A 114,214-nucleotide genomic window follows, 5' to 3' on the forward strand; every position below is an offset into this window, starting at 1 on the left:
TTACACGCCGGCGAAGGTCACTGGAAAGTGCATGGGTCATCGAATCATCTCCTCGACCCAAAGAATCACACCGCCGGCACAATTGGAAGCATCCCTGATTCACTCAAAGCACACGATGCTCTAACCTTACATGTTCGATACGAAATTCAACATTTTTGTTGATTATCGTTACGGTACCGAAATGATACCTGCAAAGCAGTGACGTTCCGCGCCATTCAACACAAAATTGAATGAGGTTTTTGGGGTGGGGGTATCGTGGGGGTATCGAGCGAATTTAAAAATTTTTAAATGTTTGATATCATTGAATAAAAACGGAGATATGGTGGGCCCGGTAGGACTCGAACCTACGACCAAGCGGTTATGAGCCGCCGGCTCTAACCAACTGAGCTACAGGCCCCACCCGATGCGACGCGATAGAGCCGGACGCCGCACGAAGCCATCGCTTAAACCAAATCGCACGGGCCGACAAGAGATTGCCGCAAAGAGATTTTACGGATCGCGGGACTTCAACCAAGGGGATTCCCATGAGCCCAGCAAAGAAATTTTTGATCATGTTCGCCGTCGCCCTGCTTCCCGTTTCGGCAATGGCCCAGGCGCAGAAGCCACACCGCCAGCCGAGCATTTCCGTAACCGGAGAGGGAACCGCGCAGATTGCGCCTGATATGGCGGTCATAAACCTGACGGTGCTTCGCCAGGGAAAGACCGCGCGCGAGGCGCTCGACGCAAGCAATGAAGCCATGGCCGCCATTCTGGCGGAAATGGAGGCGACCGGCATTGAGGATCGCGACCTGCAGACATCGAACTTCTCAATCAGCCCCCAATATGTCTACCCAAAGCAGGATGACAATCAGCGGCAGCCTCCGACGATCGAGGGCTACAATGTCTCGAATTCCCTGACGGTGCGCATCCGTGACCTCGCTAATCTCGGCGCTGTCCTCGACAAATCGGTGACGCTCGGCGTCAACCAGGGCGGTCAGATCATGTTCACCAGCGACGACCCGTCCGCCGCAATCACGGAAGCGCGCAAGAAAGCCGTCGAAGACGCGATGGAAAAGGCGCAGACCCTGGCCGGAGCTGCAGGTATTGAACTCGGCAGTGTATTGAAGATCAGCGAAGTCGCCAATCCCGGCCGACCAATGCCGATGATGCGAGCGGAAATGGCCATGGCCTCCGATGCGAGGGGCGTGCCTGTGGCGGCCGGCGAAAACGAATACAGCGTTTCCGTCACCATGTCGTTCGAGATCAAAGATTAGAACAAATGCAAACCCCGGCCGCATGTGTCGCAGGCCGGGGTGTTGACGGTATCATCGCTGGCGCGGTTCAATAAACCGCCAGGACCGGGCAGTTCCAGTTGTTGGCCAGTACGACCTGTCTCTGATAGCCCTTGGTCCAGCCCCTGACGATCACCTTGTAAGGCGTCTTCTTGACGACATAGGCCTTCTTGACGCCGTACCAGTGCGCCTTCTGCTTCGCCTTGTAGTTCTTGCAGTAGCCGCCTTTGGGACCGGGCTTCGGTCCCCAATACGGTCCCGGGCCATATCCCGGCGCGCCGATTTGAATGTTGATGCCCACGCCGCCAGCTGCTGCGGGCGTGGCGGTTGTCGCTGCGGCGCCAAGGCCGATCATCGTCGTAACTGCGACAGTCTTGATGATATTTGCAAACATTGGTTCTCTCCGTGTCCAGATTGGTTTCGCCTCTCAAGCGATGACTGCACTCTGGACTTCTTCGGCTGAACCAATCTGCAACCGGGCGTTCATGCGGCGTTCACCTTGAGCGCATGACGTCGAGGATGCGACATATCAAAGCTAATTCAGATATTTAGATGCATCAAAAATATTTGAAAAACTGGAAACGGTGGACGATTCTTTCAATCCAGGATCTTCGACCAGAACTGTAACGGCTTTTCCGTCTCCTTCTGTTCGCCAATATCCCGCCACGAAAAACGGCAGGCGACGCCCTCTATCGGAGCATATCCGCGGTTGCGCCAGAAACCGTCGAGCGGCGTATAGCCGGGCGGCCGCATCGGATGATCTACTGGTCTGACGACACCGCAGAACACCGCCTCTCGGAAGCCCTGCGCGACCGCGGCCTTCTCGCGTTCTTCGAAAAACCGCACCCCGACGCCGCCCCTGCGCCACTCTTCCAGCAGCACCGATTCAGCAAGGTAGAAAATGCTGTCCGGATCGTAACCAGCCTTCGCGAGCGGCTCGGAAAACTCGGAGAAATGGTCACCCAAAGGCGACGCCGTGGAGGCTCCGACCATTCGCTCGCCGTCCAACGCGCCAACGACAACCGCGCCATAGGACCCAGCAAAACGAGAAAGGTATCGGCGTTCATAATCCATGTCGCCGTCATAGAGATAGGGCCAGTCGCGGAACACGGTGATGCGCAGGCGGGCGAGATCGTCGAGCGCCTCGCCGATTTCGTAGCCGGAGAGCGTCCGGATCGTCAGCGGGCCCCGCACATCATTCAACGCGCACCTGAGCGATCCATTCCTCCAGATTGTAATAGGTCGTCACGCGCGTGATGAACCCCTGATCGATTTCAAAAAACTGGCCCGCGGCGATGGAATAGGACTGTCCGCGCGCGGTGGGTAAACCGTCGGCCGTTGCCTGGTAATTGCCGCGCACCGTGAATTCGGCTGCTGCGCGTCCTTCCGTGCTGCTCGTCATTATGATGATGTCGGAAAGCTGTTCGGAATAATGCCGGTTCATCGTCGCCAGAAACCAGCGAAATCTTTCCTTGCCGATTTCCCGACCGCCCTGGTTGATGTCATGGACGACATCCTCATGCAGCAGCGCCAGCATGGCGTCGCTATCCTTGCTGTTGAAAGCGTCAAAATACTGTCGAATGAGTGTTTCCGTTTCAGTCATGCTCAATCCCGATCTGTTTGTCCTGCAAGGTCCTTGCGCAATTCGCGCAACAAATCCGTCGTGGCCTGTATCCTGCCGCCGTCCAGGCGTTCTGCAGCTCGCCCCAAGCTTTCTCTTTCCCGCCTGCGGATTTCGGAAAACACCTCCCTGCCCCGCTTCGTCTGCGCCAGCAACCTGGATCGCCGATGCGCGGGATTGTCGTGAAACTCTGCGAACCCCGCTTCGACAAGGGCGTCGGCGAGTTGCTGAATATGCTGGCGGGTCCGGCCCTTGCGTCGCGCAATGTCCGGAACTGTCTGGGCGCCGTGCTTGTCCAGATCCTCCAGCACCGCGCGCATCGCCGCCGTCATGCCGAGATCCATGATCTGTCCGTCGGAAAAGGTCCTCAACTCGCCGAAGGCTTTGCGAATCTCGGTGATCAGGGCGTAAAGTTGATCAGGATCCGCGGATCTGGTCACGTACATGTCTCCTCAGGCTCGGCTTCCTGTTTGCCCCATGGTGGAGGCCCGGCGCAAGACATGTTTCAGCTGCTGTCCCTCGTCAGCATGTCCACAACACTTGCAGAAGATAACATACGCCACGCGGAACACACACCGAGCCACATCGACGTCCTTCCTGATTATGGTCTTCATTATTGACAAGTAAATTGTCAATTTCAATATGACAAGTGTATTGTCATATTGAAATGGTGGAGGATTGAACCATGCTGAAGAAAAACCTGATAGCCCTGTCTGTTTTCACGATTGTCGTCGCTGGCGTCGCCCACGCCAGAAACGAACGCAATCGCCTCGGCAACGCTGGAGCGGCTTCTTTCTGGTCGCTGAGGCATGACCGGTGCCATGACAGCGGCCACGACTTCTGTCAAATCCTCTCGAGCTTTCGCCTGGATTTCGCCGAGAAGTTTGCGATTGTCGATCTGGAACTGAACCGGAAACAGATAGACCTGCTCGGAGACGTCAATCAGCAAATCCGCGAGATCGCCGCGCGTCCCGACGGCCTTTGTTCAACGCAGGCCGCCGCAGGGGATCTGATCCAGGACATGGCGTCGGCCAAGATCTGGCTGGGTAGCGCACAACAGGCGCTCGAGAAGCTGGAACCGTCCCTGCAGGCTTTCTACGCCAGCCTCGACAATGTCCAGCAAGACCGGCTTTCACAATGGATGCGTGGAGGCCATCACGGCTGGCGTCGATAGGCTCAAGCCGCAAACAAAGTCGTCGGATCACCCGCTTTCCACTTTGGATAGCGGGTCATGATCGCACCGAACCGTTCGGATTCAAGAAACCTGTCCAGCCAGCGGATCAGATCCGGCCACTCCTGGTCATCGAACCACTCCCGATCCACATTGGCGAACTGCCGCACGAACGGAAGGCTAGCGAGATCCGCGAGCGACGGGCGGTCTCCGAAAAGCCATCGGCGACCCTTAAGCATGGCGTCCAGCTTTTCCAGGAAAAGGCAGGCCTTGTTGCGTTCCTCAACAGGATCCGCATCGCCGAAGCGGGTCTCGTATTTGTAGCGGTCGAGGCTCCGTTTGAAGGAGCCGTCCAGCTCCGCGATCAGATCAAGCATTTCATCAAGCGTCCCGATCGAAGGGGCGAGCAGGCCTTCGGGGTCGGACTGCTGCAGCGACCACACCATGATGTCGAGACTCTCGTCGATCGCTTGCGCCCCAGGCACGACCAGGCAGGGAACCGTGGCCGACGGGGACGCCGCCAGAAACTCCGGCGCCTTGTCCTTCAGAACGACCTCGCGCAACTCCACGGTAACGCCGGCCGAGCGCAAAGCCAGCCGCGCCCGCATCGCATAGGGACAACGTCTGAAGGAATAGAGAACCGGCAAGTGTGCAAAATCAGCGCGCATCATGGTCATCGATTTGGATATTCTTGGAACCTCACAAAACTATTGTCTTGTGCCGGCATTCAGAAACAGGAATACGATATGAAAAAACTTCTTGTCTCCGCAATTGTTCTTCTGACGGCTGTTTCGCATACGGCCAACGCTACCTCTGTCGCGATCACCGACGACGAAACCGCTCAGGTCACGAAAGCCATTGCCGCCTGGGGCTGCGACGGCGGCGTCATCTTCAAGTCACAGTCCGGTGAGTTGGAGGTTGAAGACGCAACCTGCCATGGCGCGACCTACAAAATCGAACTCGGTCCCGATTTCGTCGTCACCTCCATTGAGCTTGAATAGCCGACCACTACCCGGAGACATGCAGAACGATCTTCCGCTGATGCGGCGCGCGGCGGTGTTCAAACAGATAGACCCCCTGCCAGGTTCCAAGCAGCGGCCTTGCATTCGCCACCGGTATTGACAGACTGACCTGCGTCAGCGCCGACTTGATGTGCGCCGGCATGTCGTCCGGCCCCTCCATCGTGTGCCGCAGCCAGCTCATGTTTTCAGGCGCAATGCGAGCAAAGAATTCGTTGAGATCGCGACACACATCCGGATCGGCGTTTTCCTGAACCAGCAGGGAACAGGACGTATGGCGGACGAACACCGTCAGCAGCCCCTCATCAACGCCGCTCTCCGAGACGAATTCCACGACCTCGCCGGTAAATTCATAGAGACCCTGACCGCTGGTGCGGATCGATATCTGACTTTGCATGGCGCAATCCGGAAAATGAAAAGGGCCCGCCGGGGCCCTTTTTCTGTCAGCTGTCGAGGAAGCTGCGCAGTTTGCGCGAGCGGCTCGGGTGCTTCAGCTTGCGCAGCGCCTTCGCCTCGATTTGGCGGATACGTTCGCGGGTCACCGAGAACTGCTGACCGACTTCTTCCAGCGTGTGGTCGGTGTTCATGCCGATGCCGAAACGCATGCGCAAAACGCGTTCCTCGCGCGGCGTAAGCGACGCCAGCACGCGGGTCGTCGTCTCGCGCAGGTTGGCCTGGATCGCCGCGTCGATCGGCAGGATCGCATTCTTGTCTTCGATGAAATCACCGAGATGCGAATCCTCCTCGTCGCCGACCGGCGTTTCGAGGCTGATCGGCTCCTTGGCGATCTTCAACACCTTGCGCACTTTTTCCAGCGGCATGGCGAGTTTCTCGGACAGTTCTTCCGGCGTCGGCTCGCGACCGATCTCATGCAGCATCTGCCGTGAGGTGCGGACAATCTTGTTGATCGTTTCGATCATATGCACCGGAATACGGATGGTGCGGGCCTGGTCGGCGATCGACCGGGTGATCGCCTGCCTGATCCACCAGGTCGCATAGGTCGAGAATTTGTAGCCACGGCGATACTCGAACTTGTCGACCGCCTTCATCAGGCCGATATTGCCTTCCTGAATCAGGTCAAGGAACTGCAGTCCGCGATTGGTGTATTTCTTTGCAATCGAAATCACCAGACGGAGATTTGCCTCCACCATTTCCTTCTTGGCGATGCTGGCTTCGCGCTCGCCCTTCTGGACCATGTGGACGATGCGGCGGAATTCGGAAATCGATATGCCGGTTTCCGTCGCAAGATTCTGGATCTCGCCGCGAATGCTCTTGATCGTGTTCTTTTCGCTCTTTGCGAAATCCTTCCAGCCGGAACCGGAAAGGTTGGCGATCGACTTCATCCAGTTGGGATCGAGTTCCGCGCCCTGATAGTGCTGCAGGAATTCCTCACGTCTGACCTTGTAGGATTCAGCGAGACGCAACAGACGGCCCTCGTTCTGAACCAACCGCTTGTTGATGTCATAGAGTTGCTCGACCAGCGCGTCGATGCGGTTCTGGTTGAGCGCAAGCGATTTGACCGCTGCGATGAGTTCTTCCTTGAGCTGCTTGTACCGTCGCTCCTGCGCCGTCGACAATGTTCCGCTGGCGGCCAGCCGCGCTTCGACCTGCATGTCCTGAAGCTTGCGCAGTTTCTTGTAGGTGTCGGCGATGACGTCGAAGGTCTCCATGACCTGCGGCCGCAGTTCCGCCTCCATGGCGGCGAGCGACAGGTTGGATTCGTCTTCCTCGTCGTCCTCGTCCTCTTCCGACGAGACGCCTTCGCCGCCGACGTCAGTTATGTCATCGGACCGGCGGCGCTCGTTGCGCGCCTTTTCCTTCTCTTCCGCAGCCTTGCGATCGGCTTCGATCTTTTCAGCCGACTGGAATTGCGGCGCAGCCTTGGCTTCCGGTCCGGAGTAGGTCGTTTCGAGATCAATGATCTCGCGCAGCAGCGTATCGCCCTCATTGAGCTCGTCGCGCCAGATGATGATGGCCTGGAAGGTCAACGGGCTTTCGCAGAGGCCCGCGATCATCGTTTCGCGTCCGGCCTCGATGCGTTTGGCGATGGCGATTTCGCCTTCGCGTGACAGAAGCTCCACCGAACCCATTTCACGCAGATACATGCGCACCGGATCGTCGGTGCGGTCCGTCGGCTCCTTTTTCTTCGCTGTCGCGACAGCGGTTCCGCTGCTTACCGCAACATCGGTGCCGGTGTTTTCCGTTTCATTGGAATTGGAATTGTCGTCGCCTTCCTCTTCCTCCTCGACGACATTGATGCCCATGTCGCTCAGCATCGACATGGTGTCCTCGATCTGTTCGGAAGTGACTTCCTCGGACGGCAAAACGGCGTTCAGCGCGTCCATCGTTACATAGCCGCGCTTCTTGGCGGCCTTGATCATCTTCTTGACAGCGCTGTCGGAGAGGTCGAGAAGCGGTCCATCGCCGCTGGTGTCGCGTTCTGCCTCGGCTTCTTCGTTTTCCTTGACCTTGGTTGCCATATATTTCCCGTCGCTTTCGTTGCCGCGCTGCGTCTCCCGGCAGGGTGGAACCCTGCCAGCGTCCTAAGAATCAGTAGTTCTAACTGAATAGCGGTATGATGCTTAATTCCTGATTAACCATAGACGGTGGCTTCACGCTCATTCAGCCCACCTCGTGGTTCGAAACGTTCCTGACGCGTTTGCGGACACAATTTCGAATTGCTTGACCCGATGATCCCGATCGTCCATCTGGTGATTCCGTCAATTTACCAATACGTCAAGCGAATCCCGGTAAAAAATCTAGAATTTGGCGTAAATTCACCAAAATTCACGTAAATTACGGAAAACCTCGTCCGGTCCTGCGACGTCACTTCAGATGCCCGTCGCGCTTGCCCGTGAATCTCGCGGCAGCCTGCATAATTTCCTGACCGCGCCTTCGGCGCGCGTCCCTTTCCTGCCGATGTGGACCTATTTAGGAGCGTAGGCCCGCTTTGCAAGATGCTGCACCGACTCCAAAGCCAAGATTCTTTCCGTCGCCCGATTTACTGACCGGCCGCTCCTCTCACGCGGCCGGACAATATTCCAAATCCGTCGATAATCGCCTCCTGCTGTTCCAGCCTGTCGATCTCCTGCTGCACAGACCGAAGACTATTCAGCAGGCCGGGCATGGCGTCTTCGTCCCCGGTGTCGGTCACGTCGGCCAGATCGCGCTCGAGCTCCATTTTCTGCAGTTTGAGAGACCGCGTCCTGTTGTGCAGCGCCAGCGCCTGCCCAAAGCCGGCCTGCGCGTCTTCCAGCGCCGCTTCGGCGGTCGCCGTCCACAGACCGGTGTAGCGAACCTGCTTCTCGAGCGTTTCCACCGTCTCGGCGAGTCCTGCGGCCCCGATCGCCGCGCGCACTTCTTCCCGCTCGACGACCCCGTCCTTCATGCACTGGTTCATTAACACGCCAAGCAGCGCGCGCAGGGCGGCGCTCTCGAACTCGATCGCCGCCGCGTCGTCAAACTCGGTCGTCAGCAATTGCGGATGATTGACGAGCGTCAGGGCCAATACGCTTTCGCGCAGGGCCGGCGCCCGGGTGGCCCCGGCGACCAGCGTCGATTGTGCAAGCCGACTGCTCACGGCGTAACGTCTCCCGGCCTGCTGACCCCTTGCCCCGAATCGCTGGTTTCCCTTCCTGTAGGACCCGTATCCGCCTTCACGCCCCTGGCGCGCGCCCTGTCCGGAGGATGTGTCGAAAAAGCCGTTCAGGCGGTCCCTCATGTCCTGCTGGTAGTGTCGCCTGACGCTTTCATTGGCGATTGAGGCCATCAATCCGCCAATTCGCGATTCCAGTTCCGCGCGTTTTTCCGGTGTGTCGAAGACGCCTGAACGCGTCTCCCTGAACCAGAGCATATCCGCAAGCGGACGGGCGTTGCGCAACACCTCTTCGAATGGCGCACGGCCAGCGTCCCGCACGAGGTCGTCCGGGTCCTTTCCCTCAGGCAATGTCGCGAACCGCACCGACCGACCCGGCTGCAATCCCGCAAGCGCGATGTCGATCGCCCTGTTCGCGGCTCTCTGACCCGCCGAATCCCCGTCAAAACACAGGATCGGCTCCGGCGTCATGCGCCACATCAGATCAAGCTGGTCTTCAGTCAACGCCGTGCCGAGCGGCGCGACGGCGTTTGTCACGCCCGCCTGGTGAAGGGCGATGACATCCATATACCCCTCGACGGCGATCACCGTTCCGGCGCCGTCCGCGCCTTGCGCGGCGCGTCGGGCCTGCGGAAAATTGTAGAGCACGCGGCCCTTGTGAAAGAGCTCCGTATCGTTGGAGTTCATATATTTCGCGGGGATGTCGGACGACATGGCGCGACCGCCGAAAGCGATCACCTTTTCCCGCGGATTGACGATCGGAAACATGACCCGGTCGCGGAACCGGTCATAGGACACGGAAATGTTCGGCCCGTGCACCACCAGGCCGCAGGCCTCGATCTGGCTTTTCTCGACGCCCTTTCCGGCGAGATATTCCTTCAGAGCGTTGCGGCTGTCCGGCGCATACCCGAGACGGAACGTCTGGATGGTGCGTCCAGACAGGCCCCGGTCGCGCAGATAGGCCCGCGCCTTGGCCCCTTCCGCCGACTGCAACTTTTCCTGAAAGAAAACGGTGGCCATCTCCATGACGTCGATAAGGCTCGCCCGTTGCTTTTCGCGTCGCGCCGCCTGTGGATCGGGCGCCGGCAGCGGCACGCCCGCCATGTCGGCGACCTGCTCCACGGCCTCAACGAAGCTTACGCCTTCGAGCTCGGTCAGGAAGCGGAAATGATCGCCGGACACGCCGCATCCGAAACAATGGTAGCGCCCCTTGCTGTCCTCGCAGTGAAAGCTCGGCGTCTTTTCTCCGTGGAACGGACAGCAGGCCCACCAGTCGCCACGCGAAACATTGGTCTTACGCTTATCCCAGGACAAGCGTTTCCCGATGACCTCGGATATCGGAATCCGGTCGCGCAGATCATCAAGAAATGACGGTTCGAAACGCATGCTGTCTCCGGGCGGCGGGTAAAAAGGGTGTCTGGCTTGCTGGCAAGCCGATTCCCGGTCTGTGGAGAACGTCTATCAGGCGGGGCGACGGCTCACCATTCAAATAGTCAACTCTTCCCACTATTCCACATAACGAATTTCACAATCCGCTTGGATAGGTCTCGTCCAGTTCGCCCTGGCGCCAATGCGGCGTCGTGTCCAGCGGCTCGACCGCTTCCGTGACATCATAGTGCAGCAGGAAATCGAACTGTTCCGGCAGGCAGCAGCGGAAATAGTGACTGCTGCGCTCCGTCTCTGGACGATAGACCACCCCGATCGCCCGCTCGAGACGCGGAACCATGAGCATGTCCACGGCTTCGTTGTCCTCTCGCAGATCAATCAGGAACTGCTTGTGGTTGACGTGATGGAAGACCTCTTCGTAGCTGTCCGGCATCGGATCGCGGACTGTTTTGCGTTCGACCGGCGCATCCCAGCCGTAGGCCGCCGTCACGGTTCCGCGACAGGTCGTAAAACCGATCAGCAAGGCCTCGTCGCCCATTTCATGCTGTACAAGCTGGCCGATATTGAACTCGCCCCGCCTGGACATGTCAGTGGCTCCGGCGTTGCCGACATGGGAATTATGCGCCCACACGACGATCCGCGCCTCGCGTCCGAGTTGATCGGAGAGATGCCGGTCCAGGTCCTTTAGCATCTCGAACATATGCTGGTCACGCAGATTCCAGGAACTGGGACGACCGCGGAACATTGTGCGGTAATATTCCTCGGCGTTGCGGACAAGTTTGGCATTCTGTTCGGCGCAGAAGAATTCGTCCTCGGCGACGAGACCGTCCGCCTCCATATATTCCCGTGCCTTTTTGCGCAGTTCCACCAACTGCGCCACAATCTCGTCCTCGCAGTCTTCAGTTATGCCAAATTCGATCGCACGGCCGTAGGATTGGGGATTCTCGGCAAAATGGTCGAGGCAGGAATAGCGGATACGCGCGCGCGTGGCGGCTTCCGGGTCGGTCTTGTCGAGATAGTCGATGACGGCTTGCGCCGATGTGCCCATGCTGTAGAGGTCGAGCCCGTAAAACCCAACAGGCCTGCGGCCTTCTCTCGAATTCGCGTTCTGAATGTTGAAGGCGCGCAACCAGTTGACGAAATGCAGAACCTCGACATTGCGCCACATCCAGGTGGGAAACCGCTCGAAATCGGCGAGCGCCGCATCCGGCGAAACGTTTGACCCTGCAGAACACACGTGACGGTTGACCGTATAGGCGTCCGGCCAATCCGCTTCCACGGCCACGGCGTCAAAGCCCAGTTCGTCGATCAGTCTTTCGGTAATCTCGGCGCGGGCTCGGTAGAATTCCCGGGTGCCGTGCGACGCTTCGCCGATCAGCACATGGCGGCAGCTCTGCGTTGCGCTGACGATTGGATCATAGTCAAACATGGCGCCGCCGATCGGACATGCATGTCTGCCGATGGCTTCAACGAGCACACTGTCTATATCAGTCTTTGTCATCCGGACGCACCTCGCCCGCTCTCCTCGCCCTGCATTTGTTCAGCAGGTCCAACACCAGTGTATCACCGATCTGCGAAAAGTCTGCATACCATTGGCCAACCCCGTAAAACGGATGCGGCGTCGCAAGGCAAACAACCTCGTCGGCGAGCGCCAGCAGTTCATCCCTTGTGGAGGTCGCGCCAACCGGCGCCGCCGTCACAATCCGTTCTGCTCCAACCTGTCGCAGTGCAGCGATCGCCGCCTTCATGGTAGCACCCGTGGCAAGGCCGTCATCAACCACAATCATGGTCTTGCCTTCGACAAGGGGCGGCGGGCGGTCGTTGCGATAGAGTGTGTTGCGCTCACGGATCAGCGCGCTCTCCCGGGCGACGGCGTCCTCGACCGCATCGTCGGAAATGTGCAGTTCCTTGACGATCTCGCTGTTGAGCACGCGGATATCGCCCCAGGCGATCGCGCCCATGGCCAACTCCTCATGGCCGGGAACGCCGAGCTTTCTCACCAGCAGAACATCGAGCGGCAAGTCGAGGATCCGCGAAATCTCGTAGGCGACAGGCACGCCGCCGCGCGGAAGAGCGAGAACCACGGTGTCCGGTCGTCCGGCATAGTGCGACAAGGCTCCAGCCAGCCGCTTGCCGGCGTCATGCCTGTCCCGCAAAAGTTCCATAGCGTTCCTCCTCCTGCGCTTGCTCCCTGTTCATGCAGGGAACTCCGGTTCCATCTCTCACTATAGTACACGCACAATTTGCGGATATGATGATGATCAACTGCATGCGTCTTGCCGCGCTTTCCCTGCTGATTCAGTTGCGACGGAACCTGCTGTGGATCAAAAGTCTCAATTGTTCGGGATAATCTCGCCGCATGGCGGCATGCGCCTCCCTGCCGAACATCTGCGTCAGCGTCGGCTCGGAAACGACGAAATAGTTGATCGATCCGAGGAACTGATAGACCAGCGCAAGCGCCCGGGCTTCCGTCAGGTCTTCCTCCAGGGGGATTGCCCTGACTATGGAAACCAGCGATTGCAGAAACGGCTTCAGGTACCAGTTGCCTGCCTGTTCCGCCCGCGCGCGATTGTCCAGAAGCTCCCGCATCAGGATTTGCGCTTCATCGAAATGCGCAAGCTGTCGCTCGAGTATACCGGTCATCAGTGCTTCAAGCTGGGCGAGAGGGTCTGTCACATCGGCCCTGGTCCGGATGATGTCGCTGATGATGCTTTCCGCAATGCCTTTCAGGATTTCGCCGTAGAGCTTCTCCTTGCTGCCAAAATGATGCAGCAGAGCCTGTTTGGTCAGGCCGAGATCATCTGCAATGTCGGCGATGCTCGCGCCGTAGAAGCCCTTCGCAGCGAAGCATCGTCTGGCGCTCTCAAGCAACTGTTCGCGGGTGTTCTTGCTCATATGACATACCGTTTGGTAATTTCTATTAAATCAATGAGTCACAACAATAACCTATAATTATTGACTTATCCAACGCTTGATGGCAATTCTCTTACCGTTCGGTAGGCAAACAAGGGAGGAAACCGTGCCGGAACTTGTGAAATATGGAAAAGACGGCGCAATCGCCACGATCACCCTTAACAGACCGGAGAAATTCAACACGCTTCGCGCAGATGTGCTGGACGAACTGGACGGCGCATTGAAGTCCGCCAATCGCGATGACGCGGTGCGCGTCATTGTTCTGGAAGGCGCAGGCGACAGCTTCTGCGCCGGCTTCGACTTTTCGAACGGTCTGGAACACTATGAAGCGCTGATGGAGGAAAATTACGATCCCGGAATGGACGTCAATCTGGTGACCAACCAGTACACCAGTTATATCCCGCAATTCATGGGCATCTGGCGGGGCTCGAAACCGGTTATCGCAAAGGTGCACGGCTATTGTGTGGGCGGCGGTTCGGAAATGGCGCTGTGCGCCGATCTGGTGATCGCGTCCGACGACGCCCGTTTTGGAACGCCTTATTCGCGGGTCTGGGGCTGCCACTTGTCGGGCATGTGGATCTACCGGCTGGGGCTCGCGAAAGCCAAATACTACGCTCTTACCGGCGAATGGATCAGCGGCAAGGAAGCCGCCAAAATCGAACTGATCAACTTTTCCTACCCGCTGGAAGATCTCGACCGGAAGGTCGCCGAACTGGCGGACAAGCTCGCAACAATACCGCTGACGCAATTGCTGGCGATGAAACTCATCGTCAATCAGGCCTACGACAATATGGGACTGCAAAGCACGCAGACGCTCGGGCCCATCCTGGATGGAATTATGCGCAACACGCCGGAAGGTCGGGATTTTGTGCGTGTGGCAAGGGATGAGGGCGTCAAGAGCGCCGTCGCCCGGCGCGACGGCCCGTTCGCAGATTACAGTCAGGCGCCGCCGGAAGAACAACCGCGTCGAAGAAGCAGCCTGTAGTTACAGAGAATCCGGACTCCCAAAGGGCCCGGGTTCTCTTGTCGCCATGTTTTCCCAGGTCAGAAGTTGACCGAGAATTTGAGCTGTCCGCCGAGGCGGGTCGTGGATTCGGAGAAGCTGCCGCCCACCTGAGCCCGAATGGCTGTATTGTGGGTGGCGAGCACGTCCAGGCCAGCCGAAAGATCCAGATAGGTCTGGTCGAAGTTTGCAGTCGACGTAAAGTCCGGGATATAGGACGGCGAAGACTGGAACTGCGCAGTCGCACTCGGCGACGCGTCGCCGAGGAACCGGGTGACGCCCGCCGATACTGTCGGCCGGATGATTACGCCCGATCCAAGCGTGAACTGTGCGCCGATGTCCAGCCCAGCCTGCAGGTTGGTATAGACCTCGTCGCTGCCCTCGATCCGGAGCGCATAGGCATTTTCGCCATATTCGTTGTAGTCGCCCGTCGACAGATAATCGAAGCCGATCGCCCCGCGCGGCCGGACATACCAGTCACCGATTTCCACAGTGCGCGACGCCTCCAGTTTGCCGCCGATCAGACCCATGGTCTGGGTGGCGTTTAGCGGATCGCCAAGGAACGGATTGCGGTCGTAGTCGTAGGAACCGATCCCTCCGGTCACGATCCCGGACAGGTCGAGCAGCGAGAACTCACGAGTCGCCGCTAGCCCCAACCGGAACTGCTGGCCGCTGCCGCTGGCCGACGCCTCCGCGACCGACAGCGAACTCGATTCGAACGAGAAGCCGCCGCCCACCGTCCAGCCATTGTCCAGGTTACGCTCGCCGCCGCCGGTGATCTGCCAGGCATGCTGGTTGTAAGCGAGGCTGTTGGAAGTCGCGCCGCCTTCCAGGTTCTCTCCTTCGAAGGAAACCCAAACGCAATGGTCGTCCTGCTGACCTCCCTTGAAGAGACCCTGACAGCCGATCATGTCGTCCCGGAAACCGACAGCGGACAGAATATTCGCGACCTGATTGTCGAGCAGAACCTCCGCGCCAAAACTGTCAAGCGCGGCGACATAGGCTTCAGCGTCCTCGATAGCGATCAAGTGCCGGAACTCCGTATCGTGGTAATGTTCAGAGACGTAAAGCGCATGAAGGGTCGAGGCGATCTCCTCCTGATTAGCGTTCGCTTCCGCCAGAATATCGTCGTTGGCGAAGTGTATGTCGCTCTGCAGATGCAGATCTCCCAACCCGCCCTCGATCAGCGCATATTGCCCGACCGCCGACGTGATCAGTTCGAGTTCGTCGTAGATCAGTTCGCCCTCGACGCTCAGCAGGGACAGCACCTGCTGGCCGACGTCCGGCGACCAGTCTTCGGCCAGGAGCACCTGGAGCACGCCGTTGATCTCGGCGTCGCCGCTGATGACAAGATTGTCGAGACGCAGGAGTTCATCTTCATGTCCGGGATCGAGGGTGAGAATGATCTTGCCGGTGCTGCTCTGCGTGTAGTCTCCGGTTATGGTCGTCATGCTGACGCTACCGGCTTCGCCGAGTTCCAACACGCCGTGGTTCAGGAACGTATCCACGTCCATTAACTCACCGGCGTAGATCTCGCCTTCCGACCCGTTCACCAGGTGGATCTCGGACGCCTTCAGCCAGTTGCCTGTGATCGAGCCATTGTTGGTGACGCTCACCGTCGTATCCATCACGTTGATCGCCACGCCGTCCGTGCCAAGCACGGATGTGATAGTGCCGTTGTTGACGACGGTGTTGTCGTCGGTGCCGTTTTTGATGAACACGCCGGCGCCGTCTTCGCCGTCGGAGTAGGCTGACGCCTTGCCCCCCTGGACAGTCGCGCCTTCCGCGATTGTCACGGCGATCTTGCCCATGCCCTCGCCCACGCTCTGGGCGAAAATGCCGTGCGCGCCTTCTCCGGACACGATGATGTCGCCGGAGACATCGACCGACACCTTGGTGGCGCCGGATGTGCCTGCGGAAGGTCCGCCGGCGCTCTGGGCAAAGATGCCGTGAGACCCGACGCCGTAGGTGGTGATGGTTCCGCTTTCGTAGACGACCGATACTGTGCCGCCCATTCCGTCGCCGCCGCCATTGCCGATATATACCTCGGGATCCGAGGTGTATGTCCCGTCGGCCTGACCTCCAACGCCGCCGCCGCCGCCAACAGACTGGGCGAAAATACCGACGCTGGCGCCGCGTTTCGTTGTAATGTCGCCATTGACGGTGACGGTAACGTCGCCGCCGTCTCCGAAGCTGGACACGTCGGATGTCGACATGCCGTCGAGACCCGTGCCGTAAAATTCGGATGGGCCGAACTGGACCGAGCCCGCATAGCCGCCGCCGCCGCCGACCGACTGGGCGAAGACACCGAAAGAAGCGACGTTGTACGCTGCGTCGGTGTCCATCGCCGTGGATATCGAACCGCTGTGGGTCACTGTCACATCGCCGCCGTCGCCCGAGGCTTGTCCGCTGCCGCCGACGCTCACATCGCCGTCCGCGCCTTCAAGGGCGCCGAGCACCGTGCCGCCGCCGCCGCCGATGGACTGCGCGAAGATGGCGGACGAGTTCAGTCCGGTCGTGGTGATCGTCGTGTCCGTATTGGTGATGGTCACGTCGTTGCCGTCGCCGCCCGCGCCATTCGCGCCGCCGATGGTGTAGGAAAATTGCACCGCCGCCAGCACATCATCGGCCGTAAATTCAAAGTTCGAATCACCGCCGCCGCCGCCGATGGACTGCGCGAAGATACCCAGGGCCCTGTCGCCTTCTATTGCTATCGACGCCCCGCTTTCATTGATCACCGAAACGGTTCCGCCGTCGCCGGCCGCTTCGCCGTCGCCGCCGATCGTCAGGCTGTGGTTGTCCTCTCCGGACGCCGAACCGGCCGAGCCGCCGCCGCCGCCCACAGACTGCGCGTAGATGCCGTAGCTGCCGTTGCCGCTCGTCGAGATGCTGGCGCTGTTGGCGACTTCCACATCGCCCCCATCGCCGCCAGCGCCGCCGCTGCCGCCGATCGAGAGCGTATAGTCGGTCCAGGTTGTGATCTTGGTGTAGGGATCGTCGTCCGTCGCATCGCCATAGACTTCGTCGATGTCCTCCAGCGTCTCGTTGGTCGTGAAGGTGTCGAAGCCGGGCGCTGCCGAACCGCCATAACCGCCGCCGCCGCCGACGGATTGTGCGAAAATGCCGTGACTGGCGAGACCGGTTGTCTCGATAGCGCCTTCGTTGGTCACCGTCACGTCTTCGCCGTGGCCACCCTCGCCGCCGGAGCCGCCAAACTGACCGGTGAATGAAAATTCAGTTGAACCGGAGTCCTCTTCGTCATCGTCGTCGCAATTGGCGTTGGCGAGCGCCACGACCGTAAAGTCGCAAATGCCCGACACGCTTAGCGAATAGTTTGAAGCCGAGCCGCCGTCTCCGCCGCCGCCGCCGACCGAATGGGCGAAGATGCCGTGCGAATTCATGCCGCTGGTCGTGATCGAGGCCGTTGCGCCATTGGTGACCTCGACCGCGCCCGCGAGTGCGCCGTCGCCGGCCGTTCCGCCCACGGCGATATTGATCGAGGCGCTGACGGAACTCCCTCCATCCGCGTCCTCGGCTTCGTCTTCGCCGCTTGCCGATTCGACCGAGGCGTCTGCGATGATATTGCCGCCGCTGCCGCCGGATCCGCCGTTGCCGCCCACGCTCTGGGCATAGACGCCGGAAGACCGGCCGCCTGTCGTTGTGATGTCACCGTTATTCTCGACGGAAACATCGCCCGGAACCGAACCCTTGCCGCCAGCGCCGCCGACTGCAATGCTCACATTCGCATTGTTGTCGCTTTCGTCCTGCAGCTTGAGCAGCACATTGTAGGCGCTGCCGCCGCGGCCGCCATTACCGCCGACCGACTGCGCGAAAATGGCATGACTGTCGTCTCCCGATGTCGTGACGGCCACGCCCTCGGCGTTGGTCACCGTGACATCGCCGCTGCTACCGCCGCCGCCGCCTTCACCACCAACGGTGACCTGAACATTGAGGGTCGTGCCGGATGTCGCCAAATTGGCGGTGCCGGAATAAGCTGACCCGCCGGCCCCGCCCGAACCGCCAATGCTCTGGGCGAGGATACCCGTCGAACCGAAGCCCTCGGTCACGACATCAGCATAATTGTAGACGGCCGCGTCCTGGCTGGCGCCCGAACCACCGCCGTCTCCGCCGACGGTGATATCCATGCTGCCGGCCGGAATGTCAGGGTTGAGGCTGACCGTTATCCCGGCTTCGGCGGCAAAACCGCCTGCGCCGCCATTACCGCCAATGCTCTGCGCGACAATGCCTTCGGAAAGCGAGCCATGGGTTGCGATGGCGCCCTTGTTGGTAACTTCGACATAGCTGCCGGCGCCGCCGGAGCCGCCATCGCCGCCGAGCGTAATGGACGCGTTGCCTTGCGAAACCAGCGTCGAGGACATCGAACCGCCGCCGCGGCCACCGCTGCCACCGATACTGGATGCGGAGATCCCGGGAGACATATCGCCATCGGTTGCGATCGCGGCTTCATTGTCGACCGATGCAAACCCGGCTGCCCCACCTCCGCCGCCGGAGCCGCCTACGGAAATATCCACGGAAGCCGCGCTGGCGACGCCGCCGCTGAAATCAAAGCCACCGGATCCGCCGGAGCCGCCGGAACTTATCGCGACGACGCCGCCGCTCAAATCTTCCGCCGTAAAGATGGCGCCACCATAGGAATAGACCTTTACGTCGCCCGCCGCGCCACCGGCGCCGCCATCGCCGCCAAGCGAAACGCCGAGGCTTCCGGTTGAAATCGCGCTTGCCGAAATCGCAACGCCGCCATCGCCGCCGCTCCCGCCGATACTCATCGCCTGGATGCCAGCAGAAGACGACCCCCACGTAAATATTGTCTCGTCAGTCGAGACGACAGTCACGTCACTGGAATCGCCGGCGTCGCCGCCCTGGCCGCCCACGGCGAGATTGACAGACTCGCTCGAAAAACCGCTGACGGCCGCTGACAGGTAGGCCGCGCCGCCGCTGCCTCCGACACTCTTTGCAATGATGCCGCCCGAACTCATGCCATCGGTGTAGATCTCACCGCTTGAATAGACGAACACCTCGCCGCCGCTTCCACCCTTCCCGCCGCCGCCGCCGACGGCCAGATTGACGGCGGCGGTGCTGACCACAGAGCCAGAAATTGTTGTTCCGGAATGACCGCCGCCGCCGCCGATGCTGCTGGCGACGACGCCGGGAGATCCATCGCCATATGTCTGCAAACTTCCCGCATCGATCGTATCGTCTCCAAGCACAGTCGAACAATTGCTTGTATAAGGCGTGTCGGTGCCACGACAGACCGTCACGACGCCGCCGTCGCCGCCATTGCCGCCGTCGCCGCTTTCGCTGTAACCGACATTGAATGTAAGCGCGCCCACACTGCTCGCCACGGCGATCGAGGTGCCGGCAGAGCCGCCGGCGCCGCCCGTGCTGTTCGCCAGGATGCCAATTGAGTGATCGCCCTTGGTTGTGACGCTCCCTTGAAAGCCGACCTGTACATCGCCTCCATTGCCGCCGCCGGCGCCGTCTCCGCTCAGTGACACTGAAACGTCAAACGCCACACCGGTCGAAAGCGCGAGGGCGTTGCCCCCATGTCCCCCACCACCACCGATGCTCTGGACGACAAGGCCGTTGGACATGTCTCCAACCGTTTCCAGACCATAGGCGCTGCCCGATTCATCCACAGCACTGGCGTCCGAGTAATAGGCGTCTCCGGCGTCGCCCCCCTCGCCGCCGTCGCCCGCTATGGCGAGCGCGAATGCGGTGCCGAGCGACGTTGAACTCGAACCCTTGCCGCCGCTGCCGCCGATACTCTGAACAAGAATGGCGTCTGAATGATCTCCGACTGTGTAGACCGTTCCGGCATTTTCGACCGTGACGTCATCGGACGTTGCTCCATCTCCTCCGTCACCGCCAATCGCTATCATGCCTTCCGTCGAGGCGCCCGATCCGCCGCCGCCGCCGACGCTCTGCGCCAGAATGCCTTCCGAATATTCGCCAAAGGTCCTGATGTCAGCAATATTGTAGACATCGACTGTCTCCCCCGATCCGCCGAGCGAACCTGACCCGCCCACCGAGTAAAGACCGGTAGCGCTTCCTCCGTCGCCGCCGCCGCCGCCGATGCTCTGGGCGAAAATGCCGCGCGAACGATCACCGAAGGTCGAGATTGCCGACGTGTAGGTTTCGACACTGACAGCGCCGGCCTGCCCGCCGGCTGACCCTGAGCCACCGAGCGAATCAAACGCACTAAGGCTGGAAGACCCGCTTCCACCGCCGCCACCGACGCTCTGTGCAAAGATGGCGTCGGAATGGTCGCCAAAGGTGGTAAGCGCCTCGCCGTCCAGCATCACATCGACCGCTCCACCCGTTCCTGCGCTGTCGGAACTGGCCCCGTACGCGACGATTCCATTGGCGGTTCCACCGTCGCCGGCAAATCCACCCACGCTCTGGGCGACGATCGCATCCGCATCATCGCCAATCGTATACAGTTGGCCTGTCAGGTAGACTTTTACGTCGCCGCCATTGCCGGAACTGGCTCCGTCGCCACCATGACCGGCGCCTAACCCCGAATCGGCGTCGCCACCATCGCCGCCGGCGCCACCATAACTGCGGGCAAGGATGCCCCTTGCATCTTCTGTGGAGATCGCCACGCTGTCTGCGGCGGTCAGATCGACTGTCACGTCGCCGCCGACGCCGCCGGACCCGCCTTCGCCGCCGTGGGAGCTTCCGACATCATTGGAAGCGCCTCCACCGTCGCCGCCGTCGCCTGCAACAGACTGGACAATGATGGGTGACGCCTCGTCTTCATCCGACGTAATCGTCGCACCTTCGGCAGCCTCGAATACGACGTCGCCGCCATCGCCACCCCGGCCGCCATCGCCGCCATGGGAAACATCGGATACGTGCCCGTAGCCGCCGTTGCCGCCGTTGCCGCCGCTTGAGGAAATGTATATCGCATCGACAAAGTCCTGGCTGGGCTCCAGGTTGAAACTGCCAGACACTGTAACCTGGATATCGCCCCCGTCGCCGCCAGTTCCGCCGTCACCGCCATAGGTTCTATAGGATTTGGTAGACCTTGCGGCTCCACCGTCGCCGCCATCACCCCCCTGGCTTACGACATCCATCAGTTCCTCTTCATATGTAGAATCACTCCGCGTTGCAGCGAAATTCGTCAGGTCCAGCGTGATGTCTCCTCCGGCGGCGCCTGAGCCCCCGTCCCCGCCATACCCGTTCCCATCACTGAAAGCACCAGCAGTGGAAAATCCTTCTGCGCCATGCCCCCCAGCGCCGCCCAACGATTGTGCAGCGATTGCATTGAAGGAGACATCTAGGGCGACATCGCTCATGGTGACCGTTATATCGCCGCCTTTTCCACCGTCTCCGCCGTCTTTTCCGTACCTGGTGCCACCACCCTTGTTTTCGCCATGAGTAACCCCCTCTCCGCCTTCTGTCCCCAGTAGAAAACCGTTCGCATAGATAGGGGTGTATGAATTACTTACCTCTATCGAGAAGGGCGTCTGTGCCGAGTCAGTATTGAAATCGATAGTGATATCGGTCGCGCCAATTCCGTCATCGCCGTCAACGTCATCTCCGTCCGCACCTGTGAATAGGATGTAGTAAGGTGTAACAGTCCCAGAAATTGAGTCCTGATTCAGACTCTTGACCGTCAAGGTGTAAGAGGTGGATTCTATTTCCGTGGTTACCGGGTGATTAACGTATTCCGGGGTTCCCGTACATGTATCAATCCATTGCGTGAAGTCGGAGGAGTATCTGACGCTGCAACTCGCTTCCGCTGGCAACGTTTGCACAAGCATCCAAAGCGAAGGTGCAAGGATCGCGGATCCCGCGCGGAAGATAACTGAAGAAGAAACTGACCTGCCGTCAGAACTCCGGCGGAAGAACCTATCCAACATCGATGTGCGCCCGTATTCGTAAAACAAAACTGAAATATGAGAACCGGACCCAAACATCCGATGGACTTCACATTTCACTGAAAATCAAACAGCAATAATAAACCAAATAGTTGCATTACTTTCCGAGCTTCGGAAAATCATGCAACGAACGTATTGAGTTGATATGAATATCCGGAAATCGGAGGATACAAATATCTTTATATTGTTTTTATTTAGTTTTTTATACGGCTACGCCATAAATATTTGGCCGAAGCACCCCTGCAAAGCCTCTTGATAATGCGATCAACACTTGGGTAGGTCATCGCACATTCATATGCGTGAAAGCAATCTAAAATTGTATTATTTTGGACAGTTTTTCCACGCCAGGCGACATGGCGGCACAGGCCTGGAATTCGAGGCGAAATTCTCGAATGCATCGTCCGTCCCCGTTTGCCTGTCGCAAACGAAGACGAAACGGATTGCCCCGCTGGCTAACGGCTCACCGCAGTTGCCGCCGGCAAAAAGCCTCTGCAGTCAGGAAATAACAAGCGGTCCGCGCCGTCCGACAACCGGCTTCAGATCCATCCTTCGCGGATGGACTGGGCGACGGCCTGGATGCGGTTGACGGCGTCCAGCTTTCTGGCCGCGCTCACGAGGTAATAATTGATCGTGTGTTCGGACAGCGACATGATCTGTGAAATCTCGCTGCTGGTCTTTCCCTCGGCCGACCAGCGCAGACACTCCAATTCGCGCTGCGACAGCGGCGATTCCTTGCCCTCGGCCAGATGCCGCTTGATGGAACTCATGCGGTCCTGGAAATAAGTGCTGATAAGAAACAGCTCCAGGAATTGCGTTGTCGTCAGATCCTCGCGCTCTCCCGACAAACACACGCAGGCGCGATTACCCAGATTGTCGCAGACAGGAAACAGGGCGCTGTAGCCAAGGTTGTAACGTTGCAGGAGTTCGTTCAGGGATTCGCTACCGGAAAGCAGATCCCCGCCCGCCGGCTTGTTGCGGACATTATAGACAAACGGAACGCTCGTGCTCCGGATCATGGAAATCAGCGGACCACTGTCTATAAGATTCTTTTTTTCAAACTGAGTAATCAGTTCCGAAGGCCAGTTCGTCGCCAGATTGTGTTGCGGAAACCGACGCGGTTCGTTTTGCGGGATGATGGCAACCGAATAGAATTCGAACCCGTAATACTTTGAAACGCCTTCGAGGAACCGCGAGACGTCGACGTCATCCTCCAGAGTCCCGAACTTGCTGGTGACGTTTTGGAGTATCTCTGTTGCTGGCATATTTGGTCTGCTTACAATCTTTGGACAGGTTAAAAAAAACTAAAAAACATATTTGGAGACGATCAGCCGACTATGCAATCATCTTGCGTCGGAACGGCATCACCTCAAGAGAACCGGCGCGAAAAACTTAGCCGCAACTTTCATCAATACTCAAGAAACGATTATTATGTATATAATATGGCAATCACAAATAGTACGGACAATGCGCTGAAACTTGTAACGAATAAACAATCAAAGATTGTAAAAAGGCCGTGCACTTCTGTCAACAAGCTGCAATCCAATTGAACCCGTCGCAACAGGGCTCGATGAAATCGCCCGACTTTGCAGTCGGGCGACGTGTGACGTCGACCTGAGAGCTGCGTACGCCCAGGTCCTGTAAAACCGCTCCCTAATGTTTAAGCATGTCCTTGACCATCCCGGAGGCCTTGGAAAAATCCATCTGTCCGGAAAACCGCGTTTTGAGCGTGTTCATGCATTTGCCCATATCGCGCAGTCCCTGTGCGCCGGTCTCCTCCACCACCCTGCGACAGGCCGTCTGAACCGCTTCGTCGGAGAGTTGTGCGGGAAGAAAGGAGCGTATCACGTCCATTTCCTCACGCTCCTGTTCGGCCAGTTCCACGCGCGCCGCTTCTTCGTAGATTCGCGCAGACTCCTCGCGCTGCTTTATCATCTTCAACAGAATCTGCAGGATTTCTTCATCGCTGACCGGATCCTTTCCAGCGCCGCGATTTGCGATATCCCTGTCCTTGATGGCAGCAAGAGTCAGCCGGATCGTAGAAATCCGACGTGTGTCTTTTGCCTTCACCGCGTCTTTCAAAGCGGCTGTCAACATGTCACGCATTCCAGTTTCTCCTGCATATTGCCGCGCACCATAGTTGGACGAGATAGCGATTGCAAATGTTTTGAACTCGTCTAACTAGTTGATATTATTTGTTATAATGTCAACGCGCGAAATTCCGGCACTGTTGTTTCGTTGCTTCGCGTCGTTTGCCGGCGGCTCCCAGCATTAACACTTTTGTTCCGATGGCGGCAATTCAAAGTTTCCGCACGGCCTTGAGAGACAGCCGGCGCAGACTTGAACATCGCCGCTCTTACCTTTATCTCGCGGCAGATTGCAGCTCTAACGGACAAAGTTCATGACAACGGCCTGGCCAAAGAAAAAAACCACCGCACTGCTTGTGCTCGCAAATGGAATGGTCATCGAGGGCCAGGGGCTGGGCGCGGTCGGCGCGGTCGAGGCGGAAGTCTGTTTCAACACCGCCTTGACCGGCTATCAGGAAATCCTGACTGACCCGTCCTACGCCGGTCAGATCGTCACATTCACGTTTCCGCACATCGGCAACATAGGCGCCAATGACGAGGATATCGAGGATCTGACTCCGGCGGCTCATATCGGTGCTGTCGGCGCGATTTTCAAGGCCGACATCACGGAACCGTCAAATTACCGCTCACGGCAGCACCTGAACGATTGGCTTGCGGCCCGCGGCGTCGTCGCCATGTCCGGCGTCGACACCCGCGCCCTGACCGCATGGATCCGCGACAACGGCATGCCCAATGCGGTGCTCGCCCATGATCCGCAGGGCGAGTTCGATGTCGAAAGCCTGAAGGCGCGCGCCGCCGCATGGCACGGACTTGTCGAACTGGACCTTGCGAAGGACGCGACCAGTGGTCAGTCTTCACGCTGGAACGAACGCCCCTGGGTCTGGAACGAAGGCTATGGCGAGGGCGACGATGACAGCGCAGTCCATATCGTGGCGATCGACTATGGCGTAAAACGCAACATATTGCGCCTGTTTTCCGGTCTCGGATGCCGTGTCACCGTCGTTCCGGCGTCGGCGACCGCCGAGGATATTCTGGGTTTGAAACCGGACGGCGTCTTCCTGTCAAACGGGCCGGGAGATCCCGCCGCCACCGGAGAATACGCCGTTCCAACGCTGCAGAAGCTGATGGAAAGCGACATACCGATTTTCGGCATCTGCCTTGGCCACCAGATTCTGGCGCTTGCGCTCGGCGCCAAGACCGCCAAGATGCACCAGGGCCACCACGGCGCCAATCATCCGGTCAAGGACTACACAACCGGCAAGGTGGAGATCGTCTCCATGAATCACGGCTTCGCCGTCGATGGAGATTCGCTGCCGGCAGGCGTCGAGGAAACCCACACCTCGCTGTTCGACGGAACGAACTGCGGCCTTCAGGTCGTGGGCAAGCCCATATTCTCCGTGCAGCATCACCCGGAAGCCTCGCCGGGTCCGCAGGATTCGCACTATCTGTTCCGGCGTTTCCTGAACCTCATCCGCGAGAAGCGCGGCGAGACTGCGCTGGCCGAATAGACTCGCTTGCGATCACACGGGCTCGCTGAACGTATCGCAACTGTTCAGCCGTCCGCTGTCAAAGCCGCGCTTGAACCAGGTCATGCGCTGTTGCGAGGTGCCGTGGTTGAAGCTGTCCGGCACCACATAGCCCTGGCTTCGCCGCTGCAACGTGTCATCGCCGATCTGGCGGGCCGCGTTCAGCGCTTCCTCGAGGTCTCCGCTCTCGAGAAGCCCCTTCTGGTCAGTGAAGTGGCCCCAGACGCCGGCGAAGCAATCCGCCTGGAGTTCGACGCGAACCGACATTTGGTTGGCCTCGGTCTCGCTCATGGATTGGCGCATCTGGTTGAACTTGGGCAGGACGCCGATCAGATTCTGCACATGATGACCAACCTCGTGCGCAATGACATAGGCTTGCGCGAAATCGCCGGACGCGCCAAAGCGGTTCGCCAACTCGTTGTAGAAGGAAAGATCGATATATACCTTCTGGTCGCCGGGACAGTAGAACGGTCCGGACGCCGCGCCGGCAAGACCGCAGGCGGAACGCACCCTGTCTGTGAAAAGGACCAGCGTCGGCTCAGGGTACTCAGCGCCGTTCGCCTGGAAAATTCCGTTCCAAACATCCTCGGTCTCCGCAAGCACTGTGGCGACAAACTGGCTCATCTCGTCCTGTCTGGGCTGGGCGATCTGGCCGCCGTCCTGCTGATAGCCCGGAGACATCGATCCGCCGCCTTCAAGAAGCTCCGCCGGGTCTATGCCCAGAGCCCGCAAAATGAAGAACCCGATGACAAGAATGACAATCAGCGAGATGCCGCCACCGGAGGCGCGTCGCGTTCCTGATCCGCCAATAGGAATTCGAATCCTGCCTGGACTGCGTCGCGAAGAGCCGCCCAAGCCGCCCCGGCTGCCGCGCCTGTCTTCGATATTGCTGCTTTGCCGTCGACCCTTCCAACGCATCGATCCGTCTCCCGTCTGAAACAGAGCCTGCCGCCGCCCATCGCTTGTTAACACCATCGGGCGGATACGGTTCCGACTGTGGAGTCCAACGGCTGGATACGGCTCACAGCGCAGTTTACATTGAAAATCGCACCACGCCTCGATTTCAACAACGTCCAGCATTTCAGAACTGATGTAAAAATGCCATACAAAGCTGATAATGAAGCATTATTTTTCGGGAATATTCGAGTAACGACAAGTAGGGCGAAGATTAACATTGACACCGGATGACTTCAGACGCTGGCGAAAGTCCCTTGGTCTCAAGCAGAAAGACGCAGCCCGGGTTCTTGGCCTGAAGAAACGCATCATTCAATACTATGAAAAGGGCAAGCGTGATGGAAAGCAGATCACCATTCCGTTGACCGTGGCTTTGGCCTGCTACGCCATCGCCAACGGGATTTACGAATACGATGCGTCCGAACTGAGCGATGAGGCGAACTCGTCCCCGCCAGACGAACCGCATACAGCAAATGCCTGCTGACCTATAAAGTTCCTTTGGAAAAACCGTAGAAGACGGGGTTTCCCTGTCTGCGCCTTTGTCCTATAAGCGCGCCTCAGAACGCTCCTGGAGGATGCGGTTCGCCTTCAATTGATGACTGCAGTGCACGCACCCGGATTCCATGCAATCCCCGTTGCTACTGCTTGCCGGAAGACCAATCATGCCCAAGCGCGACGACATAAAGTCCATTCTCATAATCGGGGCCGGACCGATCGTCATCGGTCAAGCCTGCGAATTCGATTATTCCGGAGCCCAGGCCTGCAAGGCGCTGAAGGAAGAAGGATATCGCGTCGTCCTCGTCAATTCCAATCCGGCGACGATCATGACCGATCCGGAACTGGCGGATGCGACCTATATCGAGCCGATAACGCCCGAGGTCGTCGCCAAGATCATCGCCAAGGAGCGTCCGGACGCATTGCTGCCGACCATGGGCGGGCAGACCGCGCTCAACACCGCCCTTTCGCTGCGGCGCATGGGGATCCTCGAACGCTACAACGTCGAGATGATCGGCGCCAAGCCCGAAGCGATCGACAAGGCCGAAGACAGGGCATTGTTCCGCGAGGCCATGGCGAAAATCGGTCTCGAAACGCCCCGCTCGATGCTCGCCAATGCAACGGAAGTGAAGAACCGCGACCGCAAGGCGCATGAGGCCAAGCGCGAAGAACTCAGAAACCGGTTTGAAGGCGACAAGCTGGACGCTGCCCTCGACGCGCTGGAGACGGAGTGGCAGCTCGGCGAGACGGACCGAAAGCAGCACTATATCGGACACGCGCTCGGCATCGCCGCCCAGGCGCTCGACCATGTCGGACTGCCGGCGATCATCCGCCCCTCCTTCACGCTCGGCGGAACCGGCGGCGGCATCGCCTTCAACCGCTCGGAATATTTCGAGATCGTTGAATCGGGCCTTGACGCCTCGCCGACCACGGAGGTGCTGATCGAAGAGTCCGTGCTCGGCTGGAAGGAGTTCGAGATGGAAGTCGTCCGCGATCGCGCGGACAATTGCATCATCATCTGCTCCATCGAGAACGTCGATCCGATGGGCGTCCACACCGGCGATTCCATTACTGTGGCGCCCGCCCTGACGCTCACCGACAAGGAATACCAGATCATGCGCAACGCATCGATCGCGGTGTTGCGCGAGATCGGGGTGGAAACCGGCGGCTCGAACGTGCAGTTCGCCGTCAATCCGGAAGACGGCCGGCTGGTCGTCATCGAGATGAACCCGCGCGTATCGCGCTCTTCCGCGCTCGCTTCCAAGGCGACCGGGTTTCCGATCGCCAAGGTGGCGGCAAAACTCGCCGTCGGCTATACGCTCGACGAACTCGACAACGATATCACTGGCGGCGCGACGCCGGCGTCCTTCGAACCGTCGATCGACTACGTGGTTACCAAGATCCCCCGTTTCGCCTTCGAGAAGTTTCCAGGCGCCGAACCCCTTTTGACCACGTCAATGAAATCGGTCGGCGAGGTGATGGCGATCGGCCGGACATTCGCCGAATCGCTGCAGAAAGCCTTGCGCGGCCTTGAAACGGGCCTGACCGGCCTCGACGAGATCGACATTCCCGGTCTCGGCGAAGGCGACGACAAGAACGCGATCCGCGCTGCGCTCGGAACGCCCACCCCCGACCGGCTTCGCATGGTCGCGCAGGCGCTGCGACTGGGGGCCTCCGCCGAAGAGGTGCATCAGGCCTGCAAGATCGATCCCTGGTTCCTCAGCCAGCTCAAGGCGATCGTCGACATGGAAGCGCATATCCGCGCCCACGGATTGCCTGAGGACGCCGACAATCTGCGGATGCTCAAGGCAATGGGCTTTTCCGACGCCCGGCTGGCGGGTTTGACTGGCCAGCGCGAGAGAAACGTGGCGCGGCTGCGCGACCAGCTCGACGTGCACCCGGTCTACAAGCGGATCGACACCTGCGCGGCGGAATTCGCCTCGCCGACCGCCTATATGTATTCGACCTATGAAACGGCCTTTGCGGGCGCGCTGCAATCCGAAGCGGACGTTTCCGACCGCAAGAAGGTCGTCATCCTCGGCGGCGGTCCAAACCGGATCGGCCAGGGCATCGAGTTCGACTATTGCTGCTGTCACGCAGCCTTCGCGCTGGAAGACGCCGGCTATGAATCAATCATGGTCAATTGCAACCCGGAAACCGTCTCGACGGATTACGATACGTCCGACCGGCTCTATTTCGAACCGCTGACGGTCGAGGACGTGCTGGAGATCCTGAGGATCGAGCAGCAGAAGGGAACGCTGCACGGCGTCATCGTCCAGTTCGGCGGGCAGACGCCCCTGAAACTCGCCAATGCCCTGGAAAGCGCCGGGATTCCGATCCTCGGCACCGAGCCCGATGCAATCGATCTCGCGGAAGATCGGGACCGGTTCCAGAAACTCCTGACCCGGCTCGACCTTCTGCAGCCAAAGAACGGAATCGCCCATTCCGTGGAGCAGGCGCGGCTTGTCGCCGCCGAAATCGGCTATCCGCTGGTCGTCCGCCCGTCCTATGTTCTGGGCGGCCGGGCGATGCAGATCATACGCGACGAGCAGAGCCTGTCGAACTACCTGCTCGGCACGGTTCCGGAACTCGTTCCCGAAGACATCAAGGCGCGTTATCCGAACGACAAGACCGGCCAGATCAACACGCTGCTGGGCTCCAATCCGCTGCTCTTCGACAGCTACCTGTCCAACGCGACGGAAGTTGACGTCGATTGCCTGTGCGACGGCAAGGACGTCTTTGTGGCTGGCATCATGGAGCATATCGAGGAAGCCGGCATTCACTCCGGTGACAGCGCCTGTTCGCTGCCCGCGCACTCGCTGTCCGGCGATATCGTCCGCGAGCTGGAGCACCAGACCCGAAGACTCGCGCTCGCCTTGCATGTCGTCGGCCTGATGAATGTGCAATACGCCATCAAGGATGGTGAAATCTACGTGCTTGAAGTCAATCCGCGCGCCTCCCGCACCGTGCCTTTCGTCGCCAAGACCATAGGGGCGCCGGTCGCCAAGATCGCGGCCAGGGTCATGGCAGGCGAGAAACTGGAGACGGCGATCTCCGCCTATGGCGCGCCGCCGGACACGCAAAACCTCTCGCATATCGCCGTCAAGGAAGCTGTCTTCCCGTTCGCCCGTTTCCCTGGCGTGGACACGCTGCTCGGCCCGGAAATGCGCTCCACCGGCGAGGTGATGGGGCTCGACACCGACTATGCGCTCGCCTTCGCCAAGGCGCAGCTCGGCGCTGGCGTTGAGCTCCCGCGCGACGGCGCCGTCTTTATCTCGGTTCGCGACGAGGACAAGCAGTTTGTCCTGCCTGCGGCGCGTCGGCTGGCCGAAATCGGTTTCAGCATCGTGGCGACCGGAGGCACGGCGCGCTTCCTTGCCGAAAACGGCGTCAAGGCGACCCGGATCAACAAGGTCCTCGAAGGGCGCCCGCATGTGGAAGACGCGATCCGCAACCGCGAAATCCAGCTCGTCGTCAACACGACTTCCGGCGCCAAGGCGATGTCGGATTCAAAATCGCTGCGCCGCGCGGCGCTGATGCAGAAAGTGCCTTATTTCACCACCATGGCCGGGGCTCAGGCTGCGGCCGAGGCCATTGCCGCGCTCAAGGCCGGCAATCTGGAAGTGCGGCCGCTGCAGAGCTATTTTTAACCGGGAGACCGGAATTGTATTCGAGCTACAGGGCGCAATCCTTCGTTCCGGTTGAATTGGACCGAATAGCGAAAACACTGGCGTTTCGGGCGCATTTTCTGCTAGACTGCTTCGATTAACGCATGAAACGGTTCCGGATCTGCAGATTCGGGGGCCGTTTTCTTTTGCGCCCAAGCAGGGCTCTCAAGCTGCTTCGGCGCCAAGAATGACGGAGAAGGACATGGTAGAAAAAGTCCCGATGACACCGGGCGGTTTCGCCAAACTGAATGAAGAACTGCGCTGGCGCCAGCGGGAAGAGCGCCCGCGGATCATCGAGGCCATTGCCGAGGCAAGGGCCCATGGCGACCTTTCGGAAAATGCGGAATATCACGCAGCCAAGGAAGCCCAGAGCCATAATGAGGGCCGGATTGCCGAGCTGGAAGATTTGACGGCGCGCGCCGAGGTCATCGACCTGACCAAAATGTCGGGCGACACGATCAAATTCGGCGCCACGGTGAAGCTCGTCGACGAGGATACTGAAGAGGAAAAGACCTATCAGATCGTCGGCGACCAGGAAGCCGATGTGAAGCAGGGACGGATCTCCCTGTCTTCGCCCATCGCCAGGGCCCTCATTGGAAAGTCGCAAGGCGATTCCATCGAGGTCAACGCCCCCGGCGGGGCCAAGGCCTACGAAATTCTCGAAGTCAACTGGGGCTGACCGCGTCGATCGATGGGTCCTGAAACTCCGGTCAGTATGGACGAGGTCGAGGTTCTCGCACCGAACTTCAAACGTCGACTGTCCGGAGTGACCTCCACGATCGTGCAGCTGGCTCCGTTACAGCGCCGGATCGGCGTCAAGATCGCGACGCTCGGCCCCGGACTTCCCGAACACCTGCCGCACATCTCCTGGCGCGACTTCGTCAAGGCGTGGCGTCCGCCGCCCGGCAGAACGGCGCGCGTCTGGCATGCGCGGCGAAACAACGAAATGATAGCCGGCATCGTCCTCCGCGACATTCTACGCATGCCCTTGAAACTGCTTTTTACGTCGGCTGCGCAGCGCCATCACAAGCCCTTCACCCGTTGGCTTATCCGGCGCATGGACCGGGTGGTTGCGACGAGCGAGCGCTCGGGCTCCTTTCTGCAAGCGCCGCACACGACGATACTGCACGGCGTCGACACCGACATGTTTCACCCTCCGCAAACGGGTGACGACACGATCGCTGCGAGCGGTCTCTCCGGAAAATATCTGATTGGATGTTTCGGCCGCATCCGGCATCAGAAGGGAACCGATCTTTTCGTCGCGTCGATGATCGATTTGCTGCCGCATTATCCGGACTGGACGGCGGTGATATCCGGTCGCGCCACCGCGGAGCACCAGGCGTTTGCAGAGCGTCTGAAGGACGATGTCCGGTCGGCAGGACTTCAGGACCGGATCGTTTTTCTCGGCGAAGTCCCCGACATCAAGGTCTGGTACCGTCGCCTGACGCTCTATGTCGCCCCATCGAGAAACGAAGGCTTCGGGCTGACGCCCTTCGAGGCGATGGCTTCCCAAACAGCAGTGGTGACCTCCGACGCCGGCGCCTACTCTGAAATGGCTGTGCCCGGCATTTCCGGAAACATTGTCGCCGCAGGCGACGGTCCGGCGCTCACGCAAGCGATCGAGCCCTATCTCACAGATCCCGCAAAGGCGGTCGACGACGCAACGAGGAGTCTAGCGCATGTGAGAGCCAATTTCGGCCTCGAACGAGAAGCATTCGCCCTGAAGGCCGTCTACGACGAAATGCTTGAAGGCGGCTAATCAAACGCCACCTTGCCCTCGTTCTTCACCTGGCGGATCGTCAGCATGGTGCGGACAGTGTCGACATTTACGGCCGTCGTCAGTTCGTCGATGACGAAATCCTGGAAAGCGGCGAGATCCCGCGCAACGCAATGCAGCAGGAAATCGCTTTCACCGCTGACCATCCATGACTGCCGGACAAAGCGCCATGACAGGGTTTTCTCAGCGAACGCCCTGAGATTGGCTTCCGACTGCAAGGTCAGTCCCACCGCGCAGAAGGCGACGACATCGAAACCAAGCGCCGGCGCGTTCAGCATCGCGCGATACCCTTCGATGACGCCTGCCTCCTCGAGCTTACGCACGCGCCGCAGACAAGGCGGCGCCGAAATGCCGACCCGCTCGGAAAGCTCCACATTGGTCATCCGGCCGTCGGCCTGCAATTCTCGCAATATCTTCATGTCGATACGATCAAGTTCAGCGCGAATCGGCATAGCGGGCTTTCCTTCAAGCAATTCCAAAACGAGACCATTAATTTCTTCAACGCGCAAGATAATTTCTCTTTCACAGAGCTTGGGCCGAGCCCCGCGCCGTGTTGCTGCACGGTATCGTGAAATATGCGCCCTCTACTTGAAACCGGTCGCCACCGCTACGTACATTGGGACAAACCGGCCCGGCGGGTGTTATGCCCTGTGCGGGCGTAATCAGCCGTGCTATAGGCCCGGCAACCAGGACGAGACCAGTTTCAAGGAATGCAGATATGACGACGCGCCATTCACGCGTGCTGATCGTGGGCTCGGGACCGGCGGGATACACCGCCGCAATCTACGCCGCCCGCGCGATGCTGAACCCGGTGATGATCACCGGGCTGGAACAGGGCGGCCAGTTGATGATCACCACCGATGTGGAGAACTATCCTGGATACGCGGATCCGGTTCAGGGTCCGTGGATGATGGATCAGATGCGCCAGCAAACCGAAAATGTCGGCGCCGAAATCGTCAATGACCTTGTCACCGAGGTCGATCTCGAGGTTCGCCCGTTCCGGCTGAAGACGGATTCGGGACAGGAATACACCTGCGATTCCCTTATCATTGCCACCGGCGCGCAAGCCAAGTGGCTGGGAATCGAGACAGAACAGACCTTCATGGGGTTCGGCGTTTCCGCCTGTGCGACATGCGACGGGTTCTTCTACCGCGGCAAGAATGTTGTAGTGGTTGGCGGTGGCAACACAGCCGTCGAGGAAGCCCTATACCTGTCCAATCTGGCGGAGAAAGTCACGCTCGTGCATCGCCGCGACGAACTGAGGGCTGAAAAGATCCTGCAGCAGCGCCTGCTTGCCAGAGACAACGTCGAGGTGGTCTGGGACAGCCGTCTCGTTGAAATCACCGGCTCGACGGGCGTTCCGCCCTCCGTGACGGGCGCCCGGCTGGAGAATATTCGCACCGGCGCCGTGACGGACATCGAAACGGACGGCGTATTTGTCGCCATCGGCCATGCGCCAGCCGTCGCCCTTTTCGAAGGCAAGCTGAAGCAGAAATCCAATGGTTATCTGTGGACGGCGCCGGATTCGACGGCGACGAACGTTCCGGGAGTATTTGCAGCCGGCGACGTCACCGATGATATCTACAGGCAGGCGGTCACGGCCGCCGGCATGGGGTGCATGGCCGCCCTTGAAGTGGAAAAATATCTTGCGGAAATCGAATTGATCGCGGACGCCGCCGAGTAAACGGCAGCCGCCAGGCGAAAAGAGCAAGACGCAAAGAAACAAAGAGAAGCCGTGGCCATGCCGTTGGACTGGGACAAATTGCGGATATTCCATGCCGCCGCGGAAGCGGGGTCGTTTACCCATGCCGCCGAGACGCTGCATCTGTCGCAATCCGCCATCAGCCGCCAGGTCAGTTCACTGGAACAGGACATCGGCGCGCCGTTGTTCCACAGGCATGCCCGTGGCCTGATCCTCACCGAACAGGGAGAACTTCTGTACCGGACAGCGCATGACGTTCTTTTGAAGCTTGAATCGGTGCGCTCGCGCCTGACCGAGTCCAAGGATACGCCAAGCGGCAAGTTGCGCGTTACCACCACGGTCGGCCTCGGTTCGGAATGGCTGACGGACAGGATGCACGAATTCGTCGAGCTCTATCCGGATATCCAGGTGCAGTTGCTTCTCGACAACGAGGAAGTCGATGTGACGATGCGCCATGCGGATTGCGCGATCAGGCTGCGACAGCCGCAGCAGCCGGACCTGATCCAGCGCAAGATCTTTACAGTCCACATGCACATCTACGCCTCGCCCTCCTATCTCAACCGCTTCGGAGAGCCGGAATCCATCACGGATTTCGACGATCATCGTATTGTCACCTTCGGCGAGCCCGCTCCAAGCCATCTGCTTGAGGTCAATTGGCTGGAGCTCGCCGGGCGGTCGCCCGGAAATCCGCGCACCCCGCAACTGCAAATCAACAACATGTCCTCCGTCAAGCGCGCCGCGCAGCTCGGCATAGGCATAGCCATGCTACCGGACTACATGGTCGGCCATGACGCAGGCCTCGTGCGCCTCGATATCGACGCGGATGTGCCGTCGTTCGACAGTTTCTTCTGCTATCCGGAAGAAATGCGCAGCTCTGCAAAATTGCATGCCTTCAGGGATTTCCTGATCTCGAAAGCGAGAAACTGGAAATACTGAGCGCCTTTGAAGCGACTTATCAACAGGAATTCATGGTGTTCTACAGCCTGCCTGTCAGGGCGATTGCGGCTTGTTTTTCGCACGAACTCTATGAGAAATAACGTTCAATGGCGCAGTTATGCAAAAACGCATGGCTGATATGCGACCCTTCCTATTGATAAATACCACCGAAACCAACATATCGGGGATGGCTAACGACCGGGTGGATTTCCTCCCAGTACCACCTTGTTAGCTGTTCCCCTCTGGAGGTTTCGTTTTATAAACCTTCCCGCTTCGGGCCGGAGAGAAATCTCCTGGCCCGTTTTTTTTAGCTACACTATAGAAATGACGCCGGATAAGCAGATTCCGATGCTTTTTCCGCGAATGCTCCTGCCAAATCCTGACTGTATACCCGTGGCGGTTTTGCATATGGTCATCGGCAAGCCGCGCAGAACCTCTGTATTCTGCGGCAGGATTCCTCAAGCTGTTCCTCTGACGTTGCATAGGAAATCCTGAAATTCGGTCCGAGGCCGAACGCCGCGCCATGCACGACTGCCACGCCTTCCGCTTCAAGCAACTCCGTGACGAAGTCCTCGTCCGTCTCTAAGCGCTTGCCGCTTGGCGCGGTTTTTCCGATCAGGCCAGCGCAGGACGGATAGACATAGAACGCGCCTTGCGGCGTCGGACAATCGATTCCGCTCGCCTGGTTGAGCATAGACACCACCAGGTCGCGGCGCGCTTCGAATACCGCCTTGTTCTTCTCCACGAAGTCCTGCGGCCCATTGAGCGCTTCCACAGCGGCCCACTGCGCAATCGTCGCGGCGCCGGACGTCTGCTGGCTCTGGATCATTTCCATGACCTTGATCAATTGACGGGGCCCGCCAGCGTAGCCGATCCGCCAGCCGGTCATCGCATAGGCCTTTGAAACGCCGTTCATCGTCAGCGTGCGGTCCTTCAGCGAAGGTTCGATCTGGGCTGGCGACACGAAACGGAAATCGCCGTAGCAGAGGTGCTCGTAAATGTCGTCCGACAGGATCCAGACATTCGGATGCCGCTTCAGCACCTCCGTCAGCGCCTTCATCTCGCTCTCGTCATAGGCGGCGCCGGAAGGGTTGGACGGGGAGTTGAAAATCAGCCACTTGGTGCGATCGGTAATTGCAGCTTCGAGCGTTTCCGGATCCAGTTTGAAATTGTTCTCCAGCGTCGTTTGCGCAAAGACCGGTCGACCGCCGAACATTGCCGTCATTTCCGGATAGCTCACCCAGTAGGGCGTCGGAATGACGACTTCGTCGTCGGGATTGAGGGTCGCCATCAGCGCATTGAACAGGATCTGCTTGCCGCCCGTGCCGACGATGATTTCGTCGAGGGCGTAGTCGAGCTGGTTTTCACGCTTGAATTTTGCGGAGATCGCCTTCCTGAGTTCCACGATGCCGGCGACCGGCGGGTATTTCGTTTCGCCGCGCCGAATGGCGTCGATCGCCGACTCCTTGATATTGTCCGGCGTATCGAAATCCGGCTCGCCCGCGCCCAGACTGATGACGTCGCGGCCGCTTGCCCGCAACTCCCTCGCTTTTTGCGCGACGGCGATGGTGGCGGACGGTTTGACGCGGGAAAGGGCGTCGGCAAGAAATGCCATGTCAGGTAACTCCGGTCGTTATCGGGATGCAGGCGGAACGGGGTTCATTTCTATTGCGAAATGCGATCCAAACGCAAGGCGCATATAGCCTCGGCTTTGGCACAACTTAAACGCTTTTGTGACTGTCACAAACTTATCGCGAGAAGACCGTAATTCGGCCTTTTATCCGACCGAATTCACATCTCTATTTCGCCGTGTTGAGCGAATGCGAGGGTGGTTTTATGCAGTCGGATATCGACTATACGGAAAAGCATAGCAGGGAAAAACAGACGCGGATCCGCTTCTATCTTTGCGCCTTCGCGGTGTTTTCATGCGTCGCGCTGTTTTTGAACCTCACCGTCATTTATTGACCGCCGCTCTCCATCCGCCCCGTTCGCAGGGCGCAAACCTGGGCTTCTTGCCTGGGGCTTGGTATCCTGATAGGCCGCGTTCGGTTTCGGATTGCAGGCAGGGGGAGCACGATGAGTAGGGCGCAGGCTAATCTGCTTTTGTTGCTGGCCGGAGCCATCTGGGGCGCCGGTTTCGTCGCGCAGTCGACGGCCATGGACGACATCGGGCCGTTTCTCTTCATAGGTCTGCGCTTTGTCTTGGCGACGCTTGTGTGCCTGCCGTTCGCTTATATGGAAGCAAAACGCGCGCCTGGAAAACTGGACCGGAGCACCATTACGGGGTTCGCCTGGATCGGGGTAGTCCTGTTTCTTGGAATGGCCAGCCAGCAAGTGGGCCTGCTATCCACAAGCGTCACCAATTCCGGAATTCTGACCGGGCTTTATGTGGTCTTTGTGCCGGTGCTGTCCGTGATCTTCCTCCGACAGCGGCCACACGCCGTCATCTGGCCGGCTTCGGCCGTCGCCTTCGGCGGCATCTGGCTGTTGAGCAGTGGATCCATGACCGGTCTTTCAGGCGGAGACCTGCTGACGATCCTTTGCGCGGTCTTCTGGGCGATCCAGGTAACCCTCATCGGATATTTCGGCCAGTCTTCTGGTCGTCCACTTGCGCTTTCAAGCGTGCAGTTCGCCATCTGCGCCGCTCTTTCACTCGCGGTCGCCGTGGCCATCGAGCCCGTTGGCGTTAACGCGATCGTCGCGGCGGCGCCTGAAGTTCTATACTCCGGCATTTTCGCCAGTGGCCTGGCCTTCTCACTTCAAGCGGTCGGCCAGCGCTACACAAGGCCGGCGCAGGCGGCCATCTGCCTGTCTTCGGAGGCGTTGTTCGCCGCCCTCTTCGGAGCATTGCTGCTTTCCGAACGCTTCACGACAGCGGGCTATTTTGGCTGTCTGCTCATTTTTTTGGCAATTCTGGCGGTCGAAATAGTTCCCTTGACGCGAAACAGGCTAATGCGAGACCAGGCAGCCGACTAACAAAAATCTATTTATTTAGTTAATTATCAATACTTTAACCGAACACAAACACTCAAATCGGGAATCGTCATAAAACTTTCTCTTGCTAATTTCTACAACCTGCATCACTCTACGCGTCGTTCGGGCAAATCTACGAACACGGGAAAACCTATTGAAAGCCATGCGGACCGGAGACGCATAATATTCCGGGTGATAAGCTAGCCGGTGGTTTGAACCGCCAGGATCACGATAACAGGGACCTTTCCTCACCAATTCGAGAACTGCCTGCCTTGCCCGGAAACGGGTAATACAAGATACGTGGGTAAGCGACCTGCGGAGCAAAGAGGACCTGAAAGCATGGCCGAGACTGGCACTGTGAAGTTTTTTAATACCGACAAGGGCTTCGGCTTTATCAAGCCGGATAATGGCGCGTCGGACATTTTCGTACATATTTCCGCCCTGAAGGATTCGGGTCTCGAGACCCTGATGGAAAATCAGAAAGTAAGTTTCGACACGGAACCCGACAGACGCGGCAAGGGACCGAAAGCGGTCAACCTGTCGATCGTCGGCTGATCAGATTGTAATGTGATAGCGCCCGGCAATGCCGGGCGCTATCATTTTCGGTCGCCAGTTCCTACTCAGCTTGCGCGTCGTAAGTCGCCATCTGCGCCGGTTGCACGTGAATTGCCACGGCGGCCGAACGAGCGCCTGCGACCGGACCTTTGCCTTGCTGCATCGCTCGCCTCTGCAAATTTGCCGCAGGAGTCGGATTGGATATTCCAATGGCGGCCGAGACAGAATACCATCTGGAGTTGAATACTGTAGTAATTTGCAAAATTCGATTTGGGAGGAAGAGATCGCATGAAAACCGCGTTTCTGAATTTTTTTGTCGGCTCAACCATCGCCTTGGGCGCTGCGCCGGCGGTTTCAGCCACTTTGGATACGGTCAAGGAAAATGGAAAGCTGGCCTGTGGGGTGAGCCAGGGTAATCCCGGTTTTTCTAACCCCGACAGCAATGGCGTCTGGAGCGGATTTGACGTCGATTACTGCCGCGCCGTCGCTGCCGCAATCTTCGACGACCCGCAGGCGGTCACATTTCGTCCCTTGTCTTCGCCGGAACGGTTCACTGCGCTTCAATCGGGCGAGATCGACGTGTTGTCGCGCACGACGACCTGGACCATGTCGCGCGACACCACACTGGGCGCCAATTTCGTCGGCGTCATGTATTATGACGGGCAGGCCATGATGGTGCGCAAGAGCCTCGGCCTCAAATCGGCGCTCGAACTGTCTGGCGCCTCGGTCTGCAGCGCTACCGGCACCACCACCGAACTGAACGTGGCCGACTTCTTCCGTCTCCACGAGATGCCCTACGAACTGGTCGCTTTCGAAAAGAACGACGAGGTGACCCAAGCCTACGACGCCGACCGATGCGACGTCTACACCACCGACGCCTCCGGCCTTGCCGCTAACCGTCAGAAGCTGACTGACCCGCAGGCGCATGTAATCCTGCCGGAAATCATCTCCAAAGAGCCCCTTGGACCCGTTGTTCGTCAGGGCGACGATCAGTGGCTCAACATCGCCAAATGGGTTCTAAACGTCCTGATCAACGCCGAAGAGCTTGGCGTCATCCAGGCGAATGTCGATGCGATGAAATCCTCCGAAAACCCCGCGATCAGACGGCTCCTCGGTGTGGAAGGCGCATTCGGGGAAGACATCGGGCTCGGCAACGACTGGGCCTACAATGTGATCAAACATGTCGGTAATTATGGTGAGATCTTCAATCGCAATGTCGGTCCGGCCACGCCGCTGGGCATTGCGCGGGGCATGAACGCACTATGGACGGACGGCGGCCTCCTCTACGCGCCGCCAATACGGTAACCACAAACGCAGAAAGAGCTGCGTAGATTAAAAAATTGTAATATTTCAACGGCTTCCGTTCAGATACGGTTCATCGCGACAATCGTACTTTCCGGGCATGGAAAGGCAGATCGCCGATCTGCCAATGCTCGGAAAGGAGCCGATCATGAAGAAAATTGCAATTACCGCCATCGCCGCCGTCGTTGCGGTCGCTTCAATTGCGCCGCTCGGCGCCGCCAATGCGGCAGGCATGTATCCAGGCGCGCCAGGCAAGCCGCCGTATGTTCAGCCGCACCAGCCGATCTACAAGCCGCATAAGCCGAATGCGCCGCGGCCGCCGGCCTATCGCCATCCCGTCGTCGTCAAGAAGAATGACAATGCCGCCGCCATTGGCCTCATCGGGTTCGCGGCCGGCGCGCTCCTAGGCAACGCCCTGGCGAATTCCAGATAGCGCCAGTCTCCGGAATTCCAGAGTCCGCGACCCGGCAAATATGGGCGCTTGCGGCGCAATTTGGTGGCGCCACAGGATAACCGAATTTGTTTGTTCAGATTCCGTTCAGCAACAGGATCTCATAATAGCCGGGAACGGATGCATCGAACGATCCGTTTCTCGGAATGATGCAAATGCGGGAATGAACACATGAACTTGCTGAGTAAATCGCTTTTGGCCGTTATGGCCATGTCGGTTTCGGTCATGCTGCCGCTCAGCGGCGCAAACGCCGGAGGACCGCCTCCACCGCCCCACAAAAACTACGGAAAATGGCACAAGGCGCCGTATCCGCGCTGGGGACCGAGATATGGGCCCCGTCCCTATTGGTACGGTCCGCGCGCCTACTACGGTCCGCGCGGCTACTATTACGGTGACGACGCAGTCGCCCTCGGCGTGCTCGGGCTTGCGACAGGGGCCATCATCGGCGGCGCCATTGCGGAAAGCAACCGACCAGGATCGTACAACAATCCGTTGCCTGCGCCGTCAGCTCCTCCGCCGGCCGGCTACCGCACAAGCGGGCCCGTCGCGGGCGCCGAACCCTGGAGCGACGAATGGTACCGCTACTGCGCAAACAGGTACCGCTCGTTCGACGCGACAAAAGGCACCTACCGCGGCTATGACGGCAGGGATCACTTCTGCGTCGTCAGATAGAACGCGTCAGGCGGACAGCCCGGTCAGGAAAGGATTGGTGCGGCGTTCCTCGCCAATCCTGCCGCCGGGGCCATGGCCGCAAATGAAGCCGACATCGTCGCCCAGCGGAAAAACCTTCGTGCGGATCGATTCCAACAACTGTTGATGGTCGCCGCCGGGAAGATCGGTTCTGCCGATCGACCCGCGAAAGAGCACATCGCCGACATGGGCGAAATTCGCGGCGCGATTATGATAGATCACATGGCCTGGCGCGTGGCCGGGACAATGATAGACCTCGAATGTGTGGCCATCGAAGGCGACGTTCTCGCCCTCTTCCAGCCACTTGTCGGGCGTCACATTTCTGACGGCGCCGTCCAGGCCGAACATCGCCGCCTGATCCTCCAGCCCGCTCAGCAGCGGCAGGTCGTCGCGATGCGGGCCGATGATCTCCACGCCCAGCGCATCCTTCAGATCCATCGCGCCGCCGGCGTGATCGATATGCCCGTGGGTCAGCCAGATCGCCGTCACGTCAATGGCGTTCTTCTCAATCACCTCCTTGATCTGGTCCACATCGCCGCCCGGATCGATGACGACCCCCTTCTTGCTTTCGGAATCGAAAAGGATGGTGCAATTCTGCTGGAATGCGGTGACCGGGATGATCCCCGCCTGGAGCTGACCCATAAATTTTCCTCCGAAGACCGGGCGCTGTCAGGCGCAACGCCCTGCGCCCCTCATGAACCGCCTGCTATTCAGCGGCCTGCTTGATCGGTTGCACGGCGTGCGTGTAGTCGTTCATCAGGTTTTCGGTAATTTCGCCCACAGTGAAGCGGTACGGTCCGATTTCTGAAACCGGCGTGACTTCGGCCGCCGTTCCGGTCAGGAAGCACTGCTCGAACTCCGCCATTTCCTCCGGCATGATCGTGCGCTCGACAACCTCGTAGTTGCGCTTTTTCGCAAGATCGATCACCGTCCGTCGGGTGATGCCGTCAAGAAAACAGTCCGGCGTCGGCGTATGAATGACCCCGTCCTTGACGAAGAAGATGTTCGCGCCCGTTGCTTCAGCCACACGACCGCGCCAGTCCAGCATCAACGCATCCGCATAGCCTTTTGCCTCGGCGGCGTGTTTGGACAGAGTGCAGATCATGTAAAGACCGGCCGCCTTGGCTTTGCTGGGAGCGGTCGCCGGATCAGGCCGCCGGTACTGGGCGATATCCAGACGAATGCCTTTGAGCCGCTCTTCCGGCTTGAAATAGGACGGCCACTGCCAGATCGCGATCGCCACGTTGATCTTGTTGCTCTGCGCCGAAACGCCCATCATCTCGCTGCCGCGCCATGCGACGGGACGGATGTAGGCGTCGTCAAAGCCCTGCATCTTCAAAAGGCTGTTGCAGGCCTGGTCGATATCCTCGACGGTGAAGGGAATTTCGAATCCAAGGATGCGCGCCGATTCAAAAAGACGCTCCGTATGTTCGCGGAGCTTGAAGATTTCGCCGCCATAGGCGCGTTCGCCCTCGAAGACGCTGCTTGCATAGTGCAGTCCGTGCGTCAGCACATGCACCTTCGCGTCCTTCCAGGGGACGAATTCTCCATTGAACCAAATATGTCCATCGAGTTGATCGAAAGGAGCCGATGCCATAGCGTTTTCCTCCGGCGCTTGAAGCGAGCCTGGTTGTTTTGATTGCGGGACCTTCTTGTTTCCGTATAAAACCCGCTAGGGGTTGTCCATCGTTGATTTTTCCGACGATGATCCGGCCACGGCGCCAAATCCTTGACGCCCGACAACGCTAGCAATAGCATGAAAATATGTCAACAAGGCTGACATATTTGAAGGGAAATGACCACATGTCATCCGAACGGGCAAGGAAGACTTCCGAGGAAGAAACTGTAACCGGACCGATTTCCGGCGCCGAGGGCATCGATTTCGATCTGATCGAACAATTGTTCTTCGCCTATCGCGACTTCACATCTGATCCGGACGCCATTCTGGAAAAGTCCGGTTTCGGGCGGGCGCACCACCGCGTTGTGCATTTCGTCAACCGGCAGCCGGGGATGACCGTCGCCGACCTCCTCGACACGCTGCGCATCACCAAGCAGAGCCTGGCGCGGGTTCTCAAGCAACTGGTGGATTCAGGCTATATCCACCAGGTCGTCGGTCCGAAGGACCGCCGACAGCGCCGACTGTATCCGACTCTGAAAGGGCGCGAACTGGCGCTGGAGCTGGCGCGGCCACAGTCTCGCCGCATAGCCAAAGCACTTAGTGCGCTTGATCCGCAAGGTCGTGATATGGTCAGGACATTCCTGCAAAGAATGACCGACAAGGATTGAGCGCAGAAGAAGGACGATCGCATGGCTGCAAAACCCCTCTCCGACGACGCGGCGCATCTTCTTGTCATCGATGACGACACCCGAATCAGGGACCTGCTCAATCGGTACCTCACCGAGCAGGGCTATCGCGTCACGACCGCAAGCGACGCGACCGAAGCGCGCCGGAAGCTTGCCGGCCTCGAATTCGATCTCCTGATCGTGGATGTGATGATGCCCGGTGAAAACGGCGTGAACCTCACGAAATCGCTGCGCGAAGTGCGCGACGTCCCGATCCTCATGCTGACGGCGCTCGCAGAGATAGACCATCGCCTGGAAGGCCTGGAAGCCGGCGCCGATGATTACCTGCCCAAGCCGTTCGATCCGCGTGAACTTGTCTTGCGCATCAACAACATCCTGAAACGCGGCGGCCCGGTCGATATTCAGAAGATCGAGCAGATCGTATTCGGCCCCTACACGTTCGGCCTCGCCCGGCGCGAACTCAAGCGCGGCGCCAACGTGATTCGGCTAACCGACCGTGAGCAGGAAATCATGGTTCATTTCGCCGAACGTCCGGGCGAGACCATTCCGCGCCACGAACTGGTCGGCAACGACGTCGGCATCGGCGAACGGACGATCGACGTCCAGATCAACCGGCTGCGCCGCAAGATCGAGGACGACCCGGCCAATCCGATGTGGCTGCAAACGGTCAGGGGCATTGGATACCGCCTGAGTGTAGAATAAGGTGTAGCCGATTTCGACAGTCGTGGCAGGAGTTCCACGGCAGGGACGGCTGATGACAACCACAGATTCCATAAGACGCGAATACGAACAGCATCCGCCCCGCGGCCTGAACCGCTTTACGCGCTGGTTCACCCGGCGCATTCCGACCGGCCTCTACGGACGGACCTTGCTGATCATCATCGTTCCGATGGTGCTGCTTCAGTCGGTTATCGCTTTCGTCTTCATGGAGCGCCACTGGCAAACCGTGACGCAACGCCTGTCGACCGCAGTGGTGCGCGACATCGCCGCGATCATCGATGTGATCGATACCTATCCGCAGGACGCCAATTATGACGAGATCGAACGCATAGCCGCACAACGTCTGGGGCTGAGCGTCGCAATTGAGCCGGCCGGCAGCCTGCCGCCGCCAATGACAAAGCCGTTTTTCTCGATACTCGATTCCATTCTGAGCGAGGAAATCACCCACCAGATCCGGCGTCCGTTCTGGATCGACACGGTCGGCAACTCCAATCTCGTGGTGATCCGGATACTTCTGGACGACAAGATAATCCGTGTCTTCGCGCGGCGCAGCCAGGCCTATGCGTCGAACACCCATATCTTCCTGTTGTGGATGGTCGGCACGTCGCTAGTGCTGCTGGTCATCGCCATCCTGTTCCTGCGCGGCCAGATCCGGCCGATTCTCAGCCTTGCTCAGGCTGCCGAATCCTTCGGGAAGGGTCAGAAAACGCCGGAGGATTTCCGCCCGCGCGGCGCCGACGAGGTGCGACGGGCAGGCCTCGCGTTTATCCGTATGCGCGAACGCATTGAGCGGCAGATCGAACAGCGCACCGCCATGCTGACCGGCGTCAGCCATGACCTCAGAACCATCCTCACCCGGTTTCGACTGCAACTTGCCCTCATTGGAAACGCCGACGAAGTAAAGAACCTGAGCGATGATGTCGACGACATGCAATCAATGCTGGAGGGATATCTGTCCTTTGCCCGCGGCGAGGCCGAAGAGGATGTCGGCGAACTCGACCTTGAGGAATTGCTGAAAAAACTCGCAGACGACGCCAAACTCCGCGGCCACAGCCAGACCACGTCGATCGAGGGCAATCCAATCGTCACGGTTCGGCCGAAAGCATTCACCAGGCTTGTCACCAATCTGGTTTCGAACGCCTGGCGATACGCCGACCACGTCGACATTCAGGTACAGGTCAACCGCAGTTGGCTGACGATCACTGTCAACGACGACGGACCGGGCATACCGGAGGAGATGCGGGAAGAGGTGTTCAAACCGTTCTTCCGGCTCGACGCGGCTCGAAACCAGGATACGAGCGGCACCGGCCTCGGCCTTTCAATCGCAAGGGATATCGCCAGAAGCCACGGCGGCGACATAAGATTGTCGACAAGCCCACAAGGCGGTCTGCAGGCAATCGTCCGCGTTCCGGCTTAAACGCGGCGCTAAAACAGCTTGCCGCCGTCGGGCACCTTTTTGTCGATCGCCGCAAGCACGACCGCGCCCTCTTCATCCGGAAAGCCGAGAACCAGCACCTCGGACATGAACGGCCCGATCTGCCGCGGCGGGAAATTCACGACCGCCATCACCTGCCGGCCGACAAGTTCGCCGGGCTCATAATATTTGGTGATCTGGGCGGAGGATTTCTTGACGCCGATCTCCGGCCCAAAATCGACCTTCAGCTTGATCGCCGGCTTGCGGGCCTCGGGGAATTCGGAGGCCTCAACGATGGTTCCAGCACGGATGTCGACCTTCTCGAAATCCTGCCATGCAATCGTCTCGCTCATCGCAAATTACCCCGCCAGTTCTCCGGCGCGTTTTTTTGCAGCAGCGACAGCGCGCGTCAAGAGATCCTGCATCGCGTCGTCGCCCATGAGCACATCAAGAGCCGCCGCCGTCGTCCCGCCGGGCGAAGTGACGTTCTTGCGCAGGGTCGCTGCCGGATCGTCGGAACGGTGCATCAGTTCTCCGGCGCCCGATACTGTCGCTCGCGCAAGCCGCATCGCGATATCCTCGTCCAGTCCCGCCCTGCGACCGGCCTCGGCCATGCATTCGACGAGATAGAAAACGTAAGCGGGCCCGCTGCCCGACACCGCGGTGATGGCGTCGATAAGCGGCTCGTCTTCCACCCACTCGACAGGTCCCGTGACAGACAACATCCTGTCAGCGAAGTCGCGCTGCACCGGGCTGACGGCTGCGTTGGCCCAAGCGCCGGTTATGCCGCGTCCCACCATAGCAGGCGTGTTCGGCATTGCCCGAACCACGGAGATATCGCCGAGAAACGACTGGATTGTCGAAACCGTCGTGCCTGCAGCAATGGATATGCACAGCGTGTAGTCGCCGATCAAACCGGCCAGCGTTGGAAGCACCGCTTCCATCATCTGGGGCTTCACGGCCAGAAAAACGATCGCCGCCTTCACATCGGAAGGTGCGGTTTTTTCATGCCGCAGGCCGTGCTTGTCGATAAGGACCTGCACTGCCGGCGACGGCGCCGGATCGACGATAACTAGGGAGCCAGCGTCCGTGTCGGAGGCCAGCCATCCGGCCAGCATCGCGCCGCCCATATTGCCGGCGCCTACAAGGACGATCGGAGCGGAAGACATTTCCGTCACGCTTCTCCCACTGTTTCGAACATGACCGTCTCGACGGCCGCCTTGGCATCCATTCCCGACCAGATCACGAACTGGAACGCCTGGAAGTAGAGTTCACATGTTTCAAGCGCGCTCGACAGCAGCACTTCCACCTGGGCGTTGGTCGGCTCTGCGCCTCCGGCCAGCAGCAGCGACTGCCGGAATATGACGACATTTTCCTGCTGCCAGAGATCGAAATGTCCCATGAGCACCTGGCCGTTTACCTCGAACAGGAGCTTGACCACCTCGTTGACACGGTTGTCCGGCACATTGATATCGAATGCGCAAGCCAGATGGAGGGCCTCGTAATCCTCCATCCAGGAAAATGAGATGTGGTAATCCGACCAGCGCCCCTCGATCGTCATGGCGATCTCGTCTTCGCCCGACCGTTCAAAGGACCACTCGTTACTCGTTGCGACAACCTCGATCATGTCGACCGGATTGGACTGTCGCTCATATACCAGTTCCATAAGACCCATGCCGCACCTTCTCAGTCTGGAATTCAATATTTACGGTAATCGAAAACGGACGCCGAAACATGATTACTGGTTACGCGCAAACCCGTTCGCCCGCCCAAGATTGCGAAACAGACCAGCAACCGGATCAACCGGCCCTCGTAGCGACCCGTTTCGAATCATCTTGTAAAATCAGTGTATAATGGCAGAGTCAGAGAACCAGCCCCTTTTTGGAGCCTGCTCCAAATCACATGTGGACAGTGTTGTGGGCGGTGACTCTAAGAGATTCTGCGCAAAGGATTTTTCCGGATTCCGCAACGCCTAAAATTTTTTATGAATTTTATTTGGCGGCCGTGTCCGGAGCCGGCTTTTTGCGCGTCGTCGATGGTTTCGCAGCCTTTTTCTGTTCAGAGAGCTGCGCTTCGAGTTCATCGATGCGTTTCGCCAGCGCCTCGTTTTCGTCGCGCGCCTTCACGGCCATCTCCCGCACCGCTTCGAATTCTTCCCGCTGGACAACGTCCATACCGGCGAGCACCCGCTCCATCTGCGTTTTGAAAGCAGTTTCCATTTCATTGCGCGCGCTCTGGGCCACGCCGGCGGCGTCCGTCATCAAACGGGCGAATTCATCCATGAATCGATTGGGTCCTGATGTCATAGCGATGCCTCGTTGTCTGTGAAAAATCAGTCATCCCGGCGCGTCGCACTGCAACCGGGAACGCCCAAGAGGTAGGAGTTTCAGCGTCGACATGCAAGCCTTGACCTGGTGGAGCAAATTTGACATTTGAGTCCCGCAAGATGCGAGCTCTTTTTCAAATGTCAAACCTGGAGCTCCACTACAATATGATCCAGCTAGCGGTCCTGAAGATTCCGACATTTGCTGCAGGACGGGTCGCATCGGGAAGCAAATGTCGGAATCGGACCACAAGGAGAACAACCCCGGCATGGTCCGCGCGCAGTTGAGCCCTTAAAACCGAAAGATCGCGTTCATGGAAACCGTTCAGGCGGTATTGCCCTATCCGAATATCGATCCGGTCATTTTCTCGATCGGACCCGTTGCGATCCACTGGTACGGCCTCGCCTATGTCGTCGGCATTCTTCTTGGCTGGCGCTATGCGCGCAAGGTGGTTTCCACCAACCGCCTGTGGGCCGGCGGCGCACCGGCCATGACGGTCACTGACCTGGACGATTTCCTTCTGTGGGCCGCCGTCGGTATCGTGGTCGGCGGTCGCATCGGATACATGCTGTTTTACGACTGGCCAACCTTTGCGGCCAACCCCTTGAGTTTGTTTGAGGTCTGGAACGGCGGCATGTCGTTTCACGGCGGCCTGCTGGGAACGATACTGGCGATGTTCCTGTTCGCCCGGTTCCGGCGCATTTCCACCTGGAGCCTGTTCGACGTTGTCGCCGCGTCAACGCCGCTCGGACTTTTGCTTGGCCGCATCGCCAATTTCATCAATGGCGAATTGTGGGGCAAGACAACCGACGTCCCCTGGGCCATGGTGTTTCCGACCGGAGGGCCGGAGCCGCGTCATCCGAGCCAGCTTTATGAAGCGTTTCTGGAAGGTTTGGCGCTTTTCGCGCTCCTGGCATTCCTCATCTGGCGCCTGGACAAGCTCAAATCGCCCGGTTTCGTCAGCGGCGCATTTCTGGCCGGCTACGCTGTCAGCCGCATCCTGGTCGAGTTCGTGCGTCAGCCGGATGTCCAGATCGGCTATCTGTACGGCGGCTGGCTGACGATGGGGATGATCCTGTCCACCCCGATGCTGGTGCTCGGCCTCCTCGTCATGGCGATGGCCAGACCCGCCGCCGCCAGAACCGCGGACACCGGAAAATGACAACCCCGTTGGGTGAAAAGATCGCCCGCCTGATTCGCCTCAACGGCCCGATCGGCGTCGCTGACTACTTCTCCCTGTGTCTCGCCGATCCGGATTACGGTTATTACAAAGTCCGCGAACCCTTCGGCGCGGAGGGAGACTTCATCACCGCGCCGGAAATCAGCCAGCTTTTCGGCGAATTGATCGGCGTCTTCCTTGTCACCGCATGGAAAGCGCATGGCGCGCCCTTGCCTGCCAGGATCGTCGAACTGGGTCCGGGACGCGGCGTCCTGATGGCCGATGTGATGCGCGTGGTCAGCAAACTCGCGCCCGAGCTCGCAGCCAAGGCGACGATTGAACTCCTCGAGACCAGCGAGAGGCTGAGGGAGTTACAGTCCAGGGCGCTGTCCGCATCCACGGCGCCCGTTCGCTGGCATGATGACATCGACACGATAGAGCCAGGTTTCACGCTGTTGGTGGCGAACGAGTTTTACGATGCTCTTCCGATCCGGCAGTTCGTTTCCACCGATTCCGGTTTCCGCGAGAGGGTGGTTGCGCTCGACGACGATGACGAGCTTGTCTTTTCGGTCGGATCGGCTTCTCTCGACGACAGCCTTCTTCCCGTTCCTACCGCCGTCAGCCCCGGAACAGTGTTCGAGATTTCCCCTGCCCGCAATGCGGTCGCCGCAAAGATCGCAGAGCGGATTGAAAGAGATGGCGGCGCCGGTCTCATTATCGACTACGGGCACGCCCGCTCCGGCTACGGCGACACCTTGCAGGCGGTGCGTGAACACAGATACGCGCCTGTGCTCGACACGCCCGGAGAGGCTGATCTGACAAGCCATGTCGACTTTGAAATGCTGGCGCAAGCCATGAGCGGCGTTCATGTCATGCCGGTGATGACGCAGGGCGATTTCCTGCTCGCGCTCGGCCTTCTTGAACGCGCCGGACGGCTCGGCGCCGACAAGGATGAAGACGCGCAGCAACAAATTTCCGCTGCCGTGCACCGCCTTGCAGGCGACGGAAGTCATGATATGGGTAACCTTTTCAAGGTAATGTGCGTCACCGGCGACAAACTGGAACTGGCGCCATTTTTTACGGATAATTGACATGCACGGTCACATTACACATCATTTGACCGTGCGAAGCTGAGGGGCCAACCATGCTTGACCTGGGCCGACCTGAACCGATTGTCAGCGATTTGCTGGAGGAGGCCTGTTCAAAAACCGCAATCCGCCATGGCTATTTCACCCGGATCGGAGGAACGTCCGGGGGAATCTATCGCGGATTGAACGTTGGCCTCGGATCGGATGACGTCCCGGACGACGTACGAGAGAACCGTGCCCGGGTTTGCCGCTGGTTCCATTTGCCGGAGGATCGTCTGGCCACCCTCCACCAGATTCACTCCACGGACGTCGTCGTGGTGGATCGACCGATGGACGACAGCCGGCCGAAAGCCGACGCCCTCGTCACCGCCACGCCCGGCATCGTGCTCGGCGTGCTCACCGCGGATTGTGGTCCGATCCTGTTCGCCGATCCGGAGGCCGGCGTCATCGGCGCCGCCCATGCGGGCTGGAAAGGCGCTTTCAACGGCGTGGCTGAAGCGACGATCGAAGCGATGGTGTCGCTGGGCGCGAGACGCGAGGCCATCATCGCCTGCCTCGGCCCGTCCATCAGTGGCGCAAATTACGAGGTCGGTCCGGAATTCGTCGATCGGTTCCTGGCGCAAGGCAGCGCCAACGCGATCTATTTCGAACCTTCGGCCACTGACGGACACCGGATGTTCGATCTCCAGGCCTTTACGCTCGACCGGCTGGCGACGGCTGGCGTGCGCGCGGATTCTGTGGGCGAATGCACCTACGCCGACGAAGACCGCTTCTTTTCATTCAGACGCGCCACGCATCGTGGCGAGCCGGACTACGGCCGGCAGATTTCTGCAATAAGCATAATTGACGGGGAGAATCATGGCGCTGCAGTTTGAGAGGGAAGAATACAAGTGGCGAATGCGTCGCTTGCTGGATGCGATGGAAGACAACAAGCTCGACGCTATGCTGCTCTTCGCCCAGGAGAGCATGTACTGGCTGACGGGATACGACACGTTCGGCTTCTGCTTCTTCCAGACGCTCGTCGTCACCGCCGACGGCTCCATGACCTTGTTGACCCGCTCGGCGGACATGCGCCAGGCGCGTCATACCTCGATCATCGAAAACATCTCGATCTGGACGGACCGCGCCAACGCTGATCCGGCGGTCGACCTGAAGAACCTGCTGAACGATCTCGATCTGCTGGGCAGCAGAATCGGCGTCGAATACGAAACGCATGGCCTGACGGGCGGCAATTGCCACAAGCTTGACAATCAGTTGCAATCCTTCGCCGATCTCAGCGAGGCGTCGCATATCATATCGCGTTTACGGCTGACAAAGAGCCCGGCGGAAATCGACTATGTCAAACAGGCCGCGACGCTCGCCGACGCGGCGCTTGACGCCGCCCTACCGCTCGTCGCGCCCGGCGCGGACGAAGGCGATATTCTCGCCGCCATGCAGGCCGCCGTCTTTGCCGGTGGCGGAGATTATCCGGCGAACGAGTTCATCATCGGATCCGGCGTGGACGCCCTGCTCTGCCGTTACAAGGCCGGCCGCAGAAAACTCGATGAAAACGATCAGCTCACGCTCGAATGGGCCGGAGTCTACGCCCATTACCATGTAGCGATGATGCGCACTGTCATCGTCGGAAAGCCGACGGAAAGGCATCTGGAACTCTACGACGTATGCCGCGAGACCATCGAGGAAATCGAAGCGGTGCTGCGTCCGGGCCACACCTTCGGTGACGTTTTCTCCACCCACGCCAGCACGATGGAACAACGGGGAATGACCCGGCACAGGCTGAACGCCTGCGGTTATTCGCTGGGCGCGCGCTTTACGCCAAGCTGGATGGAGCGCGAAATGTTCTTTTCCGGCAACCAGCAGGAAATCCGGCCTGACATGTCCCTGTTCGTGCACATGATCATCATGGATTCGGAAACCAATACGGCCATGACGCTCGGCCAGACATATCTTACCGGAGAAGAGGGGCCGACGCCGCTTTCGGCGCACGGCCTCGACCTGATCATCCGGTAGGACTAAGAGCGGGGAAAGGAAAGCGCAGGCGTGCGAACGATCCCGACCTTGACGATAGTCGGTGTATTGATACTGGCGCTTGCCGGCTGCAATGCGGGCAGGACACTCGGCCTGTCCCGGGGTCCGCAGCCCCCGGCGGACATTCCGGGTGAACAGCAGACGCTGCAGCAGACCGGCTTCGTCAACGGAAATACGCAGACGCAAACCTCGGGAGCGCCCATCCAGAACGCCCTGACGGCGCTTCCCGGCCGCCGCAAGGGAACCATCAGCTTCACGCCCGTCATCGGCGCGCCGGTCAGCGCGGTTCAACCCTTGTCGAGCGGTCTCGGCTCCGCGGCCCGCAGCAATGGGCTGATGATCGTCAATGCGCTGAGCGGCGACAGCGATCACATCCTGAAGGGTTACTTCTCCTCGTTTTCAGACGGCGACACGACGACCGTCGCCTTCGTCTGGGATGTCCTCGACAACAATGGCGCGCGCCTCCACCGCATCCGCGGCCAGGAAGTCGTGCAAGGATCCGCGTCGGATCCCTGGTCGGTCGTCAGCGCCGGCGTCATGGAAACGATCGCCTCAAAAACCATCAGCGACTATCTGGCCTGGCGCGCGATAGCGCGATCGTGAATTTCCTTTCCCGGCAAACTCCTGATTCCTGTTTAAAATCACATAAACCCGCGCCAGTCTCTTGCAATCGCATGCGAGGCCGTTAAAAGCCGCGGTAGAACACCGTGACGACAGGCAGCGCCATGAAAGTTTTCGCAGGCAACTCCAACCGGATCCTGGCGGAATCCATCTGCAATTACCTCAACATTCCGGTTGGGAACGCTACCGTCAGACGGTTCGCCGACCAGGAAATCTTCGTTGAAATCAAGGAAAACGTCCGGGGCGAGGATGTCTTCATCATCCAGTCCACGTCGTATCCCGCGAACGATCACCTGATGGAGCTTCTCATCATGACCGACGCCGCGCGGCGCGCCTCCGCGCAGCGCATCACGGCGGTTCTGCCCTATTTCGGCTACGCCCGCCAGGATCGCAAACCCGGTCCCCGCACGCCGATCTCGGCCAAACTCGTTTCCAACCTGATCACCGAAGCGGGCGCAAACAGGGTTCTGACCCTCGACCTGCACGCCGGCCAGATCCAGGGCTTCTTCGATATTCCGACCGACAATCTCTTCGCCGTGCCGATTCTCGCCCGCGACATCAAGGACCACTATGATGTGTCCAACATCATGGTCGTCTCCCCGGACACCGGCGGCGTCGTACGAGCCCGGGCGCTCGCAAAACGCCTCGACGCCCTGCTCGCCATCGTCGACAAGAGACGCGACAGACCCGGCGAATCGGAAGTGATGAACGTCATCGGCGATGTCGACGGAAAAGACTGTATCCTCATCGACGACATCGTCGATTCGGGCGGAACGCTCTGCAACGCGGCCGAAGCGCTGCTGAAGAACGGCGCCACCAGCGTCACCGCCTATATCACGCACGGCGTTTTGTCCGGAGGCGCGGTCGCGCGCGTCACCTCCTCCAAACTGACGGAACTGGTGATCACCGATTCCATCCAGCCCACCACCGCAGTTCAGAACGCTCACAACATTCGGGTCATCAGCACTGCCAGCCTCATCGGCGAGGCGATCAACCGCACGGCGTCTGAATCCTCGGTTTCCAGCCTGTTCGATTGAGCGCGAACGTATCCAGTTGGAAGGACCGCATACCGGTCCGTCAGACCAGGATCGTGCTTGCCACTCTCGCCATCGGCGCCGCCGGCGCCGTGATCGCGGCTTTTCTGCATTTTCCCGCAGCGTTTCTGACCGGCCCACTGATTGCCGTCACGATCGCCGGTTTCGCCGGACTGGAACTCGACGTGCCGGTCTTTTTGCGCCACGTCAGTTTCATCGTCATAGGCATGGTGATGGGGTCCGGCGTTTCGCCGGCGACGCTGGAGGCGGCCCGGCAATGGCCGCTGAGTTTCATCGGTCTGATCTTTAGCGTTGCGCTCGTCATGGTCACCGGCTGGGCGATGCTTGCGCGCATCTGGAAACTCGACAGCAACTCAGCTCTGCTTGCGGCGACACCGGGACATCTGAGCTATGTCTTCAGCCTCGCATCGGAAACCCGTAGCGACACGCTCGCCATCGGCATGATCCAGAGCCTGCGTCTGCTTGCCCTGACCCTGCTCGTGCCGTTCACGCTGGCAGGGATGGGACTGTCTTCCCCCGATAGCACAGGTTCTATCCATGCGATGAGCCTGCCCTGGCTGCTGATCAACGCCCTCCTGGCGACCGTCGCCGGCTGGCTATTTCTGAAGGCGCGCGTGCCGGCGGCTTTCCTGATGGCGGGCTTGCTGATTGCAACATTGAGCCACATCACCGGAATTGCGGTCGGCGCCGTGCCGCAATGGCTCTCGGTTCCGTGTTTCGTGATTCTCGGGAGCCTGATCGGGACAAGGTTCAGCAATGTCTCGTGGGTGGCGTTCAGACGCTCCGCCGGCGCCGCCGTCGCCGTGACGGTTTCGGCGTTCGCCATCTCGTTCGCCTGCGCGCTGGCCGTCGCCCGTGTGACGGGTCTCGATCCGAAACAAGTGCTTCTGGCCTATGCGCCGGGTGGTCTGGAGACCATGGCCGCGATTGCCGTCAATATGCATATCGACCCGGCCTATGTCGCGAGCCACCACGTCTTCAGGCTGTTTATCCTGCTGGCGCTCATCCCGCTCTTTGTCAAAACCCCGAATTCGAATGAACGCAAGGGCGGATCTCGCTCAGACTGACAGTTTGAGGATATCCCTGAGCAGCGCCGCCCAGTCCTGGGTGTCACGGCCGGTCTTTCCGGTCGCCTTGGAGCCGATATAGAAGCGCGTCACGATCGCGGCCTTGCGCCGGCGCGCCGCGTCGTCCAGCGGTTTGAGTTCGTCGATATCGCTGATCGCGTCGAAGAGCGCATCCTCCAGCTTGCGCGTCATGCACAAGGTCTTGTCGGCGACCTGCTCGTCTTTCGGCGCCACTTCGACCATGGCGTTGCACACGAAGCAACCCCGGGCTGTTGCCTGCCGATCTTCCTGGGCTTGCCGGAAAAGCGTGAGGATGCGTTCGAAGCCATCGCCCCGTTGACTGTCCGTCAGAAGCGATACCGCCGCCGCAATATTGTTGCGTTCATAGTGGTCCAGCGCCGCCAGATATGCCGCATGCTTGTCGCCGAACGCCTTGTAGAAAGATCCGCGCGACAGGCCCATGGCATGCAACAGCGCCGGCAGGTTCGTTGCGGAATAGCCGAACCGCCAGAAGGCGTTCATGGCGCCGTCAACAGCCGCTCCCATTTCGAATTCGCGTGGCCTTGCCATGGTTCAGCGTATCTTTTCGTCCCCTGTCGGCTGAGCGCGCCTTCAAACACGAAATCGCCGCCGTTAAAGACGATGTTCTAGCCGCGCCGGCTGTCCCCTTTTTCGACCGCGTCCCCACAGCCGCCGATGACGCCAGTACATATGTCAGGCGGCCGATATGGCAATCCCCGGGGACGCCTGCAAACAGACGATGCAACACAGGTTGTCGCGGTGGATTGGCCCTTGCGTCCAGGGGCGGCCTCGGTTATACACCGCCGGTCCGTGCAGACACCCTTGGAGGCAACGCGGACGGGGCGTCACTGGCGCTCACAGTTTTCCGGCGTTTTTTACCAACCTGGAAAGCTCTCCATATAGAACCTCGAAAGGAAATGCCATGAGCGACTCTTATGAGCTCAAGGCCGAGGCGCGCGAACGGGTAGGTAAGGGGTCCGCCCGAGAACTTCGCCGCAACGGTTATATTCCTGCTGTCATCTATGGTGACAAGCAACCCCCCCTGTCGATCGCCTTGCCCTACAAGGACGTGACGCTCAAAATTCATGGCGGCGGCTTTCTGACGACGCTCGCCACCATCGACGTCGACGGCAAGAAGATCCGTGTCCTCCCGAAGGACTATCAGCTGGATCCGGTCCGCGACTTCACCATGCATGTCGATTTCCTTCGGATTTCGAAGAACACGACTGTTACGGTGGAAGTCCCCGTCCATTTCATCAACGAGGAAACCTGCCCGGGCATCAAGCGCGGCGGCGTTCTCAACGTTGTTCGCCACGCGGTGGAAGTGACCTGCCCGGCCGACGCGATCCCGGACAACTTTGTTGCCGATCTCGCGGAACTGGAACTCGGCGACGGCATTCACATCTCGCAGATTTCCCTTCCTGAAGACGTCAGCCCGACGATCACCGACCGCGACTTCACCATCGCGACGATCGCGACGCCGGCTGGTCTGAAGAGCGAAGAAAGCGCTGAAGCGGAAGAAGCTGAAGACGATGCAGAAGCAGCGGAAGCAGCCGATGACGCAGAAGAAGGCGGCGAAGAGAGCGAAGGCTAAGTCGCAGCCGCATTCAAAATTTTGGCCCTGCATGTCTGCCGCAGTCGCAGAATTTCCATGCAGGGCCTTCAATTTCAGCGCGATGGAACTATTATCCGCTCACGCTCCGGCGACGCCGCAGAGGCAGCCGGCCAGACCGACGAACTCTGAATCCCGGACACAGGGGACATCTGAGCAATGCTGCTGATCGCAGGCCTTGGCAATCCCGGCAGTCGCTACGCGGAAAATCGTCACAATATCGGTTTCATGGCGGTCGATGCCATTGCCCGCCATCAATCCTTTTCCTCATGGACCAGAAAGTTCAAGAGCGAAATCGCCGAAGGCAACATTGGCGGTCAGAAGACGCTCCTGATCAAGCCGCAATCCTTCATGAACGTCTCAGGCGAACCCATCGGCGAAACCATGCGGTTCTACAAACTGTCGACGGACGATCTCATCGTCATTTATGACGAACTCGATCTGGCGCCCGGAAAGGCCCGCATCAAGACCGGAGGCGGCCATGGCGGACACAACGGCATACGCTCGATCGCTGCGCATTGCGGCAATGAATTTACGCGTCTGCGGCTCGGCATCGGACATCCCGGCGCGAAGGAACTGGTCAACAAGCACGTCCTCGGCAATTTCGCCAAGCAGGACCGTGAATGGCTCGACCCGCTGCTCGAGGCCATCGGCGTGAATGCGGCGATGCTCGTCAGGAGCGAGCACTCCAGCTTTTTGAACAAGATTGCGCTCGCCGCCGGCGAAGCAGGCAAGAAAGCAGAAGCAACGAAAAAGAGCGGACAGTCCCACATCCATGCTGCGCGCCGCACAAAACCGGACATCGACAAGGCGTCGGGGCCTATGGCGGGCATGCTGAAGAAACTGTTCGGAAACAAGGACGGATAATCGAAACATGGGTTTCAAATGCGGCATCGTGGGTCTTCCCAATGTAGGCAAGTCCACACTGTTCAATGCGCTGACGAAGACGGCGGCGGCCCAGGCCGCCAATTATCCGTTCTGCACCATCGAACCCAATACGGGCGAAGTCGCCGTGCCGGATCCACGGCTGACGAAAATCGCATCGATCGCCCAGTCGAAGGAGATCGTTCCGACCCGCATCTCCTTTGTCGACATTGCCGGCCTCGTGCGCGGCGCCTCGAAGGGCGAAGGTCTTGGCAACCAGTTCCTCGCCAATATCCGCGAGGTGGACGCGATCGTCCATGTGCTTCGCTGTTTCGAGGATGACGACATCACGCATGTGGAAGGCCGGATAGATCCGGTCGCCGACGCCGATACGATCGAGACGGAGCTCATGCTGGCGGATCTCGAAAGTCTCGAGCGGCGGGTGGAGCAGACCCGCAAGCGTGCGACCGGCAAGGACAAGGAATCAATTCTCATCCTGCCGATCATGGAAAAGGCGCTGTCCCTGCTGCAAAACGGCAAGCCCGTGCGCGTCATGACGCCGGATCTCGCTGCTGAGGACATGCGGCTTCTGAACATCCTCAACCTCCTGACTTCCAAGCCGGTTCTCTATGTCTGCAATGTCGCAGAGTCTGACGCCGCCTCCGGCAATGCACAGACTGCGACCGTTGCGGAAATGGCCGAAGCGCAAGGCGCGCAGCACGTTGTCATTTCCGCGGAGATCGAGGCGCAGGTCGCTCAGCTCGATGCGGAGGAAGCAGCCGAATATCTGGGCGAACTTGGCCTTGAGGAACCTGGCCTCGACAAGTTGATCCGGGCGGGATACGCCCTGCTCGATCTCATCACCTATTTCACCGCAGGCCCAAAGGAAACCCGAGCCTGGACGGTGCGTCGCGGCTCGAAAGCGCCGCGCGCCGCCGGCGTCATTCACACGGATTTCGAGCGGGGTTTCATCCGGGCGCAGACCATCGCCTATGACGATTTCGTGGCGCTTGGCGGCGAAGTCGCCGCCCGCGAGGCGGGCAAGGCCCGCGACGAGGGCAAGGAATACGTCGTGCAGGACGGCGACATCATGCTCTTCAAGTTCAATACGTAACGGCGACCCCTCCATGAACACGGCGTCGGACAATCCAAAACTCTGTTTCGAGGATTTCACGCCTGGACGGGAGTTCGCCCTGGGGCCGCTGACAGTGGACGCGGAGGAAGTCATCGAATTCGCCGCCGAATTCGATCCGCAACCCATGCATCTGGATGAAGCAGCGGGAAAAGAGAGCCTGCTTGAGGGCCTTGCGGCGTCCGGTTGGCAGACCTGCGGCCTGATCATGCGCATGATGGCCCAGTCCTATATCCTCGATTCCACGGCCCAAGGCGCGCCGAAGGTCGATTATGTCCGATGGAAGCGGCCTGTGCTCGCCGGAGACGTGTTGAGCGGCGTCTCGCGTGTGCTATCCGCAAGACCGTTGAAATCACGGCCGGGTCTGGGGATCGTCCAGTTCGAACAGGAAATCCGCAACCAGCGCGGCGAGATTGTGTGCGAGTGCTCCAACCCGACATTCTTCGCCATGCGCGACGCAGGCGGCGGTTGATGAACGGACTTGACGCATTCATTGTCGGCGAGAAGCTCGACTACGGAACCCACACGTTCACGCCGGAAGAGATCATCCGGTTCGCCCGCAAATATGACCCGCAGCCTTTCCATCTCGACGCGGAAGCCGCCCGCAACTCCATGTTCGGCGCGCTTTGTGCGTCAGGCTGGCATACGGCTTCGGTCTGGATGAAGCTCGCCGTTGATTATCGTCCGATCTGGTTCCAGTCGCTGCGCGAAAGAGGATTGCCGGTCCCGTATTTCGGGCCGTCGCCAGGCATTTTCGACGTCGTCTGGACAAAGCCCGTCTATGCCGGCGACACGATCCACTACTACAGCGAATGCATCGACAAGCGCCCGCGCAAGACCGATCCCGAATGGGGAGTGGTGATCACCCGCGCCAGCGGCTTCAACGAGGCTGGCGACCAGGTCGTTACCTTCGACAATGCGGTGCTGATCAGACGTCAGCCGAGCGATTAATCGCCTTCGTAGGAGACCAGCGTGCGCACGGTCACGTCCATCGCCTCGAGCTTCGCGCGTCCGCCGAGATCTGGCAGATCGATCACGAAACAGGCAGCGACCACTTCCGCCCCCATCTGCCGCAGCAGCTTGATGGCGGCCTCCGCCGTGCCGCCAGTGGCCAGCAGATCGTCCACGAGGATGACCGTCTGGCCAGGCTTGACAGCGTCCTCGTGCATCTCCATCTCGTCGATGCCGTATTCGAGACTGTAGGCGATCCGCACCGTATGGTGCGGCAGCTTGCCTTTTTTACGGATTGGCACGAAGCCGGCAGACAGCTGATGCGCGACCGCTCCGCCGAGAATGAAACCACGGGCTTCGATACCGGCGACCTGCTCCACCTTTGTCCCCGCGTAGGGGTGGACGAGTTCATCGACGGCGCGGCGGAATGCGCGGGCGTTGCCCAGAAGCGTCGTGATGTCGCGAAACTGGACGCCTGGTTTGGGATAGTCCGGGATCGTGCGGATGGACCCCAGAAGAGTTTCCTCGAGAGACGGATGCATTGGAGTTCCTCGCAGACAAACGAAAGGCGGCCCTTGGCCGCCTTCGCAAATAAAGGCCTTCAGGCGTTAATGGTCAACCCGAGACCACACCGCCTTCTTGGTCAGATAGAGCAGACCGGAGAAGATGAGTAGGAAGATAATAACCTTGAAGCCGAGTGACTTGCGTTCGGTCATGTGCGGCTCAGCCGTCCACATGAGGAATGCGGAGACGTCCTTGGCGTATTGCTCAACAGTTTCCGGCGTACCGTCGTCATAGGTCACGATGCCTTCGGAGAGCGGCGGGGCCATGGCCAGCGCATTGCCTGCCAGAAAATACGGATTGTAGTAAGTGCCCTCGGTGATTTGCACATCGTGCGGCGCTTCTTCATAACCCGCCAGCAGAGCAGCGATGTAATCCGGGCCGCCCTCGGCGTACATCGTGAAGATGTCGAACACGAAACGCGGGAAGCCGCGATGGGCTGCGCGCGCCTTCGCCATCAGCGAGAGGTCGGGTGGGGCGGCGCCGCCATTGGCGAAAGCGGCGGCCTCGACGTTCGGATAGGGCGACGGAAAGTAGTCAGCCGGAATGCCCGGACGCTCGAACATGTCGCCCGCGCCGTCCGGTCCGTCCTCGATCGTATACTCGGCGGCGAACGACTTGACCTGGGCCTCGGAATAACCAAGCGCTTCGAGGTTGCGGAAGGCAATGTATTTCAGCGAGTGACACGCGGCGCAGACATTGGTGTAGACCTTCAATCCGCGCTGCAACTGCTGCAGGTCGTAAGTGCCGAACGGACCTGCGAAGGACCATTTCAGCTGATGCGGCTCTTTCGAATGGGTGTCTCCTGCGGCCGAAGCTGCTGAAAGACCCATGCCCGTCGCCAGCAGCGCAGACAGAAAAGTTGTGACGAGTTTTTTCATTGGAAGACTATCCTTCATCACTCTGTCTAGCCGCGTTTTTCCGGCGCTGCGGGAGCGCCTTCCGGGCTGCCGCCGCCATGTTTCGCCAACACCGCTTCGGTAATCGAATTCGGAACCGGTCTCGGTTTCTCGAACAGGCCGAGCAATGGCAGGACGATAATGAAAAAGGCGAAATAATAAGCGGTGCCGGCCTGGGCCATGGCTGTGTAAACGCCCTCGGCGGGCTGGGATCCGAGCCATCCGAGGAATATCGCATTTGCTACGAACAGCCAGAAGAACAGCTTGTACCACGGACGATAAACCGCGGAACGCACCTTGGAAGTGTCCAGCCACGGCATGAAGAACAGGATCAGGATCGATCCGAACATCACCAGGACGCCGCCCAGCTTGGAGTCGATCGGTCCAACATTGAAGGTGATTGCGCGAAGCATGGCGTAGAACGGCAGGTAATACCATTCAGGAACGATATGCGCCGGCGTCTTCAGCGGATCGGCTTCGATGTAGTTGTCCGGATGGCCGAGATAGTTCGGCAGGTAGAAGATGAAGTAGGCGAAGACCAGCAGGAAGACCACCGTCGCGAAGCCGTCCTTGATCGTCGCATAGGGCGTGAACGCCAGCGTATCAGTCTTCGACTTCACCTCGACGCCGGTCGGATTGGTCTGCCCCGTCACGTGCAGAGCCCAGACATGCAGGACCACAACGCCCGCAATCATGAAAGGCAGCAGATAGTGAAGCGAGAAGAAGCGATTGAGCGTTGGATTGTCCACCGCGAAACCGCCAAGCAGGAGTTGCTGGATCGGTTCGCCCACGAGCGGGAACGCCGTGAAGAAGTTGGTGATCACGGTCGCGCCCCAGAAGGACATCTGCCCCCAGGGAAGCACGTAGCCCATGAAGCCGGTGGCCATCATCAGCAGGTAGATAATCACGCCAAGGATCCACAGAATTTCCCGTGGCGCCTTGTAGGAGCCGTAATACATGCCCCTGAAAATGTGGATGTAGACCGCGATGAAGAAGAACGAGGCCCCGTTCGCGTGCATGTAGCGCAGAAGCGAGCCGGAATTGACATCGCGCATGATCAGTTCGACCGAATCGAACGCCTGGGACGTCGAAGAGACATAGTGCATCGCGAGCACGATGCCCGTCAGTATCTGCGAAACGAGCATCACCGAAAGGATCGCGCCGAACGTGTAGGCGTAGTTCAGATTGCGCGGCGTCGGATAGGCGACGAAGGAATCATAGACCAGACGCGGCAGCGGCAGGCGTGAGTCGATCCACTTGCTGACGCCGGTTTTCGGCTCGTAGGTTGAATGTCCACCACTCATCGGTAATTCCCCTGCTAGCCGATCTTGATTCGCGTATCGGTCAGAAATTCGTATGGCGGAATGTGCAGGTTCTCCGGCGCCGGTCCCTTGCGGATACGGCCAGCCGTATCATAGTGCGAACCGTGGCACGGGCAGAACCACCCGCCATATTCCCCCGACTGACCGAGCGGCACGCAACCCAGATGGGTGCAAGAGCCGATCATGACAATCCAGTTCTCGCGATCTTCTCCGGCGGACCGGTCGACGTCGGAAGCCGGCGCGTCAGGCGCCAGATTTTCATTGCGCGCAGACGGGTCCGGAAGCTCGTCGAGCGGAACGGCGTCCGCTTCGGCGATTTCTTCATCCGTGCGATTTCGGATAAACACCGGCTTACCGCGCCATTTCACCGTAATCGACATGCCCCGTTCGAGACCGGAAACATCGACCTCGATTGTCGACAACGCCAGCGTAGTCGCATCCGGGCGCATCTGGTCGATGAAAGGCCAGGCCACCGAAGCAGCGCCCACGACGCCCGCCATCGCGGTCGTCAGATACAGAAAATCGCGACGGGTAGGTTCGCCTGTCAGTTCGTGTTCACTCACGGTTTCAGCCTTCCTCTGCGCATGCTCGTCCGTGGCTGCTGGAATAAACGGTCACATGTCGTCCCCACGACCGCACCCGAATACCCGCAATCGGCCGGTTTCTAGGATGCTTCTTAGAATATGTCCAGCCTACAAGATGGGACAGAGGCACAATGCCGCAAGTTTTGCCGGGATTTGCGGCTTGACCTCCTTTAGTTGTTGATGAATCCACCCGATTGCCTCTCCCACAGCCTGGCGTAGAGACCATTCCGGTCGATCAATTCGGCGTGCGAGCCGTCTTCGATGATCCGGCCTTGGTCCATCACGACAAGACGGTCCATTTTCGCGATCGTCGAAAGCCGGTGGGCGATGGCGATGACTGTCTTGCCTTCCATCAGGGCGGCCATGTTTTCCTGTATTGCGGCCTCGATTTCGGAATCGAGAGCCGATGTCGCCTCGTCCAGCACAAGGATCGGCGCGTCTTTCAGCATAACGCGGGCGATGGCGATCCTCTGCCGCTGTCCGCCGGAAAGCTTGACGCCGCGCTCGCCGACATGCGCATCCATGCCCGCGCGGCCGCGCTGGTCGCGCAGTTCACCGATGAATCGCAAAGCATGCGCCTTTCGGGCAGCTTCCTCCAGTTCCGGATCAGCCGCGCCCGGCCGCCCCAGTGCGATATTGTCGCGAATCGACCGGTGCAGCAGCGAAGTGTCCTGGGTGACCACCGAAATGAGCGATCGCAGCGAATGCTGCGTGACGCCGGCGATGTCCTGGCCGTCGATGACGATGCGTCCCGACTCAAGATCGAAGAATCTCAGCAGCAGGTTGACCAGCGTCGATTTGCCTGCTCCGGACGGTCCGACGAGACCAACCTTCTGTCCGGGATCGACGGTGAGGGTGATCCCGTCGAGCACCGTCTTGCTCTCCTCGTATCGGAACTGCACGTTCTCGAACTGGATCCGGCAATCGGAGACGACAAGTTCTGTGGCGTCCTCGCGGTCCGTCAGCGTCACTGGTCGTGCGACAAGCTCCATCGAATTCTGGATCACGCCGTAGTTGCGCATCAGAATGTTAAGCTGGTTCATCATCCGGCCAAGCAACAGGCTGAGCCTGAACACGATCGCCATTGTCGCCGCCACTGATCCGACGGTGATCTCGCCGGCAAGCAGCAGCCCGATGGCGATCGCCGCTATGACGATCGTCATGACGCTGGAAAGAATGGCGAGCGAGACGCGCACGCCCGTCAGATTGCGGGTGAAGGATTTCAGTACTGCGATAAAGCCGTCAAACGAGCCGCGCAGATTGCGCTCGACCTCGTCGTCGCGACCGAACAGCTTCAGCGTTTGTATATTCGCATAGCTGTCAACCAGCCGACCACTGACTGTCGAGGCGGCTTCCGCCGCGTCCCTGGAATTGCGCCGAATACGCGGCACGAAAAAACGGGCGACGACGATGAAGCCCGCGACCCACAGCAAGACCGGGGCCGCCAGACGCCAGTCGAGATCGGCCATCATGATCAGCGTCGCGATGACATAGATCACGATGAACCAGGCCACCTGCAGCATGGAGATCATGAAGTCTCCGATGGCCTGGCCCGACTGCCAAACCTTCGTCGCCACGCGGCCAGCGAACTCGTTTTGAAAAAAGGAGAGGCTCTGGCGCCCGACATGCGAGGCCGCCTGCCATCGAACGAGCGAAAAGAACCCCGGAACGACCGCCTGTTCCTCGATCAGCGAGGAAAAAGCGACGACGAAGAACCGCCCGACCAGCACCACCAGCGCCATGAACAGCAGTTCGCCGCCATGCTCCGCGACAAGTCCCTGCCAGCCCGACGCCCTGTTGAATCCCTCGAGCATATCAACAAGCCTGCCGACGAAATAGAACAGGGCGATCTCCATGAGAGCGACCGCCCCGCCGAGCGCGAGCATGGCCGCAAACGGCCATTTCTCCTGGCGCACATAGTGCCAGATGAAAGGGATCGCGCCTGGCGGCGGAGCGCCGGTTTCGCGGTCTGCATACGGGTCGATCCAGCGTTCGAAACAGCCAAGGATCGTGTCGAGGATACGCACTACGCGGGTTTGACTTCGGACGCCTTGGCCTCCGCCATCTGCTTGACGGCCTTGCCGGCGGCTGCGGCGATTGCCGAGTCGGTGGCGTCATCCGAATCCACGGCGCCAGGCACGTTGACCCGCACTTCCGGCCTTGCAAATTCGATTCCGTTTTCTGCAAAGGCTTTCTGAACCCTTGCATAGACGTCCTTGCGAATCACCCATTGCTTGCCGGGCTTGGCCATGAACTTGCCGCGCAACACCATGCCCACATCGTTGACGTCGGAGACGCCCTGGGACTTGAAGGTCTGGATGATGTCTTCAGCGTAGGGAGCCTCGAGCATTTCATTGCCGATCTGCTTGAAGATCTTCTTCACCTTGTTTGCGTCGGTGTCGAAAGGCACGGTGAATTTCACTTTCATGATCACCCAGTCGCGCGAGTTGTTGGTGATCTTCGGAATCTCTCCGTAGGGAACGGTGTGGACCGGACCGGAAGGATGGCGCAACTGAAGCGACCGGATCGAGATCTTCTCCACTGTCCCCATCGTGCCGTTGATGTCCAGGAACTCGCCGACACGGAACGCGTCGTCCATCAGGAAGAAGACGCCGGACACGATATCCTTGACAAGGGTCTGGGCGCCAAAACCGATGGCCAGACCGAGAATGCCGGCGCCGGCCAGAAGCGGCGCGATGTTCACGCCAAAACTGCTGAGCGCGATCAACAGTGTGATCGTGATGATCGTGATCTGAATGGCCAATTTTGCAAGCGGCAGGACGGTCGACAGTCTCGAGCCGCCGGCGCCGCCGCCTTCTCCGCCGGCCTCGTCGGGCGCGCCGGCAGTCGAGGTGTTCTCGTCGGCGAGCTTGCGGTTGATCCACAATGACGCCACTTCCCATGCGAGATAGCCGGCAATCAGAATGAACAGCGCCTCGAAGAAGGAAGACGCTATACGCGCGCCCAGTCCGGAGGTTGCAAGCGCGCCAAGCTGGATATCCCAGATCCTGATCAGCAGGACGATCACGATGCCGAACACCAGCGTGCGCCCGATCCGGATATAGCTGCGCTTGGTCGAGTGGTAGGCCGCTTCGGCCACCGCCCCCTCGCCGCGCATCGGCGGCACGAGATGATGGACGAGAGCGCGAATCGTGGTGTTCAACGCAGGCGCGATGAGCAGCAGCGCAAGCGTCAGATAGTGCTGTCCCTTTTCGACGAGATCGAGCCTGCCGTTGATCGCCAGGAACTGCACGGTCAACCATGTCAGAGCAATGAGCGCCATGGCGACCCAGGGAAACGCCCGGGCTGTCATGACTTCAGACCCCGTCACGTCCTCGGTGTCGCCGAGCAGCATCTTGGACAGACCATGGCGCGCCTTGTAGGTCATGACGCCGAGCCAGACGAATACGCCGAGGTTGATCCAGAAGATGAAAGAGTTGCCGAAAGGAGCCTGTCCGTTCGTCCTGAGAAATTCGACAAGGAAGATGTTGAATCCGGCCAGTATCACTACGCCAAGAGAGTTGTAGTAGATAAATTTCGAAGTCCAGTCGTCAGCGTAAACCAGCCGCATGTTCGGGCGGTTGGGCGCAAGCACAAACCGCGACACAGCGGCGACCACACGCGGAACAACGATGAGATACAGCATGAAAGCGTGCACGACAGGCCGATCCAGGTCGGCGATGAACTGTTGGATGACAATCCGGCCGACAATAAAAAACGCCAGCAGACCAACCATATCCACGACCAGCCGTTTGCCAAGAAATTCCAGTGTTTGGCGCAGATTTTCCGGTTGTTGCTGATGTTCGTATTGTCTACGCCAGTTCGAGGCCAGCCGGTCCACGATGAATTCGGCGACGAGACCTGCGGCGATCGCGCCGACGACAAGCAACAACAGATGGAAGAAGCCGGAACCTCCCCGTTCCTCCACAAAGTTTCCGATAGCCTTGCCGAGATCCACGGTCGAGCGGGGTATCCTAACGACGGAATTGATAAGGTTCGCGCCCAGCTTTCCAAACGAGTCGTAGAGCACGACCGTGTTGTTTGGTTCCGGCTCCTTGTTTTTCTCGGCGTCTGCTGCGGCCACGGCGTCGAGCCGCTGCAGCAGCAGCTGGCGCACCTGCTCGTCATCCATCTGGGAAACGATTTCGCGAACCATCGCGGGCGTCAGGTTTTCGGGCAGCGTCACCGGCTTCGTTTCAGACGATTTCTCCGCCGACGCGGCCTTGGCCACGCCCACCATCGACTGCGCCTGGACTGCTCCGCACAAAACGAAGATCAGCAGCGCCAATCCAAGAAAACAGGCTCCGAGCCGCTGCACACCGAAGTACAGGCGCTCAATTCCGGCAGAACGCACGATCGCCATCCCAGTATATCCCCTCTTCGCGGCCGAAATTTCAGTGCCGCTTACAGATCAGAATTGATCTTTCGGGGCCTGACTATCACAAGATTGTTAATACAACCAGTTGACAACGGATCGCAGTCACAATTCGCAAGTCCAGCTTAAAGAGGCCTCCAAAGCCTATTCGGCGGCCGCCGTGTCGGCGTCGAGCTTGTCCGAATTGATGAAGCCGCCGGACTGACGCGCCCAGAGATCCGCATAGAGTCCCTTCTCGGAGATGAGTCGCTCATGCGTGCCGGTCTGAACGATCTCGCCTGCGTCCAGAACGATCAGCCTGTCCATCTGGGCGATGGTAGAAAGCCGGTGGGCGATTGCGATCACCGTCTTGCCTTCCATCAGGGCGAACAGGTTCTCCTGGATGGCCGCCTCAACCTCCGAATCGAGCGCAGATGTCGCTTCGTCTAGGATCAGGATCGGCGCGTCCTTGAGGAAAACGCGCGCGATAGCGATGCGCTGCCTCTGACCGCCCGACAATTTGACGCCGCGCTCGCCAACATGGGCCTCGAGCCCCTTGCGCCCCTTCATGTCTTCCAGACCCTGGATGAAGTCCCAGGCGTTGGCCTGTTGCGCCGCATGCACGATATCGGCATCCGTGGCGTCGGGTTTACCGTAGGCAATGTTGTCCCGAATCGACCGGTGCAACAGCGAGGTGTCCTGGGTGACGACGCCGATCTGGCCCCGCAAGCTGTCCTGGGTCACCGCCGAGACATCCTGACCGTCAATATAAATCCGTCCGCCTTCCAGATCGTAGAACCGGAGCAACAGGTTGGTCAGCGTCGTCTTGCCGGCGCCGGAAGGTCCGACAAGCCCGATCTTCTCGCCAGGCGCGATCAAGAGAGACAGATCGTCGATCACCCCGCCCTCCTTGCCGTAGTGGAAGCGGATGTTTTCGAATGAAATCTTGCCCTTCTGCGGAGCCAATTGCACTTTTGGTTCGGCGTCGACGATCTGGTGCGGCTTCGACATCATGGACATGCCGTCGATCACCACCCCGAGATTCTCGAAAAACGCAGCAACTTCCCACATGATCCACTGGGACATGTTGTTGAGGCGCAGCGCAAGGCCGATCGCGACCGCAATCGCCCCGACCGAAATTACCTCGCCAAGCCACAGATAGATCGACAGGAAACCCACCAGGAAGATCAGCACGGCATTGTTGAAATAGACGATCGCCTGGAACCAGGTCACCATCCGCATCTGCCGGTAGACGGTGTCGAGAAACTCGTCCATCGCCGAGCGCGCATAGCTTTCCTCGCGCCGCGCATGGGAGAACAGCTTGACGGTCGCGATGTTGGTGTAGCTGTCGACGATACGACCCGTCATCATCGAACGCGAATCGGCCTGCTGCCGCGCCAGGTCCTTCATCCACGGAACGAACGTGTAGATCAGCACGCTATAGACCACCGCCCAAAGAAGCAGCGGCATGGCGAGCCGCCAGTCGGCGGTGGCGACAAGCACCACGGTCGTGGTGAAATAAACGCAGATATAGACGAAGACATCGAGCATCTTCATCACGGATTCACGCACCGCCAGCGACGTCTGCATCACTCTTGTCGCGACGCGGCCTGCAAATTCATCGGCGAAGAACGACAGGCTTTGACGCAGCAGGTAGCGATGCATCTGCCAGCGGGCGATCATCGGATAGTTGCCGAGCAGCGTCTGGTGAATGACCAGCGAATGCAGCAGCACCACGCCGGGCAGCCCGATGAGCACGAACAGGGCCATGAAGGCGAGCCGCCATCCTTCCCGCTGCAGGAAGCCTTCGCGACCGGACTCGGAAAGCCAGTTCACGATGTCGCCCAGAAAACCGAAGAGAAAAACCTCGCCGATCGCGATAAGCATCGTCAACAGAGACATCGCCAGCAGCCATGGCATGGCGTCGCGCGAATAATGCCAGCAAAAGGCGAGCAGACCCGTCGGCGGACGCACCGCCTCTTCCTCGGGATAGGGTTTCAAACGTCTTTCGAACCACAGGAACATGGCCTTGGACTCCGTATGCAATCTGACGGTGATAAGGCGGAACGCCAAACCGGCATCGACACGATCGGTCTTGCCTCGTCAAGATGAAACTGTTGAGTGTACAATCAACGACCGCGCTCGGATGGCGCAGATCATTCGCAAATGGCCTGTATCGCGAAAACGGGCCTTCGCCTGCTACGATAGGTCTGGCCGGGTTCTTAAATCATCATCGTCGTAACCGCCGCGAAACAAAAAGCCCGCGCCGCAGCACAAGCAATCGTCCCGCCTAGTCTGGAACATCGGAGCGACTTTCTACCGCGATTCCATCCTGCAATCCACCGTAGCGGCGATGAAATCATTTGATGGGCCTGTTCAACATTCCTAATTGTTGTATTTCAGCATCATGACGCCACCTGAAACCGATCTGCGCATAGCTCTCTTCCAGCCGGATATTCCGGGCAATACGGGCGCGATACTGCGCCTGGCCGCCTGCCTCGGCCTGAGCGTCGACATCATCGAGCCCGCAGGCTTCGACCTGTCCGACCGCGCGCTCAAACGCGCCGGCATGGACTATGTGGAACAGGCCTCGCTTTGCCGCCATCTCAACTGGCAATCCTTTCAGGAATGGGCGGCGGCGGAACAGCGGCGTCTTGTCCTCGCTTCCACCAGCGCGCCGACCGCCTATACGCAATTCGCCTTCCAGCCGCGCGACATTCTGCTGTTCGGCCGCGAAAGCGTCGGCGCGCCTGATCATGTGCACGCGGCCGCCGACGCACGGATCATCATCCCCATGGCCGAGGGCCGGCGTTCGCTGAATCTTGCGCTCAGCGTCGCCATGATCGCCGGAGAGGCGGTCAGGCAGGCGCAATTGTCCGCGTATTGAGGCGACTTCAGTCGATTTCGCGCACCGCGCCCTTGGCGGCCGATGTCGTCAACGCCGCATAGGCGCGCAGCGCCTTGCTGACTTTACGCGTGCGCTTTTCCGTCGGCTTCCAGGCTTTGGCGCCTTTCGCTTCCATCGCCGTGCGGCGCTTCGCCAGTTCTTCGTCGGAGACGTCGACCCGGATGATCCGGTTCGGAATGTCGATGACGATCGTGTCGCCCTCCTCGACAAGTCCGATCACGCCGCCCTCGGCAGCTTCCGGAGAGACGTGGCCGATCGACAGGCCGGAGGTTCCGCCCGAGAAACGTCCGTCGGTGACGAGCGCGCACGCCTTGCCCAGCCCCTTGGATTTCAGGTAGCTGGTCGGGTAGAGCATCTCCTGCATGCCCGGCCCCCCGCGCGGCCCTTCATAGCGGATCAGCACCACGTCGCCCTCGTTGATCTTGCCTGTCAGAATCGCCGAAACGGCGCTGTCCTGGCTTTCGCAGATACGCGCTGGCCCCGAGAACTTCAGGATGCTCTCGTCAACGCCGGCCGTCTTCACCACGCAGCCGTCTTCGGCGATATTGCCGTAAAGCACGGCGAGCCCGCCATCCTGGCTGTAGGCGTGATCGCGGTTGCGGATCACGCCCTTCTGCCGGTCTAGATCCAGTTCGTCCCAGCGTTTCGATTGCGAGAATGCAACCTGCGTGGGCACGCCGCCGGGCGCCGCCCTGAAGAACTGATGGACGCTTTCCGAATTTGTCTGCGTGATGTCCCAGCGCGCGAGCGCTTCCTTCATGGTCGTGGAGTGAACCGTTGGCAAGTCGGAATTGAGCAGGCCCACGCGGTCCAGTTCGCCGAGAATGCCGAAAATGCCGCCGGCCCTGTGCACGTCCTCCATGTGGATGTTTTCCACCGCGGGTGCGACCTTGCAGAGCACCGGCACCTTGCGCGACAGCCGGTCGATGTCGTCCATTGTGAAGCCGACTTCCCCTTCGTACGACGCCGCCAGAAGGTGCAGGATGGTGTTCGTCGACCCGCCCATGGAAATGTCCAGCGACATGGCGTTTTCGAAGGCGCCGAAACTGGCGATGTTGCGCGGCAGTGCGCTTTCGTCATCCTGTTCGTAGTACCGTTTGGCGAGATCGACGATCAGGTGTCCCGCCTCGACGAAGAGACGTTCGCGATCGGAATGCGTCGCAAGCGTCGAGCCGTTCCCCGGCAAGGCCAGTCCAAGCGCTTCCGTCAGACAGTTCATGGAGTTCGCCGTAAACATGCCGGAGCACGACCCGCAGGTCGGGCATGCGGAGCGTTCCATTTCGGACACGAAGGCGTCCGACACCCGGTCGTCGGCGGCGGCGACCATAGCGTCGATCAGGTCGACAGCCTTTTCCGTGCCGTCCTCCATCGTCACCTTGCCGGCTTCCATAGGCCCGCCCGATACGAAAACGACCGGGATATTGAGGCGCATTGCAGCGTTCAGCATGCCGGGCGTGATCTTGTCGCAATTCGAGATGCAGACGAGGGCGTCCGCGCAGTGGCCGTTGACCATATATTCCACGGCGTCCGCGATCACTTCGCGCGAAGGCAGCGAATAGAGCATGCCGTCATGGCCCATGGCGATGCCGTCGTCGACGGCGATCGTGTTGAATTCCTTGGCGACTCCGCCGGCGCGCTCCACTTCCCGCGCTACCAGCTGGCCGAGATCCTTCAGATGCACGTGACCGGGCACGAACTGGGTGAAAGAATTGGCGATCGCGATAATTGGCTTGCCGAAATCGCCGTCTTTCATCCCCGTCGCGCGCCACAGGCCGCGGGCGCCGGCCATGTTGCGGCCGTGGGTGGAGGTTCTGGAACGATACTGTGGCATGCTGGTATTTCCTTGATTGTCTGTTTGCAGCTCGTGCGGCGAATTGCAGATCCCGCAGGCGTCGCAGCCGCCCTTTTCAGGGACTTCAGTTTCGGGACATTAGCAGGTCGCAGAAAAACGCCCGAATTTCAAGGGCGGAGGAACAACGGGCGCCTCAATCGGCCGTCGGCAACCTGCGCATCGTGAATTCGACTTCGTCGTCCGGAAGCTGACGCCAGCTTTCCACTTCCGTCCAGTAGGCGGCTTTCGGCCAGGCGTGAAACCACTCGCGCGCCTTGGCCCTGGCCAGGTTTCGGGGAAGTCGAAATGTTTCGCGAACAAACGGATCGCCTTTTCCGCGATCGCCATTCTCGCGGCTCTTCCGGATTCGTTTCCGCAACCCGTCCATGGGCGGAACTGGAGGCAATCGGACCATGTTACTTGACCTCGCGAAGCCGCAGGATAAAGCAAAACGACCGGATACGAAACGCCTTTGTGTCAAATTCCGAGAGCACCCGCGCCGCGCGAATTGCAACGGGTTCGGCAGTATAGTTTCAGATTTTTGCAGTGTATTGAACGCGGTATACGCATTTTGATTCAATTTTATAGTCAGCCTCTATGGCATGTGCGCTGACTTGATATAAAAGAGTCGCGATGAAAATGGGGGCACCAGTTCATGCAACGACCGAACCTTCCCGTGGGCCATCCCGACGCCCTGGAAGACAAGATGCGCAAAGCGAGCACATGGTTCGAAACGCTTCGCGACGCCATCTGCGAGATATTCGAGCAGCTTGAAGACGAGGTGACAGGCCCGCTTTCCGATGACGCGCCGGGTCGTTTCGTGCAGACCAAATGGCTGCGGGAGGAAGGCAAGGGCGGCGGCGGCATCATGTCGATGATGAATGGCCGCGTCTTTGAAAAGGTCGGCGTCCACACATCCACAGTCCATGGCGAGTTTTCGCCGGATTTCCGCAGCCAGATTCCCGGCGCCGAAAAAGATCCCAATTTCTGGGCGTCCGGCATTTCGCTGATCGCGCATCCGGTCAATCCGAACGTGCCGGCCGTCCACATGAACACGCGGATGGTCATCACCTCCACGCAATGGTTCGGCGGCGGCGCGGACCTGACCCCGGTCCTCGATCGCCGACGCACGCAGGAAGACCCCGACAGCCGCCTGTTTCACAGGACGATGGAAATTACCTGCAACCGGCACAAGGTCGCTGATTACCCCAAATACAGTGAATGGTGCGACGAGTATTTCTATCTCCCGCACCGGAAAGAGCCGCGCGGCGTCGGCGGCATTTTCTTCGACTGGCTGCGGTCGGAAGAAAAGGACGGCGGATGGGACGCCGATTTCGCCTTCGTTCAGGATGTCGGCCGCGCCTTCGCGGTCGCTTATCCCAAGATCGTGCGCAACAATTTCAACGATCACTGGGACGAGAACGAGCGCAACGAACAGCTGATCCGGCGCGGACGCTACGTCGAGTTCAACCTGCTCTACGACCGCGGCACGATCTTCGGCCTGAAGACCGGCGGCAATGTCGATTCGATTCTCTCCTCGATGCCGCCGGCCGTTCGCTGGCCATAACGGACAGTCAATCCCCGGTCCGCGCCTGAATGTCTGGAACCATTTCCAGCAACGCCGTGCGATCAAGCCGGAAGTCGCTCGCAATCCACGCCTCTTCGATGGCCTTGAGAATCCGCCCCATTTCTGGACCGGCCTGCACCCCAAGCGCAGTCAGATCCTTGCCGCGCACCGGCATGACCGGCCGCTCCCAGCGCTCGCAAAAGGCGATCAGCCTGGAATATCCGGCCGCTTGTATCAATGCGTCATTGTCCGTCTCCGCGGCGGCGCGCGCCCCGGCGAGTTGCAACCGCAAACCATCGATCACGGCCCCCGGGGATGTTTGATAGAGAAGCCGCGCGAGCCTGCTTTCAGCGACAGTCGGCGCAAGGCGCTCCGCATCAGCCCAACCGATCAACCGATCCTTCTCCGCATTCGACAGTTTCAGCCGTTCGCACAGCCCCGCCATGCGCGGCCCGTAGGGCGGCGTGATCGCCATCAGCCGGAGCAATGCGTCCGGCTCCCAGCCAAGTTGCTGCTCGGCGCGCACAAGTCCGTGGATCGCATCGATGCCCCACTTTTCCGTTTCCGGAAGAACGGCCGTCAGGACGCCGCTCTGTCGCATCCATAAAAGCGCGCGCGACGGATCCGGAGCGGCGAGCAGACGTTTCAGCTCCGACCAGACGCGCTCGGCGGAAAGCTGCGCGAGGCCGTCCTTGAGCCTGGCCGACGCCCTGAGGCCGTCCGCATCCGGACGCCCGTCGCCATACCAGGCGAAAAACCGGAAAAAGCGCAGGATGCGCAGATAGTCCTCCCTGATGCGCGTTTCGGCGTCGCCGATGAAGCGCACCAGCCGCTTCTCGATATCCGCCAGCCCTCCGATGAGATCGATGACGCCGCCGTCGGCGTCGGCGTAAAGACCATTGATCGTCAGGTCCCGGCGCTCGGCGTCCTCCCGCCAGCTGCTTGCGAAGGACACCTGCGCGCGGCGTCCGTCGGTCTCCACGTCCACCCGCAGCGTCGTGACCTCGAACGGCTTGCCGTCGACAACCACCGTCACCGTGCCATGGTCGACGCCGGTCGGGATCGTCTTGAAGCCGGCCGCCGTCGCGCAGTCCGCCACCGCGTCCGGCGACAGGGTAGTCGCAAGATCGATGTCGCCGACTTCCATGCCCATCAGCGTGTTGCGCACGGCGCCGCCGACGATCCGCGTTTCCGCGTCGCCTTCATTCAGCACTGCGAGAATTCTGCGCAAGGCCGGGTCGCCGAACCATTCGGCGTCGGCAATGGTCGTGGCGCTCGTCATGGGCGTCTACCGATCCGAAAAATAGATTTCATAAAGGGTTCGGATAATCCCGGCCGTCACGCCCCAGATGTATCTCTGGTCGTAGGGCATGGTGTAGTAATGCCGTTCGAGGCCCTGCCACACCCTGCTCTCGCGATTGTGGTTCGCCGGATCCATTAAAAAGTCCAGCGGCACCTCGAAGGCGTCGTCGACCTCATGCCGGTTGAGCCGGACCGGAAAGCCCGGCTCGACGATCGCCAGCACCGGGAAAATTCTGAACCCGCTCGCCGTGAGATAGCGCGGCAGCCGGCCAAACGGTTCGATGTGGTTCGCCGGAAGGCCGATTTCTTCCTCCGCCTCCCGCATCGCCGCCGCCTCGGGTGATTCGTCTTCCGGGTCGATTGCGCCGCCCGGAAATGCAATCTGGCCGGAATGGGTGCGCATTTTCGCCGTGCGCTGGGTCAAAAGCAGGCTGGTGTGGTCGCCATGATCGACGAAGGGCACAAGCACGGCCGCATCGCGCAGTTTCTGCTTCAGAACCCAGCTGTGCAGATCCGGATTGAGCAAATGGTCGCCGAACAGCGCGTCGTCGTCGACTGCCGGCCGCGCGGTGATCGTGTCGCGCAGCGCCCGCGCGCTGTATCGCTGATCGGCGTCGACCTTCATCGGCTGAGCGCCTCGAGTTTCCGCATTTCCATTATCGGGAACACGCTTTCTCCGGAGCGCACGGCGAACATCTCCCGCCCGTTGATCTCCACAGGCTCGCCAAGCTCCACGATGTCGTACATCACCGGACGGCTGATCAGCGCCTCCAGCCGGCCGCGAACGTGAAGATAAGGCTTGAGTTCGTCGTTTTCGCCAGCGATTTCAAAGCGCAAGGGGTGGTCCGGACCGGCCTCCACCACGTCGCCGACATTGGTTCTGAACGTCAGGACCTGCTGGTCGTCCCGCTGTGTCACGCTCATTTCCACGCCGATGAAAGGCGCGTCTTCCACGCGAATCCCGACCTTTTCAACCGGCGTCACCAGATAGGTCATGCCGTCCGCGTCCTTGCGCAGCACCGTCGAGAAAAGCCGCACCAGCGGCTGCCGTCCGATCGGCGTTCCCATATAGAACCAGGTGCCGTCGGCGCGGATCTCCATGTCGAGATCGCCGCAGAACTCCGGATTCCATTTTTCAACGGGCGGCAACCCGCGGGTCGAGGCCGCCGCGCGGGAGATCAGCGCCTCCAGTCCGGCTGCGTCGGATGTTTGCGTCAACTTGCCCTCAGCCATGGCGGAATCGTTACTCCTTCATTCACAACTTTGTCACTTAGAGCAGTTCCAGCTTCGTGTCATTCATAGCAGAATGCAGAAAACCCGTTGCGACAATACGAATCCCCATTGATGGTGATCATAATTACGCCATTTAACGGTTGGTGAATGCAAGTGTAGACGTTCTCGAACAAGATAATACGGAGACTGTTTTATGGGCCTTGTCGAAAATTCCACCCAGACGATGGATGAGAAGGAGATACTGGCCGTAGCGGAAACGGCTCTCGAGGACATCAGCGCGATCCGCAAGGAAGTCGGCAACGTCATTTTCGGTCAGCAGACCGTCGTCGAACACACGCTGCTGACCGTATTGTCCGGCGGACACGCCCTGCTGGTCGGCGTGCCTGGCCTCGCCAAGACCAAGCTCGTCTCCACGCTCGGCACAGTTCTGGGGCTCGACGACAACCGTATTCAGTTCACGCCGGACCTGATGCCCTCCGACATTCTCGGCTCCGAGGTCATGGACCAGGACGACGCCGGCAAGCGGTCCTTCCGGTTCATTCCCGGACCCGTGTTCACCCAGCTGCTGATGGCCGACGAGATTAACCGCGCCTCGCCGCGCACCCAGTCCGCCCTGTTGCAGGCGATGCAGGAATATCACGTCACCGTCGCCGGAACCCACCACGACCTGCCGCAGCCCTTCCACGTGCTCGCAACCCAAAACCCGCTGGAGCAGGAAGGCACCTATCCGCTGCCTGAAGCCCAGCTCGACCGCTTCCTGATGCAGGTCGACGTCAACTATCCGGAAGAAGACGCGGAACGCCGGATCCTTCTGGAGACGACAGGCGTCGAGGAAAAGACGGCAAAGGCGGTTCTTTCCGGTTCGCGCATTCAGGAAATCCAGGCGCTTGTGCGCGGCATGCCCGTCAGCGAACAGGTCGTTGACGCCATCCTGGCGCTCGTGCGTCTTGCCAGGCCCGGCAACGGCAACGCCGACACCGACAGACATGTCGCCTGGGGGCCCGGGCCGCGCGCCGGCCAGTCGATGATGCTGTGCGTGCGAGCCCGCGCCCTCTATGACGGCCGTCTGGCCCCGTCAGTCGACGACGTCTACGCGCTGGCGCTGCCGATCCTGCAGCACCGCATGGCGCTGACTTTCGCTGCGCGCGCCGAGGGCGTGCATATCCGCGACGTGATCGCCAATCTGGTCAAGACCGCAAGCGGGGAATAATGGCGCCTGTCGGACAGACCACGCAACCGGTAGCCGTCAGCGACGCGCTGGTGCGCGCGCGCCAGCGCGCCGCCCTGGTGCCCGACCTGCTGGTCGAGGCGCAGCGTGTCGCCAATACGGTGATTACCGGTTGGCATGGCCGGCGCAAGCGCGGGGTGGGAGAGAATTTCTGGCAATTCCGCCCCTATGTCGAAGGCGAGACACTCGCCAAAATCGATTGGCGCCGGTCGGCGCGCGACGACAGCGTCTATGTGCGCGACCGCGAATGGGAAGCCGCCCACACGATCTGGCTCTGGGCCGACGCCTCGCCGTCGATGCTGTATCAGTCGCACCTCGCACAGGTCTCCAAGCAAAGCCGCGCCGTCGTCATACTGCTTGCGCTCGCTGAAGTGCTTGCGCGATCCGGCGAACGCATCGCCTCGCCCGGCGTGATGGATCCGATCGCCGCGCGCAACGCCTCGGAGCGGCTGGCCACAGCGCTCATGCTGCAAAAAGAAGAAAGCGACCGGCCTCAGCTCGATCGCATCGGCCGCCACAGCGACGTCGTGCTGATTTCCGATTTCCTCGACCCCGCCGAAACCGTGCTTGAGCGGCTCGCGCCAATCGCGCGTCGCGGCGTGCGCGGCCACGTTCTGGAAATCTGCGATCCCGCGGAAGAAGTGTTTCCCTACAATGGCCGCACGGAGTTCATCGATCCCGAAACCGGCGAGAAACTGACCGCGGGCAAGGCCGAGACGCTGCATGACGACTATCAGCGAGCATTTCTGTCGCGCCGAAGCAACATCGCGGAGAACCTGCGGAGGCTCGGCTGGAACTTCATCACCCACCACACCGATCAGCCTGCGTCCTCGGCGCTCGTTGCGCTGCACAACCATCTGTCCGGCGTGGTCGGTGACGGTTTGAGAGGTACGGCGGCTTGAGTTTCCTCCCCCTCGCATTCGGAGCTCCCGCCGTCCTGTTCGGCCTTCTGGCGTTGCCTGTGATCTGGTGGTTGCTGAGACTGACGCCGCCGCGCCCCAAGACCGAACCCTTCCCGCCGTTCCGTATCCTCGCGCGCGTCCTGAGAAAGGAGGAGACGCCGTCAAAGAGCCCCTGGTGGCTAACGGCTCTCCGGCTTCTCATGGCGGCGCTCGTGATCGTCGCACTGGCCGACCCGATCCTCAACCCTCAGGACACCACCGTTAGCGACGATGGTCCACTGGCGATCGTAATGGACAACAGCTGGGCGACCGTCAGCGACTGGGACGAACGGGTGGCGACCGCCGAGCGTCTGATTTCCGACGCGGAAAGCCAGAACGTGCCGGTCTCCATCGTCTTCACCGCGGACCGGACCAACGACGCGACGCCGGATATCGCCGCGCGAGCGCGCGAGCGGCTGCTCGCCGCGGAACCGCGTCCGCTGCCCGCCGATGATCTGTCGGCGATCGAAAACCTGGCTGCGGCTCTGCATACCACGCCGCTCGGCACGATCGCGGTGCTGTCCGACGGCATCGCCGAACCCGGCGCTGAACACGCCTGGGAAATGCTGGCCGAACTCGAGACCGCCCAGGCGCTGATTTTCGAAACCGGCGGCGAAAGCACCGTAGCGATCACCTCCGCCGAAAACAGCGCCGATGGTTTCAATCTGTCGGCGGTGCGCGTCAACGACAGCGCCGCGCAGACCCTGCCGATTACAGCCCGCGACAACAGGGGCCGGCCAATTTCCACAGGAACGCTGGAATTCGCGGCTGGGGAACGGCGGGGGCAGGCGTCCCTGTCAGCGCCGTTCGAACTGCGAAACGACTTCGCGCAGATCGTCGTCGACAATGCGGCCACGGCCGGCGCAACCTATCTGCTCGACGACAGCTTCCGCAGGCGGCGCGTCGCCCTGTTGTCGGCCGAACCGCTGGACCTGACGCAGCCGCTCCTTTCCCCGCTTTACTATCTCACCCGCGCCCTGCAGCCCTTCACGGATCTCATCGCGCCGGAAAGCGATGAATTGTCCGACGCGATTTCCGAGGTGCTCGAACAGCGCCCCTCCGTCGTCGTGATGGCTGATATCGGCACTCTCCCGGAAGAATCGGAATCGGAACTTTCGGAATGGGTGGAGGATGGCGGCATGCTTGTCCGCTTCGCCGGACCGCGTATGGCGAGCGGCATCGGCGATGACCCACTGGTTCCCGTCAAGCTGCGTCAGGGCGAACGCACGCTGGGCGGATCGCTTTCCTGGAGCGAGCCGCAGCCGCTGTCCGAATTTCCGGAAAACGGTCCGTTCTGGGGCATGTCGCGGCCCGACGATGTGAGCGTCAACACACAGGTTCTTGCTGAACCGTCGCCTGATCTCGCCGCCCACACCTGGGCGAGCCTGCTCGACGGCACGCCGCTCGTCACAAGCCGTGAAACCGGTCAGGGCCGCATCGTGCTCTTCCACGTGACGGCGGAGCCGAAATGGTCCTCACTGCCGATTTCCGGACAATTCGTCGAAATGCTTCGCCGCTCGATCCTGCTGTCGCGCGCCACCACGGCCGCGGGAAGGCAGGATACAGGCGTCAATCTGCCGCCATACCAGTTGCTGAACGCCAGGGGCGCGCTGACGGCTCCGACAGGCGCCGCTCAGCCGCTCCAGATTGCTCGCGGCGACACGCCGGTCGTCTCTTTTGATAATCCGCCGGGGCTCTACGGGGCGGAAAGCGGCTTTCTGGCGCTCAATCTGATGCGTTTCGACGACACGCTGGAGCCATTCGTCGCACCGGAATTCCCGGTGGCGGCGACGCGGTCCGGTTTCGTCGCCGGCGAAAGCCGCGATCTCAAACCACCGCTTCTGACGGCCGCCGTCATCCTGCTCATCATCGACAGCCTCGTGGTTCTCGGTATGTCGGGCGCCTTCGCGCGCCGCAATTTCGGCCGTCCGGCCGCGTCCTCGCTTGGCATGGCGCTCGTCGCCGCCGTGTTTTTCCTGTCTTCCGGCGGCAACGGACTGGCGGCCGACGAGATGCCGAACGACGACCAGATCCTCGCCTCTCTCGATCGCACCCACCTCGCCTATGTCATCACCGGTGACGCCGTGGTTGACGAGACCAGCAGACAGGGCATGACGGGGCTTTCACGTTTTCTGTCTTTCCGCACCTCGCTGGAGCCGGGTGACGCCGTCGGGGTCGATCTCGACACCGATCCGCTCGCCCTCTACCCGATGCTTTACTGGCCGATTTCCATCGACGCAGAGCCACCCTCGCCTGAAGCGATCAGCCGGATAGACGCCTTCATGAAAAACGGCGGCACTGTTCTGTTTGATACGCGCGATGCGCTCGCCGGGCTCGACGAGGCTGCGATCACTCCGGAGACCGCGCGCTTGCGCAATATCCTGGCCGATCTCGATATTCCCGCCCTCGAGCCCGTGCCCGATGACCACGTTCTCACCAAGGCGTTCTATATTCTCAACGAGTTTCCCGGTCGCTATCGCGGCAGTCCGCTTTGGGTTGAGACGAGTTACGACGCGGGCGAACAGAGCGATCGTCCGGCGCGTAGCGGCGACGGCGTCTCCTCGATCATCATCACCGGCAACGACCTCGCCGGCGCCTGGGCGATCGACCGCAACAATATCCCCGTCTATCCGACGGTGCCGCCGGATCCGCTGCAGCGGGAATACGCTTTCCGCGGGGGCGTCAACATCATGATGTACATGCTGACCGGCAACTACAAATCCGACCAGGTTCACATTCCGGCGTTGCTGGAGCGTCTTGGCCAATGATCCATTTCTCTCCGCTCATTCCACCCGTCTACATTTATGTCGTCGCCGCACTCGGCGCGCTACTGATGGCGTTTGGCCTCTGGCAAAGGGTGCGCGGCGCCTGGATCAGGGTCCTTGCGCTTGCCGCGCTGTGCCTGGCGCTCGCTAATCCTGTCTATATGCAGCAGGTGCGCGAACCGCTGGACAGCGTTGTCGCCGTGATCGTCGACCGCAGCCAGAGTCAGGCGTCCCCGGAACGCACGGCGGCGACCGACGAAACCCTCGCTCGTCTGGAAGACCAGCTATCGCGCTTTCGTGGCCTGGATGTCCGGATAGCGGAAACAACCCACGACGCCGCGGACAATTCCCCGTCCACACAGCTCTTTTCAACGCTTTCGACGACGCTCAGGGATGTGCCGACCGCTCGGATCGCAGGCGCGGTGATGATCACCGACGGACAAATTCACGACGTTCCCGAACAGGCATCTGAGCTTGGCTTCAACGCGCCCGTCCACGGCCTGGTGACCGGCAGCGCGGACGAGATCGATCGCCGGGTGCAACTGGTGAACGCGCCACGTTTCGGCATTGTCGGCGAGACCCAGGAGATCGTCTATCGCATCGTCGATGACGGGCGCTCCGGCGGCGACGTCGCGGAAGTGACCGTGAAGATCAATGGCGAGGCATACAGCCGCGAACTCGCTCCGATCGGCCAGGACATGCCGCTGACCATCGACATCGAACACGCCGGCGACAACATCATCGAACTGTCGGTCGAACCGGTTCCAGACGAAGTGACGCTCGCCAACAACAAGGCCGTCACCATTCTCGACGGAATTCGCGAAAATCTGCGCGTGCTGCTGGTTTCCGGCGAGCCACACAGCGGCGAGCGCGCCTGGCGCAATCTTCTCAAATCCGACACCTCGGTCGACCTGGTTCATTTCACCATCCTTCGCCCGCCTGAAAAACAGGACGGCACGCCCATCGACGAATTGTCGCTTATCGCCTTTCCGACCCGTGAGCTTTTCGTTGAGAAAATCAACGAGTTCGACCTGATTGTCTTCGACCGGTACCAGCGCCGCGGCGTTCTCCCGGTGCTCTATTACGACTACATCGCCCAGTATGTGGAGGATGGCGGCGCGCTGCTGATCGCCGCGGGTCCGGAACATGCCGGGCAGGATTCCATCGCGAGCACGCCGCTCGCGCCGGTTTTGCCGGCGGCGCCCACCGGCCGCGTCAGCGAAGTCGGCTTCTATCCGCGTCCGACCGATGTCGGTGCGAGGCATCCCGTCACCCGCGATCTGCCGGGCTCCGGCCAGGAGCCGCCGCAATGGGGCCGCTGGTTCCGGGCTGTGGAATCCAAAGCGCCGGTCGACGATACGGTGCTCGAGGGACCAGACGGCATTCCGCTCCTCGTGCTCGAACGTGTCGGCGATGGACGCGTCGCCATGCTGATGTCCGACCATGGCTGGCTGTGGGCGCGCGGCTTCGAAGGCGGCGGTCCGCATGTTCCGCTCTACCGGCGCATCGCCCACTGGCTCATGAAGGAGCCGGCGCTCGAAGAAGAAGCGCTGACGGCCACAGCCAATGGCAATGTCATCACCATTGATCGACAGACCATGGCCGACGCCGTGCCGGAAGCCGTGCTCTCGTCGCCGTCCGGCGAGACCGTTTCGATCAATCTGAGCGGTGGAGAAGACGGACGCTTCACCGCCGACGCGCCTGTAACCGAAAGCGGCCTGTTCGAAATTTCCAACGGGGACATGTCGACGCTCGTTCATGTCGGGGCAACCAACGCGCCGGAATTTTCCGCGACCGTGTCCACCACGGAAGTCCTGAAACCCATTGCCGATGCGACCGGAGGCATGGTAGCGCGGGTTTCGGACAATGGCGGCGCCGTGCAATTGCCGCCCATCGTGCCGGTCAAGGGGCTGCAGCGCGGCTCGTCGGATCGCATGATGCTCAACCTGACCGGAGAATCCGAACTCCGAGGAATCAACAGGATCCCGCTCTTCGGCGGCTTCCTGGGTCTCGCCCTGCTGCTGTTCGCGCTCGCCGGCACATGGTACCGCGAAGGCCGCTGACCCCTTCCGCAAAACGTCGACGCGTATCGAAGAAAACAGAGGCAGAACTTTCCGGCTGAAATTTCCGGCTACCTGTGCTATACAGTCGTCTTTTCAAAGGCGATCTCGTCGGCGCCGGATCGCGCTGCAAGGGGCAAAAACACGAATTCCCGAAACAAACCCAGATCGCCCTGAAGAGGCTGATTGCTCGTTTCCCGAAACAAAGCCAGATTGGCCAGAATGTGCCAAACGGCCAATTCCCGAAACAAAGCCAGAATTCACTGAACCTTTTGCCGGTCTGGGGCAAGCCTAGAGATATCACTTTAATTCATTGTTTTTATTAATTAAATAACATCCTTCACTGGCAGGTCTTTTATCTTTCCAACGCTACCCAACTCTCCTCATCCCGCGCTTGACGCGGGATCCATACAGAATTTCGGCAAACGCCGCCGCCACAAAGCAACGTCCGGCGCTCCCTGCATCGCGGGTCAGCCTTGCGCCTCTCAGGCGATTTCCTGCACCATGAGTTCGAAGGCCTCGGCGACTGGATCTTCGCGCCACCGGATCGGTCCGTTCAACCGTTCCTGGATGTCCTCATTATCTGTCGCCACCAGGATGCGCGACCGGTCTACCGGACCCGGAAAATCAAGTCGCGCCGTCACCGGTGTGAACCCGAGCGGGGCGTAATAGGGCGGGTCGCCGACAAGGATCACGGCCTCGCCCCCCTTGGCCTTGGCGGCGAGCACCGAAATCCGCACCAACTCGCGGCCGATGCCAAGATTCTTGTGCGACGGCCGCACGGCCAGCGGTCCAAGCATATGGCCCAGGGCGTCTCCCGCCATCACCGGCGTCAGGCGAACCGAGGCAATGACCTCACCGTCCACCGTGGCGACGAAAGACAGCGACCGGTCGTGCGGCCCCTGCTCGCGAACACGCTCCGCCGCGCGCGTCAACCGGCCCGGTCCGAAGGCCTCTTCATTGATGAAATTGATGACGTCGTCGTGGGTGGGGTCTTCGGTCAGATAGACAGGATTGAGAGCGGACATGGCGAACCCGGATATGTGAATTGAAAAGACAATGGACGGCCGTCTGCCTGTCGGCAGCGCGTTATCAGCTTCGTCGCAATTGTCCCGGGTTGTGCATCTCGCTTCCTCTTTTTGGTCCGGGGCGGATAGCACATAGATGTCGCGCCATGCAAGCAATTATCCGTTTCCGGCGCCCGACCCGCCTCAGCGCGCCTCGAGAGCCAGGCGCTGAATCAGCATGATGGTCTTGGCGTCGCAGATCTCGCCGGATCGCGTCATGGCCAGCGCCTCCTCGAGCGGAACGTGCAACACCTCGATATCCTCGCCTTCTTCCGGGTTGCCGCCGCCCTTCGAGGCGCGGTCCGAACGGTCGTAGGCTCCCTGGTAAAAGGACAGATATTCCGTCACCGATCCGGGACTCATATAGACGTCGAAAAGATGGTCGAGTTCGGATACGCGATAGCCGGTTTCCTCCTCGAGTTCCTCGCGCATCCGCTGCTTCGGATCGGCGCCGTCGAGCATGCCGGCAGGAACCTCGATCATCATTCCGTCATGACCGTTGACGGCGGCCGGCAGCCGGAACTGCCGGATGAGAAGCACGGTTCCGCCCGCCGGATCATGAAGAAGACAGGCCACGCCGTTGCCGCGGTCATAGGCTTCCCGCCGCTGGGCCTGCCACGCGCCGGAACGCGTCCTCAGTTCGAAATCGTAGCGCGAGAGAACGCCCCAGTCGTCTGACAGAATCGTTCGATCCCGGATGCGGAAAAGTTCGTTGGACGGCATGCAGTGTCTCCCTGGTCTCGTCGGGCTTGGAATAAACGGCGGCAACGTCAAGAATGTGTAAACGCGGACAGGCGAAGAACAGACTGTTCACCCGAACGGTCTTCGTCTTCCGGCGTTAGGACCCTATGTGAGCGTGGAAAAGGAGCTTTGACATGGGTAAACTGGTCGACGGCGAGTGGAAAGACGTCTGGTACAATACGAGCGAAACAGGCGGTCGTTTCAAGCGATCTGATTCGAGCTTTCGCAACTGGGTAACACCTGACGGCAGCCCCGGTCCAAGCGGCGAAGGCGGCTTTGCAGCCGAGGCCGGCCGCTATCACCTCTATGTCTCCCTCGCCTGCCCCTGGGCCCATCGCACGCTGATATTCCGCCGACTGAAAGGTCTTGAAGCGGCGATCGGCCTTTCGGTCGTCGACTATCACATGGGTGAGAACGGCTGGGAATTCCGCGGCAGGGAAGGCGGGACGGAAGATCACATCCATGGGTTGGAGAAGCTCTGGCAGGTCTATGTAAAGGCCGATACGCACTACACCGGCAGGGTGACCGTGCCGGTCCTGTGGGACAAGAAGACCGGGACCGTCGTCTCCAATGAATCCTCCGAGATCATTCGCATGTTCAACAGCGCCTTTAATGGCGTCGAAGGCGTCGACAGCGATCTCGATTTCTACCCGGAAGCGCTGAGAGCGAATATCGACGCGATCAACCAGCCGATCTACGACAACGTCAACAATGGCGTCTACAAGTGCGGCTTCGCCACCAGCCAGGAGGCCTACGAAGAAGCCTTCGACGCCCTGTTCGCAGAACTGGATACACTCGAGGAGCGTCTGACGACGAACCGCTACCTTCTCGGCGGAACGCTGACCGAGGCGGACTGGCGGCTCTTCACGACGCTTGTGCGCTTCGACCCGGTCTATGTCGGGCACTTCAAGTGCAATCGGAAGCGCATCGCCGACTATCCGGCGCTCTCTGGCTATATGCGCGAGCTCTATCAGATGCCGGGCGTCGCCGGGACTGTGGACCTCAACCACATCAAGAAACACTATTACGGCAGCCACGAAAGCGTCAATCCGACAGGCATCGTGCCGAAGGGGCCCGAGCTCGACTACGACGCCCCGCACGATCGCGGCCGTCTTTGACCGCTACCAGGTGCGCGAGACCGGTTGGCCCTGGAGCAGTTCAGCGAGCCTGCGCCGGGTCGCATCCGTGGTGTTGTCCGGCAACGCGTTGGTTTCGAAAAAGCCGGCTTCGGCGATCTCGGCATTGCCATTTAGCGGCGCTGTCTGCGACACGTTCCTGCAGACAAACAGCGCCACGTGGTCGCGCCGGCTGGCGTTGCGGTTGAAATAGAAACCGAACAGCTCGGCGGCGCCGCCGATCGCGAGGTTTCCTTCTTCCGCGAGTTCCCGCTCGAGCGACTCATAGACGCTTTCTCCCGCATCGACCCCTCCGCCGGGCAGATACCAGCCGCCGATATAGGTGTGCCTGACAAGAAACACCCTTCCCTCGGCGTCGAAGGCCGCGGCGCGCACGCCAAGCGTCATGGGACGATTGAAAATATGAAAAAGATGCAAAATTCGGACGAGCATTTGACCCCAACTCTCTTTATGGTCTGATCATGTTTCGTCTCGCCCATATCTCCGACGTCCATCTCGGACCACTTCCTAAAGTAACATTACGACAGTTGGCGTCCAAGCGGATCACTGGCTATGTGAACTGGCACCGCAATCGTCGCAAGCATCACGCCAGCGACGCGTTGACCGTCCTGATGGAAGACATCTTCGCGCAGTCTCTTGATCATCTGGCTATCACCGGAGATCTGGTGAACCTGTCGACCGATATCGAGATCGAAACGGCGACGGCGTGGCTGCAAGCCGCCGGCGATCCGGAGAACACATCCCTGGTGCCCGGCAATCACGACGCCTACGTGCCCGGCGCCTTCCGGAAAATATGCGCAGCCTGGGCGCATTACATGGCCGGCGACGACGTGACGGAAAGACCGCTGACGGTAAGATCGTTTCCCTATCTGCGCCGTCGCGGGCCGGTCGCGCTGATCGGCGTGTCTACCGCCAACGCTTCCCTGCCCTTCATGGCGACGGGCATGTTTGACGAGACCGAGGCGCGGCGTCTGCGGGCGCTACTGAAGCAGGCGGGAAAAGAGGGTCTGTTCCGAATCATCCTTATCCACCACCCGCCGGTCAACAACGCCGCCGCCTGGCACAAGCGCATGCAGGGCATTTCGAGGTTCCAGAAAGTCGTCGCCGAAGAAGGCGCCGAACTCGTCCTGCATGGCCACACCCACCTCGACACGCTGCACCGGATCATGGGCAAGGCGAGAACGGTTCCCGTCCTGGGCGTGCCGTCAGCCAGTGAAGGTCCTTCCAGCCGTCGACCAGCCGCCGGCTACAATCTGATATCGATCGAGGGCGCGGATGGAGACTGGCGTTGCAATGTGGCGCGTCACAGGCTTGACCGGACAGGAGAGGAGATCGTGCTTTCCGATACGATCGACCTGCACTTGAAAATCTAGGCCTTTTACAGACCTGCTATGGATGGGCTGATTTCGCCCCAGAAAATGGCGCCCATCGCGAAAAGCGTTACCAGACTTCCGATGATGAACCAGATAAGACCGGTGACAAAGCTGGCCCCGTTGGGGTGGTCCTTCTTCGCCGCCGGTTGAGGCGTTGCATCGATTTCGGCCTCCTGCGCCGGCGCCGGTTGCGGCCGTTCAACCGCCTGGGAAGCGACCGGCGTTGCGTATCTGAAATCGTCACCGGCCATGAAACGCTGGCGCTCGACGGTCCGCTCTGCAATGTAGATGGTGACCTGATCGGCCATCTTCATGAGATCATCGGACTCGGCGAGCACGCTGCGCCCGTAGCGCCTGTCGAGCACGAAGCGGAAGGTGCGACGGTCATGTCCCATGTGGACATGGGCGACGGCGTCGATCCACAGACGCGGTTGCGCGCCTGACGACAATGCAAAATCGAACTGGTCGTCGTCTTCCGACACTTCGTCGAAGACCGGCTGCAGTTCGTTGTAGAGCAATTCGAGACGGGCGCGATCCGCCTCCTTCATGTCGACGATGACATCCTGCCTTTCGGCGGCGGCGATCTTGACCTCGCGCACGGCGTCAGACAGATGCCTCTTGTTCTGGGGAGCGGGATCGTTGCTCATGAGCCGAATAACCTGCTGATATGGTTAATTTACAATTACCCATAACATGGGACTTCGCCTCGACGCGAGCAAGCCGACATTTTAATCGCCCACAGAAGCGATGTTCTGGCGGATGAGGGTCTCGACCTCATCAGACCGCTCCTCGATCAGCATGTGACCGGTGTTTTCGAAGACATGGGCGGCGAAAAGCGGCGGCAGGCGATGCGACTGGCGCGTCGGCAACACCCGGTCCTGCGTTCCCCACAGCACCTTGACCGGCATGTCGAGAGCAGCGATCAACTCGCGACGTATGACGCCCTGAGATACGCCGGCGTCATCCTCGACGAAGATGCTCTGCATGATCTGCTTCATCCTGTCGGCGGCGCCGTGGGTTTTGCGCAAGGCCTTCAGGCGAGAAACCAGATCCGGAGGGATCGTCGCGTTCCAGCCGAACATCTCCTCGAGACAGGCGGTCAGGTCCTGTTCGTTGTCGGCAAGCGCATAGCGCCTGAGAAGCCGGTGATTGATTTCCGCGCCGAAACCGCCCGGCGCGAGCAGCGTCAGAGACGCGACGCGTGGCGGCTGGCGCGCCGCGACAAGCGCCGCCGTGGCTCCACCCATGGAATGTCCGACCAGATGCGCCCGCTCGACGCCGCGCCTGTCGAGATCGGCGATCAGCGCCTTCGCCATGCTGCCGCCGCCGCCCACGCCGGAGGACGACGCTGATCCGCCATGTCCCGGCAGATCATAGGCGAACGTTTTCCGGTCGACCGACAAGGCGTCCTGCAGGCGCGACCAGACAAACGAGCCAGCCGCAAAGCCATGCAGAAAGACAAGCGGCGGGCGGTCCCCTTCGCCCTTCTGGAGAGCGTAGAGACCGTCCGCCGTCATTTTTTGATCGTCAGTATCCGGCACCGTCGGCGGCTATTTCAATGCGATAAGGCGGTTCGCCGCCGAGACGACACCCTCGAGCGAAGCCGCAACAATGTTGGTGCTGACGCCGACCCCGAAGATCTTGCCGCCCGGATGCTCCATTTCCATGTAGCAGATCGCCTTTGCGTTGGCGCCGTGCTGGAGGGAATGTTCCGAGTAGTCGGCCACCGTCAGCTCGATGCCGATGTGGCGCGACAGGGCGTTGACGAAACCGTCGATCGGGCCGTTGCCGGCGCCGTTGATCTTCATGGTCTCACCGTTGTCGGTGATAACCGCCTCGACCTCGCGAACGCCTTTCGTCTCAGTGGAGGCGTAGGTGTGGTGGTCGACATATTTGAGCCGTCCGTCCGGCTGTTCGACATAGATGTCCATGAACCGGTCGTAGATCATCCGCGAGGGAAGCTCTTCGCCCTCCTCGTCGGTGATGCGCTGGATTTCCGACTGGAACTCGACCTGCAGGCCGCGCGGCAGGTTGAGCCCGTAATCCTCATGCAGGATGTAGGCAATGCCGCCCTTGCCGGACTGCGAGTTGATACGGATGATCGCTTCGTAGGTGCGGCCCACGTCCTGCGGATCGATCGGCAGGTAAGGCACTTCCCAGAGTTCCTTGTTGGAGGAGCGGATCGCCTTCATGCCCTTGTTGATCGCGTCCTGGTGCGAGCCGGAAAACGCCGTGTAGACCAGTTCGCCGACGTAAGGGTGGCGTTCCGGGATTTTCATCTGGTTGGCGTATTCGTAGATGCTCTTCATGTGCTCGATCCGCGAACAGTCGAGTTTCGGATCGACGCCCTGCGTGTACATGTTCAATGCCAGCGTGACGATATCGACATTGCCGGTGCGCTCGCCATTGCCGAACAGCGTACCCTCGACCCGGTCGGCGCCGGCCATCAGCCCCAGCTCGGTAGCGGCGATTCCGGTCCCGCGGTCATTGTGCGGGTGGAGCGACACGATCAGGCTGTCGCGACGGTCGAGCTGACGACACATCCATTCGATCTGGTCGGCGTAAATGTTCGGCGTCGACATCTCGACGGTCGAAGGCAGATTGATGATGAGCTTGTCATCCGGCGTCGGCTGCACGACCTCGATCACCGCATTGCAGATTTCCAGCGCAACCTCCAGCTCGGTGCCCGTAAAGCTTTCGGGGGAATACTGGAATCGGTAGCCGCCTCCCGCCTTTTCAGCCATATCCGTGATCATCTTCGCGGCGTCGACGGCGATCTCCTTGATGCCCGCAACGTCTTTGGCAAAGACCACGCGACGCTGCAGTTCGCTGGTCGAATTGTAGAAGTGCACGATCGGCCGATGCGCGCCTTCCAGCGACTCGAAAGTCCGGGTGATCAGTTCGGGACGGCACTGGACCAGCACCTGCAGGGAGACGTCTTCAGGCACTCCGCCCTGCTCCACGCACCAGCGCGCAAAGTCGAAATCGGTCTGCGAGGCGGAAGGAAAGCCGATCTCGATTTCCTTGAAACCCATGTCCAGAAGCAGCTTGAACATGCGCGATTTGCGGTCGTGCCCCATCGGATTGACGAGCGACTGATTGCCGTCTCGCAGGTCCACCGAACACCAGACCGGCGGGTTCTCGATGCGCTTGGAGGGCCAGGTCCTGTCGTCAAGGCCAACTGCGGGATAGGGATGATATTTGCGGGACGCGTCCGGCATGCCGGACTGTTTTTTTTCGGCTTCGCCGATTGTCTGTACGATAGTCATGTCTGTTTCTCGATCTCTTCAGGCAACGCCTCCGGGCTGTCGCCATACCGGCCTTCCGGCCGTTTCACTTTACTGATGAAGGTTTCAAGGAGCTGGCGCCATCGGCAAATCGACCGCCGGACGCTCCCTCAACGGGCCCGGCGATCGCCAGTAAGGCCGAGAAGTAGAAGCACGGACAGGGCCGACGCGCACAAGGTGCGCGGGACCTTCAGATCTTCGAAAATTTCAAACGTGCTCTTCGACATGGGCGGTCTTATAACCGCCCACTCGATGCACAGCAAGCCTTTTCACCCTGTCAGGCGCGACGGGCGAGATGGGCCACCACATTCTCGATCATGCGCATTCCGGCGTCCTGGCCGAGCGACATGATGGATTCGGGATGGAACTGAACGGCCGCCACGGGTTCGTTTCGATGCTCGATCGCCATGATCGTTCCGTCTTCGGCTTCCGCCGTAATGATGAAATCCTGCGAAAGCGTCGCCGGATCGGCGAAAATCGAGTGGTAACGACCGACGGTCACGGAATTGCCCAGGCCGGAAAAAACCAGGCCGGGTTCGGACACGCGCACGCGCGACGGCTTGCCGTGCATCGGAATGGCGAGCGTCCGGAGATCCCCGCCATAGGCTTCTGTAAGCGCCTGCAGTCCGAGGCATACACCAAAAATCGGCAGGTCGCGGCTGCGCGCTTTCTTGATCGTCGCCTTGCAGTCGAAATCCTTCGGCGAACCCGGCCCCGGCGACAGCACGACGAGATCCGGTTTGACCTCGTCGAAAACCGCGTCTGATATCGGCGACCGCATCGTGGTCACCTTTGCGCCGGTCTGGCGGAAATAGTTCGCAAGCGTGTGGACGAAGGAATCCTCGTGGTCGACAAGCAGGATGCTGACGCCGTCTCCCACCCGTGCTGCAGAGCGCGCGGACGCGACATCGTTCGCCTTGCCGGCTTCCCGGATCGCGGAAAGCATGGCCGAGGCCTTGAGTTCCGTTTCCGCTTCTTCCTCGTCCGGATCGGAATCGTAAAGCAGCGTCGCCCCCGCCCGCACCTCCGCGATGCCGTCCTTGATACGGATCGTCCTCAGCGTCAGTCCGGTGTTCATGTCGCCATTGAAGCCGACCATTCCGATCGCACCGCCATACCAGGCCCGCGTGCTCTTCTCGTTCTCCTCGATGAAACGCATGGCCCAAAGCTTCGGCGCTCCGGTGACGGTCACAGCCCAGGCATGACTGAGAAAGGCGTCGAAGGCGTCCATGCCGTCGGCGAGCCGTCCCTCGATATGGTCGACCGTATGAATCAGACGCGAGTACATCTCGATCTGGCGTCGGCCGATGACGCGCACAGTTCCCGGTTCGCAAACGCGACTCTTGTCGTTGCGGTCGACGTCGGAACACATCGTCAGTTCCGACTCGTCCTTTTTCGAATTGAGCAGCTTGAGGATCTGCTGCGAGTCCGCGATCGCATCCTCGCCACGCTTTATCGTGCCGGAAATCGGACAGGTCTCGACCCGGCGGCCATTGACGCGCACGAACATTTCGGGTGACGCGCCAACCAGATATTCACGCTCGCCGAGATTGATGAAAAAGGAGTAGGGCGACGGGTTGGTTTCCTTCAGACGCCGCGAAATCGCCGATGGCGGGCTGACGCAGCGTTCGTAGAACATCTGTCCGGGAACGACCTCGAAAAGGTCGCCGCGCTGGAATTTCTCCTTCGCCTTTCGTACAAGGCGCGCATATTCGCCGGGTTCGTGATCGCCGCGCGGCGGCGTCTTTTCCGCCATCTCGAATGGCGTGGCGTCAGTCTCCGCCGACTTGCCGACAGTCGTGTGGTCCCGTCGAGAGAACTCGTAACGGTCAACCCAGGCCTTTGCCGAATAATGGTCAACGACAAGGATCTCGTCGGGCAAATAGAGCACCAGGTCGCGCTGGCCATCCGGTCGCTTGAGATGCAGGTCAACGCTGTCGAACTGTAACGCCAGATCGTAGCCGAATGCGCCGAACAGGCCGAGATTGTCGTCTTCCTCGTTGAAAAACAGATCGATGATGGCGCGCAGCGGCGTGAAAACCGTCGTAACTTTCGAACGGCGCTCTTCCGAAAAGGACCCTTTCGGCATGAGCACGGTCAGCTCGAGACTGCGCTGGAGCTCCAGTCCGAGTACGATTTCCTTTTCGCGCTCGAGACGACGCGCAACGATGGCGAGCAGGGCTTCGCCGCGTTCATTATGCGCCTCGACGCGCATGGAGCGCCCCCTGGCGACGATCGAAAGAGGCGGATCGATGATCGCGGTGTCCCAACGCGTGTAGCGTCCGGGATATTCGTAGTTGGAGGAAAACACCGCGCCGCGCCGGCTATCAAGGCCTTCGATATAGTCGTCAAGCGCAGTGGAATAGGACATCGCATGGCGCGTTCGGCTGACCGACACCCCGCCGCGCGTTGTGAACTCCTCGGAGTCTTCAATATTTTTCGTTGCCATCATCAGTCACGATCCCGGTTTCGCCGACTGCCCGGCACAAAAAAGCCGCCGGACTGGTTCTCGGCGGCTTGCATTGTCGTCACACATGACTTGTCGCGGCCGCTTTTAGCGAACCCACCACCAGTTCATGTTGTTACGAGCGTTTCTCATAAGGCCTTGTTAGCGCCAAGCGCGGCCCCATGCAAGATGGCGCGAGCGTCAATTTGCGATGAGGCATTCAGAACAGGCCCTCGATATAGCCTTGCTGGTTCAGGCGAATATGTTCCGACGACGGCGTGCGGGGCAGCCCCGGCATCGTCATGATGGCCCCGGTTATCACAACGATGAAACCAGCGCCGGCCGACAGCCTCACCTCGCGCACCGGAACCGTATGGCCGGTCGGCGCGCCACGCAGATTGGGATCGGTCGAGAAGGAATATTGCGTTTTGGCCATGCAGACCGGCAGGTTTCCGTAACCCTGATCCTCCCACTGTTTCAACTGGTCACGCACCGACTTGTCGGCGATGACCTCGGAAGCGTGGTAGATGTTCTTCGCCACCGTCTCGATCTTCTCGAACAGCGACATGTCGTCGGCGTAGAGCGGCGCAAATTGCGACTTACCCGATTCCGCGAGGGCCACCACCTTGTGCGCAAGATCCTCGATGCCCTTCGAACCCTCGGCCCAGTGCCGGCACAGGACCGCCTCCGTGCCCAGGGTTTCGACATAGTCCTTGACCGCCTGGATTTCGGCGGCGGTGTCGGAGATGAAGTGATTGATCGCGACAATCACCGGGACGCCGAATTTCTTGACGTTCTGGACGTGGCGACCGAGATTGGCGCATCCCTTTTCGACGGCCTCCACATTCTCCGCGCCAAGATCCTCCTTCTTGACGCCGCCATTCATTTTCATTGCGCGCACCGTTGCGACGATCACGGCTGCGGCGGGCTTCAGTCCCGCCTTGCGGCACTTGATGTCGAAGAATTTCTCCGCTCCGAGGTCGGCGCCGAATCCGGCTTCGGTGACGACGTAGTCGCCGAGCTTGAGGGCCGTGGTCGTCGCCACGACAGAATTGCAGCCATGCGCGATATTGGCGAAGGGACCGCCATGCACGAACGCAGGATTGTTTTCCAGCGTCTGAACGAGATTTGGCTGCATTGCGTCCTTGAGCAGCACGGCCATGGCGCCGTCGGCCTTGATGTCGCGGCAGAAAATTGGCGTCTTGTCGCGGCGATATCCGATGATGATGGCGCCGAGGCGTCTTTCCAGATCCTGCAGGTCGGTGGCCAGGCAAAGGATCGCCATGACTTCCGAGGCGACGGTGATATCGAAACCGGCTTCGCGCGGAAACCCGTTCGCCACGCCGCCGAGCGAACAGACGATTTCGCGCAAGGCCCGGTCGTTCATGTCCATGACCCGACGCCAGGCAACGCGGCGCAGATCGATGCCGAGCTCATTGCCCCAGTAAATATGATTGTCGATCATCGCTGACAGAAGATTGTGCGCGGAGGTGATCGCGTGAAAGTCGCCTGTGAAGTGCAGGTTCATGTCCTCCATCGGAACCACCTGCGCATAGCCGCCGCCGGCGGCGCCGCCCTTGACCCCGAAGCAGGGGCCGAGCGAGGCCTCGCGAATACAGATCACCGCCTTCTTGCCGATGCGGTTGAGACCGTCGCCGAGACCCACCGTCGTGGTGGTCTTACCTTCGCCGGCCGGAGTCGGGTTAATGGCGGTGACAAGGACCAATTTGCCGTCGGGTTTGCCTTCAAGCGATTTGATGAACTCGGCCGAGACTTTCGCCTTGTCATGCCCGTAGGGCAGCAGACTGTGGCCCGGAATGCCGAGTTTCTCGCCAATCTCGAGGATCGGCTTCTTGGAAGCGCCGCGCGCGATTTCGATGTCGGACTTGACTTCGGCCATTTAGGTTCCTCCCGATAGACACTGCGACCTTTCTCAAAGCCGCAGCACAATTTAGAGCCCAAAAACCCGAACGCCTAAAGGTCCAATAAAGTCGAAAAATGCGTCATTCGCGACAAGTCGACCGGAAGCGGCTCATTCGTCCCCGATCGCGAGCAGCGTCGCATTGCCGCCGGCCGCCGCCGTGTTGATCGACACCACCTGCTCCTGCGCGAAGCGGCTGAGATAGTGCGGGCCGCCCGCCTTGAAGCCGGTGCCGGACAGGCCGGAACCGCCGAAAGGCTGCGTGCCGACTACGGCGCCGATCGTGTTGCGGTTGACGTAGACATTGCCGGTGTCGAGCGCTGAAACGACTTTGCCCACCGTCGCCTCGATGCGTGTGTGGACGCCGAGCGTCAGGCCATAGCCTGTCGAACCGATATCTTTCAGAACCCTCTCGAGATCCTTCGATTTCCAGCGCACCACATGCAGGACAGGCCCAAAGACTTCCTCCTTCAACGCTGACGCCTTGTCCAGTTCGATGATATGCGGCGCAAAGAACGTGCCGCGTTCCGGAGCTTCGCCGGCATAGCGCACCTTCTGCGATTTCTCCATCGCGGCGACGTGTTCTGCAAGCATACGACGTTGCGTCTCGTCAATGATCGGCCCCATATCGGTGGAGGCGAGTTTCGGGTCGCCGATAGACAGTTCCCTTGCCGCCCCTTCGATCATCGCGATCATGGAATCGGCGACATCGTCCTGAAGGAAAAGGATTCTCAGCGCCGAGCAGCGCTGGCCGGCGGAACGGAACGCCGACATGACGACGTCGTCGGCCACCTGTTCCGGCAGCGCCGTTGCGTCAACAATCATGGCGTTGAGCCCGCCGGTTTCTGCGATCAGCGGAACGATTGGTCCGTCCTTGGCGGCGAGGCTGCGGTTGATCGCTCTTGCCGTTTCGGTCGAACCGGTAAAGGCGACGCCGTCAATCTCCGGATGCGCGGTCAAGGCGGCGCCGACATCCCCGGCCCCCGGTAGATAGATAAGCGCGTCTTCCGGAACGCCCGCTTGATGCAGGATGCGAACCATCTCGTAAGCGATCAGCGGCGTTTGTTCGGCCGGTTTGGCGATGACCGCATTGCCGGCGGCCAACGCCGCTGTCACCTGCCCCGTGAAGATCGCTAACGGGAAATTCCACGGGCTGATACAGGCGAAAATACCCCTGCCGCGCCACCCGTAGCGGTTCTCCTCGCCCGTTGGTCCGGGCATCACGGTGGGCTTGCCGAACTGGCGCCGCGCCTGGTTGGCGTAGTAGCGGCAGAAATCCACTGCCTCGCGAATTTCGGCGATGCCGTCGTCCAGGGTTTTGCCGGCTTCGCGGGCAAGCAGGTTCATCATCCGGTCACGGCTGGTCTCAAGGGCGTCCGCCGCCTTATCCAGCGCCTTGGCGCGTTTTTCGGCCGAAAGACGCGACCAAGAGGCAAAGCCCTTGCGCGCCGCTTTCATTGCCTCATCGACCTGTTGCGGATCGGCAAACCGGACGACGCCCACCTGGTCCGACGGATCGGCTGGAGACACCACGGTGACTTCCCCGCCAGACACCTTGTATCCGGGCAGCAGCGGCGCGGCGGCAACGGCTGATCCCGCCTGCCCGATACCCTCCAGCAAAGCGGTGAGTTCGCTGCGATGACCAAATTCGACGCCGGCCGAGTTGCGACGATCGGGATAGATCTCGGACGGCAGGCCGATCTGCGAGTGACGCGCACTTCGCTTGTCAAGTTGCAGCATGAGGGCCGGGCGTTTCAGAAGATCTGAAACCGGAATTTTATTGTCGCCGGCGATCGTAACGAAAGAGGAATTTGCTCCGTTTTCGAGAAGTCGCCTGACAAGATAGGCAAGCAGATCGCGATACCCGCCGACCGGAGCGTAGATCCGGCATGCGACCGGAGCGCTGTCCTTCAGGACGGCCTTGTAGAGGGCTTCGCCCATGCCGTGCAGGCGCTGGAACTCGAAGCCCGAGCGATCGTCGCCGGCTATTTCCAGAATCGTGGCGACAGTAAGGGCGTTATGTGTCGCGAACTGCGGAAAAATGCGCTCTCTTGCCTCGAGCAATTGTCTTGCGCATGCGAGATAACAAACATCGGTCGCCGCCTTGCGCGTAAAGACCGGATAGTCCGCAAGCCCGCGCTCCTGCGCCCGCTTGATTTCCGTATCCCAATAGGCGCCTTTGACGAGCCGCACCATCATCCGGCGTCCGGTGGAACGGCAAAGCGCATCAATGTGGTCGATAACCTGCGGCGCCCGCTTCTGATAGGCTTGGATCGCAAGGCCAAACCCGTCCCAGCCATCGAGCGACGGGTCGGAAAACACGGCGTCGATCACGTCAAGCGACAACTCCAGGCGATCCGCCTCCTCGGCGTCAACCGTGAAATTGAGCTGGTGACGGCGCGCCATGTGCGCCAGTTCGAGAAGCTTCGGCGCGAGTTCCTTCATGACCCTGTCGCGATGGGTTGCGAGATAACGCGGATGAAGCGCGGAGAGTTTGACCGAAATGCCCATCCGGTCCGGCAGCGTCTTCTTGCCGGCGGCCTTGCCGATCGCTTCAATCGCATCGGCGTAGGACTTGAAGTAGCGCCGCGCATCCTCTTCTGTCCGCGCGCCCTCGCCCAGCATGTCGAAGGAGTGGCGATAACCGCGCTGCTCGTTCTTTTCTGCGCGCTCAAGGGCGTCCTTGATGGTCTCGCCGAGCACGAAATGGTAACCGAGGAACCGCATGGCCTGCTTTGTCGCCGTGCGCACCGTCGGCATGCCAAGTCGACGCACGACGCCCTGCATGACCGATTCCGGCGTCTCGCCCGGCCGGATCACCCGCGCCGTCATGCCGAGCGCCCAGGCGGACGCGGAAACGAACCACGTCTCGCCGTGCGGCGTATGCTCGCTCCAGTGGCCTTCCTTCAGTTTGTCTTCGATAAGCTGGTCCTGGGTTCTCGCATCCGGCACCCGCAACAGGGCCTCGGCCAGCACCATCATCGCCAATCCCTCGGGCGTCGAAAGGCCGTATTCCCGCAGAAAATCCTCGATGCCGCCGATCGAGCCCGAATTATCCCGTATGGCGCGGATATACCGTGTAGCCCGTTCATCGATCCGGGCGTTCTGATCGACGTCAAACTGCAACTGCGACGCAAAACCCTTGATCAGCGCATCGTCGTCGCCTGCATAGGGAGCGGAAAACCGGAGTCTTTCATCGGAAAACGGGGCGTTCATGGCGATCTCCTGTGATATCTGCGATGATACGACGACTTCTCTGCAATTAATCTCTAATTATCGTAGATAATTTCAAATTTTCCCCTAGAAATACCAAAAAATATAGGAAACTTTAAAGGTCGCTTACCGATATCACGCCGCATTTCGCTATTTTGAAAACGATTGTCAAAACATGTCATAAATCAATGCGAGCAAGGTAACATCCAATGGCAACCATGAATGTTTCGCTGCCGGATTCCATGAAGGAATGGGTTGAAACGCAACAACAAGATCGCCGAGATGCAGCGACTGGTCGATGAAGGTCTTGAGAGTGGCGTGTGTACACGCAATGAGAAGGAAATTTCGGACCTGGCCCGCGACAAGGCGGTAGTCAGCGCCAAAGGCAGTAATCTATAGGCTGACCAGCAAGGCGAGGAAGATTTCGTCAACATATATGTCCAGGGAGCACACAGCTTCGGAATAGACCAGGCAGATTCATGCCGCCACGAACTTGTGCGCACCTTCGAAATTCTGACTGACAATCCCTACATGGCAAGAGAACGTGTGGAACTTTCTCCTGCTGACATAAGGGTTTATCCGCACAGCTCTCTTATCATCATCTATCGTAATGAAGAGAACCGACAGGTCTTGATCATTCGCATTCGCCACGCCCGCGAAGACTGGATCAACGACCCACGAGGTTAATCAGGCAAATCGGATGATGTGCATTGGCGCTGTGATCTCAACAGTTGGCTATTACCGATCCAGAATCGAGCGAAGCTCAACCAGATTCGAGCGAACCCGCAACAGATAGAACCCCACGGTCGTCAGATGCGATGGCATGATCCAGCCATCCTCACGCCCGTTGGAGACGATGACCGGATCGAGTTCGAGCGTGGAGCGAAGCTGCTCTTCCATCGTGTCCCAGACGTCGGTCAATTGTCGCGATTCGATGATGTCGGCGAAATCCGCATGCGCAGCCTTCAGTATGCCGTAATAGGCGTAAAGCTGACCGTAGGCATACCAGAACTGGTTGTCCGCTCGGGTGTCGAACCATCCGGCGTTCGAGGCGTCCGACCGGTCGCGCAGCGCCGCCGACGTCGATCCGATATCGCTGGCGATACGATCCAGAAAGCGGATCAGATTGTCGGCGCGCACATCGAAGACGGCGTTGCAGTTTTCCAGCCTGTCGTTGAACTTGAGGAGCCGTTCCCGGCCTTCGCGATAGGCGTCCGGCGTCGGCAGAATCGGCGATGGCGGCGACAGGGTGAAATACCAGGTGTATTCGTCATACTGCAGCCGTCCTCTGGCGCGTGTGAGATCCTCATCCGCCGCCGAGGTTCCGCGCACGCGTCCAAGTGCGTCGACCAGCTCGATCGCCGTGCGCTGCACGGCCTGCTGTGCGCCGCGCTGGAACGACGCCTTGTTGTCGAGGAACGGCGTCGAGTCCCAGTCGATCCCGAAAAAACCGAGCTTGTAGAGCACCATCGACGACATCCAGCGATTCTGGTCGACGTTGAATTCTATCAGTTCGGCAAGCGCGTCGACGATCGCCGACCGGCTGCAGGTGCGCGTGGTCTGTGAGCTGTTTTCGATCGACGTTTGCTCGCCGGCTCCGGTCTTTAGGCGATCCTGCTGGAACTTCGCGACGTAGTCGGGATCGAAATTCCTGATCCAGAGCGCGTTCCAGAAAAACAGGCCATAGAGCACAAACAAACCGAGCACCAAAACCCCGATCACGGCGCGCAAAATGAATCCCCTGCGGCGATACCACCGTCCAAGCAGCAGGAAGGGCCAGAGGATCCAGGCGATCAACAGGCCGATGCCATGTCCGATCCAGTGAAAGATGCGCTCGAAAAAGGCGATGATCGGGTCCAGCATGGTCTCAGTCCTCGTCTAGTCCGTAGAGGCGTTGGCGGAAGGCGCGCTTGTCCTGCAGATAGGTACGCGTGAGTGTTGCCACAACATGGGCGCGAAAGCCATCGCTGTAATCCTCGTAAAGTGCATAGAAGCCAGGCTTGTCGAAAATGAAACGCGAGACGAAATCGGACGGCGCCATCAGACTGATAAGCTGGTTCGTCAGCCAGCGGTCCGGATGCGACGGGTCGGCGCGGGTCAGCAGGAATCGCAAGGATGCCGGCATGTCGTTGATGTCGACATCGACCCCATTGTCCAGCCGTCTCGAAACGCCCCGAAGAAAGGTGAGATCGCTGTCCTGCGCGACGAGATCGGCGTGACGAAGACTCCAGTTGTGCAACCACTGATCGTCCGTTCCGGAAAAATCGATATCCGGCTGTGTCCGGTTGACAAGCGCCCATAGCGCCATCTCGATGCGGTGTTCGAGGAAGCCGGAGGCTTTCAGCCAGCCCGGGTCCGCCGTCTCGATGCGTCCGCTCTGATTCAGAAACCGGAAAACTCTATCATGATCGTCCAGCGGCAGATAGCTGACCTGCCAGGGCCTGGAACGACGGAAACCTGGAGCAGCGGGGTCGCATATGACCGTCAGGTCGCGATCGTCGGCGAATACGAACAGACCGCCGAAATGGCTGGTCCAATAGGCGTCCTGCCGGAACACCAGCTTGTCGGGCACGAGGTCGTTCTGGCGGATGTCGCCCGTGTGCCGGACAAGCTCCACCATGCGCTCGATCATGGCGTCGTTGCGCCATGCATTCGGCGCAGTCAGCAAGCGGTCCGCCAGTTCGCGCAGTTCCTCCGATTTCGCCAGGGTTCCGTCAGCCGCCCGCACATGAAATGTGACTTCGTTAATCGAAAGCAGGTCCTCGATCTCCTGCACGTGCGAAACATGCTCCTCGATCTCGCCGTAAAGGGCATCGCGGATCGTCACGGCGTGGACAGCCCGTCGATTGGCCTGGAAAAACTGATGCATCAGCGACGCCGTGTTGGAGAAACTCGTATGAACCACCGGAAGGCTTTCCTGAAATGGCGACAGGATGATGAAACGGCGATTGATCCGGTTCGGATCCAGATAATTCCGGTCATCGAGCTCCAGGGCGATTTGAGGCGAAAAACCGGTCATATCGATATCGAACGCTTCAAGCTGTGTCCCAGGCAGGCCGAATGCAGCCATGGCGCGATTGTAGCGCTCGATGAGGTGCGGCTCGGAGATCTCCATGAGCCGGCCGTAGATCAACTTGCTTTCGAGAAGACGTTCCATGGCGAAATCAGGCCTGCCAACGCCCGTCGCGTTTCATGTCTTCGATCTCTCGCACGGCCTTTTCGCGTTGCCGCTCGCGGCGAACGATCTCCTGCACGGCGGCGTCGTCGGACTTGTCGGTGTATCGAAACTCGGAATCGGCGTAGCGGTTGATCTCCTGCAGAACCATGTCGATCGTGAAAGGACCGCGCAGGTCCTCTATCATCGCTTTCTTGTCGTCGTAAGTCTTGTGCATGAAAGCTTCAGGCGTTTCGAACCATTCATCCGGCAGGTCGATATCCATCGCCCGCAGCTTGATCGCATCGGTGATGTTCTTGATGGCGCGTCCGGTAAAGCGCGGCTCGGCCCGCTTGATCCTGTAGAGGTATTCACCGATATCAGCCATCGTCCGTGGTTCGCCCCTTTCCTTTGCAAAGGCGTCCCACACGGCGACGAGTCCGTCTTCCTTGGGCCGTTCATGCCCCTCGTATGACGCGGCCACCGCCCGGTTGATTTCCTGCCCGGCGAACAGCGAATGCGACCCGAGCGGAATGTCGTGGTTCTTGCCGGCAAGCAGCACGAAGATATCGATATAGTCGTCCCTGCTCTGCGGTCCGTCGACCAGCCAGCGAGCGCCGGCGCGCTGGCGAAGCGCATCGTCCACATTCTCCGGATAGTTGGAGAACATGCCGAAACAGCAATTGCCGCGCACCACGGTGGAGGCCCCTGCGAAACTTTCCATCAGAACCGCGGTCACCTCGTGCTGACCGGCGGAAGCGCGATCGTCCGAACGTCTGGCCGCAACCTGGTCGATGTCGTCGATCGTGCCGAAACCGATCGCCCGCGGATTGACGACATTGTTGACGAACTCCTTGCAGTTCTGGCCGGACTTTCCCTGATAGGAGGAAATCTGGTCAACGCCGAAATTCTCGTAGTGGAAATTGTAGCCGGCGATCCTGCAATAGTCGTTGATCAGTCCCGCGATCATCCGGATCAGGATCGTCTTGCCGGTGCCCGGCATTCCGTCGCCGATGAATGTAAAAAGAAAGCCGCCGAGTTCGACGAACGGGTTCATCTGCCTGTCGAAGTCGTAAGCGACCAGCATCTTGGCGAGCTTCATCGCCTGGTATTTGGCGATGTGATTGCCGATGATCTCGTTCGGCTTCTTGAAGCTCATGACAAGGGGCTTGCGTTTTTCTCCGGGCGCCACCTCGAAGCCATTAAGCGTGAAATCGTCCTTCTCGATCCGTATATGCGCCTCGGCGAATCCGGCGAGCCCTGTGAAGCGCGCCCGGCGCTGCAAAAGGCCCTCGATCGCCGTGCGGGCAAAGGCCTTGGCGCGCGCTATCAGGGCAATCTCGTCCGGGCTGTCACTGATCGCCATGTCGAGGCCCGCAAGCAAAGATTTCAGCGCGTCCTGCGGGGTGTCGAATTCGTAGGCAGGCTCTTTCGAGTCGGCGACCGGCTCCATCTCGCCGTCGAGCAACTGGCTGAGATAGGCAGCGAAGGTGAACGCCGCCACATAGGAAGAAGCTGAAAGGAGTGCCTTGAAACGTATCGCGTCGTCGCCCGCCAACGGCGACGCCCGGTTGCGCGATTTCAAGCTCTCAAGATCGCTCTGCTTTGCAAAGTCATCGGCGATCGCCAGCGCGACCGCGAGCCCGCGGCGGGCGCGATACAGAAGCGCGTGTTTCGGGATCGACAGCATTTCGTCAACCGGTGGAACCTCGGCAACGGTCTTGCTGAACTCCACCTGCCTGGTTCTGCGCGCCGAACCGGTGGACACCGTTGAAACGAAACGCCTGCCGGTCCCCGCCAGCGCTGTGTTCGACCGTCCGTCGTCGTGCTCCAGGATAACGGTCCGCGTCACCATCGACTGCGCGGTTGGAATATGCGTGTCGATATCGTCTTCGTGAATGGTCGTCAGGCCTGCATTGCGGCTCATTGGTGAACCTCGCTGATGATCTGGTTGCCGGAAATCACGTGCACCGAATAGCCCCGGAACACGTCGGCCGCCTCACTGCTCGCAAACAGAGCCTGATAGGCGTCGTGCGTTACGAGCGCATGGTTTTCGTAATAGCTCACGCCCTGTCGCGTGGCTTCGAGATCGTTGGTTTCGATATGAAACTCCTGTTTCGCGGGCTGGCTGCTCCAAAGGCCGTGACGCGCAGGCCTCTCGGATTTCGACACGACTTCCTGCAGCGTCCACGTCAGCATCCAGGCGTTCTCCGGTCGGCTGACCCGGGAAAGCACGTCGGTCACCCGGTTGTTGTGCTCGGTGATTCCGGCTGAGTAAAACGGCCCCAGCACGAAACGGTGCAACTGCTTTGGATGCAGTTCGTCGAAATCCTTGTCCATATTGACAGCGATCGTGGCCGGCGACAGCGAATAGGCGCTGTTCTTTTCTGCAAAGGCGTCGAACTCGTGTGCAATCAGCGGATTGAGCAGACCTTCCACGGGCAGTGGAATCTCGATGTTCCGGTTCAGCCGGTTGTCTTCCGTCACCAGCATTTCGGTCAGTTTGCTGCTCGAATCCTCGATGACGGCGAGATAGACCATCGGCAGAGAGCGCGTGCCGTCGAAAATGCCCCAATGCACCAAGCAGTAGGGCCGGCCGCTCTTCGGATTGACCGAAACCTTGACCGTTTCCGGAAGCATGAAAGGTAGGAAAAGATCGCCCTTTCGAAGCGATTCGAGATACAGCCGTTCGGCGAGTTTTTCCTGCTGTCCCGCGGGAAAACTTCGCTTGGTGAAGATGTGGTCGACCATTTGCCGCCGCAGATCTTCGGCTTCCGGCAACACGGCGAGCCGCCTTTTGGCGGATTTCCGGTCATTCGCGAGCTCAAGCACGTTGTGATAGACGGGAAAACCGCTTTCCGCGCGCTGAATTCGGAAACGGTCTGTGAAGCCGATGCGGTTCCGCCAGCAATCGAAGGTCCCGTTCAGACGTTCGATATAGGCGCTCACGACTTGGGCGATGAGCCCGTGCTGGTAGAAGGGCGATGTCCGGTCGCCGAGAAACACGTCCAGCCCGTCAAGGGCGGCGCGCATCGCGTCGAAATACCGCTCCGCCTGGCTGTTGGCGTTTTTCATCGATCTGCCGATACGGCTCGTTGCGTCAGGACTGGACGTAGTCGGAGGCGTTGTGCTTTTCCATCACCTCCGAAAACCGTCTGGCGAAGGCGTCGTCAGCCAGTTTCTTGCGGCGCTGGATGTCCTGTGTCGAAAGCATGTTCTTCTCGTGCATTTCCAGAAGATCGGCGATGTGGCGCTGCGCCGCCGAACCGATGCCGGCCATGGTTTCCTCGGCCGCAGTGTCGACCTGGCTTCCGAGCGTATTGATCTTGTGGGCGACGTCCTGCTGGGCCGCAGTTTTCAGTGAATCTTCCAGAGCCTTGTAGAGAACGATGCGCTGTTCGGTATCGATGGTCAGCTTGTTGATCAGCGTGTTCTGGGCGGCGATCTGGTTGTTGAGGGAATCGACGAAGGTCTGGAACATTGACGTGTAGCGCTCCAGCGTCTGGCTTTCGGCCAGCAACTCCTGCTCCTTGGCCTGCGACTGGTTATACTCGGTTGCGAGCGCCGTGCGTTCGGATTCAAGTTGCGTGCGGGTCGACTGGTCAGTGGACGCCGCGATCTTGTTCTCGATATCCATGAGCAACGGGTTGAGTTCCTCGATGCGGGCTTGCGTGGTCTCGAGATTCGCCATCGTCGATTTGCGTCGTTCGATCACCTGGACCAGACTGGCCTCGGATGTCGTGTAACGGTCCTCAAGGATGGATTTCTGCTCCTTCAAAATGCCGACGATGGCGTCAGACTTCGCGAGCAATTCCTGAAGATTGTCGGACAGGGACATGTTGCGCACCCGGTCGGTGCGCAGGCGCTGCATGCGTTGCTTGGAAAAGACGCCGACGAATTTCTCCCAACCGGAAAAATTCTTCATGCTCTCGAACTCTGCGCCAAAGACGTTTGTCGCGTCCTCAAGACCAATGATGAGATCGGCGATATTGCCTTCCATCACTTTCTGCTGACGGATGACGTCCTCGATACGCGCATTCTCGATCTCGAATTCCGCGTCCCCGAGTTTGGTCTCGGCTTTGGAAAATTCCTGTAGCACCGCCCCCGATTTCTCGATCTTTGACCGCATGTCGTTGACGATATCGCGGGTCTTTTCAATCTCCGCGTCCATATTCTGCAGCTTCGCCATCCGATTCCCTCTCTTTCACCCGCCTGCAAGCATACATGCATCTATGTTGTGACAACACAATGCAACTGCAAGACAAGAAGTGAATGTTGTTGTTGTTAAAAGAATCACACGCTATCCGCGAGGGCGCCTGGGAGGCTCCGCACAAGTATCGTCTCTTGATCTACTGTAGTATCCTGACCGTCAATTGAAGAAAATTGGGTATCGCCATGGAGACGGCAGCCGACGTTCTGATATGCGGCGCGGGCGCGGCTGGACTGGTGCTTGCCATTGACCTCGCCAGAAGAGGCGTCTCCTTCCGGCTAATCGACAAGATCGACAAACCCTTCCGCGGCTCGCGCGGCAAGGGTATCCAGCCGCGCAGCCAGGAGATATTCGAGGATCTCGGGATTCTCGACCGTCTCGTTGCTGTCGGCGGGTTGTACCCGCCCCAGCGAAAACACCGCAGCGACGGCGGTTTCACCGATATCCCGGTCGCCGAACACGTCGATCCAACGCCGGCCGAGCCTTACCATCTGGCTCTCATGGTTCCACAATATCTGACGGAAGGGGTGTTGCGCGACCGGCTTGCAGAACTCGGCCATAAACCGGACTACGGCTGCGACCTGGTCGGGCTGAAACAGGACAAAAGAGGTATAGATGCGCGCATCCGCCACGATGGTCGAGAAGAGACCATGCGCGCGCGCTATCTCGTCGGCTCGGACGGCGGCCGCGGCTTTGTGCGCCATACACTCGATGTCGGCTTCAAAGGCAAATCGCTGGAGACTCGGTCGATCGTCGCGGATGTGAGGCTGACGGGTCTGGACCGTGACGCTTGGCATATGTATCGCAAAAACGAGGCGGAACAGCTCTCGATATGCCCGCTTGCCGGAACCGATCTGTTCCAGTTGCAGGCCCCCATCCCGCTCGAAAGCGAAGCGGACCTCTCGCTCGGCGGTCTTCAATCAATGGTACAGCAACGCACCGGGCGCGACGATATTGCAATTATACAGGCAGACTGGTCGTCCTCCTACACAATGAGCGCGCGCCTTGCCGATCGTTACCGCGTTGGACGCATTTTCCTTGCCGGAGACGCCGCCCATATCCATCCGCCAACCGGCGGACAAGGTCTTAACACCAGCATCCAGGACGCCTACAATCTCGGCTGGAAACTCGGGGCGGTTCTGGGTGGTGCGCCAGACAACTTGCTCGACAGCTATGAGGCTGAGCGACGGCCGGTGGCGGCTGGCATGTTGGGCCTCGCCACCAAACTCCTGGACGAACTCAAGCACGGCGAAATGCGGCGGGGCCGCGACGTCGTACAGCTTGACATCGGTTATCCGCATTCGCCGCTGCTGTTGGAAGAACCGGAACGCACCGGCTGCCTGCGCGCGGGAGACCGCGCGCCTGATGCGCCTCTGCAGGGCGCCGCAGGTCAGACGCGCAGGCTGTTCGAGATTTTCAAAGGCGCGCACTGGACCTTGATCGGATACGAAACCGGCAATGGCTATCCCTCCGCGCGCAAGGGATTGAATATCCACAGGATCGGAGCGGGTCGAGAGCTCGTCGATGTCTGGAGCTATTTCAGCGAGGCCTATGGCCCAGCGCCTGGTGAATGGGCCCTCGTTCGTCCGGATGGATATGTCGGCGCTATTGTCGAGGAGACTGAGATGGCGCTCCTGGAAGAATACATGCAGAAAGTGGGGCTGACTGCCTGATTTGCAGTCATCTGTCTTCCGTCATTCCCTTTTCGAACGTTGCTTCGACAAGGCGCGACAGGCTCGAGCCGCTTTCCCAATGGGCCGCATGCCATCCGGCGGCGCGCGCCGCCTCCACATTGGCGATCGTGTCGTCCACAAGAACCATGTCTTGCAGTGAGCGGCTGCATCGCTTCACGGCGGCGTTGAAGAACGCGCGGTCGGGCTTTCTGGCGCCGATCTGCGCAGAATATATGATCCCGTCCACGTGCTTGCCCAGACCAAGACGGTCCATCAGATACTTCGCTCTCAGATGCTCCTGATTGCTGGCAAGAAGTATCGTCGCGCCGTTTGCACGCAACGCGTCACAATCAGCAAGCATCGAAACGTCGAGCTTGGAATCCTTTTCGAACCAATAGTCGATGAATTCTTGCGGACTGATCGATGGCGCCAGCGCGGGCAGGCAGGCGGAGAGAACATCAAGCAGGTTCTTCCGGCCTATAACGATGTCGGGCCAGTGTGGCTCAAAGAACGCCTTCTGCAGACCGACCGGATCCACCCCCAGATCGTTCTTGATGTCGATTGCCCATGACAGGCCGTCTTCAGGGCGACCATTGACGATCACCCCATCGACATCGAGCATCAAGCAGAGCTTGCCTGTCATTCCGCCGCGGAAGGATCGGACAGATAAGCCAGCAGGTTCTCGATATCGTCGTCCTTCTTGAAGCCGGCGAAGACCATGGTCGTCTTCGTGACCAGCGCCCTGGGTTTGCGAAGATAGACGGTGAGCGTGTGCTCGTCCCAGACCTTGCCGTCGGCGCCGAACTCAGTCATCGCGTCGGAATATTTGAAACTGTCAATGCTGGCGACAGGACGGCCAACAATACCGACCAGATGCGGCCCGACCCTGTTCTTTTCCTGATCAACCGTATGACAAGCCCTGCATTTTCTGAAAACCTTGGCGCCCTCCACCGGGTCGCCGTCGGCAAGCGCCGGCGCGGTCGCGGATATCGTGAACACGGCCATCGTGGCGAGGAATTTTGAAAACATGGCTTGGTCCCCCGGGCTGTGGTCGTCGAATACGCGAATTTTATACACAATTTGCCGGCTCGGGGCATGACAAGGTGACGCATCGCGATGCTATGAACGCCCCATGGCCTCTTTCCAGTGAAGGCGGCAGAGCGAAACATATCTTTCGTTGCCGCCGATTTCGACCTGCGATCCCTCGCGAAGCGGTTTGCCGTCAGCGCCCAGACGCACAACCATCGTCGCCTTTCGCCCGCATTCGCAGATCGTGCGGATTTCCCTGAGGGAATCGGCGATGGCGAGCAGCACTCTGGAACCGGGGAAAAGCTCACCCTGAAAATCCGTGCGCAGTCCATAGGTCATGGCCGGGATATCCAGCTCGTCTACGGCGCGCGCCAGTTGCCAGACCTGATCTTCGCTCATGAATTGCGCTTCATCGACAAATATGCAGGCAGCCGGCGTCTCTTCATGTTGTCGGCGGATCATCTCGAAAAGATCATCGTGCGTGGTGAACGGAATCGCATCCGACTCGAGACCGATGCGGGAACCGATCCTGCCCTTACCCGACCGGTCATCGAGGGCGGCGATGAACAACAGCGTATGCATGCCGCGTTCCCGGTAATTGTAGGAGGCCTGCAGCAGGAGCGTCGATTTGCCGGCGTTCATCGCCGAATAGCTGAAATAGAGCTTTGCCAATTCCCGATTCCAAGTTCGAATTCGTCCGGACGCACCATAGGATTCGCGCTCAATGCGGCAAGCAGCGAGTAGCGGTTTTCCCCGCCTTACTGCCCAATCTGCCTTTCCAGATAGTCTTCAACCAGTTTCGCAGCGGACATGCCCGCGGGAAGGCTTCCGAGCGCCTTGCGGATATAGAGCCCGTCGATCATCGAGGCCATGCCCTCGGAGACAGCGCCTGACCGTGAGCCGATCAGCGGTTTCAGATTGTATATCAGGTTCGATCGAAGACGACGCGAATAGATCGACAGTAGCGCGTGCGCCTTGTTCGACTCCTGCGCGTGAACGTAAAACACAAGCCAGACCGATATTGTCTCCGGCCGGAACTGTTCGGAACCGAGACTGGCCCGGATGATGGCAATTACACGTTCATGAGGCGTTGTCGCCTCTTCGAGCTTCGCCCGCACCTCGCGCCGGTATTCCGCCAGCAAATGACGCATCGCCGACAGCAGCAGATCCTCCTTGTTGTTGAAATAGTGGTGGGCAAGCCCCTGCGAAACACCGGCGCGCTGGGCGATTTCGCGGATTGTGACGTCAATCGAACCCTTGGAGTGGATCGCCGAAATCGCCGCCTCGACCAGCGACTTGCGCCTGATTGGCTCCATTCCCACCTTCGGCATTTGCGTCCTTTCACTTGTCAACGTACCGATTATGCGTCATTTTTCGCGCGGCAGGCGATTTATTTTGAACGCACATTCAATAAAGCTTGCAAATTCTCGCTGTTTATGGCGCGATAGGCGGGGAAGTGTAAAACAGAAAAACAGGGGCCCCGCATGAAGATTATCACAACATCCATTCTCGCTTTCGCCATGAGCGCGGCCATCGCCGCCCCGTCTCTGGCGGCGGATCCGGAAAGCTGCGGCACGGTAAACTTCTCCGACGTCGGCTGGACGGACATCACAGCGACCACGGCGGCCACGACCAGTGTTCTTGAAGCGCTTGGCTACGAGGCAGACGTCAAGGTTCTTTCCGTGCCGGTCACCTATACCGCGCTCAAGCAAGGCGATATCGACGTATTCCTTGGCAACTGGATGCCGACCATGGAAGCCGACATCGCGCCCTATCGCGAAGACGGATCGGTCGAGACGGTTCGCGAGAACCTCGAAGGCGCGAAATACACGCTCGCAACCAACGCAGCAGGCGCCAAGCTCGGCATCGACGATTTCAGCAAGATCGCCGAAAACAAGGACGCGCTCGACGGCAAGATCTACGGCATCGAGCCTGGAAATGACGGCAATCGCCTGATCCTCGACATGATCTCGTCCGATACGTTCGGCCTGAAGGACTTCGAACTCGTCGAATCGTCCGAGCAGGGCATGCTCGCCCAGGTGGCGCGCGACGTGAAGCGCGATCAGCCGATCGTTTTTCTCGGCTGGGCGCCGCATCCGATGAACGCCAACTTCGACCTCACCTACCTTTCAGGCGGCGATGACGTTTTCGGACCCGACTTCGGTGGCGCGACCGTCTATACCAATGTGCGCGCCGGCTACACCGACGACTGCCCGAATGTCGGCCAGTTCCTGAAGAACCTCAAGTTTTCGCTCGCCATGGAAAACGAGATCATGGGCGCAATCCTCGACGACGGCGAAGATCCGCAGGATGCGGCCAAGGCCTGGCTGAAGGCCAATCCGGACGCGCTCGCTCCCTGGCTCGAGGGCGTTACAACGCTCGACGGCGGCGACGCCATGCCGGCCGTCAAATCCAGCCTCGGCCTCTGAGGAACATTTGATCACTCCGCCCCGGCGTCGCCTCCGGGGCGGACTTTTATTGTCTGCAGCCAAAGCGCTCGAACCGCGCCGCAATACTCTCTCGAAACGTTTCGACAAAGTGATATGGTGACGCGCGCCCGGCACTATCCCATTGTGACGGGAAGCATCAGGAAAGGCGGGGACCAGTCATGGAATGGCTGACGGAATACAAGATTCCCATCGGCAAATGGTCCAAGGCCGTCGTCGACTGGCTCACGGAAAACGCCGACTGGTTTTTCGACGGACTGGCCGAAATTCTCGGAACCGTCATCGACGCCATCATGTGGGTTCTGCAAACCCCGCCGCCGCTTCTTGTCATCCTGGCTTTGACCGCGATCGCCCACGTCATTCGAAGGTCGTGGCCGATCACCGTCTTTGTCCTTCTCAGCCTGCTCTTTGTCGTCAACCAGGGGTACTGGACGGAAACCACGGAAACGCTGACCCTCGTCATGACGGCCTGCATTCTTTGCATGGTGATCGGCGTGCCTGTGGGCATCGCCGCCGCCCACAGGCCAAAGCTCTACGCAACGCTGCGTCCCGTGCTGGACCTGATGCAGACGCTGCCGAGCTTCGTCTATCTCATCCCGGCGATCATCTTCTTCGGCATCGGCATGGTTCCGGGTCTGATCGCCACGGCGATCTTCGTCCTGCCGGCGCCCATTCGCCTGACGCATCTGGGAATCACCTCGACGCCGCAATCCCTGCTTGAGGCCGGCGAAGCGTTCGGCGCGACGCCGCGACAGTTGCTCTGGAAAGTCGAACTTCCCTACGCCATGCCGCAAATCATGGCGGGTCTTACCCAGACGATCATGCTGTCGCTTTCCATGGTCGTGATCGCGGCCCTGGTCGGCGCCGACGGGTTGGGCGTTCCGGTCGTCCGCGCCCTGAACTCCGTCAACACCGCTCTCGGCTTCGAGGCGGGCTTCGTCATCGTCGTCATTGCCATCGTGCTGGACCGGGTTCTCAGAGCGGGAGACGGCAAATGATTGGCGATCCGGTGGTTCGGTTCGAGCATGTCGACATCGTCTTCGGCGACAATCCGGGGTCGGCTCTGCCGCTGATAGACCGGGGCGAAAGCCGGGACGCCATTCAGGAGGCGACCGGACAGATCCTCGGCGTCGCCGACGCTGAACTCGATGTCATGGAAGGCGAGATAATCGTCCTCATGGGATTGTCCGGCTCAGGCAAATCGACGCTCCTTCGCGCCGTCAACGGCCTCAACCCGGTCGCGCGCGGACAGACGCTGATCGACAGCGGGTCCGGTTTCGTCAACCCGCAACAGTGTTCGGCGAAAGAACTGCGGAAGCTGAGAACCAACCGCGTCGCCATGGTCTTTCAGCAGTTCGGGCTCCTGCCCTGGCGCACGGTTGAGGACAATGTCGGATTCGGACTGGAGCTCGCAGGCGTTTCAACCGAGGAACGCAAGACCAGGGTGCGCGAGCAGCTCGACCTCGTCGGGCTCTCGCAATGGGCGGATCGCAAGGTCAACGAACTTTCAGGCGGCATGCAGCAGCGCGTAGGGCTTGCACGAGCCTTTGCGACGGGCGCGCCCATCCTGCTCATGGACGAGCCCTTCTCGGCGCTCGATCCTTTGATCCGCACGCGTCTGCAGGATGAACTGCTGCAGCTCCAGGCGCAGTTGCAAAAGACCATCATTTTCGTCAGTCACGATCTCGACGAGGCTTTCCGGATCGGCAATCGCATCGCCATTATGGAAGGCGGCCGGATTGTGCAATGTGGCACGCCGCAGGAAATCGTCCAGAACCCCGCCAACGAATATGTCGCGGATTTCGTCGCCAACATGAACCCGCTCACCATGCTGATTGCCTCCGACGTCATGGCTAAGGGTATCAGCGAAGCAGCGTCGAAGGACAGCTTTTCGGCGACGGCGGCTCCGGATACGCCGCTGGTCGACATTCTGGATTCGATTGCCGCCAAACCCGGCGCCGTGGGGATCGTCAGCAACGGCCGCATCATTGGTTCGATAACCTCGCAAGACATTGTGAAGGGCTTGACCCGTCATCGCCAATCTGCCACCGAGTAGCCATCCTGCAGCCGGCTAACAGGTGGCTTTAAACCAACAATCACGCCGCACCCGGGCCACGGAATTCAAAGGGAGAAATTCGAGATGAAAACAGAAGGACAGGCCGCCATTGTCACGGGAGGCGGATCGGGTCTCGGCGCCGGAACTGCGCGCGCACTTGCCGCCGCCGGCGCCAAGGTTGCCGTGCTCGACATCAATGCGGAACAGGCCAAATCCGTCGCTGACGAAATCGGCGGGATCGCCTTGACCTGCGATGTTGCAAGCGGATCGAGCGCCGAGGAAGCGGTCGCCAAAGCCGCCGAGGCGCATGGCGATGCGCGTATTCTCATCAATTGCGCGGGCATCGCCAACGCCGGCCGCATTGTCGGCCGTGAAGGTCCGCACGACCTCGAATTGTTTTCCCGGGTGATCAACGTCAATCTGATCGGCTCCTTCAATCTGATGCGACTGGTCGCCGATCGCGCTTCAAAGCTGGACCCGCTTGACGACAACGAGCGCGCGGTGATCATCTCGACGGCTTCCGTCGCCGCCTTCGATGGCCAGATCGGCCAGGCGGCCTATTCCGCGTCCAAGGGCGGTATCCATTCCATGACCCTTCCGGCAGCGCGCGAACTCGCCCGCTTCGGAATCCGCGTCATGACGATCGCCCCCGGCATCTTTGGCACGCCGATGCTGATGGGCATGACTCAGGAAATCCGCGACAGCCTTGCGGCGGCCGTGCCCTTCCCCTCGCGCCTCGGCACGCCGGAAGATTACGCCAGTCTGGTCATGCATATTCTGGAAAACACCATGCTGAACGGCGAAACGATCCGTCTGGACGGAGCCATTCGCCTGGCGCCCAAGTGACATGATGGGACCGCTCGACGGCATCAAAATCGTCGAGATGGCGGGCCTCGGGCCCGCCCCGTTCGCCTGTTATCTTCTGGCCGGCATGGGCGCCCAGGTCACGCGCATCGAAGCGGCCAGGCGCGCTGCGACCTTTATAAAGCTGAATCCTGAAACCAACCCCGATATTCTGTTGCGGGAGATCCGCGAGATCGACCTCAAATCGCCGGACGGACATGACGAGGCGATGCGCCTCATCGCGGCGGCCGACGTGCTGGTGGAAGGCTTTCGACCAGGCGTCATGGAGCGGCTTGGCCTTGGCCCCGAGTCTGCGCATAAGGTCAATCCGGGCCTGATCTACGCTCGCATGACAGGATACGGTCAGGACGGACCGATGTCCGCGACCGCTGGACACGATCTGAATTACATCGCCATGTCGGGCGTGCTCTCCCTCATCGGCCGCAAGAACGCCCCCCCTACGCCGCCGCTCAATCTCGTCGGCGATTACGCCGGCGGTACGATGATGCTGGTCACCGGAGTGCTGGCGGCGCTCTTCGAGCGTGTCCGCACCGGCCGGGGACAGGTTATCGACGCGGCCATGGTCGAAGGTTCGGCGCTACTCGCCGCCCCGGTCTTCTCGTTTATCGCCTCCGGCTTGTGGAATGTCGAAAAGCGCGGCGAAAACCTGCTCGACAGCGGCTGCCCCTTCTACGATTGCTATGAAA

100 protein-coding genes, 1 tRNA gene and 2 pseudogenes (1 of these 103 cut by a window edge) are annotated in these 114,214 nt (G+C 59.9%); 47 read left to right on the forward strand and 56 right to left on the reverse strand.

What is annotated here, in order from left to right; translation table 11 throughout:
- Nucleotides 1-320: 320 nt before the first annotated feature.
- Nucleotides 321-397: transfer RNA gene (locus tag AAFN47_RS06455), tRNA-Ile, on the reverse strand.
- A 127-nt stretch (nt 398-524) separates the two neighbouring features.
- Between AAFN47_RS06455 and AAFN47_RS06460 the strand changes: the two genes are divergently transcribed.
- Nucleotides 525-1,253, forward strand: coding sequence for an SIMPL domain-containing protein (locus AAFN47_RS06460; RefSeq protein WP_499808392.1), 729 nt, complete (start codon nt 525-527; stop codon nt 1,251-1,253).
- 67 nt (nt 1,254-1,320) lie between these two features.
- On the opposite strand, the gene AAFN47_RS06465 is transcribed toward AAFN47_RS06460, so the two are convergent.
- The 4 genes from AAFN47_RS06465 to AAFN47_RS06480 form a co-directional block, all read right to left on the reverse strand.
- Nucleotides 1,321-1,665, reverse strand: coding sequence for a hypothetical protein (locus tag AAFN47_RS06465; protein WP_499808393.1), 345 nt, complete (start codon nt 1,663-1,665; stop codon nt 1,321-1,323).
- A 203-nt stretch (nt 1,666-1,868) separates the two neighbouring features.
- Nucleotides 1,869-2,465, reverse strand: a complete 597-nt coding sequence (locus AAFN47_RS06470) for a GNAT family N-acetyltransferase (RefSeq protein WP_499808687.1) — start codon at nt 2,463-2,465, stop codon at nt 1,869-1,871.
- Between the two features lies 1 nt (nt 2,466).
- Nucleotides 2,467-2,874: a ketosteroid isomerase-related protein gene (locus AAFN47_RS06475; protein WP_499808394.1), complete on the reverse strand. Its 408-nt coding sequence runs from the start codon at nt 2,872-2,874 to the stop codon at nt 2,467-2,469.
- 2 nt (nt 2,875-2,876) lie between these two features.
- Nucleotides 2,877-3,332 carry a MarR family winged helix-turn-helix transcriptional regulator gene (locus tag AAFN47_RS06480; protein ID WP_499808395.1) on the reverse strand — a complete coding sequence of 152 codons (456 nt, stop codon included), beginning with the start codon at nt 3,330-3,332 and terminating at the stop codon, nt 2,877-2,879.
- Nucleotides 3,333-3,577: 245 nt separating this feature from the next.
- Here AAFN47_RS06480 and AAFN47_RS06485 point away from each other — a divergent pair, with 245 nt between their 5' ends.
- Complete coding sequence (locus tag AAFN47_RS06485; RefSeq protein ID WP_499808396.1) at nt 3,578-4,066, forward strand: hypothetical protein; 489 nt, start codon at nt 3,578-3,580, stop codon at nt 4,064-4,066.
- 2 nt (nt 4,067-4,068) lie between these two features.
- On the opposite strand, the gene AAFN47_RS06490 is transcribed toward AAFN47_RS06485, so the two are convergent.
- Entirely contained in the window at nt 4,069-4,740 is a 672-nt protein-coding gene (locus AAFN47_RS06490; RefSeq protein WP_499808397.1) for a glutathione S-transferase, read from the reverse strand.
- Between the two features lie 69 nt (nt 4,741-4,809).
- Here AAFN47_RS06490 and AAFN47_RS06495 point away from each other — a divergent pair, with 69 nt between their 5' ends.
- A complete protein-coding gene (locus AAFN47_RS06495) occupies nt 4,810-5,064 on the forward strand; it encodes a hypothetical protein (RefSeq protein WP_499808398.1) in 255 nt (84 codons plus the stop codon).
- A gap of 7 nt (nt 5,065-5,071) precedes the next feature.
- On the opposite strand, the gene AAFN47_RS06500 is transcribed toward AAFN47_RS06495, so the two are convergent.
- The 6 genes from AAFN47_RS06500 to AAFN47_RS06525 form a co-directional block, all read right to left on the reverse strand.
- Nucleotides 5,072-5,479: a secondary thiamine-phosphate synthase enzyme YjbQ gene (locus AAFN47_RS06500; RefSeq protein ID WP_499808399.1), complete on the reverse strand. Its 408-nt coding sequence runs from the start codon at nt 5,477-5,479 to the stop codon at nt 5,072-5,074.
- Nucleotides 5,480-5,525: 46 nt separating this feature from the next.
- On the reverse strand, nt 5,526-7,562 hold the full coding sequence (rpoD, locus tag AAFN47_RS06505) for an RNA polymerase sigma factor RpoD (protein ID WP_499808400.1): 2,037 nt from the start codon (nt 7,560-7,562) through the stop codon (nt 5,526-5,528).
- Between the two features lie 521 nt (nt 7,563-8,083).
- A complete protein-coding gene (gene dnaG, locus AAFN47_RS06510) occupies nt 8,084-10,063 on the reverse strand; it encodes a DNA primase (protein WP_499808401.1) in 1,980 nt (659 codons plus the stop codon).
- Between the two features lie 139 nt (nt 10,064-10,202).
- Nucleotides 10,203-11,564, reverse strand: a complete 1,362-nt coding sequence (locus tag AAFN47_RS06515) for an erythromycin esterase family protein (RefSeq protein WP_499808402.1) — start codon at nt 11,562-11,564, stop codon at nt 10,203-10,205.
- Nucleotides 11,551-12,228: a phosphoribosyltransferase gene (locus AAFN47_RS06520; protein WP_499808403.1), complete on the reverse strand. Its 678-nt coding sequence runs from the start codon at nt 12,226-12,228 to the stop codon at nt 11,551-11,553. Before AAFN47_RS06520 ends, AAFN47_RS06515 begins: the two co-directional genes overlap by 14 nt.
- A gap of 133 nt (nt 12,229-12,361) precedes the next feature.
- Complete coding sequence (locus AAFN47_RS06525; RefSeq protein WP_499808404.1) at nt 12,362-12,958, reverse strand: TetR/AcrR family transcriptional regulator; 597 nt, start codon at nt 12,956-12,958, stop codon at nt 12,362-12,364.
- Nucleotides 12,959-13,082: 124 nt separating this feature from the next.
- Here AAFN47_RS06525 and AAFN47_RS06530 point away from each other — a divergent pair, with 124 nt between their 5' ends.
- The gene (locus AAFN47_RS06530) at nt 13,083-13,961 is read left to right on the forward strand and encodes a crotonase/enoyl-CoA hydratase family protein (RefSeq protein WP_499808405.1); all 879 of its coding nucleotides are present in this window, start codon (nt 13,083-13,085) and stop codon (nt 13,959-13,961) included.
- 59 nt (nt 13,962-14,020) lie between these two features.
- On the opposite strand, the gene AAFN47_RS06535 is transcribed toward AAFN47_RS06530, so the two are convergent.
- From AAFN47_RS06535 to AAFN47_RS06550, 4 genes are all read right to left on the reverse strand, one after another.
- Nucleotides 14,021-21,076, reverse strand: a complete 7,056-nt coding sequence (locus tag AAFN47_RS06535) for a hypothetical protein (RefSeq protein ID WP_499808406.1) — start codon at nt 21,074-21,076, stop codon at nt 14,021-14,023.
- 47 nt (nt 21,077-21,123) lie between these two features.
- Entirely contained in the window at nt 21,124-21,279 is a 156-nt protein-coding gene (locus tag AAFN47_RS06540; protein WP_499808407.1) for a hypothetical protein, read from the reverse strand.
- A gap of 1,140 nt (nt 21,280-22,419) precedes the next feature.
- Nucleotides 22,420-23,145 (reverse strand): LuxR C-terminal-related transcriptional regulator, encoded by a 726-nt coding sequence (locus tag AAFN47_RS06545; protein ID WP_499808408.1) that lies wholly within the window; start codon nt 23,143-23,145, stop codon nt 22,420-22,422.
- A 388-nt stretch (nt 23,146-23,533) separates the two neighbouring features.
- The gene (locus tag AAFN47_RS06550; RefSeq protein ID WP_499808409.1) at nt 23,534-23,986 is read right to left on the reverse strand and encodes a GatB/YqeY domain-containing protein; all 453 of its coding nucleotides are present in this window, start codon (nt 23,984-23,986) and stop codon (nt 23,534-23,536) included.
- Between the two features lie 295 nt (nt 23,987-24,281).
- On the opposite strand from AAFN47_RS06550, the gene carA reads away from it, so the two are divergent.
- Nucleotides 24,282-25,475, forward strand: a complete 1,194-nt coding sequence (carA, locus tag AAFN47_RS06555; RefSeq protein ID WP_499808410.1) for a glutamine-hydrolyzing carbamoyl-phosphate synthase small subunit — start codon at nt 24,282-24,284, stop codon at nt 25,473-25,475.
- Nucleotides 25,476-25,487: 12 nt separating this feature from the next.
- On the opposite strand, the gene ypfJ is transcribed toward carA, so the two are convergent.
- Complete coding sequence (gene ypfJ / locus AAFN47_RS06560) at nt 25,488-26,411, reverse strand: KPN_02809 family neutral zinc metallopeptidase (protein ID WP_499808411.1); 924 nt, start codon at nt 26,409-26,411, stop codon at nt 25,488-25,490.
- 256 nt (nt 26,412-26,667) lie between these two features.
- On the opposite strand from ypfJ, the gene AAFN47_RS06565 reads away from it, so the two are divergent.
- The 4 genes from AAFN47_RS06565 to AAFN47_RS06580 all read left to right on the forward strand — a co-directional run bounded on the left by AAFN47_RS06565 (nt 26,668) and on the right by AAFN47_RS06580 (nt 32,369).
- On the forward strand, nt 26,668-26,931 hold the full coding sequence (locus AAFN47_RS06565; RefSeq protein WP_499808412.1) for a helix-turn-helix domain-containing protein: 264 nt from the start codon (nt 26,668-26,670) through the stop codon (nt 26,929-26,931).
- 178 nt (nt 26,932-27,109) lie between these two features.
- The gene (gene carB / locus AAFN47_RS06570) at nt 27,110-30,592 is read left to right on the forward strand and encodes a carbamoyl-phosphate synthase large subunit (RefSeq protein ID WP_499808413.1); all 3,483 of its coding nucleotides are present in this window, start codon (nt 27,110-27,112) and stop codon (nt 30,590-30,592) included.
- Nucleotides 30,593-30,812: 220 nt separating this feature from the next.
- On the forward strand, nt 30,813-31,289 hold the full coding sequence (greA, locus tag AAFN47_RS06575; RefSeq protein WP_499808414.1) for a transcription elongation factor GreA: 477 nt from the start codon (nt 30,813-30,815) through the stop codon (nt 31,287-31,289).
- Nucleotides 31,290-31,325: 36 nt separating this feature from the next.
- Complete coding sequence (locus AAFN47_RS06580) at nt 31,326-32,369, forward strand: glycosyltransferase family 4 protein (protein ID WP_499808688.1); 1,044 nt, start codon at nt 31,326-31,328, stop codon at nt 32,367-32,369.
- Here the strand turns inward: AAFN47_RS06580 and AAFN47_RS06585 are convergent.
- Nucleotides 32,366-32,839 carry an Lrp/AsnC family transcriptional regulator gene (locus tag AAFN47_RS06585; RefSeq protein WP_499808415.1) on the reverse strand — a complete coding sequence of 158 codons (474 nt, stop codon included), beginning with the start codon at nt 32,837-32,839 and terminating at the stop codon, nt 32,366-32,368. The genes AAFN47_RS06580 and AAFN47_RS06585 overlap by 4 nt on opposite strands.
- A gap of 266 nt (nt 32,840-33,105) precedes the next feature.
- On the opposite strand from AAFN47_RS06585, the gene trxB reads away from it, so the two are divergent.
- Both trxB and AAFN47_RS06595 read left to right on the forward strand, forming a co-directional pair.
- A complete protein-coding gene (gene trxB / locus AAFN47_RS06590; RefSeq protein ID WP_499808416.1) occupies nt 33,106-34,071 on the forward strand; it encodes a thioredoxin-disulfide reductase in 966 nt (321 codons plus the stop codon).
- Nucleotides 34,072-34,128: 57 nt separating this feature from the next.
- The gene (locus AAFN47_RS06595; RefSeq protein ID WP_499808689.1) at nt 34,129-35,025 is read left to right on the forward strand and encodes a LysR family transcriptional regulator; all 897 of its coding nucleotides are present in this window, start codon (nt 34,129-34,131) and stop codon (nt 35,023-35,025) included.
- Between the two features lie 412 nt (nt 35,026-35,437).
- Here the strand turns inward: AAFN47_RS06595 and AAFN47_RS06600 are convergent, their stop codons facing one another.
- The gene (locus tag AAFN47_RS06600; RefSeq protein WP_499808417.1) at nt 35,438-36,640 is read right to left on the reverse strand and encodes a pyridoxal phosphate-dependent aminotransferase; all 1,203 of its coding nucleotides are present in this window, start codon (nt 36,638-36,640) and stop codon (nt 35,438-35,440) included.
- Between the two features lie 461 nt (nt 36,641-37,101).
- Here AAFN47_RS06600 and AAFN47_RS06605 point away from each other — a divergent pair, with 461 nt between their 5' ends.
- The 5 genes from AAFN47_RS06605 to AAFN47_RS06625 all read left to right on the forward strand — a co-directional run bounded on the left by AAFN47_RS06605 (nt 37,102) and on the right by AAFN47_RS06625 (nt 40,978).
- Nucleotides 37,102-38,001: a DMT family transporter gene (locus tag AAFN47_RS06605; RefSeq protein WP_499808418.1), complete on the forward strand. Its 900-nt coding sequence runs from the start codon at nt 37,102-37,104 to the stop codon at nt 37,999-38,001.
- A gap of 336 nt (nt 38,002-38,337) precedes the next feature.
- Nucleotides 38,338-38,553, forward strand: a complete 216-nt coding sequence (locus AAFN47_RS06610; protein ID WP_220229500.1) for a cold-shock protein — start codon at nt 38,338-38,340, stop codon at nt 38,551-38,553.
- 288 nt (nt 38,554-38,841) lie between these two features.
- Nucleotides 38,842-39,858: an amino acid ABC transporter substrate-binding protein gene (locus tag AAFN47_RS06615; RefSeq protein ID WP_499808419.1), complete on the forward strand. Its 1,017-nt coding sequence runs from the start codon at nt 38,842-38,844 to the stop codon at nt 39,856-39,858.
- A gap of 145 nt (nt 39,859-40,003) precedes the next feature.
- Complete coding sequence (locus AAFN47_RS06620) at nt 40,004-40,288, forward strand: hypothetical protein (protein ID WP_499808420.1); 285 nt, start codon at nt 40,004-40,006, stop codon at nt 40,286-40,288.
- Nucleotides 40,289-40,477: 189 nt separating this feature from the next.
- The gene (locus AAFN47_RS06625; protein ID WP_499808421.1) at nt 40,478-40,978 is read left to right on the forward strand and encodes a BA14K family protein; all 501 of its coding nucleotides are present in this window, start codon (nt 40,478-40,480) and stop codon (nt 40,976-40,978) included.
- Nucleotides 40,979-40,984: 6 nt separating this feature from the next.
- Here the strand turns inward: AAFN47_RS06625 and AAFN47_RS06630 are convergent, their stop codons facing one another.
- Together AAFN47_RS06630 and AAFN47_RS06635 are read right to left on the reverse strand one after the other, a co-directional pair.
- Nucleotides 40,985-41,638, reverse strand: a complete 654-nt coding sequence (locus AAFN47_RS06630; protein WP_499808422.1) for an MBL fold metallo-hydrolase — start codon at nt 41,636-41,638, stop codon at nt 40,985-40,987.
- 64 nt (nt 41,639-41,702) lie between these two features.
- Nucleotides 41,703-42,593, reverse strand: coding sequence for a branched-chain amino acid aminotransferase (locus AAFN47_RS06635; protein ID WP_499808423.1), 891 nt, complete (start codon nt 42,591-42,593; stop codon nt 41,703-41,705).
- A 206-nt stretch (nt 42,594-42,799) separates the two neighbouring features.
- On the opposite strand from AAFN47_RS06635, the gene AAFN47_RS06640 reads away from it, so the two are divergent.
- From AAFN47_RS06640 to AAFN47_RS06650, 3 genes are read left to right on the forward strand one after another with little or no spacing between them, the layout of a single operon-like run.
- Nucleotides 42,800-43,282 (forward strand): MarR family winged helix-turn-helix transcriptional regulator, encoded by a 483-nt coding sequence (locus tag AAFN47_RS06640; RefSeq protein ID WP_499808424.1) that lies wholly within the window; start codon nt 42,800-42,802, stop codon nt 43,280-43,282.
- A 21-nt stretch (nt 43,283-43,303) separates the two neighbouring features.
- Entirely contained in the window at nt 43,304-44,002 is a 699-nt protein-coding gene (locus tag AAFN47_RS06645) for a response regulator (RefSeq protein WP_499808425.1), read from the forward strand.
- Nucleotides 44,003-44,054: 52 nt separating this feature from the next.
- On the forward strand, nt 44,055-45,437 hold the full coding sequence (locus AAFN47_RS06650; RefSeq protein ID WP_499808426.1) for an ATP-binding protein: 1,383 nt from the start codon (nt 44,055-44,057) through the stop codon (nt 45,435-45,437).
- Between the two features lie 8 nt (nt 45,438-45,445).
- Here the strand turns inward: AAFN47_RS06650 and AAFN47_RS06655 are convergent, their stop codons facing one another.
- The 4 genes from AAFN47_RS06655 to AAFN47_RS06670 all read right to left on the reverse strand — a co-directional run bounded on the left by AAFN47_RS06655 (nt 45,446) and on the right by AAFN47_RS06670 (nt 47,740).
- Nucleotides 45,446-45,787 (reverse strand): tRNA-binding protein, encoded by a 342-nt coding sequence (locus AAFN47_RS06655; protein WP_499808427.1) that lies wholly within the window; start codon nt 45,785-45,787, stop codon nt 45,446-45,448.
- A 6-nt stretch (nt 45,788-45,793) separates the two neighbouring features.
- Complete coding sequence (proC, locus tag AAFN47_RS06660) at nt 45,794-46,603, reverse strand: pyrroline-5-carboxylate reductase (RefSeq protein WP_499808428.1); 810 nt, start codon at nt 46,601-46,603, stop codon at nt 45,794-45,796.
- Between the two features lie 5 nt (nt 46,604-46,608).
- The gene (locus AAFN47_RS06665) at nt 46,609-47,109 is read right to left on the reverse strand and encodes a type III secretion system chaperone family protein (RefSeq protein ID WP_499808429.1); all 501 of its coding nucleotides are present in this window, start codon (nt 47,107-47,109) and stop codon (nt 46,609-46,611) included.
- Between the two features lie 316 nt (nt 47,110-47,425).
- Complete coding sequence (locus AAFN47_RS06670) at nt 47,426-47,740, reverse strand: accessory factor UbiK family protein (RefSeq protein WP_499808430.1); 315 nt, start codon at nt 47,738-47,740, stop codon at nt 47,426-47,428.
- 331 nt (nt 47,741-48,071) lie between these two features.
- On the opposite strand from AAFN47_RS06670, the gene lgt reads away from it, so the two are divergent.
- The 7 genes from lgt to AAFN47_RS06705 all read left to right on the forward strand — a co-directional run bounded on the left by lgt (nt 48,072) and on the right by AAFN47_RS06705 (nt 54,776).
- Complete coding sequence (gene lgt, locus AAFN47_RS06675; RefSeq protein ID WP_499808431.1) at nt 48,072-48,920, forward strand: prolipoprotein diacylglyceryl transferase; 849 nt, start codon at nt 48,072-48,074, stop codon at nt 48,918-48,920.
- Nucleotides 48,917-50,008 carry a class I SAM-dependent methyltransferase gene (locus AAFN47_RS06680; RefSeq protein ID WP_499808432.1) on the forward strand — a complete coding sequence of 364 codons (1,092 nt, stop codon included), beginning with the start codon at nt 48,917-48,919 and terminating at the stop codon, nt 50,006-50,008. The genes lgt and AAFN47_RS06680 overlap by 4 nt, the downstream gene beginning before the upstream one ends.
- Nucleotides 50,009-50,061: 53 nt before the next feature.
- Entirely contained in the window at nt 50,062-50,880 is an 819-nt protein-coding gene (pgeF, locus tag AAFN47_RS06685) for a peptidoglycan editing factor PgeF (RefSeq protein WP_499808433.1), read from the forward strand.
- The gene (locus AAFN47_RS06690) at nt 50,864-52,015 is read left to right on the forward strand and encodes a M24 family metallopeptidase (RefSeq protein ID WP_499808434.1); all 1,152 of its coding nucleotides are present in this window, start codon (nt 50,864-50,866) and stop codon (nt 52,013-52,015) included. Before pgeF ends, AAFN47_RS06690 begins: the two co-directional genes overlap by 17 nt.
- A 30-nt stretch (nt 52,016-52,045) precedes the next feature.
- Nucleotides 52,046-52,636: a hypothetical protein gene (locus AAFN47_RS06695; RefSeq protein ID WP_499808435.1), complete on the forward strand. Its 591-nt coding sequence runs from the start codon at nt 52,046-52,048 to the stop codon at nt 52,634-52,636.
- Nucleotides 52,637-52,758: 122 nt separating this feature from the next.
- Nucleotides 52,759-53,691, forward strand: a complete 933-nt coding sequence (locus AAFN47_RS06700) for a ribose-phosphate pyrophosphokinase (protein WP_499808436.1) — start codon at nt 52,759-52,761, stop codon at nt 53,689-53,691.
- Nucleotides 53,688-54,776 carry an AbrB family transcriptional regulator gene (locus tag AAFN47_RS06705; RefSeq protein WP_499808437.1) on the forward strand — a complete coding sequence of 363 codons (1,089 nt, stop codon included), beginning with the start codon at nt 53,688-53,690 and terminating at the stop codon, nt 54,774-54,776. The genes AAFN47_RS06700 and AAFN47_RS06705 overlap by 4 nt, the downstream gene beginning before the upstream one ends.
- On the opposite strand, the gene AAFN47_RS06710 is transcribed toward AAFN47_RS06705, so the two are convergent.
- On the reverse strand, nt 54,768-55,346 hold the full coding sequence (locus AAFN47_RS06710; RefSeq protein ID WP_499808438.1) for a TetR/AcrR family transcriptional regulator: 579 nt from the start codon (nt 55,344-55,346) through the stop codon (nt 54,768-54,770). The genes AAFN47_RS06705 and AAFN47_RS06710 overlap by 9 nt on opposite strands.
- Before the next feature lie 373 nt (nt 55,347-55,719).
- Between AAFN47_RS06710 and AAFN47_RS06715 the strand changes: the two genes are divergently transcribed.
- The 5 genes from AAFN47_RS06715 (at nt 55,720) to AAFN47_RS06735 (ending at nt 59,356) form a co-directional block, all read left to right on the forward strand.
- Complete coding sequence (locus AAFN47_RS06715) at nt 55,720-56,391, forward strand: 50S ribosomal protein L25/general stress protein Ctc (RefSeq protein ID WP_499808439.1); 672 nt, start codon at nt 55,720-55,722, stop codon at nt 56,389-56,391.
- Between the two features lie 177 nt (nt 56,392-56,568).
- Entirely contained in the window at nt 56,569-57,276 is a 708-nt protein-coding gene (gene pth, locus AAFN47_RS06720; RefSeq protein ID WP_499808440.1) for an aminoacyl-tRNA hydrolase, read from the forward strand.
- Between the two features lie 7 nt (nt 57,277-57,283).
- Nucleotides 57,284-58,387 (forward strand): redox-regulated ATPase YchF, encoded by a 1,104-nt coding sequence (gene ychF, locus AAFN47_RS06725; protein ID WP_499808441.1) that lies wholly within the window; start codon nt 57,284-57,286, stop codon nt 58,385-58,387.
- Between the two features lie 13 nt (nt 58,388-58,400).
- A complete protein-coding gene (locus tag AAFN47_RS06730; RefSeq protein ID WP_499808442.1) occupies nt 58,401-58,877 on the forward strand; it encodes a MaoC family dehydratase in 477 nt (158 codons plus the stop codon).
- Nucleotides 58,877-59,356 (forward strand): MaoC family dehydratase, encoded by a 480-nt coding sequence (locus AAFN47_RS06735; RefSeq protein ID WP_499808443.1) that lies wholly within the window; start codon nt 58,877-58,879, stop codon nt 59,354-59,356. Before AAFN47_RS06730 ends, AAFN47_RS06735 begins: the two co-directional genes overlap by 1 nt.
- Here AAFN47_RS06735 and AAFN47_RS06740 read toward each other — a convergent pair.
- The 7 genes from AAFN47_RS06740 to AAFN47_RS06770 all read right to left on the reverse strand — a co-directional run bounded on the left by AAFN47_RS06740 (nt 59,353) and on the right by AAFN47_RS06770 (nt 69,101).
- Complete coding sequence (locus tag AAFN47_RS06740) at nt 59,353-59,898, reverse strand: adenine phosphoribosyltransferase (RefSeq protein ID WP_499808444.1); 546 nt, start codon at nt 59,896-59,898, stop codon at nt 59,353-59,355. The genes AAFN47_RS06735 and AAFN47_RS06740 overlap by 4 nt on opposite strands.
- Nucleotides 59,899-59,964: 66 nt before the next feature.
- Nucleotides 59,965-60,798, reverse strand: coding sequence for a cytochrome c1 (locus AAFN47_RS06745; RefSeq protein ID WP_499808445.1), 834 nt, complete (start codon nt 60,796-60,798; stop codon nt 59,965-59,967).
- 26 nt (nt 60,799-60,824) lie between these two features.
- On the reverse strand, nt 60,825-62,120 hold the full coding sequence (locus AAFN47_RS06750) for a cytochrome b (protein WP_499808446.1): 1,296 nt from the start codon (nt 62,118-62,120) through the stop codon (nt 60,825-60,827).
- Nucleotides 62,121-62,134: 14 nt separating this feature from the next.
- Complete coding sequence (petA, locus tag AAFN47_RS06755; protein ID WP_499808447.1) at nt 62,135-62,701, reverse strand: ubiquinol-cytochrome c reductase iron-sulfur subunit; 567 nt, start codon at nt 62,699-62,701, stop codon at nt 62,135-62,137.
- A gap of 191 nt (nt 62,702-62,892) precedes the next feature.
- The gene (locus tag AAFN47_RS06760) at nt 62,893-64,743 is read right to left on the reverse strand and encodes an ABC transporter ATP-binding protein (protein ID WP_499808690.1); all 1,851 of its coding nucleotides are present in this window, start codon (nt 64,741-64,743) and stop codon (nt 62,893-62,895) included.
- A 5-nt stretch (nt 64,744-64,748) separates the two neighbouring features.
- A complete protein-coding gene (locus tag AAFN47_RS06765; RefSeq protein ID WP_499808448.1) occupies nt 64,749-67,085 on the reverse strand; it encodes a mechanosensitive ion channel family protein in 2,337 nt (778 codons plus the stop codon).
- 156 nt (nt 67,086-67,241) lie between these two features.
- On the reverse strand, nt 67,242-69,101 hold the full coding sequence (locus AAFN47_RS06770) for an ABC transporter ATP-binding protein (RefSeq protein WP_499808449.1): 1,860 nt from the start codon (nt 69,099-69,101) through the stop codon (nt 67,242-67,244).
- Nucleotides 69,102-69,483: 382 nt separating this feature from the next.
- Here AAFN47_RS06770 and AAFN47_RS06775 point away from each other — a divergent pair, with 382 nt between their 5' ends.
- Nucleotides 69,484-69,963: a tRNA (cytidine(34)-2'-O)-methyltransferase gene (locus AAFN47_RS06775; RefSeq protein ID WP_499808450.1), complete on the forward strand. Its 480-nt coding sequence runs from the start codon at nt 69,484-69,486 to the stop codon at nt 69,961-69,963.
- A gap of 7 nt (nt 69,964-69,970) precedes the next feature.
- Here the strand turns inward: AAFN47_RS06775 and ilvD are convergent, their stop codons facing one another.
- Together ilvD and AAFN47_RS06785 are read right to left on the reverse strand one after the other, a co-directional pair.
- On the reverse strand, nt 69,971-71,815 hold the full coding sequence (gene ilvD, locus AAFN47_RS06780; protein WP_499808451.1) for a dihydroxy-acid dehydratase: 1,845 nt from the start codon (nt 71,813-71,815) through the stop codon (nt 69,971-69,973).
- Nucleotides 71,816-71,969: 154 nt separating this feature from the next.
- Nucleotides 71,970-72,230 carry a hypothetical protein gene (locus AAFN47_RS06785; RefSeq protein ID WP_499808452.1) on the reverse strand — a complete coding sequence of 87 codons (261 nt, stop codon included), beginning with the start codon at nt 72,228-72,230 and terminating at the stop codon, nt 71,970-71,972.
- A 240-nt stretch (nt 72,231-72,470) separates the two neighbouring features.
- On the opposite strand from AAFN47_RS06785, the gene hemF reads away from it, so the two are divergent.
- Nucleotides 72,471-73,382: an oxygen-dependent coproporphyrinogen oxidase gene (gene hemF, locus AAFN47_RS06790; protein WP_499808453.1), complete on the forward strand. Its 912-nt coding sequence runs from the start codon at nt 72,471-72,473 to the stop codon at nt 73,380-73,382.
- A gap of 7 nt (nt 73,383-73,389) precedes the next feature.
- Here hemF and AAFN47_RS06795 read toward each other — a convergent pair whose 3' ends face one another.
- The 3 genes from AAFN47_RS06795 to AAFN47_RS06805 are packed head-to-tail and all read right to left on the reverse strand — an operon-like array spanning nt 73,390 to nt 75,917.
- The gene (locus AAFN47_RS06795; RefSeq protein ID WP_499808454.1) at nt 73,390-74,664 is read right to left on the reverse strand and encodes a CCA tRNA nucleotidyltransferase; all 1,275 of its coding nucleotides are present in this window, start codon (nt 74,662-74,664) and stop codon (nt 73,390-73,392) included.
- Between the two features lie 6 nt (nt 74,665-74,670).
- Complete coding sequence (locus AAFN47_RS06800) at nt 74,671-75,309, reverse strand: CoA pyrophosphatase (protein ID WP_499808455.1); 639 nt, start codon at nt 75,307-75,309, stop codon at nt 74,671-74,673.
- Nucleotides 75,306-75,917, reverse strand: coding sequence for a DUF1285 domain-containing protein (locus AAFN47_RS06805; protein WP_499808456.1), 612 nt, complete (start codon nt 75,915-75,917; stop codon nt 75,306-75,308). Before AAFN47_RS06805 ends, AAFN47_RS06800 begins: the two co-directional genes overlap by 4 nt.
- A gap of 193 nt (nt 75,918-76,110) precedes the next feature.
- Here AAFN47_RS06805 and AAFN47_RS06810 point away from each other — a divergent pair, with 193 nt between their 5' ends.
- From AAFN47_RS06810 to AAFN47_RS06825, 4 genes are read left to right on the forward strand one after another with little or no spacing between them, the layout of a single operon-like run.
- A complete protein-coding gene (locus AAFN47_RS06810) occupies nt 76,111-77,127 on the forward strand; it encodes an AAA family ATPase (protein ID WP_499808457.1) in 1,017 nt (338 codons plus the stop codon).
- Nucleotides 77,127-78,047 carry a DUF58 domain-containing protein gene (locus tag AAFN47_RS06815; protein WP_499808458.1) on the forward strand — a complete coding sequence of 307 codons (921 nt, stop codon included), beginning with the start codon at nt 77,127-77,129 and terminating at the stop codon, nt 78,045-78,047. Before AAFN47_RS06810 ends, AAFN47_RS06815 begins: the two co-directional genes overlap by 1 nt.
- On the forward strand, nt 78,044-80,854 hold the full coding sequence (locus AAFN47_RS06820) for a DUF4159 domain-containing protein (RefSeq protein ID WP_499808459.1): 2,811 nt from the start codon (nt 78,044-78,046) through the stop codon (nt 80,852-80,854). The genes AAFN47_RS06815 and AAFN47_RS06820 overlap by 4 nt, the downstream gene beginning before the upstream one ends.
- On the forward strand, nt 80,851-82,914 hold the full coding sequence (locus AAFN47_RS06825; protein ID WP_499808460.1) for a hypothetical protein: 2,064 nt from the start codon (nt 80,851-80,853) through the stop codon (nt 82,912-82,914). Before AAFN47_RS06820 ends, AAFN47_RS06825 begins: the two co-directional genes overlap by 4 nt.
- A 482-nt stretch (nt 82,915-83,396) precedes the next feature.
- Here AAFN47_RS06825 and AAFN47_RS06830 read toward each other — a convergent pair whose 3' ends face one another.
- Together AAFN47_RS06830 and AAFN47_RS06835 are read right to left on the reverse strand one after the other, a co-directional pair.
- Nucleotides 83,397-83,939 (reverse strand): GNAT family N-acetyltransferase, encoded by a 543-nt coding sequence (locus tag AAFN47_RS06830; RefSeq protein ID WP_499808691.1) that lies wholly within the window; start codon nt 83,937-83,939, stop codon nt 83,397-83,399.
- Between the two features lie 183 nt (nt 83,940-84,122).
- On the reverse strand, nt 84,123-84,701 hold the full coding sequence (locus AAFN47_RS06835) for an NUDIX domain-containing protein (RefSeq protein WP_499808461.1): 579 nt from the start codon (nt 84,699-84,701) through the stop codon (nt 84,123-84,125).
- Between the two features lie 152 nt (nt 84,702-84,853).
- Here AAFN47_RS06835 and AAFN47_RS06840 point away from each other — a divergent pair, with 152 nt between their 5' ends.
- Nucleotides 84,854-85,837: a glutathione S-transferase family protein gene (locus tag AAFN47_RS06840; protein ID WP_499808462.1), complete on the forward strand. Its 984-nt coding sequence runs from the start codon at nt 84,854-84,856 to the stop codon at nt 85,835-85,837.
- 3 nt (nt 85,838-85,840) lie between these two features.
- Here the strand turns inward: AAFN47_RS06840 and AAFN47_RS06845 are convergent, their stop codons facing one another.
- Nucleotides 85,841-86,287, reverse strand: a complete 447-nt coding sequence (locus tag AAFN47_RS06845) for an NUDIX domain-containing protein (RefSeq protein ID WP_499808463.1) — start codon at nt 86,285-86,287, stop codon at nt 85,841-85,843.
- Between the two features lie 29 nt (nt 86,288-86,316).
- On the opposite strand from AAFN47_RS06845, the gene AAFN47_RS06850 reads away from it, so the two are divergent.
- Nucleotides 86,317-87,228, forward strand: coding sequence for a metallophosphoesterase family protein (locus AAFN47_RS06850; RefSeq protein WP_499808464.1), 912 nt, complete (start codon nt 86,317-86,319; stop codon nt 87,226-87,228).
- Nucleotides 87,229-87,233: 5 nt separating this feature from the next.
- Here the strand turns inward: AAFN47_RS06850 and AAFN47_RS06855 are convergent, their stop codons facing one another.
- The 6 genes from AAFN47_RS06855 to putA all read right to left on the reverse strand — a co-directional run bounded on the left by AAFN47_RS06855 (nt 87,234) and on the right by putA (nt 98,098).
- A complete protein-coding gene (locus AAFN47_RS06855; protein WP_499808465.1) occupies nt 87,234-87,875 on the reverse strand; it encodes a hypothetical protein in 642 nt (213 codons plus the stop codon).
- Between the two features lie 81 nt (nt 87,876-87,956).
- The gene (locus tag AAFN47_RS06860) at nt 87,957-88,745 is read right to left on the reverse strand and encodes an alpha/beta fold hydrolase (protein ID WP_499808466.1); all 789 of its coding nucleotides are present in this window, start codon (nt 88,743-88,745) and stop codon (nt 87,957-87,959) included.
- A gap of 33 nt (nt 88,746-88,778) precedes the next feature.
- Nucleotides 88,779-90,497 (reverse strand): 2-isopropylmalate synthase, encoded by a 1,719-nt coding sequence (gene leuA / locus AAFN47_RS06865; protein WP_499808467.1) that lies wholly within the window; start codon nt 90,495-90,497, stop codon nt 88,779-88,781.
- A gap of 295 nt (nt 90,498-90,792) precedes the next feature.
- Complete coding sequence (locus AAFN47_RS06870) at nt 90,793-92,964, reverse strand: anthranilate synthase (protein WP_499808692.1); 2,172 nt, start codon at nt 92,962-92,964, stop codon at nt 90,793-90,795.
- A gap of 217 nt (nt 92,965-93,181) precedes the next feature.
- Nucleotides 93,182-94,861 (reverse strand): formate--tetrahydrofolate ligase, encoded by a 1,680-nt coding sequence (locus tag AAFN47_RS06875; RefSeq protein WP_499808468.1) that lies wholly within the window; start codon nt 94,859-94,861, stop codon nt 93,182-93,184.
- Nucleotides 94,862-94,993: 132 nt separating this feature from the next.
- Nucleotides 94,994-98,098, reverse strand: coding sequence for a bifunctional proline dehydrogenase/L-glutamate gamma-semialdehyde dehydrogenase PutA (putA, locus tag AAFN47_RS06880; protein WP_499808469.1), 3,105 nt, complete (start codon nt 98,096-98,098; stop codon nt 94,994-94,996).
- Nucleotides 98,099-98,304: 206 nt separating this feature from the next.
- Between putA and AAFN47_RS06885 the strand changes: the two are divergent.
- Both AAFN47_RS06885 and AAFN47_RS06890 read left to right on the forward strand, forming a co-directional pair.
- Nucleotides 98,305-98,494, forward strand: a pseudogene (locus AAFN47_RS06885) (ribbon-helix-helix domain-containing protein).
- 27 nt (nt 98,495-98,521) lie between these two features.
- A pseudogene (locus tag AAFN47_RS06890) lies at nt 98,522-98,782 on the forward strand (type II toxin-antitoxin system RelE/ParE family toxin); the annotation flags it as partial.
- A 51-nt stretch (nt 98,783-98,833) separates the two neighbouring features.
- On the opposite strand, the gene AAFN47_RS06895 reads toward AAFN47_RS06890, so the two are convergent.
- From AAFN47_RS06895 to AAFN47_RS06915, 5 genes are read right to left on the reverse strand one after another with little or no spacing between them, the layout of a single operon-like run.
- A complete protein-coding gene (locus AAFN47_RS06895) occupies nt 98,834-99,958 on the reverse strand; it encodes a DUF2333 family protein (RefSeq protein WP_499808470.1) in 1,125 nt (374 codons plus the stop codon).
- 4 nt (nt 99,959-99,962) lie between these two features.
- Entirely contained in the window at nt 99,963-101,252 is a 1,290-nt protein-coding gene (locus AAFN47_RS06900) for a DUF6638 family protein (protein ID WP_499808471.1), read from the reverse strand.
- A gap of 7 nt (nt 101,253-101,259) precedes the next feature.
- Complete coding sequence (locus AAFN47_RS06905; RefSeq protein ID WP_499808472.1) at nt 101,260-103,176, reverse strand: AAA family ATPase; 1,917 nt, start codon at nt 103,174-103,176, stop codon at nt 101,260-101,262.
- The gene (locus AAFN47_RS06910; RefSeq protein ID WP_499808473.1) at nt 103,173-104,324 is read right to left on the reverse strand and encodes a hypothetical protein; all 1,152 of its coding nucleotides are present in this window, start codon (nt 104,322-104,324) and stop codon (nt 103,173-103,175) included. The genes AAFN47_RS06905 and AAFN47_RS06910 overlap by 4 nt, the downstream gene beginning before the upstream one ends.
- A 25-nt stretch (nt 104,325-104,349) precedes the next feature.
- The gene (locus AAFN47_RS06915) at nt 104,350-105,438 is read right to left on the reverse strand and encodes a hypothetical protein (protein WP_499808474.1); all 1,089 of its coding nucleotides are present in this window, start codon (nt 105,436-105,438) and stop codon (nt 104,350-104,352) included.
- A gap of 200 nt (nt 105,439-105,638) precedes the next feature.
- Between AAFN47_RS06915 and AAFN47_RS06920 the strand changes: the two genes are divergently transcribed.
- Nucleotides 105,639-107,132 (forward strand): FAD-dependent oxidoreductase, encoded by a 1,494-nt coding sequence (locus AAFN47_RS06920; protein ID WP_499808693.1) that lies wholly within the window; start codon nt 105,639-105,641, stop codon nt 107,130-107,132.
- A 7-nt stretch (nt 107,133-107,139) separates the two neighbouring features.
- Here AAFN47_RS06920 and AAFN47_RS06925 read toward each other — a convergent pair whose 3' ends face one another.
- The 4 genes from AAFN47_RS06925 to betI form a co-directional block, all read right to left on the reverse strand.
- Nucleotides 107,140-107,754, reverse strand: coding sequence for an HAD family hydrolase (locus AAFN47_RS06925; protein WP_499808475.1), 615 nt, complete (start codon nt 107,752-107,754; stop codon nt 107,140-107,142).
- A gap of 17 nt (nt 107,755-107,771) precedes the next feature.
- Nucleotides 107,772-108,161, reverse strand: coding sequence for a c-type cytochrome (locus AAFN47_RS06930; protein ID WP_499808476.1), 390 nt, complete (start codon nt 108,159-108,161; stop codon nt 107,772-107,774).
- Between the two features lie 90 nt (nt 108,162-108,251).
- The gene (locus tag AAFN47_RS06935; protein WP_499808477.1) at nt 108,252-108,833 is read right to left on the reverse strand and encodes a thymidine kinase; all 582 of its coding nucleotides are present in this window, start codon (nt 108,831-108,833) and stop codon (nt 108,252-108,254) included.
- 86 nt (nt 108,834-108,919) lie between these two features.
- The gene (gene betI / locus AAFN47_RS06940; protein WP_499808478.1) at nt 108,920-109,492 is read right to left on the reverse strand and encodes a choline-binding transcriptional repressor BetI; all 573 of its coding nucleotides are present in this window, start codon (nt 109,490-109,492) and stop codon (nt 108,920-108,922) included.
- Between the two features lie 189 nt (nt 109,493-109,681).
- On the opposite strand from betI, the gene AAFN47_RS06945 reads away from it, so the two are divergent.
- From AAFN47_RS06945 to AAFN47_RS06965, 5 genes are all read left to right on the forward strand, one after another.
- Complete coding sequence (locus AAFN47_RS06945; protein WP_499808694.1) at nt 109,682-110,590, forward strand: choline ABC transporter substrate-binding protein; 909 nt, start codon at nt 109,682-109,684, stop codon at nt 110,588-110,590.
- A 179-nt stretch (nt 110,591-110,769) separates the two neighbouring features.
- Nucleotides 110,770-111,606 carry a choline ABC transporter permease subunit gene (gene choW / locus AAFN47_RS06950; protein WP_499808479.1) on the forward strand — a complete coding sequence of 279 codons (837 nt, stop codon included), beginning with the start codon at nt 110,770-110,772 and terminating at the stop codon, nt 111,604-111,606.
- Nucleotides 111,603-112,664 (forward strand): choline ABC transporter ATP-binding protein, encoded by a 1,062-nt coding sequence (choV, locus tag AAFN47_RS06955; protein ID WP_499808480.1) that lies wholly within the window; start codon nt 111,603-111,605, stop codon nt 112,662-112,664. The genes choW and choV overlap by 4 nt, the downstream gene beginning before the upstream one ends.
- An 84-nt stretch (nt 112,665-112,748) precedes the next feature.
- Nucleotides 112,749-113,510, forward strand: a complete 762-nt coding sequence (locus tag AAFN47_RS06960) for an SDR family NAD(P)-dependent oxidoreductase (protein ID WP_499808481.1) — start codon at nt 112,749-112,751, stop codon at nt 113,508-113,510.
- A 1-nt stretch (nt 113,511) separates the two neighbouring features.
- A protein-coding gene (locus AAFN47_RS06965) for a CaiB/BaiF CoA transferase family protein (RefSeq protein ID WP_499808482.1) crosses the window boundary here: on the forward strand, nt 113,512-114,214 show its 5' portion. 323 nt of this gene lie beyond the right edge of the window; the window shows 703 of its 1,026 coding nt (coding positions 1-703); the start codon lies at nt 113,512-113,514; the stop codon falls past the right edge of the window.

The organism is Hoeflea sp. CAU 1731, from assembly GCF_039888615.1.
Lineage (GTDB): Bacteria > Pseudomonadota > Alphaproteobacteria > Rhizobiales > Rhizobiaceae > Flavimaribacter.

What these genes read in the sequence shown, in the direction of transcription:
- AAFN47_RS06535 (WP_499808406.1), bottom strand. Translation starts at nt 21,076, where the DNA reads ATGGATGTCGTAAGCCAGGGGGGTGATGGCGGCGACGGTGGAGCCGCA.
- AAFN47_RS06765 (WP_499808448.1), bottom strand. Translation starts at nt 67,085, where the DNA reads ATGGCGATCGTGCGTTCTGCCGGAATTGAGCGCCTGTACTTCGGTGTG.
- AAFN47_RS06910 (WP_499808473.1), bottom strand. Translation starts at nt 104,324, where the DNA reads ATGAAAAACGCCAACAGCCAGGCGGAGCGGTATTTCGACGCGATGCGC.
- AAFN47_RS06805 (WP_499808456.1), bottom strand. Translation starts at nt 75,917, where the DNA reads ATGGCTGAGGGCAAGTTGACGCAAACATCCGACGCAGCCGGACTGGAG.
- AAFN47_RS06945 (WP_499808694.1), top strand. Translation starts at nt 109,682, where the DNA reads ATGAGCGCGGCCATCGCCGCCCCGTCTCTGGCGGCGGATCCGGAAAGC.
- AAFN47_RS06540 (WP_499808407.1), bottom strand. Translation starts at nt 21,279, where the DNA reads ATGTCTCCTTCAATGCAATCGCTGCACAATCGTTGGGCGGCGCTGGGG.
- AAFN47_RS06600 (WP_499808417.1), bottom strand. Translation starts at nt 36,640, where the DNA reads ATGGCATTTCTTGCCGACGCCCTTTCCCGCGTCAAACCGTCCGCCACC.
- AAFN47_RS06870 (WP_499808692.1), bottom strand. Translation starts at nt 92,964, where the DNA reads ATGGCAACGAAAAATATTGAAGACTCCGAGGAGTTCACAACGCGCGGC.
- AAFN47_RS06550 (WP_499808409.1), bottom strand. Translation starts at nt 23,986, where the DNA reads ATGCGTGACATGTTGACAGCCGCTTTGAAAGACGCGGTGAAGGCAAAA.
- AAFN47_RS06615 (WP_499808419.1), top strand. Translation starts at nt 38,842, where the DNA reads ATGAAAACCGCGTTTCTGAATTTTTTTGTCGGCTCAACCATCGCCTTG.
- AAFN47_RS06900 (WP_499808471.1), bottom strand. Translation starts at nt 101,252, where the DNA reads ATGGAACGTCTTCTCGAAAGCAAGTTGATCTACGGCCGGCTCATGGAG.
- ychF (WP_499808441.1), top strand. Translation starts at nt 57,284, where the DNA reads ATGGGTTTCAAATGCGGCATCGTGGGTCTTCCCAATGTAGGCAAGTCC.
- AAFN47_RS06520 (WP_499808403.1), bottom strand. Translation starts at nt 12,228, where the DNA reads ATGGAACTTTTGCGGGACAGGCATGACGCCGGCAAGCGGCTGGCTGGA.
- hemF (WP_499808453.1), top strand. Translation starts at nt 72,471, where the DNA reads ATGCAACGACCGAACCTTCCCGTGGGCCATCCCGACGCCCTGGAAGAC.
- AAFN47_RS06825 (WP_499808460.1), top strand. Translation starts at nt 80,851, where the DNA reads ATGATCCATTTCTCTCCGCTCATTCCACCCGTCTACATTTATGTCGTC.
- AAFN47_RS06650 (WP_499808426.1), top strand. Translation starts at nt 44,055, where the DNA reads ATGACAACCACAGATTCCATAAGACGCGAATACGAACAGCATCCGCCC.
- AAFN47_RS06925 (WP_499808475.1), bottom strand. Translation starts at nt 107,754, where the DNA reads ATGCTCGATGTCGATGGGGTGATCGTCAATGGTCGCCCTGAAGACGGC.
- AAFN47_RS06665 (WP_499808429.1), bottom strand. Translation starts at nt 47,109, where the DNA reads ATGGGTCTTATGGAACTGGTATATGAGCGACAGTCCAATCCGGTCGAC.
- dnaG (WP_499808401.1), bottom strand. Translation starts at nt 10,063, where the DNA reads ATGCGTTTCGAACCGTCATTTCTTGATGATCTGCGCGACCGGATTCCG.
- AAFN47_RS06800 (WP_499808455.1), bottom strand. Translation starts at nt 75,309, where the DNA reads ATGAAGGTCGACGCCGATCAGCGATACAGCGCGCGGGCGCTGCGCGAC.
- AAFN47_RS06515 (WP_499808402.1), bottom strand. Translation starts at nt 11,564, where the DNA reads ATGACAAAGACTGATATAGACAGTGTGCTCGTTGAAGCCATCGGCAGA.
- AAFN47_RS06580 (WP_499808688.1), top strand. Translation starts at nt 31,326, where the DNA reads ATGGACGAGGTCGAGGTTCTCGCACCGAACTTCAAACGTCGACTGTCC.
- AAFN47_RS06625 (WP_499808421.1), top strand. Translation starts at nt 40,478, where the DNA reads ATGAACTTGCTGAGTAAATCGCTTTTGGCCGTTATGGCCATGTCGGTT.
- ilvD (WP_499808451.1), bottom strand. Translation starts at nt 71,815, where the DNA reads ATGCCACAGTATCGTTCCAGAACCTCCACCCACGGCCGCAACATGGCC.
- AAFN47_RS06810 (WP_499808457.1), top strand. Translation starts at nt 76,111, where the DNA reads ATGGGCCTTGTCGAAAATTCCACCCAGACGATGGATGAGAAGGAGATA.
- proC (WP_499808428.1), bottom strand. Translation starts at nt 46,603, where the DNA reads ATGTCTTCCGCTCCGATCGTCCTTGTAGGCGCCGGCAATATGGGCGGC.
- betI (WP_499808478.1), bottom strand. Translation starts at nt 109,492, where the DNA reads ATGCCGAAGGTGGGAATGGAGCCAATCAGGCGCAAGTCGCTGGTCGAG.
- AAFN47_RS06465 (WP_499808393.1), bottom strand. Translation starts at nt 1,665, where the DNA reads ATGTTTGCAAATATCATCAAGACTGTCGCAGTTACGACGATGATCGGC.
- choW (WP_499808479.1), top strand. Translation starts at nt 110,770, where the DNA reads ATGGAATGGCTGACGGAATACAAGATTCCCATCGGCAAATGGTCCAAG.
- AAFN47_RS06700 (WP_499808436.1), top strand. Translation starts at nt 52,759, where the DNA reads ATGAAAGTTTTCGCAGGCAACTCCAACCGGATCCTGGCGGAATCCATC.
- AAFN47_RS06835 (WP_499808461.1), bottom strand. Translation starts at nt 84,701, where the DNA reads ATGCCGTCCAACGAACTTTTCCGCATCCGGGATCGAACGATTCTGTCA.
- AAFN47_RS06630 (WP_499808422.1), bottom strand. Translation starts at nt 41,638, where the DNA reads ATGGGTCAGCTCCAGGCGGGGATCATCCCGGTCACCGCATTCCAGCAG.
- AAFN47_RS06655 (WP_499808427.1), bottom strand. Translation starts at nt 45,787, where the DNA reads ATGAGCGAGACGATTGCATGGCAGGATTTCGAGAAGGTCGACATCCGT.
- AAFN47_RS06545 (WP_499808408.1), bottom strand. Translation starts at nt 23,145, where the DNA reads ATGCCAGCAACAGAGATACTCCAAAACGTCACCAGCAAGTTCGGGACT.
- AAFN47_RS06815 (WP_499808458.1), top strand. Translation starts at nt 77,127, where the DNA reads ATGGCGCCTGTCGGACAGACCACGCAACCGGTAGCCGTCAGCGACGCG.
- putA (WP_499808469.1), bottom strand. Translation starts at nt 98,098, where the DNA reads ATGAACGCCCCGTTTTCCGATGAAAGACTCCGGTTTTCCGCTCCCTAT.
- AAFN47_RS06525 (WP_499808404.1), bottom strand. Translation starts at nt 12,958, where the DNA reads ATGAGCAAGAACACCCGCGAACAGTTGCTTGAGAGCGCCAGACGATGC.
- AAFN47_RS06645 (WP_499808425.1), top strand. Translation starts at nt 43,304, where the DNA reads ATGGCTGCAAAACCCCTCTCCGACGACGCGGCGCATCTTCTTGTCATC.
- AAFN47_RS06795 (WP_499808454.1), bottom strand. Translation starts at nt 74,664, where the DNA reads ATGACGAGCGCCACGACCATTGCCGACGCCGAATGGTTCGGCGACCCG.
- AAFN47_RS06830 (WP_499808691.1), bottom strand. Translation starts at nt 83,939, where the DNA reads ATGTCCGCTCTCAATCCTGTCTATCTGACCGAAGACCCCACCCACGAC.
- AAFN47_RS06595 (WP_499808689.1), top strand. Translation starts at nt 34,129, where the DNA reads ATGCCGTTGGACTGGGACAAATTGCGGATATTCCATGCCGCCGCGGAA.
- AAFN47_RS06745 (WP_499808445.1), bottom strand. Translation starts at nt 60,798, where the DNA reads ATGAAAAAACTCGTCACAACTTTTCTGTCTGCGCTGCTGGCGACGGGC.
- AAFN47_RS06730 (WP_499808442.1), top strand. Translation starts at nt 58,401, where the DNA reads ATGAACACGGCGTCGGACAATCCAAAACTCTGTTTCGAGGATTTCACG.
- AAFN47_RS06845 (WP_499808463.1), bottom strand. Translation starts at nt 86,287, where the DNA reads ATGCTCGTCCGAATTTTGCATCTTTTTCATATTTTCAATCGTCCCATG.
- AAFN47_RS06840 (WP_499808462.1), top strand. Translation starts at nt 84,854, where the DNA reads ATGGGTAAACTGGTCGACGGCGAGTGGAAAGACGTCTGGTACAATACG.
- AAFN47_RS06785 (WP_499808452.1), bottom strand. Translation starts at nt 72,230, where the DNA reads ATGGTCCGATTGCCTCCAGTTCCGCCCATGGACGGGTTGCGGAAACGA.
- pgeF (WP_499808433.1), top strand. Translation starts at nt 50,062, where the DNA reads ATGCTTGACCTGGGCCGACCTGAACCGATTGTCAGCGATTTGCTGGAG.
- AAFN47_RS06715 (WP_499808439.1), top strand. Translation starts at nt 55,720, where the DNA reads ATGAGCGACTCTTATGAGCTCAAGGCCGAGGCGCGCGAACGGGTAGGT.
- rpoD (WP_499808400.1), bottom strand. Translation starts at nt 7,562, where the DNA reads ATGGCAACCAAGGTCAAGGAAAACGAAGAAGCCGAGGCAGAACGCGAC.
- AAFN47_RS06495 (WP_499808398.1), top strand. Translation starts at nt 4,810, where the DNA reads ATGAAAAAACTTCTTGTCTCCGCAATTGTTCTTCTGACGGCTGTTTCG.
- AAFN47_RS06635 (WP_499808423.1), bottom strand. Translation starts at nt 42,593, where the DNA reads ATGGCATCGGCTCCTTTCGATCAACTCGATGGACATATTTGGTTCAAT.
- AAFN47_RS06770 (WP_499808449.1), bottom strand. Translation starts at nt 69,101, where the DNA reads ATGTTCCTGTGGTTCGAAAGACGTTTGAAACCCTATCCCGAGGAAGAG.
- AAFN47_RS06610 (WP_220229500.1), top strand. Translation starts at nt 38,338, where the DNA reads ATGGCCGAGACTGGCACTGTGAAGTTTTTTAATACCGACAAGGGCTTC.
- AAFN47_RS06740 (WP_499808444.1), bottom strand. Translation starts at nt 59,898, where the DNA reads ATGCATCCGTCTCTCGAGGAAACTCTTCTGGGGTCCATCCGCACGATC.
- AAFN47_RS06640 (WP_499808424.1), top strand. Translation starts at nt 42,800, where the DNA reads ATGTCATCCGAACGGGCAAGGAAGACTTCCGAGGAAGAAACTGTAACC.
- AAFN47_RS06620 (WP_499808420.1), top strand. Translation starts at nt 40,004, where the DNA reads ATGAAGAAAATTGCAATTACCGCCATCGCCGCCGTCGTTGCGGTCGCT.
- AAFN47_RS06850 (WP_499808464.1), top strand. Translation starts at nt 86,317, where the DNA reads ATGTTTCGTCTCGCCCATATCTCCGACGTCCATCTCGGACCACTTCCT.
- AAFN47_RS06750 (WP_499808446.1), bottom strand. Translation starts at nt 62,120, where the DNA reads ATGAGTGGTGGACATTCAACCTACGAGCCGAAAACCGGCGTCAGCAAG.
- AAFN47_RS06875 (WP_499808468.1), bottom strand. Translation starts at nt 94,861, where the DNA reads ATGGCCGAAGTCAAGTCCGACATCGAAATCGCGCGCGGCGCTTCCAAG.
- AAFN47_RS06490 (WP_499808397.1), bottom strand. Translation starts at nt 4,740, where the DNA reads ATGACCATGATGCGCGCTGATTTTGCACACTTGCCGGTTCTCTATTCC.
- trxB (WP_499808416.1), top strand. Translation starts at nt 33,106, where the DNA reads ATGACGACGCGCCATTCACGCGTGCTGATCGTGGGCTCGGGACCGGCG.
- AAFN47_RS06960 (WP_499808481.1), top strand. Translation starts at nt 112,749, where the DNA reads ATGAAAACAGAAGGACAGGCCGCCATTGTCACGGGAGGCGGATCGGGT.
- AAFN47_RS06710 (WP_499808438.1), bottom strand. Translation starts at nt 55,346, where the DNA reads ATGGCAAGGCCACGCGAATTCGAAATGGGAGCGGCTGTTGACGGCGCC.
- choV (WP_499808480.1), top strand. Translation starts at nt 111,603, where the DNA reads ATGATTGGCGATCCGGTGGTTCGGTTCGAGCATGTCGACATCGTCTTC.
- AAFN47_RS06895 (WP_499808470.1), bottom strand. Translation starts at nt 99,958, where the DNA reads ATGCTGGACCCGATCATCGCCTTTTTCGAGCGCATCTTTCACTGGATC.
- AAFN47_RS06585 (WP_499808415.1), bottom strand. Translation starts at nt 32,839, where the DNA reads ATGCCGATTCGCGCTGAACTTGATCGTATCGACATGAAGATATTGCGA.
- greA (WP_499808414.1), top strand. Translation starts at nt 30,813, where the DNA reads ATGGTAGAAAAAGTCCCGATGACACCGGGCGGTTTCGCCAAACTGAAT.
- carB (WP_499808413.1), top strand. Translation starts at nt 27,110, where the DNA reads ATGCCCAAGCGCGACGACATAAAGTCCATTCTCATAATCGGGGCCGGA.
- AAFN47_RS06905 (WP_499808472.1), bottom strand. Translation starts at nt 103,176, where the DNA reads ATGAGCCGCAATGCAGGCCTGACGACCATTCACGAAGACGATATCGAC.
- leuA (WP_499808467.1), bottom strand. Translation starts at nt 90,497, where the DNA reads ATGACTATCGTACAGACAATCGGCGAAGCCGAAAAAAAACAGTCCGGC.
- pth (WP_499808440.1), top strand. Translation starts at nt 56,569, where the DNA reads ATGCTGCTGATCGCAGGCCTTGGCAATCCCGGCAGTCGCTACGCGGAA.
- AAFN47_RS06475 (WP_499808394.1), bottom strand. Translation starts at nt 2,874, where the DNA reads ATGACTGAAACGGAAACACTCATTCGACAGTATTTTGACGCTTTCAAC.
- AAFN47_RS06500 (WP_499808399.1), bottom strand. Translation starts at nt 5,479, where the DNA reads ATGCAAAGTCAGATATCGATCCGCACCAGCGGTCAGGGTCTCTATGAA.
- carA (WP_499808410.1), top strand. Translation starts at nt 24,282, where the DNA reads ATGACAACGGCCTGGCCAAAGAAAAAAACCACCGCACTGCTTGTGCTC.
- AAFN47_RS06860 (WP_499808466.1), bottom strand. Translation starts at nt 88,745, where the DNA reads ATGACGGCGGACGGTCTCTACGCTCTCCAGAAGGGCGAAGGGGACCGC.
- AAFN47_RS06930 (WP_499808476.1), bottom strand. Translation starts at nt 108,161, where the DNA reads ATGTTTTCAAAATTCCTCGCCACGATGGCCGTGTTCACGATATCCGCG.
- AAFN47_RS06775 (WP_499808450.1), top strand. Translation starts at nt 69,484, where the DNA reads ATGACGCCACCTGAAACCGATCTGCGCATAGCTCTCTTCCAGCCGGAT.
- AAFN47_RS06680 (WP_499808432.1), top strand. Translation starts at nt 48,917, where the DNA reads ATGACAACCCCGTTGGGTGAAAAGATCGCCCGCCTGATTCGCCTCAAC.
- lgt (WP_499808431.1), top strand. Translation starts at nt 48,072, where the DNA reads ATGGAAACCGTTCAGGCGGTATTGCCCTATCCGAATATCGATCCGGTC.
- AAFN47_RS06855 (WP_499808465.1), bottom strand. Translation starts at nt 87,875, where the DNA reads ATGAGCAACGATCCCGCTCCCCAGAACAAGAGGCATCTGTCTGACGCC.
- AAFN47_RS06915 (WP_499808474.1), bottom strand. Translation starts at nt 105,438, where the DNA reads ATGGCGAAGCTGCAGAATATGGACGCGGAGATTGAAAAGACCCGCGAT.
- AAFN47_RS06735 (WP_499808443.1), top strand. Translation starts at nt 58,877, where the DNA reads ATGAACGGACTTGACGCATTCATTGTCGGCGAGAAGCTCGACTACGGA.
- AAFN47_RS06485 (WP_499808396.1), top strand. Translation starts at nt 3,578, where the DNA reads ATGCTGAAGAAAAACCTGATAGCCCTGTCTGTTTTCACGATTGTCGTC.
- AAFN47_RS06670 (WP_499808430.1), bottom strand. Translation starts at nt 47,740, where the DNA reads ATGACATCAGGACCCAATCGATTCATGGATGAATTCGCCCGTTTGATG.
- AAFN47_RS06605 (WP_499808418.1), top strand. Translation starts at nt 37,102, where the DNA reads ATGAGTAGGGCGCAGGCTAATCTGCTTTTGTTGCTGGCCGGAGCCATC.
- AAFN47_RS06460 (WP_499808392.1), top strand. Translation starts at nt 525, where the DNA reads ATGAGCCCAGCAAAGAAATTTTTGATCATGTTCGCCGTCGCCCTGCTT.
- AAFN47_RS06690 (WP_499808434.1), top strand. Translation starts at nt 50,864, where the DNA reads ATGGCGCTGCAGTTTGAGAGGGAAGAATACAAGTGGCGAATGCGTCGC.
- ypfJ (WP_499808411.1), bottom strand. Translation starts at nt 26,411, where the DNA reads ATGCGTTGGAAGGGTCGACGGCAAAGCAGCAATATCGAAGACAGGCGC.